This is a genomic window from Nocardia sienata NBRC 100364 (assembly GCF_001613205.1).
In the GTDB taxonomy this organism is placed as follows: Bacteria; Actinomycetota; Actinomycetes; order Mycobacteriales; family Mycobacteriaceae; genus Nocardia; species Nocardia sienata.
The window spans coordinates 57,672-155,312 of the sequence record NZ_BDBX01000002.1 but is presented as its reverse complement, the minus strand read 5'-3'; the positions used below and the strand labels follow the sequence as shown (position 1 = coordinate 155,312).

Annotated in this window: 81 protein-coding genes and 3 pseudogenes (1 of these 84 cut by a window edge); 41 read left to right on the top strand and 43 right to left on the bottom strand. The window is 67.6% G+C overall.

Annotated features, from left to right (window positions below):
- Positions 1 to 211: 211 nt before the first annotated feature.
- On the bottom strand, positions 212 to 1,165 hold the full coding sequence (locus tag NS4_RS01165; RefSeq protein WP_063057572.1) for a DNA polymerase domain-containing protein: 954 nt from the start codon (positions 1,163 to 1,165) through the stop codon (positions 212 to 214).
- Positions 1,166 to 1,326: 161 nt separating this feature from the next.
- On the opposite strand from NS4_RS01165, the gene NS4_RS01160 reads away from it, so the two are divergent.
- The 8 genes from NS4_RS01160 to NS4_RS01125 all read left to right on the top strand — a co-directional run bounded on the left by NS4_RS01160 (position 1,327) and on the right by NS4_RS01125 (position 8,173).
- On the top strand, positions 1,327 to 1,515 hold the full coding sequence (locus NS4_RS01160) for a hypothetical protein (protein WP_063057597.1): 189 nt from the start codon (positions 1,327 to 1,329) through the stop codon (positions 1,513 to 1,515).
- A gap of 92 nt (positions 1,516 to 1,607) precedes the next feature.
- Positions 1,608 to 1,793, top strand: coding sequence for a hypothetical protein (locus NS4_RS01155; RefSeq protein WP_063057571.1), 186 nt, complete (start codon positions 1,608 to 1,610; stop codon positions 1,791 to 1,793).
- A 48-nt stretch (positions 1,794 to 1,841) separates the two neighbouring features.
- Positions 1,842 to 3,485 carry an alkaline phosphatase D family protein gene (locus tag NS4_RS01150; RefSeq protein WP_245664941.1) on the top strand — a complete coding sequence of 548 codons (1,644 nt, stop codon included), beginning with the start codon at positions 1,842 to 1,844 and terminating at the stop codon, positions 3,483 to 3,485.
- Positions 3,486 to 3,654: 169 nt separating this feature from the next.
- Positions 3,655 to 4,740 carry an ABC transporter substrate-binding protein gene (locus tag NS4_RS01145; RefSeq protein ID WP_174552051.1) on the top strand — a complete coding sequence of 362 codons (1,086 nt, stop codon included), beginning with the start codon at positions 3,655 to 3,657 and terminating at the stop codon, positions 4,738 to 4,740.
- Positions 4,740 to 5,600 carry an ABC transporter permease gene (locus NS4_RS01140; RefSeq protein ID WP_084486494.1) on the top strand — a complete coding sequence of 287 codons (861 nt, stop codon included), beginning with the start codon at positions 4,740 to 4,742 and terminating at the stop codon, positions 5,598 to 5,600. Before NS4_RS01145 ends, NS4_RS01140 begins: the two co-directional genes overlap by 1 nt.
- The gene (locus tag NS4_RS01135) at positions 5,576 to 6,322 is read left to right on the top strand and encodes an ABC transporter ATP-binding protein (protein ID WP_063057570.1); all 747 of its coding nucleotides are present in this window, start codon (positions 5,576 to 5,578) and stop codon (positions 6,320 to 6,322) included. The genes NS4_RS01140 and NS4_RS01135 overlap by 25 nt, the downstream gene beginning before the upstream one ends.
- Positions 6,319 to 7,665 carry an LLM class flavin-dependent oxidoreductase gene (locus NS4_RS01130; protein ID WP_063057569.1) on the top strand — a complete coding sequence of 449 codons (1,347 nt, stop codon included), beginning with the start codon at positions 6,319 to 6,321 and terminating at the stop codon, positions 7,663 to 7,665. Before NS4_RS01135 ends, NS4_RS01130 begins: the two co-directional genes overlap by 4 nt.
- A gap of 85 nt (positions 7,666 to 7,750) precedes the next feature.
- Positions 7,751 to 8,173: a transcriptional regulator gene (locus NS4_RS01125; RefSeq protein ID WP_157105825.1), complete on the top strand. Its 423-nt coding sequence runs from the start codon at positions 7,751 to 7,753 to the stop codon at positions 8,171 to 8,173.
- 87 nt (positions 8,174 to 8,260) lie between these two features.
- Here the strand turns inward: NS4_RS01125 and NS4_RS01120 are convergent, their stop codons facing one another.
- The 3 genes from NS4_RS01120 to NS4_RS01110 form a co-directional block, all read right to left on the bottom strand.
- Positions 8,261 to 9,121, bottom strand: coding sequence for an SDR family NAD(P)-dependent oxidoreductase (locus NS4_RS01120; RefSeq protein WP_063057567.1), 861 nt, complete (start codon positions 9,119 to 9,121; stop codon positions 8,261 to 8,263).
- Between the two features lie 196 nt (positions 9,122 to 9,317).
- On the bottom strand, positions 9,318 to 9,791 hold the full coding sequence (locus NS4_RS01115) for a GNAT family N-acetyltransferase (RefSeq protein WP_245664940.1): 474 nt from the start codon (positions 9,789 to 9,791) through the stop codon (positions 9,318 to 9,320).
- A gap of 159 nt (positions 9,792 to 9,950) precedes the next feature.
- Positions 9,951 to 10,385 carry a MarR family winged helix-turn-helix transcriptional regulator gene (locus tag NS4_RS01110; protein ID WP_084486492.1) on the bottom strand — a complete coding sequence of 145 codons (435 nt, stop codon included), beginning with the start codon at positions 10,383 to 10,385 and terminating at the stop codon, positions 9,951 to 9,953.
- A gap of 124 nt (positions 10,386 to 10,509) precedes the next feature.
- Here NS4_RS01110 and NS4_RS33100 point away from each other — a divergent pair, with 124 nt between their 5' ends.
- Positions 10,510 to 10,806, top strand: coding sequence for a hypothetical protein (locus tag NS4_RS33100; RefSeq protein ID WP_245664939.1), 297 nt, complete (start codon positions 10,510 to 10,512; stop codon positions 10,804 to 10,806).
- On the opposite strand, the gene NS4_RS01100 is transcribed toward NS4_RS33100, so the two are convergent.
- From NS4_RS01100 to NS4_RS01055, 9 genes are all read right to left on the bottom strand, one after another.
- Positions 10,748 to 11,881: an LLM class flavin-dependent oxidoreductase gene (locus NS4_RS01100; RefSeq protein ID WP_063057565.1), complete on the bottom strand. Its 1,134-nt coding sequence runs from the start codon at positions 11,879 to 11,881 to the stop codon at positions 10,748 to 10,750. The two genes, NS4_RS33100 and NS4_RS01100, sit on opposite strands and share 59 nt — an antisense overlap.
- On the bottom strand, positions 11,878 to 13,242 hold the full coding sequence (locus NS4_RS01095) for an NtaA/DmoA family FMN-dependent monooxygenase (RefSeq protein ID WP_063057564.1): 1,365 nt from the start codon (positions 13,240 to 13,242) through the stop codon (positions 11,878 to 11,880). The genes NS4_RS01100 and NS4_RS01095 overlap by 4 nt, the downstream gene beginning before the upstream one ends.
- A complete protein-coding gene (locus NS4_RS01090; RefSeq protein ID WP_063057563.1) occupies positions 13,220 to 14,332 on the bottom strand; it encodes an LLM class flavin-dependent oxidoreductase in 1,113 nt (370 codons plus the stop codon). The genes NS4_RS01095 and NS4_RS01090 overlap by 23 nt, the downstream gene beginning before the upstream one ends.
- Entirely contained in the window at positions 14,332 to 15,960 is a 1,629-nt protein-coding gene (locus tag NS4_RS01085) for a dipeptide ABC transporter ATP-binding protein (RefSeq protein ID WP_063057592.1), read from the bottom strand. Before NS4_RS01085 ends, NS4_RS01090 begins: the two co-directional genes overlap by 1 nt.
- Positions 15,957 to 16,169 carry a hypothetical protein gene (locus tag NS4_RS01080; protein ID WP_063057562.1) on the bottom strand — a complete coding sequence of 71 codons (213 nt, stop codon included), beginning with the start codon at positions 16,167 to 16,169 and terminating at the stop codon, positions 15,957 to 15,959. Before NS4_RS01080 ends, NS4_RS01085 begins: the two co-directional genes overlap by 4 nt.
- Complete coding sequence (locus NS4_RS01075; RefSeq protein ID WP_063057590.1) at positions 16,166 to 16,981, bottom strand: ABC transporter permease; 816 nt, start codon at positions 16,979 to 16,981, stop codon at positions 16,166 to 16,168. Before NS4_RS01075 ends, NS4_RS01080 begins: the two co-directional genes overlap by 4 nt.
- Positions 16,982 to 17,015: 34 nt before the next feature.
- Positions 17,016 to 17,975 (bottom strand): ABC transporter permease, encoded by a 960-nt coding sequence (locus NS4_RS01070; protein ID WP_063057591.1) that lies wholly within the window; start codon positions 17,973 to 17,975, stop codon positions 17,016 to 17,018.
- A gap of 5 nt (positions 17,976 to 17,980) precedes the next feature.
- On the bottom strand, positions 17,981 to 19,588 hold the full coding sequence (locus NS4_RS01065) for an ABC transporter substrate-binding protein (protein ID WP_063057561.1): 1,608 nt from the start codon (positions 19,586 to 19,588) through the stop codon (positions 17,981 to 17,983).
- A gap of 394 nt (positions 19,589 to 19,982) precedes the next feature.
- On the bottom strand, positions 19,983 to 20,876 hold the full coding sequence (locus tag NS4_RS01055) for a TetR-type transcription factor C-terminal domain-containing protein (RefSeq protein ID WP_063057559.1): 894 nt from the start codon (positions 20,874 to 20,876) through the stop codon (positions 19,983 to 19,985).
- A 154-nt stretch (positions 20,877 to 21,030) separates the two neighbouring features.
- Between NS4_RS01055 and NS4_RS01050 the strand changes: the two genes are divergently transcribed.
- The gene (locus NS4_RS01050; RefSeq protein ID WP_063057558.1) at positions 21,031 to 22,233 is read left to right on the top strand and encodes an acyl-CoA dehydrogenase family protein; all 1,203 of its coding nucleotides are present in this window, start codon (positions 21,031 to 21,033) and stop codon (positions 22,231 to 22,233) included.
- Between the two features lie 76 nt (positions 22,234 to 22,309).
- Here the strand turns inward: NS4_RS01050 and NS4_RS01045 are convergent, their stop codons facing one another.
- Positions 22,310 to 23,347 carry a cupin domain-containing protein gene (locus tag NS4_RS01045; RefSeq protein WP_063057557.1) on the bottom strand — a complete coding sequence of 346 codons (1,038 nt, stop codon included), beginning with the start codon at positions 23,345 to 23,347 and terminating at the stop codon, positions 22,310 to 22,312.
- Positions 23,348 to 24,000: 653 nt separating this feature from the next.
- Between NS4_RS01045 and NS4_RS32560 the strand changes: the two genes are divergently transcribed.
- The 5 genes from NS4_RS32560 (at position 24,001) to NS4_RS01020 (ending at position 29,493) form a co-directional block, all read left to right on the top strand.
- Entirely contained in the window at positions 24,001 to 24,156 is a 156-nt protein-coding gene (locus tag NS4_RS32560; protein WP_169811711.1) for a DUF6131 family protein, read from the top strand.
- Between the two features lie 98 nt (positions 24,157 to 24,254).
- On the top strand, positions 24,255 to 24,623 hold the full coding sequence (locus NS4_RS01035) for a hypothetical protein (RefSeq protein ID WP_063057555.1): 369 nt from the start codon (positions 24,255 to 24,257) through the stop codon (positions 24,621 to 24,623).
- A 123-nt stretch (positions 24,624 to 24,746) separates the two neighbouring features.
- Entirely contained in the window at positions 24,747 to 27,203 is a 2,457-nt protein-coding gene (locus NS4_RS01030) for a molybdopterin oxidoreductase family protein (protein WP_063057589.1), read from the top strand.
- Positions 27,200 to 27,679, top strand: coding sequence for a hypothetical protein (locus NS4_RS01025; protein ID WP_063057554.1), 480 nt, complete (start codon positions 27,200 to 27,202; stop codon positions 27,677 to 27,679). The genes NS4_RS01030 and NS4_RS01025 overlap by 4 nt, the downstream gene beginning before the upstream one ends.
- Positions 27,680 to 28,074: 395 nt before the next feature.
- Positions 28,075 to 29,493: a lipase family protein gene (locus tag NS4_RS01020; RefSeq protein WP_063057553.1), complete on the top strand. Its 1,419-nt coding sequence runs from the start codon at positions 28,075 to 28,077 to the stop codon at positions 29,491 to 29,493.
- A gap of 47 nt (positions 29,494 to 29,540) precedes the next feature.
- Here NS4_RS01020 and NS4_RS01015 read toward each other — a convergent pair whose 3' ends face one another.
- The gene (locus NS4_RS01015; RefSeq protein WP_063057552.1) at positions 29,541 to 30,893 is read right to left on the bottom strand and encodes a lipase family protein; all 1,353 of its coding nucleotides are present in this window, start codon (positions 30,891 to 30,893) and stop codon (positions 29,541 to 29,543) included.
- A gap of 761 nt (positions 30,894 to 31,654) precedes the next feature.
- On the opposite strand from NS4_RS01015, the gene NS4_RS01010 reads away from it, so the two are divergent.
- Together NS4_RS01010 and NS4_RS01005 are read left to right on the top strand one after the other, a co-directional pair.
- The gene (locus NS4_RS01010) at positions 31,655 to 32,176 is read left to right on the top strand and encodes a DUF1360 domain-containing protein (RefSeq protein ID WP_084486484.1); all 522 of its coding nucleotides are present in this window, start codon (positions 31,655 to 31,657) and stop codon (positions 32,174 to 32,176) included.
- Between the two features lie 56 nt (positions 32,177 to 32,232).
- Positions 32,233 to 33,768, top strand: coding sequence for an ATP-dependent DNA ligase (locus tag NS4_RS01005; RefSeq protein WP_063057588.1), 1,536 nt, complete (start codon positions 32,233 to 32,235; stop codon positions 33,766 to 33,768).
- Between the two features lie 151 nt (positions 33,769 to 33,919).
- Here NS4_RS01005 and NS4_RS01000 read toward each other — a convergent pair whose 3' ends face one another.
- Positions 33,920 to 35,059: an acyl-CoA dehydrogenase family protein gene (locus NS4_RS01000; protein WP_063057551.1), complete on the bottom strand. Its 1,140-nt coding sequence runs from the start codon at positions 35,057 to 35,059 to the stop codon at positions 33,920 to 33,922.
- A 100-nt stretch (positions 35,060 to 35,159) separates the two neighbouring features.
- Between NS4_RS01000 and NS4_RS00995 the strand changes: the two genes are divergently transcribed.
- Both NS4_RS00995 and NS4_RS32555 read left to right on the top strand, forming a co-directional pair.
- A complete protein-coding gene (locus NS4_RS00995) occupies positions 35,160 to 35,741 on the top strand; it encodes a TetR/AcrR family transcriptional regulator (protein ID WP_063057550.1) in 582 nt (193 codons plus the stop codon).
- Between the two features lie 344 nt (positions 35,742 to 36,085).
- Positions 36,086 to 36,937: a TetR-type transcription factor C-terminal domain-containing protein gene (locus NS4_RS32555; protein WP_063057549.1), complete on the top strand. Its 852-nt coding sequence runs from the start codon at positions 36,086 to 36,088 to the stop codon at positions 36,935 to 36,937.
- A 92-nt stretch (positions 36,938 to 37,029) separates the two neighbouring features.
- Here the strand turns inward: NS4_RS32555 and NS4_RS00985 are convergent, their stop codons facing one another.
- The gene (locus NS4_RS00985) at positions 37,030 to 37,974 is read right to left on the bottom strand and encodes a phosphotransferase family protein (protein WP_245664937.1); all 945 of its coding nucleotides are present in this window, start codon (positions 37,972 to 37,974) and stop codon (positions 37,030 to 37,032) included.
- 427 nt (positions 37,975 to 38,401) lie between these two features.
- Here NS4_RS00985 and NS4_RS00980 point away from each other — a divergent pair, with 427 nt between their 5' ends.
- Genes NS4_RS00980 through NS4_RS00970 form a run of 3 tightly spaced genes read left to right on the top strand, consistent with a single transcriptional unit; the run spans position 38,402 to position 40,174 of the window.
- Positions 38,402 to 38,959 carry a winged helix-turn-helix domain-containing protein gene (locus NS4_RS00980; protein ID WP_063057548.1) on the top strand — a complete coding sequence of 186 codons (558 nt, stop codon included), beginning with the start codon at positions 38,402 to 38,404 and terminating at the stop codon, positions 38,957 to 38,959.
- Positions 38,956 to 39,792: an SRPBCC family protein gene (locus NS4_RS00975; RefSeq protein WP_063057547.1), complete on the top strand. Its 837-nt coding sequence runs from the start codon at positions 38,956 to 38,958 to the stop codon at positions 39,790 to 39,792. Before NS4_RS00980 ends, NS4_RS00975 begins: the two co-directional genes overlap by 4 nt.
- A 46-nt stretch (positions 39,793 to 39,838) precedes the next feature.
- Entirely contained in the window at positions 39,839 to 40,174 is a 336-nt protein-coding gene (locus tag NS4_RS00970) for a DUF1801 domain-containing protein (protein WP_063057546.1), read from the top strand.
- Positions 40,175 to 40,821: 647 nt separating this feature from the next.
- Here the strand turns inward: NS4_RS00970 and NS4_RS00965 are convergent.
- Positions 40,822 to 41,235, bottom strand: coding sequence for an ATP-binding protein (locus NS4_RS00965; protein WP_501193439.1), 414 nt, complete (start codon positions 41,233 to 41,235; stop codon positions 40,822 to 40,824).
- Positions 41,236 to 42,106: 871 nt separating this feature from the next.
- Here NS4_RS00965 and NS4_RS00960 point away from each other — a divergent pair.
- Positions 42,107 to 43,321: a cytochrome P450 family protein gene (locus tag NS4_RS00960; protein ID WP_063057545.1), complete on the top strand. Its 1,215-nt coding sequence runs from the start codon at positions 42,107 to 42,109 to the stop codon at positions 43,319 to 43,321.
- 76 nt (positions 43,322 to 43,397) lie between these two features.
- Positions 43,398 to 43,913: a hypothetical protein gene (locus tag NS4_RS00955; protein ID WP_063057544.1), complete on the top strand. Its 516-nt coding sequence runs from the start codon at positions 43,398 to 43,400 to the stop codon at positions 43,911 to 43,913.
- Between the two features lie 96 nt (positions 43,914 to 44,009).
- Here the strand turns inward: NS4_RS00955 and NS4_RS00950 are convergent, their stop codons facing one another.
- A complete protein-coding gene (locus tag NS4_RS00950; protein ID WP_063057543.1) occupies positions 44,010 to 45,977 on the bottom strand; it encodes a neutral/alkaline ceramidase in 1,968 nt (655 codons plus the stop codon).
- 556 nt (positions 45,978 to 46,533) lie between these two features.
- Here NS4_RS00950 and NS4_RS00945 point away from each other — a divergent pair.
- The 3 genes from NS4_RS00945 to NS4_RS00930 all read left to right on the top strand — a co-directional run bounded on the left by NS4_RS00945 (position 46,534) and on the right by NS4_RS00930 (position 50,207).
- Complete coding sequence (locus tag NS4_RS00945; protein ID WP_063057542.1) at positions 46,534 to 47,694, top strand: lipase family protein; 1,161 nt, start codon at positions 46,534 to 46,536, stop codon at positions 47,692 to 47,694.
- A 398-nt stretch (positions 47,695 to 48,092) separates the two neighbouring features.
- Entirely contained in the window at positions 48,093 to 48,422 is a 330-nt protein-coding gene (locus tag NS4_RS00935; protein WP_063057540.1) for an ArsR/SmtB family transcription factor, read from the top strand.
- A gap of 150 nt (positions 48,423 to 48,572) precedes the next feature.
- The gene (locus NS4_RS00930) at positions 48,573 to 50,207 is read left to right on the top strand and encodes a SulP family inorganic anion transporter (protein ID WP_084486478.1); all 1,635 of its coding nucleotides are present in this window, start codon (positions 48,573 to 48,575) and stop codon (positions 50,205 to 50,207) included.
- A 137-nt stretch (positions 50,208 to 50,344) separates the two neighbouring features.
- On the opposite strand, the gene NS4_RS00925 is transcribed toward NS4_RS00930, so the two are convergent.
- A complete protein-coding gene (locus NS4_RS00925) occupies positions 50,345 to 51,715 on the bottom strand; it encodes a cytochrome P450 (RefSeq protein WP_084486467.1) in 1,371 nt (456 codons plus the stop codon).
- A 338-nt stretch (positions 51,716 to 52,053) separates the two neighbouring features.
- On the opposite strand from NS4_RS00925, the gene NS4_RS34020 reads away from it, so the two are divergent.
- Together NS4_RS34020 and NS4_RS33785 are read left to right on the top strand one after the other, a co-directional pair.
- Entirely contained in the window at positions 52,054 to 52,686 is a 633-nt protein-coding gene (locus NS4_RS34020; protein ID WP_369690192.1) for a helix-turn-helix domain-containing protein, read from the top strand.
- Positions 52,604 to 52,801, top strand: a pseudogene (locus NS4_RS33785) (IclR family transcriptional regulator domain-containing protein); the annotation flags it as partial. The gene NS4_RS34020 and the pseudogene NS4_RS33785, both read left to right, overlap by 83 nt.
- A gap of 197 nt (positions 52,802 to 52,998) precedes the next feature.
- Here NS4_RS33785 and NS4_RS33780 read toward each other — a convergent pair.
- A pseudogene (locus tag NS4_RS33780) lies at positions 52,999 to 53,352 on the bottom strand (SDR family oxidoreductase); the annotation flags it as partial.
- Positions 53,353 to 54,490: 1,138 nt separating this feature from the next.
- On the opposite strand from NS4_RS33780, the gene NS4_RS00905 reads away from it, so the two are divergent.
- On the top strand, positions 54,491 to 54,670 hold the full coding sequence (locus tag NS4_RS00905) for a hypothetical protein (protein WP_157105823.1): 180 nt from the start codon (positions 54,491 to 54,493) through the stop codon (positions 54,668 to 54,670).
- Between the two features lie 284 nt (positions 54,671 to 54,954).
- Here the strand turns inward: NS4_RS00905 and NS4_RS00900 are convergent, their stop codons facing one another.
- From NS4_RS00900 to NS4_RS00885, 3 genes are all read right to left on the bottom strand, one after another.
- Positions 54,955 to 60,882: a DUF6531 domain-containing protein gene (locus tag NS4_RS00900; protein WP_084486461.1), complete on the bottom strand. Its 5,928-nt coding sequence runs from the start codon at positions 60,880 to 60,882 to the stop codon at positions 54,955 to 54,957.
- A gap of 111 nt (positions 60,883 to 60,993) precedes the next feature.
- The gene (locus tag NS4_RS00890) at positions 60,994 to 62,796 is read right to left on the bottom strand and encodes a hypothetical protein (protein WP_157105822.1); all 1,803 of its coding nucleotides are present in this window, start codon (positions 62,794 to 62,796) and stop codon (positions 60,994 to 60,996) included.
- A 747-nt stretch (positions 62,797 to 63,543) separates the two neighbouring features.
- Positions 63,544 to 64,488, bottom strand: coding sequence for an MBL fold metallo-hydrolase (locus NS4_RS00885; protein WP_063057533.1), 945 nt, complete (start codon positions 64,486 to 64,488; stop codon positions 63,544 to 63,546).
- A gap of 498 nt (positions 64,489 to 64,986) precedes the next feature.
- On the opposite strand from NS4_RS00885, the gene NS4_RS00875 reads away from it, so the two are divergent.
- The 5 genes from NS4_RS00875 to NS4_RS00855 all read left to right on the top strand — a co-directional run bounded on the left by NS4_RS00875 (position 64,987) and on the right by NS4_RS00855 (position 69,741).
- A complete protein-coding gene (locus NS4_RS00875; protein WP_063057531.1) occupies positions 64,987 to 66,294 on the top strand; it encodes a glycosyltransferase in 1,308 nt (435 codons plus the stop codon).
- A 171-nt stretch (positions 66,295 to 66,465) separates the two neighbouring features.
- Positions 66,466 to 66,816 (top strand): lycopene cyclase domain-containing protein, encoded by a 351-nt coding sequence (locus NS4_RS00870; protein ID WP_063057530.1) that lies wholly within the window; start codon positions 66,466 to 66,468, stop codon positions 66,814 to 66,816.
- Positions 66,813 to 67,145: a lycopene cyclase domain-containing protein gene (locus NS4_RS00865; protein ID WP_063057529.1), complete on the top strand. Its 333-nt coding sequence runs from the start codon at positions 66,813 to 66,815 to the stop codon at positions 67,143 to 67,145. The genes NS4_RS00870 and NS4_RS00865 overlap by 4 nt, the downstream gene beginning before the upstream one ends.
- Positions 67,142 to 68,731, top strand: a complete 1,590-nt coding sequence (locus NS4_RS00860) for an FAD-dependent oxidoreductase (protein ID WP_063057528.1) — start codon at positions 67,142 to 67,144, stop codon at positions 68,729 to 68,731. Before NS4_RS00865 ends, NS4_RS00860 begins: the two co-directional genes overlap by 4 nt.
- Positions 68,728 to 69,741: a Rieske (2Fe-2S) protein gene (locus tag NS4_RS00855; protein ID WP_063057527.1), complete on the top strand. Its 1,014-nt coding sequence runs from the start codon at positions 68,728 to 68,730 to the stop codon at positions 69,739 to 69,741. The genes NS4_RS00860 and NS4_RS00855 overlap by 4 nt, the downstream gene beginning before the upstream one ends.
- A 53-nt stretch (positions 69,742 to 69,794) precedes the next feature.
- On the opposite strand, the gene NS4_RS00850 is transcribed toward NS4_RS00855, so the two are convergent.
- The 4 genes and pseudogenes from NS4_RS00850 to NS4_RS00835 all read right to left on the bottom strand — a co-directional run bounded on the left by NS4_RS00850 (position 69,795) and on the right by NS4_RS00835 (position 72,821).
- Entirely contained in the window at positions 69,795 to 70,076 is a 282-nt protein-coding gene (locus NS4_RS00850) for a hotdog family protein (RefSeq protein WP_084486458.1), read from the bottom strand.
- Positions 70,077 to 70,234: 158 nt separating this feature from the next.
- Positions 70,235 to 70,648, bottom strand: a complete 414-nt coding sequence (locus tag NS4_RS00845; RefSeq protein WP_063057525.1) for an Imm10 family immunity protein — start codon at positions 70,646 to 70,648, stop codon at positions 70,235 to 70,237.
- A gap of 38 nt (positions 70,649 to 70,686) precedes the next feature.
- Positions 70,687 to 71,575 (bottom strand): annotated as a pseudogene (locus tag NS4_RS33930) (IS982 family transposase).
- Between the two features lie 151 nt (positions 71,576 to 71,726).
- Positions 71,727 to 72,821 (bottom strand): DUF7373 family lipoprotein, encoded by a 1,095-nt coding sequence (locus NS4_RS00835; protein ID WP_157105821.1) that lies wholly within the window; start codon positions 72,819 to 72,821, stop codon positions 71,727 to 71,729.
- Between the two features lie 496 nt (positions 72,822 to 73,317).
- On the opposite strand from NS4_RS00835, the gene NS4_RS00830 reads away from it, so the two are divergent.
- Positions 73,318 to 73,923: a TetR/AcrR family transcriptional regulator gene (locus tag NS4_RS00830; protein WP_063057523.1), complete on the top strand. Its 606-nt coding sequence runs from the start codon at positions 73,318 to 73,320 to the stop codon at positions 73,921 to 73,923.
- A 170-nt stretch (positions 73,924 to 74,093) separates the two neighbouring features.
- Here NS4_RS00830 and NS4_RS00825 read toward each other — a convergent pair whose 3' ends face one another.
- The 3 genes from NS4_RS00825 to NS4_RS00815 are packed head-to-tail and all read right to left on the bottom strand — an operon-like array spanning position 74,094 to position 76,301.
- The gene (locus tag NS4_RS00825; RefSeq protein WP_063057522.1) at positions 74,094 to 74,606 is read right to left on the bottom strand and encodes a carboxymuconolactone decarboxylase family protein; all 513 of its coding nucleotides are present in this window, start codon (positions 74,604 to 74,606) and stop codon (positions 74,094 to 74,096) included.
- A gap of 37 nt (positions 74,607 to 74,643) precedes the next feature.
- Complete coding sequence (locus NS4_RS00820; protein ID WP_063057521.1) at positions 74,644 to 75,087, bottom strand: DoxX family protein; 444 nt, start codon at positions 75,085 to 75,087, stop codon at positions 74,644 to 74,646.
- Positions 75,088 to 75,128: 41 nt separating this feature from the next.
- Entirely contained in the window at positions 75,129 to 76,301 is a 1,173-nt protein-coding gene (locus NS4_RS00815) for a serine hydrolase domain-containing protein (protein WP_063057520.1), read from the bottom strand.
- Between the two features lie 307 nt (positions 76,302 to 76,608).
- On the opposite strand from NS4_RS00815, the gene NS4_RS00810 reads away from it, so the two are divergent.
- On the top strand, positions 76,609 to 77,496 hold the full coding sequence (locus tag NS4_RS00810) for a sigma-70 family RNA polymerase sigma factor (RefSeq protein WP_063057519.1): 888 nt from the start codon (positions 76,609 to 76,611) through the stop codon (positions 77,494 to 77,496).
- 151 nt (positions 77,497 to 77,647) lie between these two features.
- A complete protein-coding gene (locus NS4_RS00805) occupies positions 77,648 to 78,253 on the top strand; it encodes an ABC transporter ATP-binding protein (protein ID WP_063057518.1) in 606 nt (201 codons plus the stop codon).
- Positions 78,254 to 79,155: 902 nt separating this feature from the next.
- Here the strand turns inward: NS4_RS00805 and NS4_RS00800 are convergent.
- The 8 genes from NS4_RS00800 to NS4_RS00765 all read right to left on the bottom strand — a co-directional run bounded on the left by NS4_RS00800 (position 79,156) and on the right by NS4_RS00765 (position 90,082).
- Positions 79,156 to 81,174: a polyprenyl synthetase family protein gene (locus tag NS4_RS00800; protein ID WP_218020275.1), complete on the bottom strand. Its 2,019-nt coding sequence runs from the start codon at positions 81,172 to 81,174 to the stop codon at positions 79,156 to 79,158.
- Between the two features lie 135 nt (positions 81,175 to 81,309).
- Positions 81,310 to 82,299: a LacI family DNA-binding transcriptional regulator gene (locus NS4_RS00795; RefSeq protein WP_063057583.1), complete on the bottom strand. Its 990-nt coding sequence runs from the start codon at positions 82,297 to 82,299 to the stop codon at positions 81,310 to 81,312.
- Positions 82,300 to 82,354: 55 nt separating this feature from the next.
- The gene (locus NS4_RS00790) at positions 82,355 to 83,602 is read right to left on the bottom strand and encodes an alpha-hydroxy acid oxidase (protein ID WP_174552050.1); all 1,248 of its coding nucleotides are present in this window, start codon (positions 83,600 to 83,602) and stop codon (positions 82,355 to 82,357) included.
- Positions 83,602 to 85,053 (bottom strand): rhamnulokinase, encoded by a 1,452-nt coding sequence (locus NS4_RS00785; RefSeq protein WP_063057517.1) that lies wholly within the window; start codon positions 85,051 to 85,053, stop codon positions 83,602 to 83,604. The genes NS4_RS00790 and NS4_RS00785 overlap by 1 nt, the downstream gene beginning before the upstream one ends.
- Positions 85,050 to 87,086 carry a bifunctional rhamnulose-1-phosphate aldolase/short-chain dehydrogenase gene (locus NS4_RS00780; protein ID WP_063057516.1) on the bottom strand — a complete coding sequence of 679 codons (2,037 nt, stop codon included), beginning with the start codon at positions 87,084 to 87,086 and terminating at the stop codon, positions 85,050 to 85,052. Before NS4_RS00780 ends, NS4_RS00785 begins: the two co-directional genes overlap by 4 nt.
- Positions 87,087 to 87,120: 34 nt before the next feature.
- On the bottom strand, positions 87,121 to 88,308 hold the full coding sequence (rhaI, locus tag NS4_RS00775) for an L-rhamnose isomerase (RefSeq protein WP_063057515.1): 1,188 nt from the start codon (positions 88,306 to 88,308) through the stop codon (positions 87,121 to 87,123).
- Position 88,309: 1 nt separating this feature from the next.
- Complete coding sequence (locus NS4_RS00770) at positions 88,310 to 89,674, bottom strand: MFS transporter (RefSeq protein WP_063057514.1); 1,365 nt, start codon at positions 89,672 to 89,674, stop codon at positions 88,310 to 88,312.
- Between the two features lie 54 nt (positions 89,675 to 89,728).
- A complete protein-coding gene (locus NS4_RS00765) occupies positions 89,729 to 90,082 on the bottom strand; it encodes an L-rhamnose mutarotase (protein ID WP_174552049.1) in 354 nt (117 codons plus the stop codon).
- Between the two features lie 559 nt (positions 90,083 to 90,641).
- Between NS4_RS00765 and NS4_RS00760 the strand changes: the two genes are divergently transcribed.
- The gene (locus NS4_RS00760) at positions 90,642 to 91,253 is read left to right on the top strand and encodes a DUF8020 domain-containing protein (RefSeq protein ID WP_063057513.1); all 612 of its coding nucleotides are present in this window, start codon (positions 90,642 to 90,644) and stop codon (positions 91,251 to 91,253) included.
- 59 nt (positions 91,254 to 91,312) lie between these two features.
- Here NS4_RS00760 and NS4_RS00755 read toward each other — a convergent pair whose 3' ends face one another.
- Positions 91,313 to 91,723 (bottom strand): DUF5997 family protein, encoded by a 411-nt coding sequence (locus tag NS4_RS00755; protein WP_063057512.1) that lies wholly within the window; start codon positions 91,721 to 91,723, stop codon positions 91,313 to 91,315.
- Between the two features lie 61 nt (positions 91,724 to 91,784).
- Between NS4_RS00755 and NS4_RS00750 the strand changes: the two genes are divergently transcribed.
- Complete coding sequence (locus tag NS4_RS00750) at positions 91,785 to 92,720, top strand: LysR family transcriptional regulator (RefSeq protein ID WP_063057511.1); 936 nt, start codon at positions 91,785 to 91,787, stop codon at positions 92,718 to 92,720.
- A 33-nt stretch (positions 92,721 to 92,753) separates the two neighbouring features.
- Here NS4_RS00750 and NS4_RS00745 read toward each other — a convergent pair whose 3' ends face one another.
- The gene (locus tag NS4_RS00745; RefSeq protein ID WP_063057510.1) at positions 92,754 to 93,152 is read right to left on the bottom strand and encodes a PPOX class F420-dependent oxidoreductase; all 399 of its coding nucleotides are present in this window, start codon (positions 93,150 to 93,152) and stop codon (positions 92,754 to 92,756) included.
- A 317-nt stretch (positions 93,153 to 93,469) separates the two neighbouring features.
- On the opposite strand from NS4_RS00745, the gene NS4_RS00740 reads away from it, so the two are divergent.
- Positions 93,470 to 94,423: an NAD(P)-dependent alcohol dehydrogenase gene (locus tag NS4_RS00740; RefSeq protein WP_063057509.1), complete on the top strand. Its 954-nt coding sequence runs from the start codon at positions 93,470 to 93,472 to the stop codon at positions 94,421 to 94,423.
- 288 nt (positions 94,424 to 94,711) lie between these two features.
- Here NS4_RS00740 and NS4_RS00735 read toward each other — a convergent pair whose 3' ends face one another.
- Together NS4_RS00735 and NS4_RS00730 are read right to left on the bottom strand one after the other, a co-directional pair.
- Positions 94,712 to 95,971 (bottom strand): cytochrome P450 family protein, encoded by a 1,260-nt coding sequence (locus NS4_RS00735; RefSeq protein ID WP_063057508.1) that lies wholly within the window; start codon positions 95,969 to 95,971, stop codon positions 94,712 to 94,714.
- A gap of 431 nt (positions 95,972 to 96,402) precedes the next feature.
- Positions 96,403 to 97,641: the 3' portion of an FAD-binding oxidoreductase gene (locus tag NS4_RS00730; protein ID WP_218020274.1), read on the bottom strand. 153 nt of this gene lie beyond the right edge of the window; only the last 1,239 of its 1,392 coding nucleotides appear in the window; the start codon falls outside the window, past its right edge — the gene reads right to left on this strand; the stop codon is at positions 96,403 to 96,405.

The following is a 97,641-nucleotide window of genomic DNA, read 5'->3' as shown; positions in this document are numbered from 1 at the left end:
ATCCGTACCGGTCGGCACAACCGGCCAGCAGGACCGCGAAAACACCCGCCACCCAGTACATTGCGCCGTCCTACCCGCTGCCGGCGGCGGGCCGGGATGCCGCTACGCCCGTGTCGATCCTCGCACGGATTCCCGCCCGCCCGCGAGGTATCCGGTACGCCGCGGCGGCTCGCTTCCGCGGTCGCCGGTCCCTGTCCGCGAGGGGGCGCTGTCAGGTGGCCCGGCGGGCACGGGCGCGCCGTTTGCCCTCGTGCATCGCCTGGACCCGGGGGATCGGGATGGTATGGCCTTCCGCGACCAGATCGGCCGGAAGCGCCTGCGGGTCGGGCATGGCGGCCGACCAGGGGTCATCATCGGCCAACAGGTCCGGTACCGTCCGCATCGTGAAGTCCGCCGGCGTCACCTCGTCCAGCTCGGACCAGGCGAGCGGGAACGATACGGGAACACGGGGACGGATCCGCGGACTGTAGGCCGCGACGACGGTCGCGCCGCCGGTACGTGTCGGGTCGAGGAAGACCTTGCCCCCGCGGTCTTCCTTGATGAACGCGGTGGTGGCGAAACCGGGATCGAGGCGCTCGGCCCTGGCGGCGATCGCCCGCGTCGCCGCGGCGGCGTCCTCGTGGCGGGTACCCGATGCGACCGGCACGAACACATGGGCGCCCTTGGCGCCGCTGGTCTTCACCGCACCGGCCAATCCGGCATCCGTCAATGCCGCCCGGATCAGCCGCGCCGCCGCGGCCGCGTGCCGGAAGGTCTGCCCGGGTGACGGATCGAGGTCGAGAACGAGATGCGTCGGCCCCGGACCGGGATCGGCGGTGACCAGCGTCGGGTGGTATTCGACAGCGCGCTGGTTACCGAACCAGAGCAGGGTCGGCATATCGTCGCACAGCGCATAGGAGATCTCGCGCCGCGAACTCTCCGCCCAGACCGTTGTCCGCCGGACCCACTCGGGGGTGTACTTCGGCAGGTTCTTCTGCATGAACGGCTCCTGCCCCGGCCGGACGCGGACCACCGACAGCGGGCGGTCCCGCAGTACCCGCACGAGGCGTTCCCCGACCGCCTCCAAATAGTCCAGCAGGTCTCGCTTGGTCGCCTCGGCGCCGTCGAACAGCGGCTGGTCCGGATTCGTCACCGGAACCCCGCGGCGAACCTCGTCACTGGTCATGGCCTCACCATGCCCGCCGGCCGCACCGGGGTCAACCACGCGCCGCCACCGTGGCGGCACCCGGACACACCGCGGCGGCGATCCCGGCACCGGGCGGCCACAGCGGCGCACCGGACCATATTTCGGTTGCGCATGGTGCGCACGATCCGGATCGTTGCCGTGTGCCACCACGAACCCCGATACCGACTCCGCCCGACTCCCGACCACCCGAGGAACGCCCGGACCTGACCGGCTGGCGGCGCCGGCACGCCCGGCGCTCGTCGAACGCCGCCCGGCCGATCCCGTCGGGTAAGCAGTACCGCCGTAAGCAGAAACACCCGAAACACCAGGAATTCGACACCCGCCGGTAGTGGCGTGCGGGCCGGTCCGCGAAACATCCGGTGCCGCAATGACGATGTCCGGACGACGCGCTTTCACCAATTCCCGGCACATCGGAGCAGCCATGAGCGACACCACCCAGCGCGACACCCTGTGGATGCGTGAGGACCTGCGACACGCCTGCCGACTCCTCGGCCTCGACGACCGGCACGGCGCCTGGATCGCCCGCGAATTCGCCCCCTGGGCGGCCGGCTATCTCGCGCGCCGGGTGATCTTCGAACTCCGCCGGCGGGATGCGGACGCCGCCTGAGGTTTCCCGACTTGCCGATTTCCGCTCGATCGGCTGTGATCGGAAAGCGTGAGCGGAAACGGCAGCGTTTCGAATATCGGGGTCCCGGCTGTACTGGACCGCCGGACCGTACTGCGCGCGGGGTCGGTGACCGCCGCGGCGGCCGCGTTACCGGCACCGGCCGCGTCTGCGGAGAGTCCGGTGTTCGGGCACGGCGTCGCCTCCGGTGATCCGCTGCCCGACGGCGTCGTGCTCTGGACCCGGGTGACCGTCGGGCCGCGGGCCCTGCCGGGGTCGGGAATCGGCGCCCCGGCCACGGTCCGCTGGGAAGTCGCCGAGGACGCCGGATTCACCACGGTGGTCGCCGGCTCGCTCACCGCGGACGCGGACGCCGATCACACGGCGAAGGTGGACGTACGCGGTCTGGCCCCGGCGCGCGACTACCACTACCGGTTCCATGCCCTCGGTGCGACGTCGCCGACCGGCCGGACCCGCACCGCCCCGGCCGACGCGGACTCCCCCGACCGCCTGCGGTTCGGTGTGGTCTCGTGCGCCAACTGGGAAGCGGGCTATTTCGCCGCCTACCGCCACCTCGCCGCCCGTGACGATCTCGACGCCGTCGTCCATCTGGGCGACTACCTCTACGAATACCGCTCCGGATCTTTCGAGGGCCGCGCCGGGGCGGTCCGGCAGCACCAGCCGGTGCACGAGATCGTCTCGCTCGCCGATTACCGGATCCGGCACGGACAGTACAAAACCGACCCCGATCTCATGGCCCTGCACGCGCGGGTGCCGTTCATCTGCACCTGGGACGACCACGAATCCGCGAACAACGCCTGGTCCGGCGGCGCGGAGAACCACGACCCCGCGTCCGAGGGCAGCTGGTCGGATCGGCGCGCCGCCTCGATCCGCGCGTACGCGGAATGGATGCCGGTCCGGCTGGAGACCACGGCCGGGGAGACCCGGATCTACCGCCGGCTGCGGTTCGGCACCCTCGCCGAACTGTCCATGCTGGATCTACGCAGCTACCGGGACAGGCAACCCGAACTCGGCACCCGGGAGGGTGACGACCCGGCGCGCACGATGACCGGGGCGCGCCAGATGGAATGGCTCACCGCGGGATTGGTTTCCGGCGCCGCTCGCTGGCAGGTGGTCGGCAATTCGGTCATGATCGCGCCGCTGGCGTTCCCACCGCTGGACCCCGAGACCACCGCGGCGGTCACCGAAGTGTTCGGTATCCCCCGCGAGGGTCTGGTGCTCAACACCGACCAGTGGGACGGATACCCCGCCGACCGCCGCCGCCTCCTCCAGGCCCTCACCGACCGCGGCGTCGGCGACGTCGTCTTCCTCACCGGCGATATCCACAGCTCCTGGGCCTCCGATGTCCCGCTCGACGCCGCGCACTACCCGGCCGGCCCCACCGCCGGAGCCGAATTCGTGGTCCCGTCGGTGACCTCCACCGGGATCGGGGATATGCTGCCGACCCCGCCGCGCACCGGTTCGGTCGCGCTGGAGGATTCGGTGCGGGCGCTCAACCGGCACATCCACTACACCGAGCTCGATTCCCACGGCTACGGCGTGGTCGAACTCGTACCCGACCGGGTACGGATGGAGTGGTACTACGTCGGCGATGTCACCGACGCACACACCGGCGTCCGAGCAGCGGCCGCCTGGGAGCTACCGCATGGCGGCCGCCTCCGGCCGGGCCGGTGATCCGTCGACAGGAACCAGGGATCGCTTCGACCGTCCACTCGGACGGTCGGCCTCCGTGGTCGGAGCCCGATCCGATTCCGCGGCTCCGGAGGCGGCACAGATGGACACAGTTCGGATCACCGTCTTATTAATCATTCCCTCATGACCGTGGCGTTGTTTCAATGCCGCTATGCACCAGACTCGTTCTCTCGCCGCACGTTTGCGACTCCGGTCGGTCGCGATGCTTCTCGTCGCCGCCGCTGCCGGGATGGTGACCGGGTGCAACAGCAGTGACGGGCCCGGTGGCGCCGCGCTCGATACGCCGCTGCCCACCGAGGTTCCGCCGGGCACCACCCTGGTGGTCGCCGACCAGCAGGAACGTTTCCAGACGGCGCTGCGCGCCTCCGGTGAACTGGAGAAACTGCCGTTCACGGTGGAGTTCGCGAATTTCATCGGCGGCCCGGAGATCCTGGAGGCGTTCCGGGCGGGGGCGGCCGATGTGGCGCCGGTGGGTGATGTGCCGCCGATCCATGCCCTCGCCGCCGGCCAGGATGTGCCGATCATCGCGGCCTATCAGACCGATCCGGCGGGGATAAAACTCGCTGTCGCGCCGGGTGTCACGGCGACCCGGCTGACCGATCTGAAGGGTAAGAAGATCGCCTATGCCGAAGGGACGGCTCAACAGGCGGCGGTGTTGCGGGCACTGGACAAGGCCGGTCTGACCACATCCGATGTCGAGCTGGTGCGGCTACAGCTGGCCGATTTCAATGATGCGGTCCGCACCGGGCAGGTCGATATCGCGCCGCTGAACGAGCCGCGGCTCACCCGGTTCCTGCGGACTCCGGGCGCGACCGTGATCGCCGATTCGGAAACCACCGGTATCTATTACGGCCTGGGCTATCTGTACTCCCGGCGGGAAGCGACCCAGGATCCGGCGAAGTCCGCCGCGCTGCGCGCCCTGGTCGGGGCCTTTGTGCGGGCGTTCCACTGGACCAATACGCACCAGGACGAGTGGGCCCGGATCTACTACATCGAGAATCAGAAGCTCAGCGCCGACGATGCCGGCCGGATCGTCGATTCACTCGGGGAGTTCACCTTCCCCCATCTGGATCAGAAGCTGATCGACGCGCAGCAGGCGACCATCGATGTCATCGACGCGGCCGGTCAGCTGCCGCGCAAGGTCGAGGCCGCGGACGGTTTCGACACCCGGTTCGACCAGGTGATCAGCGAAACCGTGCCCGCCGTCGGCGCACGATTCGAACGGGAGGCACAGTAGTGGCCACCTTGGATATCCCTGCGGGCGCACGGGCGGATTCCGCCCCGCTCGCACCACCGGCCCGGTCCGCTCGGACCGGGCGCCACGTCCGTCTCGGGCCCGGGCGGCCGATCCCGTTCGGTTTCGCGCTGGGCCCCGTACTGCTGCTGGCCGCCTGGGTGATCGGTTCGCTGTCCGGCGCGCTCGATGCCGAAACGCTGCCGGCGCCGTGGGATGTGGCCCGGACCGCGGGTGATCTGATCGCCGCGGGCACCCTGCAGTCCAATCTGCTCACCTCGTTGCAGCGCGCCGCGATCGGTCTCGTACTCGGAGTGTCGATCGGTGTGGTGCTCGCGTTGGTCTCCGGGCTGAGCCGGATCGGCGAAGCGCTGGTCGACGGCCCGGTACAGATCAAACGCTCCATTCCGACCCTCGCGCTGATCCCGCTGTTCATCGTGTGGTTCGGGATCGGCGAGGAGATGAAGCTGATCGTCATCACCGCCAGTGTGCTGGTGCCGGTGTACATCAACACGCACGCCTCCCTGCGCGGAGTCGACGCACGGTATGTGGAGCTGGCGCAGACGGTCGGCCTGTCCCGGTGGGGTTTTATCCGCCGGGTCGCGCTGCCCGGTTCACTGCCGGGATTCTTCACCGGACTGCGGCTGGCGGTCACCATCTCCTGGCTTGCCCTGGTGGTGGTCGAACAGGTGAACGCCACCAGCGGTATCGGCTATCTCATGACCCAGGCCCGCACCTACGGGCAGATCGACGTGATCGTGGTGGGACTGGTGATCTACGGGCTGCTGGGTCTTTTCGGTGACCTGGCCGTCCGCGCGCTGGAACGGAGGGCGCTGGCATGGCGACAGACACTGTCGGACTGACCGTACGGGCCCGCGCGCTGCGGCGCGGGTTCGGCGACCGGATCGTGCTGCGCGGGGTGGATCTCGATATCGCGCGGGGCGAGTTCGTGGCGCTGCTGGGCCGCAGCGGTTCCGGTAAGAGCACCCTGCTGCGGGCACTCGGCCAACTGGACCACGATGTCGCCGGCGACGGTGAACTGACCGTTCCCCGGGAGCGGTCGGTGGTGTTCCAGGATTCCCGGCTGCTGCCGTGGATCAAAGTGCTCGACAACGTCACGCTCGGTCTGAGCGGTCCCGGCGCCGCGCAGCGTGGCCGGGACGCGTTGGCCGAGGTCGGCCTGGCCGGCCGGGAGAAGGCCTGGCCCCGGGAACTGTCCGGCGGCGAACAGCAGCGGGTGGCGCTGGCCCGTTCCCTGGTCCGCGAACCGGCGCTGCTGCTCGCCGACGAACCGTTCGGCGCGCTGGACGCGCTCACCCGGATCCGGATGCACAGGCTGCTACAGGATCTCTGCGCCCGGCACCGCCCGGCGGTGCTACTGGTCACGCACGATGTGGACGAGGCGGTGCTGCTCGCCGACCGAGTGCTCGTCCTCGATGAGGGCCACATCGCCGTCGACCTGTCCATCGAGCGGGCCCGCCCGCGCCGCCACGGCGATCCCGCCGTCGCCCACTACCGCGAACAACTCCTGACCGCGCTCGGTGTCTCCACCGAACCCACTCAGTACGAGGACGATGCACGATGACCGAACCACGCCGGCTGAGTCTCAACGCGTTCATCTACCCCGCCGGGCACCACGAGGCGGCCTGGCGCCACCCGGCCAGCCGCCCCGACCGGATCTACGATGTCCGCTACTACCAGGAGATCGCCCGGACCGCCGAGGCCGCCACCTTCGACGCGGTGTTCTTCGCCGACGGACCGGCGCTGCGCACCAATGTGGCCTACAACGCCGCTCCCGGCCTCGAACCCATCACGTTGCTCACCGCGATCGCCGCGGCGACCACGCATCTGGGTCTGATCGCCACGGCTTCCACCACCTACTACGAGCCCTACAATCTGGCCCGGCTGTTCTCTTCGCTGGACCATATCTCCGGCGGCCGGGCGGGCTGGAACATCGTCACCACCGGCACCGATCTGGCCGCCGCCAATTTCGGGCTGGACCGCCATCCCGATCACACCGAACGCTATGCGCGGGCCCGCGAATTCGTCGACGCGGTCACCGCGCTGTGGGACAGCTGGGAGGACGACGCCATCCTGCTGGACCGCGCCGCCGGCCGGTACGCGGACCCGGACAAGATCCATCCCATCGATTTCGCGGGCGAACACCTGCGCGTGCGCGGACCGTTCAATTCGGCCCGCACACCGCAAGGGTATCCGGTCCTGGTGCAGGCGGGCGCGTCCAACGACGGCCGCGCCTTCGCCGGGCGGTACGCCGAGGCGATCTTCACCGCGCATCAGCGGCTCAGCGACGCCCAGACCTTCTACCGCGATATCAAACAGCGGGCGGCGGATTTCGGCCGCGCACCCGATCAGGTGAAAATCCTGCCCGGGATCAGTCCGTTCATCGCGGGTACCGAGTCGGCGGCGAAACAGCTGGAACGGGAGTTCAACGAGCTCACCGTGCCCGAGTACGGCCTCGAGCAGCTGGAATCGCTGGCCCACGAATCACTGCGGCATCTGGAACTGGACGAACCGGTGCCGGTCGAATTGTTCGCCGACGCCGGTGAAGTCACCGACAATGCGGCGAGCCGGCGGCAGGTGGTGGCCGGGATCGTTCAGCGGGAACGACCAACCCTGCGCGGTCTGCTGCACCGGCTGGCGGGGGCGCGCGGGCACCGGGTCTTCGCGGGCACCCCCGAGCAGGTGGCCGACACCATCGAGGAGTGGTTCCGCTCCGGTGCCGCGGACGGTTTCAACGTGATGCCGCCCTACTACCCCGGCGGCCTGGAGATCTTCGCCGAAACAGTGGTCCCGATCCTGCGGCAGCGCGGGCTGTTCCGGACCGAGTACACCGGCACCACCCTGCGCGACCATTTCGGGCTCCCCAAACCGGCAAGCCGTTACGCGCCGCAACCGGTGGCCGGGTAGCGGCGCCGGCTGTGGTTCCCCCGTGCGGTTGTGAACGTGTGAGGCCACGGAACAGTTGTGCTACGCCCTGTAGTAGAAATGGGGGGTGGCGAGTCGTTCCTCTGCACGATCGGTGCTGTCCTGGGCATTACTGACCGTGGCGGCGGCCGGGTGCGTTGCGGTGGGCGCGTGGCAGTGGACCCGGCTCGGCAATGCGAGCGGCGTCGACCACAATATCGGCTATGCGCTGCTGTGGCCCATATTCGGCCTGTTTCTGCTGGTCGCGGGTCTGGCTCTCCGACGCCTGGAACGATCCGTCACTGGTGACGCCGACTCGGCGGCGGCACACCTGAAAGCTTCCGCGGCACGGGAGCTACCCCCTGGGTTGCTGCCCGGCCACGTCGGAATCATCGTCGAAACCGATCCGGCGACCACGGCCTACAACACCTATCTCGCCGCCTTGAACGACCACGAACTGCAACAGCAGCTGCGCGTTGCCGGGCTCGACCGTCCCCGCGAAGGCCCGTGAAGGCCCCCCTCCCGACGCGCGGGGCTGTTGCCGGCCGATCAGCGTTGCCCGCTCCGAGGTGATGAACGAATTGTGGTGGTGGCGCGTTCAGTCGATGACCGCATCGGAGAACACCGGAGGGTCACCGAGGAACGGGCGGTGCGACGGCGGGCGCTGTCCCCGCGTGTCCTCGACGCCCAGTTCCTGCGCGATCTCCGCACCGATGAGCACCCGACCGGTACGGTTCATCAATTCCGGATCGCGCGCGAGGGCGTCGATGACGCGGCCGGTGAACTCCGGCGACTCGGCGGTCGCGGCGAGCCCGTCGTATGCGCCCGGATTCGCGGCGAATCCGGCGAGCGTGCGTTCGGTCGTGAGCAGACCCATCCAGATCGAGACCACCGCTACATTCCACGGACGGAAATCGACGGCCATATCGTGCGCCATCTTGTCCACCGCCGCCTTGCCCGCACCGTAGGCGGGCCCGTGCATGTAGCAGGTGCCGCCGAACGACGAAGTGTTCACGATCAACCCGCCACCATTGGCCACCAGCAACGGTGCGGCGTAGTAGCTCGTGACGTAGCTCGAGCGCATACCGACGTCCAACAGGTCGAGCAGCGTCAGCGGCTTCTCCCAGAACGGCCCCTTGTCGGTCAGGCCTTCGGGCACCGCGAAGGCGTTGTTGACCAGGATGTCGAGGCGGCCGTGTTCGTCACGAAGGCCTTCGAAAAAGGCCTCGACCTGCGCATCGTCCCGATGGTCGAGCACGACCGGCACGCCTCGGCCGCCGCGGCGGGTGATCTCCTCGGCGGTCGCGAACACCGTGCCCGGCAGCGGTGCGTCCCCTTCATTCCGCGTCCGCCCGGTGACGTAGACCGTTGCCCCGGTTTCACCCAGGGCCAACGCGATTCCTTTGCCCGCGCCGCGACTGGCACCGGTAACCACCACGATTCGTTCCGGACCCACCATCGACTCCCTCCACTGCCCGACCAATCACACAGCGCATCGTGTGACATATTCCGCTACTGAACCGGACCGGCCGGGAGTCCCGCAGAGTCCTTCCCGGTGGCCGGGAAGGTGGCGGCCCGCACCGGCGCCGCTCCGGGCGCACGCCGAGAGTCGCTGTCCAGGATTTCGCCAGGCCTGTCGAGAGGGGTGAGCGAGGTCAGGCGGTGAGTTCGAGGGTGATGGCGGTAAAGCCCGTATCCGCTTCGGGGTGACGGCCTATTTCCCGGAAACCCAGGCGGGCGTAGAAGGCGCGCGCGGCGGTGTTGAGTTCGAAAACGTCGAGGGTCACTGTGCCGTGCAGACGGAGAGCGTGCGCGACCAGTTGCCGTCCGATGCCCGATTTCTGCGCCGCCGGGTCGACGAACAGGCCGCCGATCTCGGCACCCAGCAGTCCCAACAACCCAACCACGTCGCCGCTGGGGGTCTCGGCGACCCAGTTGTCGGCCTGGACGAGGTAGATCTCCCGAAGCTTGCGCTCGCGCGTCCCGGTACCTTCGTTCGGAATGAAGGGATGGGCGATACGGGCGGCGCGGCTCCAGAGCCCGACAACAGCTTCCTCGTCCTCGGGGCGGTAGGGGCGGATGCTCGGAGCGGCGGGTTCGGACAGATGGGGAGCGGCAGGAGTAGTCACAGCGAACAACCTTGGCTGCAGAAAGCGTTCTATACAAATGCTTTTGCCGGGCCGGTAACGGCGGAGGTCACTCAGGTTCTACAGATTCCCGGGCCGGCCGCCGACGCGGCTGGAGTTTTCGGAACCGCTCACGTCCCCCGGCCACAACGTCCCGGGCAACTATATCTGGCGCGCTCCGCCGCGGTCGGACAGTGCGGCGACCAGATCGGCTGCGGCGGTGGCGAGTTCGATCCGCGCGACATGCGGCAGGGTGGCGGCGAGTTTCCCGGCGATGGCCGCCTGGATATCCGCGCCGATCGCCACCCCCGCGGAAGTCGGCGCAACGCGGCTGATCCGGCGGTCGGCGGGATCGGGTTGCCGCGCAACGTAACCGCGGCGTTCCAGCCGGTCCACCATGCCGGTGATATTGGTCTTGTCGCATCCGAGCGCCGCCGCGAGCTCGCCGAATGTCGGATGTTGGGCCTGGACCAGGCAGAGCAGCGCGATCTGCTGGGCGGTGAGGCCGAATTCGCGGGCTATCGCCCCATAGAACGCGTTCACCTCACGGTAGAGCCCGCCGAGGGCGGCAACCAGGTCGTGATCGTTCACTGCCACGACGAGCAGTTTAGATGATCGACGGTCGACGAGGCGCGATAGTTGGTCGAGTATATGGACTATCCACCGACACCGGCCCGGCTCAGGGCTCTACGCGGCCGGCAAGGCCGCATCCGAACAGCTGGTGCGGGTACTCGCCCGCGAACTCGCCTCACGCGCGATCACGGTCGACAGTGTGCTACCCGGCGCCGTACGCACCGACGCGCCGGCCGCCGCGGAGGTCGGGCAGGTAGACAGATCGCCGCGACGATCCCGATGGGCCGAATCGGCGAACCCGCCGATATCGCGCGCCTTCTCGTATTCGAGGAGGACCGGTGGATCACCGGGCATCCCTCGGGGCCTGCTGGGCCCGACCGGCGCAGCTATGCGGTGCGAGCGCTGCTCAGACCCCACTCCTCGGCCAGGAGACGGTGCGAGGTGAGGCGGTCCTCGTGCCGGTGGGTGACACTGGTGATGACGAGTTCGTCGGCGCCGGTGAGATCGCGCAGGGCGGTCAGGCGTGCGGCGACCGAGGCGGGGGTTCCGACGAATTGGGTCTTCACCCGGTCGTCGACCAGCCGCAGTTGCTCGTCGGTCAGCGGTGGCGCGGTTTCGGGGTCGAGGTATTCCGCGGCCCCCGCGCCACTGCGGATACTGGCCACCCAATGGCCGTAGGTGGAGGCCAGATGGCGAGCGGTTGCCTCCTGCGTGGCGACCACGACATCGGCCGAAACCACCAGGTACGGTTCCGGGTAGCGCGGTGAGGGACGGAACGCCGTCCGGTAGGCCTCAACGGTTTCCAGAACCGTCCCCGGGGAGACGTGGTAATTCGCCACGAACGGCAGGCCGAGTGAACCGGCCAGCCGGGCGCTTTCGCCGCCGCTGCTGCCGAACAACCACAGTTCGACCCCGGCGCCCTCACCGGGCACGGCGTGCAGGTCGACGCCGTCGGCGGTCGAATAGGTACCGGCGAGCAGCGCGCGGATCTCCTCGACCTGCCGGGTGTAGTCGAGCGGTTCGGCGCCCGGTAGCCGCAGCGCTTCCAGCGAGGCCACCAGCCGGGTGGTATCGCGAATCCGGTCGGGCGCGAAAGGCGGTGGGACCACCACTCCGTCGCGTACCTCGGTCGGACGTCGCGGGGCGGGCGTGGCCGGGGCGGTTGCGGACCGGAGCGCTCCGATCCGATGTGCCGAACGACCCAGCCCCAGATCGAGCCGCCCGGGGTACAGGGCGTCGATGGTGCCGAACGATTCGACGACCGAGGCCGACGTGCGGTACCCGGCCTGGACCGCGGCCGAACCGACGCGGATGGTCTCGGTGGCCCCGGCGATGAGGGCGATCAGTTCGGTCGGCGCCGAGGAGGCGACGGCGACGAAATGGTGTTCGGCCACCCAGAACCGCCGGTAACCCCACGCCTCGGCGTGCCGGGCGAGGTCGATGGTGTTCCGGATCGCCTGCCGGGCGGTGGATCCGGTGCTGATCGGCGACAGGTCCAGAACGGACAGGGGTACCGTCATGATGCGCGTGCTTTCTCGTCGGCTCGATGGGGATGGCGCAGGCCCAGATGCTCACGCAGGGTCGTACCGGTGTACTCGGTGCGATAGGTGCCGCGGTCCTGTAGTTCCGGGATCACCGTGTCGACGAATTCGTCCAGCCCGGCCGGAGTGAGGTGGGGTACCAGGATGAACCCGTCGGCGGCGTCCTCTTGGACGTAGCGGTCGATTTCGGCGGCGACCTCCGCCGGTGCCCCGACGAACTGCTGGCGTGCGGTGACCTCGATGATCAGCTCGCGGATCGTCAGGTTCTCCGCTTCGGCCCGGGCCCGCCACTGCGCGGCCACCGCCCTCGGGTCCCTGGCGTGGCGCACCCGGCCCCGGGTGATGGTCACATCGTCGAGCGGTTCGATATCGGGCAGTGGGCCGTCGGGGTCGTAGGCGGACAGGTCGCGGCCCCACACCTGTTCCAGGAAGGCGATGGCGGTCTGCGGGCCGACCTGCTGCCGCCGGATGTGCTGGGCGCGTTCCTCGGCGTCGGCGCGGTTGTCGCCGAGAACGAAGGTGGCCGCGGGCAGGATCAGCAGGTCGTCGCGGTGGCGGCCGTATTTGGCGAGCCGGGCCTTCATATCGGCGTAGAACTGCTGTCCCGCTTCGAGTTCGCCGTGCCGGCTGAAGATCGCGTCCGCGGTGGCGGCGCCGAATTCCCGGCCCTCCTCGGAATCCCCGGCCTGCAACTGCACCGGATGGCCCTGCGGGCTGCGCGGGAGTACGAAGGTGCCTTCGATATCGAACTGACTGCTGCGATAACGGAATTCGGGGACAGCGGTGGTGAACACGCCCTGTTCCCGGTCGACGACGAGCGCGTCGGCGGGCCAGCTGTCCCACAGCGTGCGGGTCGCCGCGACCACCTCCGCGGCCCGCGTGTACCGCTGGGCGTGCTCGAGGTACCCGCCGCGGCGGAAGTTCTCGCCGGTGAACGCGTCGGAGGAGGTGACCGCGTTCCAGGCGGCCCGCCCACCGGACAGGTGGTCGAGGGTCGCGAACTGCTTGGCCAGCTCGAACGGCTCGTTGAAGGTCGTATTGATGGTGCCCGCCAGGCCCAGCCGGTCGGTGACCCCGGCGAGGGCGTTGAGCACCGTGAACGTATCGGGGCGGCCGACCACGTCCAGGTCGTGGATCCGGCCGCGGTGCTCGCGCAGCCGCAGACCTTCGGCGAGGAAGAAGAAATCGAACAGTCCGCGTTCGGCCGTCCGGGCCAGGTGGACGAAGGATTCGAAGTCGATCTGGCTACCGGATTCCGGATCGGTCCAGACGGTGGTGTTGTTGACGCCCGGAAAATGGGCGGCGAGATGGATCTGCTTACCCGACTGCGTCTTCGGCATATCGGCCCCGTTCGGTCGCGTAGCGGTTGTGCGGACGCGGCAGGCCGAGCCTGCCGCGGAGGGTGGTGAGCGGGGCCGGGAGCCGGTCCAGGAACGGGGCGAGGGCCAACGGTCGCAGCACGATCCCGTCCGCGGCGCATTCCCGCTGCACCTGCTCGGCCAGCTCCCGCAAGGTGTCGATGGTCCCCACATGGCGAAGACCGTGCGGACCGGCGGTGGCCATCCACTCCTCCAGTTCGGCCACCTCCCGCGCGGCCAGCGCCACCGTCGACGCGAGATGGACCTCGAGATCGAGCAGCACCCGCACCTGCCCGGGATCGCGACCGGCCGCCGCCACCGCGGAACGCAGGACCGACCGGGTCTGGGCGGCGGTGGCCGGGTCCGGGGCGGTGATCCGGATGAGATCGGCGTACCGCACCGCTGTCCGGGTCGCGTGCGGACCCGAGGCGCGCACCGCGATCAGCGGCTGCCCCTGCGGTGGGCGCGGCGTGATCGACGGGCCCTTCACCGAGAAGTTGTCTCCGGCGAAATCGATGTAGTGCAGTTTGTCGCGGTCGATGAACCGGCCCGTGGCACCGTCGCGGAGCTCCGCGTCGTCCTCCCAGCTGTCCCACAACCGGGTGACCACCTCGATCGCCTCGCCGGCTTCGTGCCACAGCGAATCCTCGGACTGCTCGGCTTTGCGGCCGAACAAGCGGGCCTGCTCGGCGCCCGGCGAAACCGTCACCTCCCAGCCCGCGCGGCCGGAGGTCGCGAAGTCGAGGCTCGCGAGCGCTTTCGACAGATGGAACGGTTCGGTATGGGTGACCGGGGCCTGCGGGATCACGCCGAGCCGGGTGGTGGACGTCGCCACCCGGGCGGCGATACCGACCGCCTCGAGCCGTCCCCGGGCGCCGCCCGATTGCAGGGCGAACGAATCCGGTAGGAAGACCAGATCCAGGCCGGCCCGGTCCACGGCGGCCGCCGCGTCGATCCAGTACCCGGCGGTGAAGAGGTCCTCGGCCCGCGAGTCCGCCCGCCGCCAGGACGCGGTATGCGCACCGGTACCGGCCAATTCGACGGCGAACAGCAGGGGCGATACCTGCGTCATCAGGCGGTCCTTTCTCTCGGCCGGTGCGGGCGCGCGCCCCCCGGCACCGCCAGCAGCAGTTCCCGGGTGAACTCGTGCCGCGGCGCTTCGAAGATCTCCGCGGTCCGGCCCGTCTCCACGATGCGGCCCTGCCGCATGACCGCCACCCGATCGCTCATCCCGCGAACCACCGCGAGATCGTGGGAGACGAACAGATAGCTCAGCGACAGTTCGGTCTGCAGCGCGTCGAGCAGGCTCAGGATCTGTTCCTGCACCGAGACATCCAGCGCGGACACCGGTTCGTCGAGGATCACCAGATCCGGGCGCAGGGCCAGGGCGCGGGCGATGGCCACCCGCTGGCGCTGCCCGCCCGACAATTCGGCGGGGCGGCGGTGCGCGGCGGAGACCGGCAGCGCGACCTGGTCGAGCAGTTCGGCGACCCGGTCGCCGCGGGTCGATCGGTCGTCGATCCCGAAGGCCCGCAATGGTTCGGCGACGATGGCGCCGACGCTCAGTTTCGGGTTCAGCGAGGCGTACGGGTTCTGATACACGATCTGGACGCGCCGCCGCCACTCCCGCAGCCGGGCCCCGCGCAGCCCGCCGATATCGGTGCCGTCGAATTCCACGGTGCCGCGGTCGGGCCGCTCCAGCCGGGCGATCATCCGCGCGGTCGTGGACTTGCCGGAACCGGATTCGCCGACGATCGCCAGGGTTTCGCCGCGATCGACGGTCAGCGAGACATCGGTGACGGCCGCGAGCGTGGTACCGCGCCCCACCCGGAAGGATTTGTGCAGACCGTGGGCCGACAACAGCGGTGCGGCGGCGGGGGCACGTTCGAGTCGGCGCGGCCGGCCCGTTCCCGAGGCGGCGGCCAGCAGTCGGCGGGTGTACTCGTGGCGCGGCTCGGTGAACACTTCGGCAGCGGTACCGGATTCCACGATCCGGCCGTGCCGCATCACCACGATCCGGTCGGCGCGGTCGGCGGCGACACCCAGATCGTGGGTGATCAGCAGGACCGCGGTACCCGATTCGGCGGTGCGACCGGCCAGATGGTCGAGGATTCGTCGCTGTACGGTGACGTCGAGCGCGCTGGTCGGTTCGTCGGCGATGACCAGGCTCGGGCCGCAGGCCAGGGCGATCCCGATCAGGACCCGCTGGCGCTGGCCACCCGACAGATCCTGCGGGAACTGCCGGGCCCGCAGGGCCGGGCGATCGATTCCGGCCTCGGTGAGGATCCGGATCACCTCTCCGCGGGCGGTGCGCCGGTCCGCGCGGCCGTGGATCCGCAGCGTTTCGGCGACCTGGTCACCGATGCGCAGCACCGGGTTCAGCGAAACCGCGGGATCCTGCGGCACCAAACCGATCCGGGCGCCGCGGATCCGCCGCCAGCCGCGGGCCGGTAGCCGGTCGAGCCGCTCTCCGGCGAAGGTCACGCTGCCCGCGGTGATCGCTCCGGCACCGCTCAACAGCCCGATCACCGCGTGGGCCAGGCTGGATTTGCCCGACCCGGACTCCCCGACCACGGCGACCGTCTCCCCGGTGCCGATCGTGAGGGATATTCCGTCGACCGCGGTGGTCGACGCCGCGGCGGTGCGGTACTCGACCACCAGATCCTCGACCTGTAGCAGCGGGTCCCCGGTCGCGTTCACAGCGACCACCCGGTCAGGAAGAGTCGCGGCTGCTGTTCGGCCAGCCCGCGCTGGAAGCGCCAGCCGGCGCGTAGGAATCCGCGGATCCGCCGCGCCGCGGCCACCAGCGGATCGCCGGGTTCCGGTCCGGCGGGCGCCGCTTCGCGGCCGGTCCACGCACGGGCGGGGTGGTGACCGGTCCGTGCACGGGCGACTTCGTAACGTGTCACCGCAGTCCCTCCTGAGCGAAGCCCCGGCCCAGGCGCTGGGTGGCGAGCACCACCGCGACGATGACCAGGCCGGGTAACGTGGTCAGCCACCAGGCGGTGGCGAGATAGTTGCGTCCCTCCGAGATCAGCGATCCCCATTCCGGCGTCGGTGGCGCGGCACCGTAGCCGAGAAAACTCAGCGACGACACGGCCAGCACCGCGAGACCGAACTCGACAGCGGCCAGCGCGGCGACCGGCGCGTAGGAATTGCGCAGGACGTGCCGGAAGAGCACCCCGTACCAGCGCACCCCGCAGGCGCGGGCGGCCTCCACGTACGGCGCCTGCCGCACCCGTAGCACCTCGGCGCGCATCACCCGGGCGAACCGTGCGATGAGCGCGACACCGACGGCGAGCGCGACATTGCCGGTGCCGAAACCGAGCACCGTCACCAGGGCAAGCGAGACCAGCAGTTCCGGAATCGACAGCAGCACATCGACACCGCGCATGACGATGCTGTCCAGGGTTCCGCCCACCACACCCGATACCACCCCGAGCAGCGACCCGGCCACCAGCCCGATCGCCACGGCGAGCACGGTCGCGGTCAGCGACAGCGCGGCCGCGTGCACGACCCGGGTGTAGAGGTCGCGACCCAGATTGTCGGTACCGAACCAGTGCTGCGGGCTCGGGCCCCGGAACTTCTCGCTCGGTACACCGGTCAGCGGGTCGCCCCGGGTGAACAGGGCGGGCACCGTCGCCCAGCCGAGGACCAGGACCAGCACCGCCCCGGAGAACACCACACCGGCCGCGGTCCGCCCGCGGCGCGGTGTCCGGATCTTCTCGCGCGGCGGTGCGACGAGTTCGCGAACCTCAGACACGGACCGTCTCCTTCCCACGGAACCCGTCCACCACCCGCGCGTCCACCAGCGGATACACCAGATCCACCAGGAGGTTCACCAGCACATACACCGCCGCGCCGAACACCACGATGCCCTGCACGACCGGGATGTCCTGGTTCAGTACCGCGGTCTGGGTCAGCCGGCCGACACCGGCGCGCGCGAACACCGTTTCCACGATCACCGACCCGGCGAGCACCGTGCCCACCCAGATTCCCGCGATGGTGAGTGCCGGTCCGACCGCCGCGCGCAGCACATGCCGCCGCTGCACCCAGGCGCGGGACGCGCCCTTCGCGAAGGCGACCGCCACGAACGGCTGGTTCCAGGTGGCGATCAGGTTGCTGTAGAGCACCTGCGCGATCACCGCGCCCACCGGTACGGCCAGGGTGGTCGCCGGCAGGATCGTGCCGCTGAACCCGGTACCCCCGAACGCGGGCACCAGCCGCAGCTGGAACGAGAACAGATGCAGCAGGATCAGTCCGACCCAGAAGGTGGGCATGGCCGCCCCGACCGGCGGCAGCGCGGTCAGCAGATCCCGCAACCACGTGCGTTCGGTATAGGCGGCGGCCAGCGCGAGGGCGGCGCCGAACACCACGGCGAGCACCAGCGTCGTACCGGCCAGCGCCAGTGTGGAGGGCAGTGCTTCCCCGATGGCCTCGACGACGGTCTGCCCGGTACTCAGCGAATGCCCCAGATCACCGCGCACCGCGTGGACCACCGCGGTGGCGTACTGCTCCCACACCGGTTTGTCCAGCCCGTACCGGGCCTGCAGTTCGGCGACCGCGGCGGCGTCGACCGGGGTACCGGGGTTGGCGTCCACGGCGAGCTGCACCGGATCGGCGGGGAGCAGGTACAGCACCGCGAAGGAGAGGGTGAACGCCGCCCACAGTACGCCGGCCGCCTGGAGTACACGCAGCAGCACATACCGGGTCAGCGTGGTCATCGGCCGCTCAGCCAGGTGTCGTAGAACTGCAGCCGCGCCGACGCCTCGAAGGTCAAGCCCTGCACCGTGTTCGCGACCCCGATGGCCTGGGAGAGTTCGATGGTCGGGATCCACAATCCCTCGTCGAGCAGCAGCCGCTGCGCCTGTTCGATCAGCCGGCCCCGCTGCGCGCCGTCGACGGTGGCCAGCTGGCCGGACAGCGCGGCGTCGAGCGGCGGGATCGCGCCGCGGTCGTTGAGGTTGCGGGCATCGAGGCCGAAATTGGTGCGCAGGATATCGCCGTCGGCGCGGGTCACGTTGTAGTAGATCGTGTCGAAATCCTTGGTGTTCTGCCGCACGGTGTAGTCGGCGTTGGCGGCCGGTTCCAGCCGCAACTCCACGCCCGCCCCCCGCAGTTGCTGCTGGAGGAGTTCCAGAATCGCCTGGTTACCGGCGAATGCCGCGCTGAACAGCACCCCGAACGACAACCGTTCACCGTTCTTGGCGCGGATACCGTCGCCACCCGGGACCCAGCCCGCCGCGTCCAGCGCCCGCTTCGCCGCGTCGATATCGAAGCCGAGCTCCCCGCTCAGATCGATGTAGCCGGGCGTCGTGTGGGCCAGTGGGCTGGTCGCGGGCCGGAACTGCGGGCCCAGCACCGTATCGACGAGTTCCTGACGGTCGACCGCGGACAGCAGCGCGGTGCGTACCGCGCGGTCGCGCAGCGGGCCCCGCGTCACATTCGGTTGCAGACCGAAGGTGATCCCGGGGTTGGAGGCGGTGGCCACCTGTCCGCCCGCGGCCTCGATCTGCGGCGCGTCCTGGGGCAGAGCGTCGCTGGTCGCGTCCAGCTGACCGGACGCCAGGCTGCCCGTGCGCACCCCGGATTCCGGGACGACCGTGAATTCGATCCGGTCCAGATACGCCTCACCCTGATGCGCGAAAACCGCCGAACCCCAGCGGTATCCGGCGCGTTTGGCGAGCGTCACCGAATCGCCCTGACGGTATTCGGCGTAGGTGAACGGCCCGCTGCCGATGGTATCGCCAAGGCAGCGCTGTTCGGCTTCCTTCGCGGTGGTGGCAGCGGCGAGAATCCCCAGTTGCGGGGTCGACGTCGCTTGCAGGAACTGCACATTCGGGGTGCCGAAACGCACCCGCGCGGTCCGCGGATCCACTACGTCGGTGCCGGTATAGCCGGCGAGATAGGTGGACGCCAGTGGCGCTTTGGCGCCGCCCAGTACGTGCACGATCGAATCGAGCGTGGCACGGACGGATTCCGCGGTCAGCGGGGTGCCGTCGCTGAAGGTCACGCCGTCGCGCAGATGGAAGGTGAAGTTTCGCGCGTCCGGGCTCACCTCCCAGCGCTCGGCCAGCCAGGGCCGGAGCACACCGGTTTCCGGGTCCTGATCGGTCAGCGAGTCGGCGATCTGGCGGGTGACGTAGATCGTCTGGTTGGTGCCGCTCTGCGCCGGATCGGAGCAGGTCGGCGCCTGGGAGAGTCCGTACCGCAGGGTTCCGCCGGGCTGCGGCGGACCGCTGACACCGGTCTGGGTCACCCCGCCTCCGCACGCCGCGAGGGCGAAGGTTGCGGCGAATACCCCGAACAGGGCAACGGATCGTTTCATCGAGTTCTCCGGATCGCACCGCGCCGGGGGCCGGCCGCGGCATCGTCGGGCCGGTGCCGCCCCACGGCGGTCTCCCGGATGCTGGAAAAGACGTTAAGGAGCGACCGGCGTAGCGTCGCCGGTCTCGATCACTCTGAATCCAAACCTTCCGGCTCGGCCGCCTCAGAAAATGGCCGGCCAGTCGCCGGCGCGGTCGAACGCGATGTCGAATGGCAGTTCACCGGGGACGAGGCCAAGGGCATCGATCCCAATCCGATGCTGCCGATATCCGGCGCCGCCATTACCGCCGAGGCGCAGATCAGGTGGCCCGTTCAGGCGCGGGGGTCCGGAGAAATCTTCTCCGAGGCCGGGGTCGACCTCGCCCGGCCGGAGCCGGAAGCACAGCGCACGGTCACTATGCCGGCGACCGCGGCGCCGGCCCACCGGGCCGCGCCGCGACGCCGAGCATATCGAGGACCAATTCCCCGTACTCGGCGGCGATCTCCTCCGCGGTGGCGCCGCCGCCCTCCCGATACCACTGGGCGATTCCCGTGCACATGGTGGCGATCGCCCGCCCCGCCGCCCGCGGATGCGGGGTGGTGAGGCCGCCCGCGGCGGCGGCCGCGGCGATCTCGTCGTCGAGGATCTGCTGGAGTTCCCGGCGCGAGCGGGCGATCCGGGCACGGTCGGCGGGCCGCAGGCTCCGCATCTCGCTGGCGCCGATGAAACCCAGGTCCCGGCGGTGGGTGTGGAACAGCGCGAGCGCCTCCACGATCAGCCGCACCCGTTCGACGCCGTCGCGGCCCTCGGCACGCGCGCCGCGGACCCGCCGGTGCAAATCGTCCATGGTGAGGTCGAGGATGCGCACCAGCACTTCCTGTTTGTCGCGGTAGTGGTGGTAGAGGCCGGGCACGCTGGTCCCCGCGCGCCGCGCCAGCGCCCGCACCGTGGTGCCGTGGTAGCCGATCTCCACGAACAAGGCGATCGCGGCGGTGAGTACCGGATCGAATCCGGGCGGACCGAACTGCCGCCACTCCCCCGGCACGGCCGCGTCGCGTGAAACCGGCACCGCCGGGCGCGCCGCACCGGAGCCGCCGAGCAGATCCCGCGCGGGGACGCCGAGGGCGTCGGCCAGATCGGTGAGACGGTCGACGGAGAGACCGGTGTGCCCGTTCTCCAGCGCGCTCAATGTCGCCGGGCTCACGCCGATCCGCCGCGCGACCTCGCGTAGCGACAGTCCGCCCCGGCGGCGCGCCGCCCGGATCGCCTCGTGCGGCGGTAACGGGGCGTCGGCGATCGGGTCCGGCATGATGTTCAGGATAACCGAACACCTCCCGAACGCCGCGGTGCGTCGTACATGCAGCTGAACGCATTTTTTGACATCCGACCGCGCCGATGAGAGTGTTCATTCGGAGCGATCGCTCGGTTGTTCAGCGATCCGCCGGAACGCCAGGAGGATTGCGATGCCGATCGATCTCACCTATTCCGCCGACGTAGAAGCCTTGGTGGAGCGCACCCGTGTCTTCGTCCGGGAGTCGGTCCTGCCGGTGGAAGACGACAACGGTGGCGATATCACCGCGGCCGGCGGCGACGAGCTGCGGGTCGCCCTGCAGGAGCAGGCGCGGGCGGCCGGGGTATTCGCTCCGCATGCCCCGGTGGAATACGGCGGGCACGGGCTGTCCATGTCCGATCGTGCGCCGGTCTTCGAGGAAGCCGGGTATTCGCTGTTCGGCCCGACGGCGCTGAATATCGCCGCGCCCGACGAGGGCAATGTGCACATGCTCGCGCATATCGCCGACCCCGAGCAGAAAGCCCGCTACCTGGAACCGCTGGCTCGCGGTGACCTGCGTTCCGCCTTCGCGATGACCGAACCCGCCCCCGGCGCCGGCTCGGATCCCGCCGCTCTGGCCACCCGGGCGGCGAAGGTGGACGGCGGCTGGCGGATCAACGGCCACAAACACTTCATCACCGGCGCCGACGGTGCCGGTTTCTTCATCATCATGGCCCGCACCTCCGGTGAACCGGGTCAGCGCGGCGGCGCCACCATGTTTCTCGCGCCCGCCGACACCCCCGGCCTGCGTGTCGGCCGCCATATCGGCACCCTGGACCGTGCCATGATCGGCGGGCACTGCGAGGTCTTCTTCGAGGACCTGTTCGTGCCCGACGACGCGGTCCTCGGTGCCGTCGACCGCGGTTTCGAATACGCACAGGTCCGGCTGGGACCGGCCCGGATGACCCATGTGATGCGCTGGCTCGGCGCCTGCCGCCGGGCCCACGATGTCGCCGTCGCATACGTCGCCGAACGCGAGGGCTTCGGTTCGGTCGTCGGTAATCTCGGTCTCGCACAGAAGATGGTGGCCGACAACGAGATCGATATCGCGGCCACCCGGGCTCTGCTGGTGCGGGCGTGCTGGGAACTGGACAACGGCCGGCAGGCCGGTAACGCGACCTCCATCGCCAAAACCTTCGCCGCCGAGGCCATCTTCCGGGTCGTCGACCGCAGCATCCAGCTCTGCGGCGGGCTGGGTGTCTCCGATGACCTGCCCCTCGCCCGGCTCTCACGTGAGGTCCGGCCGTTCCGGATCTACGACGGGCCCTCCGAGGTGCACCGTTGGGCCATCGCGAAACGCGCGGTCGGCGCCGCCCGCCGCGCCGCCGCGCGCTGAACCGGGAGCGGCCGGCGTACACCTGTGGCGGGTCACGCGCCCGGTCCCCGGCGGAACCGCCCGGTGACGGGCCGGTTCAGGGGTCGAGCGGATTGTTCCGTGTCACGATCAGGGGGTCGGTCGGGGTGAACGGTAGTTCCGGCAGTTCGTCCGTAGCGATGCCGAAGGTCCCCGCCAAGACCTTGCGGGAATAGGCGCTCATGGACGCGCGGTACCCGATATCGGCCGGGGTCGGCTGATCGAAGAAGATCAGCAGGTGCACCCGAGGGGCGTCGACCACCTCGATATGGTGCGGGTAGGCGCGCGGGACGAAGTACACCTCGCCCTCGTTCACCGTGTAGGTGTCCAGGTGCCCGTCGGGGTCCATGATGGTCATCCGCGCCGAACCCTGGTGGACATAGCCCATTTCGGCGGTAACCGGATGCCAGTGCGGTTCGCGCATACCGTCCTCGCGCACCCGCAGCGAGTACATCGAGATATCGTGCAGGGCGGGCCAGAACTGCCGGCGGGCGGTGCGCGCGGAGCCGACCGGGGAGTCGACCGGAGCCGGCATCGCCTCGACGGCGAAATGGTGCGGGTCGCCGAAGTGGGCGCCGGCGGGAATGTCCGGCTCGCCGTCGCGGCGCGCCACCAGGCGTGCGGTCGTGGTGCGGCGGATATCGGCGAAGGCCGCCGCGGGCAGATCGTAGGTATTGCCCAGCACGGCATCGGTCATCGCACCGACGGCGGCGCTGAGGCCGAAGTCCTCGGGCCGTTCGTGCCGGAAGGCCAGGATGAACTCGGCGTCGGTGTCGCCGATGTTCTCGACATGGTGCAGGGCACCGGAGTCGATATGGAACATCTCGCCCGCGGCGACGAGGAACGAGGAGAAACGGCTGCCGTCGTCGAGGACCGAGACCAGCGCCCGGCCGGCCGTGCAGTAGGTGAGCTCGGTGGCATTGGCATGCCAGTGCGGTTCCCGGAACGCTCCGGGAGCCAGCGCGAGCCGTTTGATCGAGAGCCCCGCCAGGATCGGGAAGTTGTCGGCGGTGAGCCGGGTCAGCGTGCCGAGTTCGCTGCGATAGATCTCCTCACCCTGCCACAGCGAGGCGACGTGGACCGATGGACTGCGCATAGATCCTCCTCGAGCGCCGATGGCCCCCTATCGATCATGCGCTCTCGACGGACCGCCGGCCGCCATCGGAGGCCGGCACCGCGCGCAGCCCGGCGAGTCGCCGGGTGGCGGCGGCCATCGATGCGCTCGAACCCCCGCTCGGCAGAGCTGGCGGTGCCAGGAGGAAATAGCGTTCGTCGTGCGGCGAGCCTGCGACCTCGATGCCGCGTCGGGGCCGAGCCCGCCGACGGCGGCGCCCTACGACGTTGACTTTGCCGAGGGCCAGGCGTCTACTGAAGATCTGGAACGTCGAGCTCGTTGCAGCTGGTGGTGGGTGTGGTGAGCGATATGAACAGCGCGGAAGCCGTGACCGGCAAAGCCATGGCGCTCGCGTATGTCGCCGACTTCACCGCATCGGCCTGCCGCGAAATCGACCGCTTCCTTCTCTCATCGGGCCGGCCGACAGCCCGTTGGCTCCAGCCCTCGGCAGCACGCTCCCGCACAGCCGCGTCCCCGGCGCGCGCGAGCACGCAGCGGATACCCGTCGCGGCTCCTGGCCTCTCGAGGCCGCAGCGCCGTGCGGATATGCGCACGCCGGCGCATTCGATACCGACGGCCGGGCTACCCAGCGGCCTCTGGTCCCATAATTCCCGACACCGAATTCAGGTCCTGTCGTGATCATTCTCGGACTCATCCTGTTGATCATCGGATTCCTGTTCAATATCCAGATCCTGTGGATCATCGGAATCATCGTTCTCATCATCGGGCTGGTGCTCCTGGCACTGGGGTCGATGGGGCGCGCGGTCGGCGGGCGACGCCACTACTACTGACGCCGTCGAAGAGGTGCCGGGCGAGCCCGCCCGTCGTCGGCCGATGTCCACTGTCCATCGATGCCATTGACGAATCACACGCGAGGTGAGGAACAGAAATGGCAACCAGCACAATTGTCGCGATCGTTGTGATCGCGGTGGTCGTAATCCTGATCGTCGCCGCACTGATCTGGGCGGCCACGAACAAACGCCGAGAACACCGCCGCATCGAGGCGGAGAGAATGCGCGACGCGGCGTCCGAACGCGCACACCGGGTCGGACAGCGCGAAGCGCTCGCCGACGAGACCGCGGCCAAAGCCCGGGCGGCCGCGGCCGAAGCCGATGCCCAGAAAGCCCGGGCGACCGGCCTCCAGCAACAGGCAGCCGCACACCGGGGTGAGGCCGCCGCCTCTCGCGATGAGCTGGACCAGCAGTTCCAGCGCGCCGACGAGATCGATCCCGACCAGAAGAAGCGGAAGACCACCTAGCAACGCGCGGTGCCGGACTCCGTCGGCGCGGCGCGCGGACCGGCAGCTCAGCGCGTTACCCGGGCGCCCTTCCGGTACCCGGCCGGTTTGTCCGACGACGATGCCGGGTAAGCGGCGGGCATGGTGGCCAGGGATCGAATTGCCGACCCATGGGGTAGCCGTACCCCCTACGGCGCGGGCCGGCAGTGGCCGGCGCGGGTGGATACACACTTGGGTGAGGGCCTCGCCGCCGAGGACGTCGACCACTGGGTGCAGACGGCATCCATCCTGCATTCCAACGGCGACGCACTCGATATCGCGGTCAAGGACGGCCGCATGGTCGGGGTGCGCGGCCGGGCCGTGGACCGGGTCAACCGTGGTCGTCTGGGGCCCAAGGACCTGTTCGGCTGGCAGGCCAATTCCTCCCCGGAACGTCTCACCCGTCCCCTGGTTCGGGAGAACGGCGAACTGATCGCCACCGACTGGGACACAGCCATGACACGCGTCGTCGAACACAGCAAATACCTGCTGTCCGATCAGGGGCCGAGCGCCATCGGTTTCTACACCAGCGGCCAACTGTTCCTCGAGGAGTACTACACCCTGGGAGTCATCGCACACGGCGCCATCGGCACCAACCACGTCGACGGCAACACCCGGCTGTGCACGGCGACAGCGGCCCAGGCGCTGAAGGAATCATTCGCCTGCGATGGACAGCCCGGGTCCTACGCCGACATAGACCACGCCGATGTGATCGCACTGTTCGGTCACAACATGGCAGAAACCCAGCCCATGCTGTGGGCCCGGGTACTGGATCGCCTCGCCGGCGACAATCCCCCGGCGCTCGTCTGCGTCGATCCCCGCTCGACCGCGGTCGCAGAGCATGCCACCGTGCATCTGGCGCCGTTACCGGGCACCAACGTCGCTTTGATGAACGGGATTCTGCACGAGATCATCGGCAACGACTGGATCGATCACGACTACATCGACCGGCACACCGTGGGCTTCGACGAATTGCGTGACCGTGTCACCGGATACCCGCCCGAAAAAGTTGCCGGGATCTGCGGAGTACCCGCCGACGATATCCGCCGGGCCGCCCGGCTGCTGGGAACTTCCGAAGCATTGCTGTCGACGGTGTTGCAGGGCTTCTACCAGTCACATCAGGCCACCGCGGCGGCCGTGCAGGTCAACAACCTGCATCTGATCCGCGGGATGCTGGGCGAGCCCGGGCGGGGGGTGCTGCAGATGAACGGCCAGCCGACCGCGCAGAACACTCGCGAATGCGGTGCCGACGGCGACCTCGCCGGATTCCGGAACTGGAACAACGACGCCCATATCGCCGAGCTGGCCCGGCTGTGGAATATCGATATCGATCAGATCCCGCACTATGCCCCACCCACCCATGCCATGCAGATGCTGCGGTATGCCGAACAGGGATCGGTGCGGATGTTGTGGATCAGCGCCACCAACCCGGCGGTATCCATGCCCGAGCTCGGCCGGATCCGCTCGATCCTGGCCCAGCAACGCCTGTTCGTCGTCGTCCAGGACATATTCCACACCGAGACCACAGCGCTCGCCGACGTCGTACTGCCGGCGGCGACCTGGGGTGAGAAGACCGGAACCTTCACCAACGCCGACCGCACCGTGCACCTGTCCGACAAGGCGATCGAGCCGCCGGGCGAAGCGAAAGCCGACCTCGACATATTCCTCGACTACGCACGCCGCATGGACTTTCGCGACCGCGACGGCGAGCCCCTGCCTTCATGGCACGATCCGGAATCCGCGTTCGAGGCCTGGAAGAAGTGCAGCGCCGGACGCCCCTGCGACTACACCGGTATCAGCTACGACAAGCTCCGCGGCGGCAGCGGAATCCAATGGCCGTGCAATACCGAACACCCCGACGGGACCGAACGCCTGTACGCCGGAGGCGAATTCTGGGCCGCACCGGACTATTGCGAAGCCTACGGAAAAGATCTGGTCACCGGGGCGCCGGTCGAACCCACCGAATACCGGGCGATGAACCCCTCCGGTAAAGCGATCATCAAAGCGGCCGGGTACCTCACCCCGCACGAGCCCCCGAGCCCCGACTATCCGTTCGTCCTCACCACCGGCCGCACCCTCTACCACTTCCACACCCGCACCAAAACCGCCCGGGCACCCCAGCTCCAGACGGCCGCGCCGCAGGTGTGGGTGGAGATCTCACCCGACGACGCCCACGCCGCGGGTGTCACCGAGGGAGGCCTGCTCGAGATCGGTACCCCGCGTGGAGTCCTGCGCGCCAAGGCCCGCATCTGCGGAATCCGGCCCGGGGTGCTGTTCGTGCCCTTCCACTACGGCTACTGGGATGCCACCACCGCAGCGAGTACCGAGCACGACCGTGCCGCCAACGAACTCACCGTCACCGACTGGGACCCGGCCTCCAAACAACCGATCTTCAAAACCGCGGCCGCCCGGATCACTGTGCTCGCCGCCGATACCCGCGGCCCTGCGCCGGCCCCCACCACCACGGCGTCACGCCCCGTCGGCACCTCCCTGCCGGAAACCGTCGGTGGCCGGACGGCTTTCGCCACCGAAACCCCCGAGCCAGTGGGAGAACAGCCGTGAAACTCGACCTCGCGATCCGGGAGCTGTACCGATCCGAACGCAAACTCGCACGCGACCTCACCTCTCTGGCCGCCCGCCATAAAACCGACCACGAGGTGTACTACGTCGCACGCGATATCGCCGGTTGGTCCACAGAGCACGTCCATCGACTCGCCCGGGCCGGCCACCGCTACGGACTCGATCTCGACAGCGACCCCCGCACCGAACCCCGCACCGCTCCCGTCCAAGAACGCCTGAGCACCCTGCTGGGACGCCGAAGCGAACCAGCGCTGCTCCTGCTCATCGACCTGCGTCACCTGCACCGGGTCGCCGCCGGTGTCTCACTCGACTGGGAACTACTCGCACAAGGAGCACAAACGACCAGAGACACCGACCTCCTCGAACTCGCCGAACGCTGCCACCCCGAGACCCTGCGCCAGATGCGCTGGGCCAACTGCATGCTGAAGATTCTCGCTCCCCAGATCCTTGCCTCCTGACCCCGCACCCGCGTCCGAACCGACGACGCTGTAAATCGGAGAATTTCGACTCGGTGGGTGATTCGGCTCCACCTACGGGCGGCGATAGCGATCGGGGCCGGCCGGGTGCTCTTCCGGTGGCCGCCCGGCGGCGAGACGACCGAGACGGCGTCCGGACCGCGCGAGACAGACCGGATGCGAGGGTCGGCGTGCTCGACATGACGAGGAGTGGGCGCGGCACCTTTGTCTCGAATCAGCAGCAGGTCATCTCAATATTGTGACGTATCACAGCAATCGACATCCCGTCACGTAACCTGGGCCCCTGGCCCCGGTACGACAGGGGACATTTCGGAGCATGAAAGCCCGCATCTTCCCGGGTGCCAGATGTATCGACATCGCACCCAGGGGCGTGTGCCATGAGACGTTTACGTGCCGTCACTCTCGCGCTGCTCGTCATCGTGCCGTTGCTCACCGGGCAGGCCGCCGCCCAGCCGCCCGCACTGCCCGCTCCCCCCTTCGCCGGACTCCCGGTCCCGCCACCGCCCGCGGAGGTCGGCGGCGCGATCCTGCCCGCTATCCAGCAGTGGATCGACCAGGTGATTCCGCCGCCGCCGATCGCGCCGGCCCCCCGACCGGCGCCGCCGCCGGAGCAGACGAACGACCTGGCGCCGGGACTCGCGGCGCTGCATCAGGCGGTGCTGCCCGCGCCGGTCGGCGATCCGATATTCGATCTGTGGCCGCCGGACCTCGTCGGCTTCGCCCCGGGTGCGGTGATCGAGGTCCGCGATATCACCGCCTCGGCCGCGCCACTGGTCATTGTGCCGATCCGGCAGGCGGTGCTGTTCAAGTACCGGACCACCGACGCGCAGGGTCGGCCTTCCTTCGCCACAGCCACGCTGGTGATCCCGGCGACCGGCTCACCGGTGCCCGGTGCGCGGCCGGTACTGGTCAACAACCTTCCGATCGACGCGCTCGGCCGTCGATGCACGCCGAGTTATACTCTGGCGCACGGCCTCTCGTTCGAAAGCGCGCTCACCGACTTCGTGCCGCCCACCACCCAGCTGGCCGCACTGCGCGGTTATGCCGTACTCATTCCGGATCACGAGGGCCCGCTGATGGCCTACGCCGAGCCCTACGTCGCGGGCCACGCGGTACTGGATGCGGTGCGCGCGGTGCGCGGCTGGCGGGCGGACGAGTTCGGCGCGAGCAGGTTCGCGATGACCGGCTACTCCGGCGGCGCGATCGCCACACACGGCGCGGCGAAACTGATCGAGAGTTACGCGCCCGATCTCGCACCGGCACTGGTCGGCGCGGCGCTCGGCGGGGTGCCCGCCGACTTCGAGATCCTGGCCCGCAGTATGAACGGCAATCTCGCCTCCGGTGTCTTCATGGCGGCTGTCTTCGGTATCGCCCGCGAGCGGCCCGAGCTCCTGGCCCGGATGAACCACCTCGCCCAGTGGGTGACGACCTCACCGGTAAAAGACCAGTGCATAAGCGTTTTCGCGCTGTTCGGCGCGTTGCTGCTGCCGATCGATATCGCCGCGAATATCGCCGACCCACTACGGTCGACCCTGGCACGCGACATCTACGAGGTGACCCGGATGGCCGGGCTCGCCTCGGCGACACCGCTCTACATCTACAACGGCGAACAGGAGTTCTGGATCCCGGCCGAGGGCGCGCGCAACCTCTACCAGGAGCAGTGCTCACTCGGTGTCACCGCTGTCTACCGCAGTGTGCTCGGCGAGCACATCATCGCCGCGGGCCTCGGCTACCCGGACGCCATGATCTGGCTGGACGAGCGGCTACGCGGTATCCCGGCGCACAGTGAATGCTGACCGCGCGCCGGCGCATTCCGGACAACCCGGCCGGATCTCGGCGAACCTCAGCATTCGCTCGGGGCGGGTTCACCACGCAGGCGCGCGTCGATCCAGCCGCTGAGTTCGGGATAGCCGCTGACGTAACCGAGCAGATGCTCGCCGCCCACGACACGGAAGACAGCGGATACGCCGCGGCCGCACTGTTGCCGATACATGTTCTCGGCGTCGTCGAGCGGAATCCACGGGTCGTGCAAGCCGTGGTAGATGAACAGCGGCACGGCGGAGGTGCGTCCCCTCAGGTCCAACCGGTCGAACATCTTCGCCGCGAACGGACTGTCGAGCGCATTCGCGGTATTCGCCGCGACGTCGATCGGAATGCCGACCACGCCGAGGGGGCCGGAGGCGTCGCCGCAGATATCACGCAGTGGCGAGGTGGCCACCCACTGCCCGAGATTGTTCATATGCTGCAGGATTTCCGGGTGTTCGCGCGCGACGGCCAGCGCGACCGTCAGCAGGATCCCGGAGGAGATGTTGCCGTTGAACTGGTGGGCCACGCTCGAATTGTCGGTGACCAGGCCGCCCGCCGCCGCGCCGATCAGGACGTCGCGCAGCTCCGGCGCGTACTCGTCGAGCAGCATGGCCGTCGCGTAGGAGGCGATCGCGCCACCGGAATAACCGATGGCCACGTATCGGCTGCCGGCGAATTCGTCCGGCGCATAGGTGCGAACCGCGCGGATGGCGTCGAGCATCACATGCCCGGCGGTATTGGGTTCGGCGTACGCCATCAGCGGGCCCTCGTGGTCCGGCATGAGGACCGCGTGTCCCTTGCTCAGCGCCAGCCAGACCGACGGCAGGAATACCGGAAGATCGGTGTTCGGGCGATCCAGCAGGTCGTGTGAGAACTGGAATCCGGGGGTGCAGTGCGAGCCGAGGGAATTGATCGGCATCGCGTTCACCTCCACCGGCCGGGGGCCGGGTCCGGTCCACGCGGCCGCCGGGACGATCAATGTCGCGGTGCCGAACGAGGGACCGCCCGATGCGGAGGTGGACCGGAATTTCAGCAGAGTCGCCCGCGAAATGGGCGTCGCCATCCGCGCGGCGGTCGTCGCGGTGACGTCCCGTTGCTCGATGATCTGGCCGGGCGAGAAATTCGGGAGGTCGGCGGGCCAGGTATCGAAAATGGGATCGCCGGTCGCCGACGGCAACACCCCGCGCCACAGTGATAATCCGGCCTCGTCACCCGCGAATTGCGCCGGCGCCGGGACCGTGCCGTCGATCCACTGCTGCAGCGGTGACGGATCGTTGACCTCCGGCTGCGCGGGGCCGGTCGGTGGATCCGCGTACGCACGGGTCGGGGGTACACCCAACCACGCACAACCGACGAGCACAGTTCCCAGGATTGCCAGAAGCGGCTTCACTACCCTCACCCTCGAGTCGAACAAATTTCCATCAGTATCGACAGTCGCTGCCGAATTCGCCATCGGTGGAGGGGATTGAGGGCCGTTCACAGCGGATCGCCGGTCCCGCTGTGTTTTCCACCACGCAGATGAGATCGTCCGGCCCGGCCGTGGCTCCCGCCGACCGGCTCGCACGACGCTGTGGGTCCGTCCCGCCCGGGTCGGTACCGATCTCCGGGTCGGCGGCGGCTTCCGCGGTGGTGCGGGCAGTGGGGTGGGCGGAGGAACCGGGCGACCGAGGTGCAGTTTGCAGGTGTAGACCGGCCGAGCTGCACGGCCGCGACACGAACCGCAGGCCATCGGTATCCCTCCGCTACCGGCCGGATCGATCGCTTTCCTCCCCTGTCACGTCCCGCATACCGCGGCAGGCACGACGCGAGTACCCCGCGACGATCGGTTGGTCGGTGTTTGCCCTTCCACGGCCGGGGTAGGCGCGGACGTAGGACGATGTGAGAGGAGATGCCGACGATGCGATCGATCGCCGGTCGAAGAAAGGCCGAACTGAGCGGGCAATATTGTGTGCTGGCGCGGCGGCGTCGCGGACATCGGCATCTCGAAGCACTGCGGCAGCGCACCGTGGCCGGTGCGGACCGAGACCGCCGAGATGCGCCGACGGAGCCCTTGGCCGGCGGCCGCCGGCGCACCGGTCTTCTGTCGGTCGGCGCCGCAGTAACCGTCGAACACCTGCCTCCGCTCCGCCGCGGCGAGAACATTTCCGCGTCATGAGTAACGATCCACGCCCCCTCAGCGGCTATACGGCCACGATCCTGGCCTATGCCGGGACACTCGGCGCCGTGACGCTGCTGGGCGGTCTCACCGGCCGCCGGCTCCCCGACTCCATGAGCACTCGCGACCTCGTGGTCACAGCGTTGGCCGCCCACAAACTGTCGCGGCTGATGACGAAGGGCACCGTCACCGCTCCCGTACGCGCCCCCTTCACCCAGCCCACCGGCGACGGCGGCCCCGGGGAAGTCATGGAGCGGCCGCGCGCCGAGGACGGCGTCGGCCACAGCATCGGAGAACTGCTCAGCTGTCCCTTCTGCTTCGACGTCTGGCTCATCACCGCCATAACCATCGGGCACGTCTTCGCCCCACGAGCGACCCGAACGGTGACCGAGGCCACGGCGGCGCTGGCCGGCGCCGACTTCCTGCACCTCGCCTATGCGACCGCCCAGCAGATCGCAGAAGGAGAACATCCGGTGGTCGACCCGAGCGGCGCGCCCGGTGGACCCGAGCGGGCATAGTTGCCGCGCCGGTCCGCTGATTGCCCGAGGCCGGTCGGCATGCCAGGCTGTTCGACGTGCTGCTAGCCGAGGTCGCCGCCGCGTCCGCCGATATCGCGTCGGCATCGGCCCGGCGGGCCAAGACCGACCGGCTCGCCGCGCTGCTGAGTCGTGCCGCGGCAGACGGCGGCGCACACCTGGTCGCGGTGACCGCGTCCTGGCTTTCCGGGGATCTGCCGCAACGCCAGATCGGCGTGGGCCGGTCCGCGCTGCGGTCGCTGCCGCCGCCCGCGTCGACGCCGACTCTCACGGTCGCCGATGTCGACGCGCGATTCACCCGGATCGGTGCGGTCGCTGGGAAGGGCGCGCGGACCGCACGCGCCGAACTGGTGCGCGATCTGTTCGAGACGGCCTCCGGCACCGAGCAGACATTCCTGCGCCGGCTGCTCAGCGGCGAATTGCGGCAGGGCGCGCTGGCCGGAGTGATGGCCGACGCGATCGCCGGAGCTGCCGGGGTACCCGCCGCCGATGTCCGACGCGCGGCGATGCTGGCCGGCGCGCTGCCCTCCGTCGCGGCCGCGGCTCTCACCGGCGGCCGGCCGGCGCTGGCGGAGTTCCGGCTACGCGCGGGGCAACCGGTCGGGCCGATGCTCGCCCAGACCGCGACCGGGGTCGCCGACGCACTCCGACGACTCGGCGGCACAGCCGTTCTCGAAGCCAAGCTGGACGGCGCGCGGGTGCAGATCCATCGGGCCGGATCGGCGGTCTCGATCTATACCCGCAGCCTCGACGAGGTCACCGGCCGGCTCCCCGAGGTCGTCGCGGCCACACTCGCGCTGCCCGCCACCGATCTGATCGCCGATGCCGAGGCCATAGCGTTGCGACCCGATGGACGGCCGCATCGATTCCAGGTCACTGCCGCCCGGTTCGGCCGCAGGCAGGCGGGCGATCTAGAACCGCTGTCGGTGTTCTTCTTCGACCTGCTGCATCTCGACGGCAGAGATCTCCTCGATCTACCGACCCGCGACAGGCTCGCCGCCCTCGACACGCTCGTTCCCGGCGCCCAGCGGGTCGATCGCCTGGTGACCGCCGACCCGGATGCGGCACAACAGTTCCTGGACCGCACGCTGGCCGCCGGACACGAGGGTGTGATGGCGAAGTCACCGTCGGCGCCGTACGAGGCCGGCCGTCGCGGCGCCGGCTGGCTCAAGGTCAAACCCGTGCACACCTTGGACCTGGTGGTCCTCGCCGTCGAATGGGGATCCGGCCGACGCACCGGGACGTTGTCCAATATCCACCTGGGCGCTCGTGATCCGGCCACCGGCGGGTACGTAATGCTGGGTAAGACGTTCAAAGGGATGACCGACGCCATGCTGGAGTGGCAGACCCGGCGCTTCATCGAACTCGCCGACGGTTCGACCGAAGGGTACGTCGTGCGACTGCGGCCCGAACAGGTCGTCGAGATCGCTTTCGACGGAGTGCAGGGGTCGACACGCTATCCCGGCGGGCTGGCGCTGCGGTTCGCACGCGTGGTGCGCTACCGCGACGACAAATCCCCGGCGGAGGCCGATACGGTCGATACCGTCCGCGCGCTCTACGAACAGGGCGGTTGAATCGGCCCGGCCGGACCGTGGCCGCCGGAACGACGCGCGGCATCACGTGGACCCCGGATGTCCGGGCGCCGGCCTGCGTGTTCCGCGGCGCCCCGGTGGCACTACCCCGTCATGAACTCCTCGGCCGCCGGGATCGGCAGCCGCGGGCCGGTCAGCCGGCGAGGTGGCGGCTGATCACCAGGCGCTGGATCTGGTTGGTGCCCTCGAAGATCTGCGTGATCTTGGCTTCCCGCATATAGCGTTCGACACGGAAATCCCGGGTGTATCCGTAACCACCGAACACCTGCACCGCATCGGTGGTGACCTTCATCGCCGCATCGGTGGCGACCAATTTGGCCACCGATGCCTGACGCGAATACGACAGCCCGGCGTCGCGACGGCGGGCGGCGTCCAGATAGGTCGCACGCGCCGAATCCACCGCGGCAGCCATATCGGCCAGCAGGAAACCCAGCCCCTGATGATCGATGATCCTGCGGCCGAATGCTGTTCGCTGCTGCGCGTAGGCCACCGCCTCGTCCAGCGCGGCCTGGGCGAGCCCGACCGCGACCGCGGCGATGCCCAGCCGGCCGGAATCCAACGCGCTGAACGCGATCTGCAAGCCCTGCCCCTCCGCGCCGATCCGGCGTTCGGCGGGCACGAAGGCATCGTCGTAGTGCGCGGAGGTGGTCGGCACCGCGTGCAGACCCATCTTCTCCTCCGGCCTACCGAAACTCAGCCCCTCGGTGTCCTTGGGCACCAGGAAACACGAGATACCCTTCGATCCCTCGCCGGTCCGCGCGAACAGGTTGTAGAAATCGGCGATACCGCCGTGGGTGATCCACGCCTTGGCACCGTCGACCCGGTATCCGCCCTCGACGGCGGTGGCCTTACAGGTCAGCGCGGCGGCATCCGAACCCGCCTGCGGCTCGGACAGACTGTAGGCGCCGATCGTGCCGCCGCCCAGCATATCGGGCAGCCAACGCTGCTTCTGCTCCGCGCTACCGAACTCCATCAGCGGGTAACAGGCCAGACTGTGCACGCTCACCGCCACCGCGACCGCGGCCCAGCGCGCGGCGATCTCCTCCAGCACCTGCAGGTACACCTCGTACGGCTGTCCACCCCCGCCCCACTCCTGCGGATACGGCAGGCTCAGCAGCCCTGCCTCCCCCAGCGTGGCGAACACGCCCTCGGGATAGGTCGCGGCCTTCTCGTGCTCGTCGACGATCGGGGCCAGCACCTTATCGGCCACATCGCGGGTCAGCCGGATGAGATCCCGCGCCTCGCCGGTGGGCAGGAGTCGATCGACAGCCACAGGAAGGTCCTCCGGTGATACGTGGGACAGTACTTTGCTCCCCGTCACAGTACTGTTCCGGACCCAGTACTGCAAGGAGCTCCGCAGTACTATTTCCGGCATGGAACAGCGCTCGACCTTCGCGACCCCCCGCCGCACCGAACTGTTCGACGAGCTGGTCGGGCTGTTCCTCGCCGAAGGGTTCGCCCACCTGACGCTCGACGCCATCGCGGCGCGCCTGCGCTGCTCCAAATCCACGCTCTACACCCTCGCCGGCAGCAAGGAACAGCTGGTCACCGCCGCCACCGTGCATTTCTTCAAACGCGCCACCGCAACCGTCGAAGCCGGAGTATCCGCGACCGACGGGTCCCTGGAGCGCATCGCCGCCTACCTCACCGCGGTCGGCGCAGCCCTCTCCGCCGCGTCGGCCCGGTTCATGACCGACCTCGACGCCTTCGCGCCTGCCCGCGAGGTCTACGAACGCAACACCCGCATCGCCGCCCGCCGCGTCCAGGAACTCATCGACGACGGCGTCGCCACCGGCGAATTCCGCGGCGTCCACGCCGCGTTCGCCGCCGACCTGGCCGCCACCATGATGGTGCGTATCCAGCAGGGCGGTGTCCGCACCCGCACCGGACTCGACGACGCCGCCGCCTATCGCGAACTCGCCGCCATCCTCACCCACGGCATCAGCGCCCGGTAGCTTCGTCGCCGTATCCTCGCTTCCGCCGGACGGACCGAGCCGGCCGGATACGAGCCGAATGGCCGTCCACCACCGATCGCGCCCCGCACCCGCAGCCCGTGCCGATTCCGATCCCGGAATCGCCGCGGCGGCTACGGCACCTTCCGGCGACACACAACTCAGGCGTCGGCCCACGTCGAGCCGGAGGAACACCGACGCCGGAGCACCGTCGCCGAAGCCGGTGCCCGTACCGCCACCGCCTCCGAACCGAGCGGACGAGCGGTAGGTTGAACGGCGCGGGTCGCGACCGCGGACCGACCGGCACGAACACGACGAGACCTCGTCCGCCACGAAGGAGCACGGGCTTGACAGACCGGGCACAGGACGAGCGCGGCCTCGGCGAAGACCGCGAAGCGCTGGGCCGCCGCCTGCGCGAAGCCAGGAAACGCAAGCGACTCACCATCCGGGAGGTCGCGGCGGCCGTCGGTGTCAGCGTGGGCACCTGGAGCGCGACCGAGAACGGACTGACCAGGATTACCGAGGACCGGCTCACCGCGGCCGCCCGGCTGTTCGGCGCCGACCGCGACGAGTTGCTCCGGTCCGCCGCACCCGAGAGCGACGATGCTGCCTCGTGGCGCGATTTTCCTTCCCTGCAACTGCCCGCGCCACTACACGGCGCGCTGGAGGCATTCGTGGAAGTCGGATACCACGGGGCCACCATCCGCGATATAGGAGCGCGCGCCGATCTCTCTGTCGCCGGTATCTACCACCACTGGCCGACCAAGCAGGATCTGCTCGTCGCGCTGCTGGATCTGACCATGGCCGACCTGCAGCAACGCTGCCGCGCCGCGCGCGCCGAAGGCGACGGACCCGTGCAACGACTGGCCTTTCTCGTCGAATGCCTCGCGCTGTTCCACACCTACCGCCGCGAACTCGGCTTCCTCGGGGCCAGCGAGATGCGCAGCCTGCAAGAGCCGCACCGGTCGCGAATCGTGCGAGCCCGGCGGAACGTCCAGGACATGGTGGACGACGAAGTCGTCGAGGGATGCCGGCGCGGCCTGATGGACACCCCGGTCCCACGCGAGGCCGCACGCGCGATCGTCACCCTCTGCACAGCGCTGCCGCAGTGGTGGTCACCTTCGGGCGGGATGTCGCCGGAAACGACCGCCCGGCAGTACACCGAGTTCGCGGCGGACCTCGTACGAGTCCGGCGTTGAGGCGGCGCGCGGGCTGAATCCCTAGCGCGACCGATCTATCGATCGGATTCGTTCAGCAGGCGTTCATGGTTGCGGTGCGCCCGTCCGCGTGGTCACCGCGGGCCCGGCGCGCTCAGGGCCGCGTGACCGCGTTCGACCAGGTCGGGGACCATGCCGCCGAGGCGGTCGAATCCCTCCCCTACGGTCAGTCCCTGCTGGGCGCGGTAGTGGATTCCTTCGAAGATCACCGCGACCTTGTAATAGGCGAAGCCCAGGTACCAGGCGAATTCGTCCAGGTCCCATCCGGTCTCGCGCGCGTACCGGTCGATCAGGACCTCGCCCGCAGGGAAACCGGGAACATCTCCGGGTACCGCGGCGACCGGACTATCCAGGCCGCTGATCCCGTCCCACCAGATCGCCATCGAGGCGAGATCGGTCAACGGGTCACCGAGTGTGGCCATCTCCCAGTCCAGGACACCGGTCACGCTCGCGCTGTCCGGATCGATCACCACATTGTCGAGGCGATAGTCACCGTGTACGATGCTCGCGCGTTGCTTCCCGGGTAGCGCCCGGCCCAGCCGGTCGCCGAGCGTCATGAGGTCGGGCAGGTCTCTGCTGTGCGAGGCCGCCAATTGCTCACCCCACCGACGAACCTGCCGTTCCAGGTAGCCCACGGGACGTCCCAGCTCACCCAGACCCACGGTCTCCGGATCGAGCCGATGCAGCCGGACCAGCACCTCGACCAGGCTCCGGGCCGCCGCCGGGGCCCGGTCGGCGAACGCCTCCAGCCGCTCGCGATCCCGGAGGATTTCCCCGTCCGCGAAGTCCATGATGTAGAAGGGTGCGTCCAACACGCCGGGTCCGGCGGCGACCCGCGGGCGCGGAACCGGCACTTCCGTCGGATACAGCGCGCTGAGCAGCCGGTATTCCCGGCCCATGTCATGTGCGGTGGCCAGCACATGCCCCAGTGGCGGCCGGCGCAGCACCCAGCGCTCATGGCCGTCGGTGAGCAGATAGGTCAGGTTCGACCGCCCACCCGACAAAAGATCGACACGCAACGGGCCATTCACCATCCCCGGGCACTCCGCCCGGAGAAACGTCTCGAGCGCAGCAGTCACCACGCCCGGTGGTGTCACCGTATCCGGCATCAGCGAACCTCCGAACCAACCGATCGAACGGTCGATCTGAACATAGACATCAGTAGCCTCGTCGAATGCATGCGCGGATGTCAAGCGCTGTAGTCCTCGGATTGGGCGAATACCGGCTACTGAACGCGCGGCACCCTCCCGGGTCGTCCGGTCGGACGAAGATCATCCCGAGATGAAATCCGGCATGTTACCGATCGGTTGATCGGCACGTTTCAGATATCCGTCAACCCGAACGGACGCTTCCCACCCATACCCGCATCCCGCGCCGTCCCTCCGGTGGGCCGGCGTTGCGGGCAGCGCTTCACAAATCCAGGTTTGTATGTAAAAATCTTTTTTTGTGAGGGAAGTTGTCTATCTCGACTCGGTCGCGCAAGCGGAGGTACTGCTCAAGCCGCAACGGATCGAGATCGTGCGCGCCCTGGCCGAGCCCGCGACGTGTGCCGATGTGGCCCGGCTCCTCGAGCAATCCCCGCAGCGGGTCAACTACCACGTCAAACGACTGGTTGAGCACGGACTGGTCCGCCAGATCGCCGAGCGCACGGTGCGCAATCTGCGTGAAGGCGTGTACCAGGCGGCCGGCCGGTCCTACTGGCTCTCGCCCCGGCTCGTCGGGCATATCGGCACGCGCCGGTCGAGTGACGCGATGAGCCTGGGACATCTTCTCGACCTGACCGAGGAAGTACAGCGAGATGTGGCGGAGATCGACCTGGCCCATCCGGATCTGCCGTCGCTGGGGATTTCCGGGCAGATCGCACTACGCCCGGACCAACGCGCCGAATTCCTCACCGATCTACAGACCGCCCTGCAGACCCTGTTCACCAAATACGGCGGCAGCGACGGCGAGTCCTTCAAACTCGCCGTCGCCTGCTACCCCTTCGAGAAGGATCGATCATGACCGAACCGCTCATCATCAGCGTCCGGACCGACGCCTCCCCCGCCGCCGCGTTCGAGGCACTCACCGACCCGCAGGCAGTGACGACATGGTTCGCCGAGAAGGCCGATATCGACCTGCCGCGGCGATACGACTTCTGGGGGCCTTCCATTCCGGAAGGCGATGCGCCCCATCAGAAGGTCATCGACAGCACCGATACATCCATCCATTTGTCCTGGCTGCTCGACGGCGAATGGACCACCACCGAGCTGTCGGTCGGTGTCGAGAACGACGAAACACGGATCACCGTCACACAGAGTCATTTCGACTTCGACGACATCATCACCGGCGCGAGTATTCGTGGTGTTCTCCAATCGTTCTGGGCGTTGTCGCTGGCCAATCTGGTCGACTACCTCGACGGTCGTCCGCTCACCGCCCGCGGTGACTTCACCGGAGCCGAACTGAGCGCGACCGTCGAGATCGATGCCGCGCCGGCGGCGGTCTACGACTCGCTGATCTCCTCGGAGGAGGTGTCGCAGTGGTTCGGCTACCCGGTGGAGATCGAACCGCAGGTCGACGGCCGATTCGCCATGGGCGGTCTCGATGCCGACCCACAGCCGGCGCATATCGTCGAGCTGGTACCCGGGGAACGCGTCGGTATCGATTGGGGCCCGGGCGGTATCAGCACCTGGGAGCTCGCCGGTTCCGACGGCAGAACCCGCCTCACCCTGGTGTCGAGCGGCTTCGACCAGAACAATCCGCCCTATCCGGCCTGGCTCGGCATGCTCAGCGGCCTGGCCGAACTGCGCCGCTTCCACGAGATCGACGACTGGGCACCGATCACCGCGGCATCCTGATCCCCGAACCCCCTCCAACACAACACCACCGGCAAAGGACATCATCATGGACGACAAAGTCACCCAGTACATCACCAAAACGCAGCCCTGGCAGGCAACATTGTGCGAGAAGCTGCGCCGGCTCGTCTTCGACACCTTGCCCGGCGTCGAAGAACGTCTGCAGTACGGCAAACCGCACTACCTCCTCGACGGCAACCACGTCGCCGTGATCGCCGTCGCCAAGGACAAGGTGTCGTTCATGGTCTTCAATGCCGCCGACATTCCCGAGGAGAAGGGCTTCCTGCGCTCGCTGGGCAACGGTGAACGCAAAGCCGCGACCTTCACCGAAGGCCAAGAAGTCGACTACCGCCGACTGGCCGACCTACTGACCGCGACAACCTGAGTGTTCGTCTCGGGTGCGGCGGGTTCGGCGTTGCGGGCATTGCGACCGTATTTCGGTCGCTCGCCCCACGCGGGTGCCGAACCACCGCATGGCCGCGGCGCCGGACAGGCAAGACGGCCGGTCGACCCACCCGGGTGTTTGCCGGCCCGCCTCAACCGGTGTCATCGCCCGCGGCGGTCCGAACGCAGGACCAGACGATGCCGCGTCCTCGCTCGGCCCGTCGGCTCGGGGCACGCCGAGGGGTTCGCACGGACGCGCCGAGCGTATGACCGGAAGACGGGTTGACCTCAACGTATGTTGTGGGCGCATCGAATGACTGACGCGGGCGCGGGCCTGCGGCTCCATGCGAGTCGGTGAGAGTGGGATCGCGTCTGCGACGGTCTCGCAGGAGTCGACTCTCTTCGAGACGACATCCATCTACCCCGTGGCCTTAGCCCGAGATCCGACCGGCTGTTCGGGAGGCGGCCGCAGAGCCGGGATTGCGGCGCCTTCGGCGGGTCGAGTGGCAGCTGTCCGACTCTGTCCAAGACGAAACATGCTGCCGGAACTGTGAAATCGACGATCGTTGCGAAGGCCTTGTTCGGGCTGGTGTGCTGGATGGCGACAGCGGTTGACGCGCCGACCGGCCGGCCACGACCGGTCGATGATCAGCGCATGGTGGCGCGTCGGCCGAGTTCGGCCCATACCGTCTTCCCGCCGTCCTCGAAGTCCATCCCCCACCGAGCCGCCAGCTGCGCCACCAGCCGCAGCCCGCGCCCACCCACCTGATCGGGTGTGCGAATCCGGGCCGGCACCAGCGAACCGTCACGCACCTCGACACCGAACCAGTCGCGGCCGTGCACCCACAACCGGCAGGTACGAGGCGAACGCGCGTGCCGCACAGCGTTACTGACCAACTCGTCGCTCACCTGCACCGCATCGCAGACCTCGATACCGCTACCACCGGCGAGCAGACGGCGTATCTCGCTGCGCACCCGTGCCATCGTCACCGTCTTCAGATCCAGCTCGACCACCGGACCGCCCCCACCGTGAGCACCCAGCACCGGGCCCAGCGTCACCATCGCCACTCCGGCTCCTTCTCCCGACCTCACGAGTACCCTTCTGGTTCCCGTTTCGACTCGACCCGGCGTACCCGGCATCCACCGACGCAAACGGCCCCGGCCACGCCGCCCTGCTGCTCGCCGTCCACCCCCTGAGCCGCGCACCCGATCGCCTCGAAGCCCACGGCGGCCACTCGCCCACTCCGCCACGACCCTTTACGGAGTCCCACGGCCATACCGGGTCCGACCAGGCCGCGGGCAGAGCCACCGCGCACCGGCGCGGCCGCGGCACCGCAACGTGATCCGGCTGCACTCGCAGATCAGGGCGGCGATCCGATTCGCCCTTGCCATGCCCGCTCAGGGGGCCGCGCGGTCACTCGCGCCGCCGGCAAAGCTGCGGGGCAGCTGGTACTTCCCGGTATCCACGTCGACAGTCGTTCGGCCCGAAGTCCCCGCCGAGACGAACCCGGCCCCGATGCCCGGCCGGCGTGGGCGCCGGCATCATCTGTACCGCGAGCCGGCGATACACGGAGTTGGCAGGGCACCGACGGATGCTGCCGCCGACGGACCCGAACACGCTGAATCGATTCCGCCATAACCGGTTTCACCGGTCGGCAAGAATTTTGTGTGCAACCTCCCGGAGACCGGTACCGTGCACAACGCAGATACCTACGGACTTCTTTGCTGATGGTTCGGCGCGGACATCGCCGAACGATATGTAGGAATCGGCGAACGTGTTCGTGCAACAGCGTCGCTCGCCGAGCGGGGACCGCGTTCCTGTCCGCAGGGAGGGTCGCCCTCGGCGAGTAACCGTTCCCTTGATCGGAGTCTCGCCCTTGACCGTGCAGTACACCTCGGTGCCACAGAAACAGCGCTCGCCCGCAGGTGCCCGATGATCCACGGCGAACCCACCGGAGGGGTGGAGCCGCGCGTCAGTATCTATTCGGAGGAATTCGCGCACGATCCGCATCGTGCCTATGCCGCCATGCGGGATCGCTACGGCGCGCTGGTCCCTATCGAACTCGCGCCGGGTGTACCGGCCACCCTGGTGATCGGGTACGCTGCCGCTCTTCGAATTCTCAATGATCCCGAACGGTTTCCCGCGGACCCACGACACTGGCAGAAGAGCATCCCGGTCGATTCACCGATACGGCCCATGATGAAGTGGAACCCGACCGTCCTGCACAACAGTGGCGAACTGCATCAACGCTATCGGCAGGCTCATGTGTACGCCCTCGACGGAATAGATCTGCACCGGTTGCACCAGGACGTGGAACGGATCGCCGGCCCGCTCATCAACTCGTTCTGTGAGTCGGGTAGTGCCGATCTCGTCTCCCAGTATGCGTTCCCGTTGGTCTTCCAGGTGCTCAACCGTATGGTCGGATGCACACCGGAGTTGGGGCAGCGGGTGGCGGCGGGGGTGGCAGAGCTTTTCGAAGGTGTCGATGCGCAATGGGAGTTGAAACGCCCCGCCGAGGCGCTGCTGGAGATCATTCTCGCGAAACGATCCGATCCAGGCGACGATGTCGCCTCGAGGCTGGTTCACCATCCGTCGGCACTCGACGACGAGGAAGCGCTGTACAACCTGAGCACGATCTACGCCGCCGGAGTGGAACCGCTGCGAAATCTCATCGTCAACGCCCTGCTGCTGATGATGACCGATGAACGTTTCGGCGAGAGCATGCTCGGCGGCAGCCTGGCCACCCGTGACGCGCTGGACGAGGTGCTGTTCAACGATCCGCCGCTGGCGAACTTCTGTCCCACTTATCCGCGTCAGCCGATCCTCATCGAGGATACGTGGCTGCCGGCCGATCAGCCGGTACTGATCAGTCTGGCCGCGTGCAACAACGATCCCGCTGTCCGTGGGGACGATTTCGCGGGCAATCGGTCCCATCTGGCCTGGAGTATCGGACCGCATGCCTGCCCGGCCCGGTCGCCCGCGTACATGGTGGTCGAGACCGCGATCGACCTGCTGCTCGACGCGCTCCCGGAGATGGAGCTGGCAGTAGCGGTCGAGGAGCTGGCCTGGCGTCCTGGACCGTTCCACCGGGCCCTGGCGGTACTACCGGTCGTCTTTCCGCCCTCGCCGCCGCTGAACTCGGTGTAGCGGTCCGGGACTGTCACGACCGCACCGCCGAATCGACCATGAAATAGACTCACACCGATTCGGAAATGGAGATTCGATGCCCTCGACAGGTGAGCCGACGACGGTCCGGGACACGCTGGAATACCAGCAGATCCAGAAGGACGAGAGCTTTCACGCATGGATACAGATGCAACAGGAAGCCATGGAGAACGAATTCGTCGACGTCGACGTCCCCGAACTCCACGGTCACCTCTGGACCCGCGAAGGTTTGATAACCGTGGAACACGAGATGCTCCGGCGTTATTCGAACTTCGACGAGATGGTGTCGGAGAAGAACATCGAAGTCGGCGTGCGATTCGTCTACTTCGTCGGCGAGACCTTTCGACGCGCGTTGGAGGGAATCTGGGCACTTCTGCCCCCGAATCCACCCGACCGGCCGGATCCCGTGTGTGTCATCGACTCACCGATGTGGACGGCTTTTCACGACCCTACGCATATGAGCAAGATCGCTTTCGATCGACGTAGCGGGAAAGAGATCTCCTGGATCTTCGACCGCACGGTGAAACGACATCAGAAATGGGTGGCGGCCGGTCGGCCGGCCCGCGGTAGCTAGCGACGCCCCCCCGGAGGCGGCGAGGAGCCGCCGCAACCACCTGCCCGACGGCCGGTGCACTGCGCACTTTCCTCGCCGGATCCTACCCACGCCGATTCAGTCCTCGCTCTCGATCAGGAACTCGGGAGAGGTGCCGCTGATCGGGACGCGGTCGCCGCTGAGCTGCACCGCGTCGCCGAAGTAGCGGATCCGGTAGCTGCCCGGTGTCGCATCGGCGGGGCTGTGCCAGGCGATGGTGACGCGCGAGCTCGACGCGGGGCCGGGCGACCAGCTGAAGGTGGTCGACCAGTCGCCGTCGCCGGCGATCGTTCGCCACCGATCCTCGTCGCGCCGCTGCACCATCAGATAAGTGCTGCCGCGATGTAGCTTGTGATTGGGGTGCGCACCGGCGAATTCGACTTCCACCCGCTCGCCGGCGCGATACGCAGGCGCCGGCTCGGTGAGCACGTCGCCGAAGTTGTGCCCTACCGGCGGAAAGTCCGGGGGCGGTGTGGTTTCCGCGGGGCGCTGCAGCTCCGTCAGATCGGGCGCCCCGGGACCCGACGGTACCGCGGCCTCGTCGCGCATCGCGGTGGCGAGCTGCGCTGCGATCTGCTGGAGGGCCGGCAGCTCCCATCGACCGAACAAAGTACTCGCGCCCTCGTAGTGCTGTGCGGCGTACTCCTCAGGAGTCGTGACGTAATGGATATAGGCGTTGCTGTATCCGGCGACCAGGACATTGGCCGGCTCGACGCCGAGAACAGCCGCTACCGTGCGCCGCAACCGCAGACCGGCGGCGATGGTCACCTCGCCCGGAATACCGATCAGATACAACTCGGCGATTCGGATGAGCGATACCGGAACGATCTCTTGCACGTACGGCCCGAACCGATCGAGGAGTCCGCCCGGTGCGACGAGCGCCTTGGGCGCCTGCGCATCCCGCAGTGCCGGCGCGAAGCGGTACACGCACCGCGACAGCAGATCCCAGCCCGGATTGCGACCTTCGTGGAATGTCTTCCAGTGGGTGGGGCCGTCGTACCCCGCGCCGGCGAAGGCGGCCGCACCCCCGACGGGTCTGCCGGTGCGGTGCTCGCGCCCGTCTCCGGTGAACTCGGCGGACACGGTCACCGCGGACAGGTCGACATGTACGAAGCGGTAATCGATGGTGCCGGCCATTCGCGGCACGTAGCCCGCGGCGAGTTTCGCAGCGGCCTCGTATTGGCGCAGGCCCACGGTCCGGGTGTTCTCGAACTCGTCATCGGTGGGGCCGTGACCGGGCCTACCGTCCAGGTTCGGGGACATATCACCGGCGTTGGTCTGCGCGAAAGCGGCGACGAAGTCCGGATCCGGGTCCGCCAGATAGTCCACGCCCTCGACCACACGCTCCCAGTGGTAGGCCGCATACCCCTTGTTGTCACCACTGATCAGCGTGTTCCTGCTGGTCATGGACGTGCCATGCGTGGCGAACCAGTTGATGGCGCCTACCGGTTCGCCCTCGCGATCGATACGAAGCAGCGTCGTCTGCGGATCGATGGCATCCGGGAAGAAAGCCTTGTCCTCCTCCGGGTTCCGGTCGAATGCCGCTCGCGAGCGATTGACACTGGCATCGCGCAGCTCGCCGTGGACCAGGCGCAGGGTGGCCGGTGCGAGATCCTCGTGTGCCCGCTCGACCGCCTCGACGATGCCGTCGACGATCGCCGCGAAGGTTTTGGGGCGAAATCCGGTCGAGCTGTTGTACAAACGGTGGTGTGAATAGCCGCCGGGACCGCAGTGGGTGTGGGTTGCGGTGAGCATCACATTGGACTCGGTGTAGGTGTCGCCGAAGCGCTGGGCCAGGCGGCGCAGCACCTCCTGGGTGATGCTGGAGAAGATCAGCGGCAGCTCGCTCACGATCAGCAGCACCCGCCGATCGACGATCGGGTCCGCGAAGACGAAGGCGCGGGCGCGCAATCGGAGGTGTATTCCGGTGGCCTTCTGATCGGCCCTGCCGTAGCCGAGCATGCCGACCTCGACCGGTTCTCCGGTGATGTCGGCAAGACCTCGCCCGACCAGATGGCGGTCGGGCGAATAGTTGGTTTCCGGCATCGACCTCTTCTTCCGTCCTGTGGGAACCGCCCGCGGCAGCGGTCCGGATTCATACTCCGACAAACTAGCAAGGACGAAGTCGGGATTGCCCTGCGCGGCCCAGGGTTTCGCCGATCGGACACGGAGACGGAGGTCTGCGGGAAGTCGGCACGGCGGAGCGGGGCGAGTGTGAAGAAATGATTCCCGCCTCGGCGCCCGGGGCGGGGTGCGTTCACCCGGGCACTTCGGGCCGATCATCCCCCGACGAGCGGCCGGCGCACGAGTGAAGCAGGGGCGCAGCACGCCCGGCAGCCCGGCCGCGGCGCCGAGGGACCGACGTCCGAACCCTGCTGTACAAGCGCACAGCACCGGCGCTTCCCGCACTCGGTAACTTCTCTTCTTCGCACGTGAACGCGCCTTTCTTCAATACGGCTCCACCTCGGCACGGCGTGATAGCTTGCTCACCGAAGCGATCCCTTCCGGCTGCGAATCGGCACTTGCGGCGAACTACTCCCCCTTCCTGGAGGTTGAGGTCGTGACTCGTCCATTTCTTCGCTTTCTGGGTGCACTCGGCGGTATGGCATGCACCCTGCTGGTGGCGACACCGGCAACCGCGGAACCGATCTATCCCCGCCCCGACCCGGACCTGTTCTACGCCGCCCCTGCCGATCTGGCGGCGCATCGGCCGGGTGATGTGCTCGACGTGCGGGTCCTGCCACCGGTGGCCGTCTTCCCCGGCGCCACGGTCCGGCTGGTCAAATTCCGTTCCACCGATTCGCGGGGCGCGCCGATCGCGGCGACCACCACGATCGCCACCCCCGCGGGCCATCGACCCGGCGCACCGCTGCTGTCGTATCAACATTTCATCAATTCGCTCGGCACCGACTGCGCGGTATCGCACCGGCTCTACGGCGCCGACCTGAACCTGTCGGTGATCATGCCGGCGCTGGGCGCGATGCTGCAGCGGGGGTGGAGTGTGGCACTGCCGGATCATCTCGGACCGCATTTCGCACTCGGAGCCGGACGCCTGGGCGGCCAGATCACCTTGGACGGCGTCCGGGCGGTGCAGCGGCTGCCCGAACTCGCCGTTGCGGACAGCCCGGCGGTGCTGGCCGGCTACTCCGGTGGCGGCCTCGCGACGGCGTGGGCGGCCGCATTGCAGCCGTCCTACGCACCTGAGTTGCGACTCGCGGGCGCGGCCATCGGCGGAGCCCCGATGAACCTGGTTTCGATGGCCAACGGGCTGGGCTTCGAGCCCCATCCCGCCTTCGGACTGGCGATGGCGGCGGCCATCGGCCTCGAGCGCGAATACCCGGACCGGGTGAAGGTCAGTTCGAATCTGAATCAGCGTGGTCTCGCCTTGCGGGACGCGATGGCCAACAGTTGCACCAACGACATCCTCGCCATCGGCGCCGGTGGCAGCGCGCACGAGTTCGCCACGGAGCGCACTGTCTTCAACCAGCCCGATGCCTGGGCCGTGGTGGAGGAGAACAGCGTGGAACTCTACGGCCGCGTTCCGGAGATCCCCATTTTCGAGTGGCATTCGCCGACCGACCCGCTGGTTCCGGTCGACGCCATCGACAGCACCAACCGCCGGTGGTGTGCGGCGGGGGTGCGATTGCAGACGCTGCTGGTTCCCTCCTTCGAACATCTGTCCGCGGCGGCGGCCGGGGCACCCGCAATGCTGGCGTGGCTCGAGGGCCGGGTTCGCGGCGAGCCCGCGCCCGTCTCCTGCTGAGCGGACTTCCGCGCACGGTCCCGAGTTGCCCACGGTCGGTATACGAACCGCTGTGGGCAACTCGGGTTCCCGCGCGGATACGCTCGGCCACCTGACCGATCCGCCGGAACCCGACCGCGCCCGGCTCGCCCATCGGTCAGTGCGCTTCGGCCAGGTGACCACAGAGTCGGCCGTGGCCCGGCTTCGGAGGTCGGCGGATCGAGGTGCCGGCCGGGCCTTCCGCATCATCTCGCGTCCGGCGGCGGCCACGATCTACCGGCCGCCGAACGAACCGCTGCCGAAATCGATGTGACCGCTGAACGCCTCGCACCGCACGGGAACCGCCGATGCTCCTGTTTGCTAATGTAGGCAACCAGCCGGTCACCGAGGATGGGCACCTCAATCGAAAGGCAGGGCGGATGCCGGGATCGAGCAGGCCCCTGTATCAGATGAAGGCGGAGTTCTTCAAAACCTTGGGGCACCCGGTGCGGATCCGGGTGCTGGAGTTGCTCAGTCAGCGTGAGCACGCGGTATCGGAGATGTTGGACGATATCGATATAGAGGCGGCGAATCTGTCCCAGCAGCTGGCCGTCCTACGGAGGGCCGGTTTGATCACCGGTCGCCGCGAGGGATTGTCGGTGACCTACGAGCTGACCTCACCTCAGGTGGCGCAGTTGCTGACCACTGCGCGGGCCATCTTGACCGGGGTCGTGGCCGGGCAGGCGGAGGTTCTGGACCAGCCCGTCTGACAGGCGGGTAAGCCTTTCCGCGTACGCGAGGGAATGCCGCCCGGCCACTACTTGCATGATTTACTACATAGTTATTCAGTTGAGGGAGATGTTCGTGGAGATCGATCGATCACTGCCCGCCCGTTCCGCCGGCACCACGGCCGACGCATCATGACCGTGCGCGCCCTGCTGCCCACCTGGGCGGACTGGAAACCGGCGCTGCGCTCTCCCGGCTCCGATCTGCTCGCCGGTGTCCTCGTCGCCCTGGTGGCCCTGCCGCTCGCGCTCGGTTTCGGAATCAGCTCCGGTCTCGGCGCCGCCGCCGGTCTGGCCACCGCGATCGTCGCCGGTACCGCGGCCGCGGTCTTCGGTGGCTCCCGTTTCCAGGTTTCCGGGCCCACCGGCGCGATGACCGTGGTGCTGCTGCCGATCGTGTCCGAACACGGCGGACCCGGCGTCCTCGCCGTGGGATTGATGGCCGGCGCCATCCTGATCGTTCTCGCGGTGGCCGGTGTCGGGCGCGCCGTGCGCTATATGCCGGCCCCGGTCATCGAAGGTTTCACCGCGGGTATCGCCGTGGTGATCGCGCTGCAGCAGTTCCCCTCTGCCCTCGGGATCGGCGATGCCGAGGGTGAGAAGATGTGGCAGCTGGCCGCCGACGCCGTCGGCCACTACCTCGACCGTCCCGACCCCGCCCCCGTGGTCACCGCCCTGCTGGTCGCCGCCGCCGTCCTGATCGGTGGCCGGTACCTGCCCAAACTGCCGTTCGCGCTCGTCGCGGTCGCGGTCGCCACCGCCGTCGCCGAACTCGCCGGGCTCGACCTCGCCCGCATCGGGGCCTTGCCTGCCGGGCTCCCCGCCCCCTCCCTCGGGTTCCTGGACCCCGGCCGGCTCGGAGCATTGGTCGCTCCCGCACTGGCGGTGGCGGCGCTGGCCGCGCTGGAATCACTGTTGTCGGCCACCGCCGCGGACGCGATGTCGGTGGGTACCCGCCACAACCCCGACCGCGAACTCTTCGGCCAGGGCCTGGCCAATATCGCCGCACCACTGTTCGGTGGTGTTCCCGCCACCGGCGCGATCGCGCGCACCGCCGTCAACGTCCGCTCCGGCGCCCGCACCCGGCTGGCCGCCCTCACCCACGCGGTCGTGCTGGCCGCCCTGCTCTACCTCGCCGCGCCCGTGGTCGCCGATATTCCACTGGCCGCCCTGGCCGGCGTATTGCTCGCCACGACGGTGCGGATGGTCGAAACGGCGTCCTTGACCGCGATCGCCCGCGCTTCCCGCGGGGACGCCGCGATCATGGTGATCACCTTCGCCGCCACCGTCGTCTTCGACCTCGTCACCGCCGTCGCCGTAGGCGTCGGCATCGCAGTCCTGCTCGCCCTGCGTGCGGTCGCGCGGGAAGCGCACCTGCAAGAACTACCGCTCGACGACACCGACCACCTCGCCGAAGAACACGAGCTGCTGCGTGACCACATCGTCGCCTACCGCATCAACGGCCCCCTGTTCTTCGCGGCCGCCCACCGCTTCCTCCTCGAACTCGCCGATGTCACCGACGTCCACGTCGTCATCCTGCGCATGTCCCACATCACCGCACTCGATACCACGGGCGCACTCGTACTAGAGGACGCCATCACGAAACTTCACCACCGCAACATCACCGTGCTGTTCGCCGGTCTGCGCGAGGACCACCACCGACGCCTCACCGCACTCGACGCCCTCCCCGCCGCCGACCACCTCTTCGCCCATACCGACGACGCCATCGCCTACGCCCGCGACCACCTACCGGCCCCGGCGCGAACCTGAGAGAACCGGCCGGGACAACGGCGGGAAACAGGTTTCCACCGGCAGGTGCTCTCCGGCGGCGGACCTGGCACGCCCTCTGTCCGAGGACGTGACCCGAGCCGAGCTCTCCCGGCCGGGTCCGCGGCGGACCATCCCGATCAGGTGACGATCGAACGGGGCCGTCCGGCGGGCACGTGCGGGTGCACGATCATCGGCAACCGATCGGGCTGGACTGTGGCCGCGGCGGTTTCGCGCACCGCCACTGCGGCCGCCGGCTCCAGCCGGACTCGTGCGACCACCGTCGCCAGGATGGTCGTCGCCTCCAGCCACGCGAAGGGCTCGCCGATACAGTTGCGATTGCCGATGCCGAAAGGTTGGAACGCCCCGCTGCGGGTCACCGCCTTGCGGTACTCCGGGGTCCACCGATCCGGGTCGAAGGTCGCCGGGTCCGCGAAATACTTCGGGTCGTTGTGCAATGCGTAGTTGGAGTAGATGATCGTTGCTCCCGCCGGGATGGCAACGCCGCCGAGTTCGATTCCGGCCGTTGTCTCGCGCATGCCGAGCCAGGGCGGGCAGTAGCGGCGCAGCGTCTCGGTGACGACCTTTTCGGCGAAGACGAGGTCGCGGATATTGTCCGCGCACACCGGCCCGCCGCCGAGCACCTCGGCCGCTTCACGCTCCAACCGGTCGCGGATATCCCGGCGCTGCCCGAGCTCGTGAAACGCGAAAGCCAAAGTACTCGAGACGGTCTCATATCCTGCGGCGAACATCGTCATGACTTCGTCCCGGATTTCCTGGTCGCTGAGCCCGGTGCCGTCGTCGAAACGGGCCGCGAGGAGCATCGAGACGAGATCGTGGTGATCGCGCTCCCGGGCCCGGTACTCCGCGATGATGCGATCGACGACGGTGAGCAACCGCCGCACTGCGGCGTCGAAGGCACGGTTGCGCAGCGGCAGCCGCGCCAGCCAGGGCATCATCGTCCGTTTCGGCACTTCGGCGACGATGATCGGAAAGGCCCGCAGCGACTCGCTCACCAGATCTTCGGCAATATCGCTGGAGAACAGCGCCCGCGCCACGATCCGCATGGCCAGCCCACCCAGCTCCCGGTCCAATTCGATCCGCTGGCCCGCGTGCCATGCGTCGATCATGCTCGCCGTACTGTCGGCCATGATGTCGACGTATTCCGCGACTCGTTCGCGATGGAAACCCGGTGCCATCAACCGGCGATGACGCATATGTTTCGGTTCGGACGAGACGACGATTCCATCGCCGAGCACCACTCGCATGGCATCGAAGAATGCGCCCTTCTCCACGCTTCGGGAGATCTTCCCACGCAATAGTGAATCGAGCAGCTCAGGGGTCGTCACCACATAGGCCTCGTCCCGACCCAGCCGGATGCGGACAATCGGTTCGGGCAGCGCGTGCAACTCGGCCAGGAATTCCAACGGCCGCCGCTGCAACTGCATACCGTGACCGATGAGTGGCCACGCTCGTCTCGGCGACTTTCCGGGTACAACGGCAGCAGTCATCACGACTCCTCGATCAGTCGATACAGTATTTTCACGGGCAAAATTATTGCGGCACAACCAAGATAATCCTCGGCGATGAAACCGGAACGGGACGGCGCCGGATGACCGCCGAGCACGAATTCCCGGCACCGATCGAATCGGTGGATATCATTTCGAAAGCTTTCCCCAAACGGATATAAAGTACTTTGCGTCGGGCATTTCTACCGGCGCCCCATCGAACAGGCATGCCCTTCTCCGGCGACACCGTGTCGATGAATACTTTCCGAAGTATCCGACAACTCTCGATATTCAAGCCGGCAGAGCATGCTTCGGGCAATTAGGGGAAACCCTATACGGAGATGCGAGGCCCACATCCGGCGGCGAAGACGGCGTTGGTGAACACTGTTCGCGCGGGCCGGGCCGGCGTCTTCCGAGGCGAGTACGCACCGGCAGGTGGCACGCGAGTCTCGACAGCGCGGCGCGGGGCTGGCCAGAATATCCGCATGAGTCCCGTTCACCGGGCCGAGGGCGAGATATCCGCGATCGGCCGCACCACCGAGATCCTGAAGACGTTCCGGGACAGCCCCGGCGTCCTCAGTGCAGCGGCACTGGTACGCCGGACGGGGCTGGCGAAGACGACGGTGCACCGGATGCCCGACGACCTCGTACGCGTGGGCCTGCTCGGACTCGATGGCAAGGACTACCGGCTCGGCCTGTTGCTGTTCGAGATCGGTGAGTCGGTTCCCCGTCAGCGGAACCTGGCGAGGCGGCCCGGTGGCACCTGTCGACTCTGCGGGAAGCGACGAGACACAACGTCGGGCTCTGTGTGCTCGACGGGTTCGATCTCGTGTACCTCGGCGTGTTCCGCGACGACGACGGCCCGCGGCTCCCGCAACAGATCGGCGGCTGGTGGCCCGCGCATGCGAGTTGCTCGGGGAAGGCGATCCTGGCCTACTCCGACGGGGCGGCGACGCCGCGGCCCGAGACGCTAAGTTCTGCACCGACAACACCATCACCGATTCCGGTGAGCTGGATCGCGAACTCGAGCAGGTCCGCCGGCGTGGTGTGGCCTTCGACCACCAGGAAGCGATCCGGGGCATCGTCGGCGTCGCCGCACCGATCTTCGGGCCCGGTGGCGGCGTACTCGGCGCGGTTTCGTCCTCAGGGGTGGCCGGCCCCGGATCGACCTCACCCGTATCGACGCCGCGGTCCGTACCACCGCGGTGTCGATCTCCCGAGACCTGGCCCGCGCCCAGTCCGTCGTCCGCCCGGTGCTGCAGCGCCACTGACGGTGCGCGGCCCGTTCAGCCCCGCTCGGCGAAAGCCATCCGGTTGGCCGGGATCGTCATGAACGGCACGTGACGTCGAGCGGGAGCTCGACCGGCCGGACCACTGCGCCCGCCCTCGGATCGAAGGTCGGCTCGGCGCGCCGGCTCCCCTCGGGCTGCCGCGCCGATACCCCCGCTCCCTCGGTCATGGCCGTGGCCGCGTTGCCGATATCGATCTGAGTGCAGCAGATGTGGTAGTCGCGTCCGTCCCGCGCGATCGACTTCGTCGGACCCGTCACCCCGTGTTCGGTGGCCGTGTGGGCGGCGCTGGCCGACCGCGGCGTATGCGCCGACAGCGAGCCCGTTGTCGATGATCCGCCCACCCCTGGGTGCGAGCTCGGCGGACATCACGGGTCCGCGCCTACAGCGGCGCGATTTTGGGCACATCTGTTCTGTTCGGATATGGCTTGCGGAGTTCGGGGTTAGGTCGCGGGGGTTGTTGCGGAGTTCGGACATAGGTTGCGGGTTCTGAGGACGTGGGCCGGTTCCGGCGGGCAGACCGCCTGCTCGTGCCGAGCTCGATTCCGGTGCGCGGGGCCGCACCTACGCCGCCATCGGGCGGTGAGGTCGAGATCAACTACCGCGGAGCGCAAGCCGCGGTCGCACGCTCCGGACTATTTCGCCCGGCACGCCGATGGGGTGGTGCTCTGGTGCTGGATTGCCGTCCGCTCGATCGGATCGAACCGACTGATGCCGAGATGTTCTCGGCGACACGAGCGGCGTGCGCGCTACTCGGCTGGCGGTATGAGGTGGCTGGTGTCTCGGATCCGGTCCTCATGGCGAAAGTGCGCCGGCTGTCGGGTTACCGGCATCCGCGCAACAACCTGCCCGAGGTCACCGGTGCGGTGCTGGACGCGTTCGCTGCACCGGCGGGGTTGATGTCGGTGGCCGAATCGGTGGGCGATCCGATCGCGGTGTTGCCGACGGTGTTCACCTGCTGTGGTGTCATCGCCTGCGCGTGGATTTGTCGGTGCCGCTGTCACCGGACACCGAGGTCTCCGCGGCCGATTCGCCGATTGTGGTGGGCTGATGGGGTTGGCGCGTCCGGTGCTGCGGGTGGGGCGATCATGTTGTGTTCGATGGTGACGAGCATCCGGTTGTGGATTTGGCTGGGACGTCGGTGCGGTTGCGGTCGGACTCCGGTGTTGTCCGGTTGGTGTTGGCGTCGTATCCGTTAGCGGCGGTGGACTTTGCGGTGTTGGGTGCTGCGGCATTGCCGCCGGTGGAGCCACACGGCCTTCTCGAGGCGTTGCCCACGGACGCGGTCGCGGCGGTGCAGCGCTGCACGTCATTGAGGTCGAAACCGGGCTGCCGCCGGATCCGCCTCCGGGTATGTGTCCGAGGAAAGGCTACGACCCGGCGGCGACGACGCTGTCACAGCGGCAGCGGCGCGAGGCCGCCGGATCCGCATCGACAACCGCATCTACGACAGCGCCGAGTTGGCCCGCTACCGGCGGCGGTGACGGCGTTGTCGCGGCGAGAACGCGTCGCGGTCGAGGAGGCTCGTCGCGACGACTATCACGGTCAACTGCCATTGGTAAACACCCCGACCATCGGGCAAGTGCTGCGCACCGGGCGGCTGCTGGCGCAGCTCAACCGCGGCCAGGTCTCCGCTCGCCGGGGCGTGATCCTGTCGGGAGGCCGATGAGATCGCCGTGCGCGTGCCACAGCAAACTCCTGCCACGAATATCGCCCACCGCGCAAGGCATACCCTACTCATTCACCCGTTGAACGAACCGAGCTCACAGGTTTCCTGGTTGGCGCTGGGTGAGCACATCGCCGACATGACAGCCGGTGGATGACGTTCGGGGCAAGCTGCCGTGGAAAAATAATGGATTTCTCGCCGTCCCCTCCAGCCGACAGGCGACAATCAATCTGCAGGTTCACCGTACCGGTTGCGCGGGGCAGTGCGGTGGCTCGTTTTACCACCTCTCATTTCGGCGGGTGAGGCGAGGCGAAATGCGGGCTCTCCGGGACGAACGAGATGGACAGACGTTCCGATCCGGGGTAAAGGATGTCCATCCAGTTGAGCCCGAAAACCACTGGCAGGCTAGCGATCCCGGCGTTCAAGCTGGTGTCGACCAGAACCGGGAAAGAAGCCCTCCACCATGCATGCATCGAGCTTCGCCCCGGCCACTGATTGGGTAGGTGCGACACGCGGGTAACGATCGACCGATACGCGAGGGATTCGATATCGAAGATCGGTTGACTGAATTCCTGCAGTCGCATGTCGCCGAGGTCCGTAAAGTGCTGGCCCACGAACGCTTTCCACGCTGTGAATGGCCCCCACACGGTGACTGGCCGGAACCCCCGAGCCGCGTCATCTTGGAACTCGAAGATAACCCGTTCGTCCATCGGCGGCATGCTCCAGGGTCCCTTGCCGGTCCGGACACCGATCTGGACGGCACTTCCCGTGGAATGTGGAGTCGCCCATACCCTACCTTCGGTTCTTCCCCAGATCTGTTGTGACGCCACGATTTTCCCAACCGACCCTTGCATCGAGTACAGCCGGCTTGGCGGTGCGGCGAGGGTCGAGAGGTGGAGACGACTCAGTGAGCTGCGAAGGCCGATCATCGACAGCCCGACGCCGATCGCAGCCCAGCCGTAGTTACCCTCCTGCGCCGCGATGTACGACTGGACCCCGCCTTCGATTGCGGTCGCGGCGCCGACTGCTGCCTGGGCGGCCCTGACTCCTCGCCCAAGCCGGGTGCTCTCGACTACGACTTCTGTACCGGCCCGGGCGGTTCGCGCCACCTTGAGCGTGGCGCCGGCCCCGCCGGGTACGCCGGGGAGGATCAGCGCCGCTGTGTCCGCCGCAACACCGAGGACGTCCAGGCCGAACGACCACCAGTTGCCTGCTCGCGAGTTGTGAATCGCGGACCCGATGCCGAGACTGAGCGAGAACCCGTCCCACGCGGACTCGATCCACTGCCCCGTATTGTCGACGTAGTTCACCGGGTCGTGCCGCGCGTAGCTCCACAGGTCCGGCGCATCGGCAAGGTCTTGGGGATCGGGTTGGAGAAACCGACCCGTCGCGGGGTCGTACCCTCGGCCACCAGCGATGTAGAGGTCGGCCTCCGGAATGGCAGTCATCCCAGCGAACTTCACCGAGCCGAAGAGTGGAGGCATCATTGCAGGCGCGGCGCCAGCAGGGTTCCATGCAGATGCGAGGCCGAAGTCCTCGAAGCGGAACCGCCCAACGGGCGAACCCGCAGGATCCGTGAGTAGGAGGGTCGAGCCGCGATCGTCTGTAAGCCGTGCCATCGCGCCAGCCGAGCCCACCACGAGCGCCGCCTCGCCCGGCATCGCGCACGGAGTCTCTTGTTCTAGGTCGCCGCCGGGCAGGACGCGTTCGATCAACGCGTCGCCGAGGTACCGCTGGATTACCCTTCCGACCGCTGTCGTCACGGTCATGAGACGGCCGAGCCCGTCCCAGCCGAGCGACGCGACCACCGTGCCTGTCGCGGCATCACGCACCTCGCGGAGACGTCCGAGCGCGTCGTGGGCGTACAGGAGTCGGCCGTCGTCGCTGCGGCGAAGGTCGTCGTCGTGCGCGACCGCGACCGGCGGACCGCCCGACGGATTGATCGACGCCAGCCGATGGTCGCGGTGGAGCACGTAGTCGACAGTCGTTGTTCCGCCCGCGAGCTCGCGTGTCCATGACACGCGGCTGTCGGCGCCGGTGACTGCGTAGGAGTCGACCACGTCCGCGTCGGTGGGGGCCAGTGCCGTCAGGTAGGCGTCGACCGCGGCTTCGTCGTATGGATCGGGAAGCGCACCGAGCGCCAGGCCATCGTGAACGCGGATCAACCGGCCGGCCTCGTACTCCCAGACGCGATCGCGCCACGGATCCCCGTCAACGGCACACACCCGTCTGCGACCGGCGGCATCACGAACGTATCGCAGTGCCGCCAGCACGTCGCCGGCGGCATCGCGGTGGACGAGCTCGACCAGGCGGCGCGCCTCGTCATACCGCGCTTCCAGACGGTTACCGGTAACGAGTCGTCGCTCGATGAGCATCCCTTCGCCGTCGTACCGCCACTCGGCAAGTCTGGTGCCTGGCGCCCATCCAGACGATGCCGTGGCGACACCAGGCCGCTCGAGCTCGATCCGTTCAAGCCGATCGAGCTCATCGAAGAACAGGCGGTCCTGACGCGCGTCGCTGTACGTCAGGAGCTCCGACCGCGCGGCATCGTCGTACTGCCGCGCCAACGTCGCGCCGGACGTCGTCTCCTCGATCAACCGACCTGCCGCGTCGTAGCGTCGACGGATCGAGATGCCGCCCTGGACGACCTCGACGCACCGGCCGAGCGCGTCACGGGTAATCGTTATAGGCGCGACGGGAAGGGCGGGCGGAGCTTCGATCACCGTCACACTGACCAGCGCTCCGTCGGCGCGGGTCCCATACTCGATCCGCGATCCGCCAGGTGTGGTTCGCTCCACCATGACACCGTCCGAGCCATACGCGTAGCGCTCGGTGTATCCGTCGGGATTTGTCTGCTTCACGAGTGCGTCGAAGGCGTCATAGTCGTACCGCCACGTCGCGCCTGTCGGATCGGTCAACCCTACGCAACGACCTGCGCCGTCGCGATCAAGCCGGTGCACCTCCGGCGCGCCGGTCGCGGTCCGCCGTGTTTCGATGAGTTCCCCAAAAGCGTTGTACCGAAGGTCCAACGTACCGCGGTGTGAGGCGATCTGCATGAGCTGGCCACCGAGATCGTACGCATACGACGTCTTTCGGCCGTCAGGAGCCGTTTCCTGTGTCACACGGCCGAGCGGATCATACGTCCAGCGCGCGGTACGGACCTTGGGCTCGGCCGCTGTCACCTCATGGACTGTGTGCTCAACCAGTCGATCGGCCCGGTCATAGACGAAGGTGTGTCGATTTCCCACCGGGTCCACCATCTCGGTCAGGCGCGCGAGTGCGTCGTACCGGTATGACGTCGTCGCGCCACTCGCGTCCACCACCTTGGTGCGCAGACCATCGGCGTCGTACCACGTCGTTGTTGGGCCGCTGCCGTCGTCGACGCTGACGGCGCGTCCGCGTTCGTCGTAGGTCCTCTGGACGGCCGCAAGAACGCCTACGCCTCCGAGGCCATCAGGCCCTTCGACGACGGTCGATACGAGGAGGTCGTCGTCGCCATATGTGCTTGTTATGGTCGCTCGGCCTGCGGTGTCGGCCGGCTCCTCCTGGCGGCGCAGTCTGTCCCAGGAGTCGAGCGTCCAGTCCACGCGGGCTCCGCCTGGCAGAACCGTCGTGCGTGTTGCCCCGTTGAGGTCGCGAAGGAAGGTAACTGTCCGCGTCGCGGCTCCTGCTGTACGCCGCTGCTCCACAAGCACGCCCTGCTCGTCGAAGGTCATCGTCTCTGTGCGACCGATCGGATCGATGATCGCCACCACGTGGTCTTCTGCGTCGAAAGCGAACCGCCGCTCGCGTGGCGCATCGGAGTTCATTCCATCGATCTGTCGCACGAGCCGCCCGATCACGTCGTACTCGTACACCGTGAGAATTTCGTCGACACCCGTCGGCAGGCCGAGGGCCTCCCCTCTCGGGCGGCGCACCGCCGCGAGCCGGCCGTCGGGGTGATAGGTAAGGCGAAGCTCTGGCGGTGTGCCGCCGACGGGCGGCTGCAACGCGTTGATCAGCCGGTTTCTGGCGTCGAAGGTAAAAGTGGTGGTGTTGCCCTCGCTGTCGGTGACGGCGCGGACGTTGCCGTGGTTGTCATATGCGAACCGCTCCGCCGCCGCGACGCCCCCGGGATCGTGTACCCGCTCGACGAGATAGCCCTCGTCGTTGCCCGTGGCGCCGTACCGGTTCTCAGTGAGTCTGCCCTCTGGGCTGATCTCGCGAACCAGACGTCCACGCGCGTCGTGCTCGTATTCCGTGACGGCCTGCTGCGTGGTCCCGTCGGGCAGGGTGACGTCGGGATGTTCCACTCGAACGAGCGCCGGTACCCCTCCAGCGGCGACTTCGTCGCCATAGACGTAACGCGTGACGGCTCCGCTCTCATCTTCGAACACACGCAGACGCTGGTACACGGGCTCGTAACGCATGCGGTGTGTCCGCCGGTCCATCGCCGGTCGTGAGGGCGGCGCCTCGAGCCGACACTCGAGCAAATTGGCCCACGCTGCCGGGTCGTCGTTCGTGTCGTCGTAGACCTCATGGAGGGTAAGGCCATTCGGCCGCCGGTACAGCACGCGATTGCCGCGCTGGTCGTATCGGAACACCTCGACCACGAGACGCCACGAGCCATCGATGACAAGCCGGTACCGCTCCTCGAGGAGGTTGCCCTGGAAGTTGAAGGTCAGAACCTTGTAGGTCCCATCGATGATGACCTCGACCTGCATCGCGGACACGTTGATGGCGTCCGGGAGCCGCGGCGTGGTCAGTACGACAGTCGCGCGGTATGTCGCGCGATGTCGGTCCCATTCTTGCTCGACGACCCGGGCGAAGTCCGCGAATGACGGGTCCTTGCCGTATTCGTTCTCGACAACAGCGCACCCATCCGTGGCCTGAACCCGGATGATGTTGTGCCGAAGCCGCGGATGCGACTCTGCGTCGTCGTAGGAATACACCACCTGGGCGCCATCGGGCGCCTCCGGAGTGGGCGGCTGAACGACTACAACGAGGTGCTCCCGCGACTCGTCGTGGTGATAACGGACGGTCCGACCGGTCTGGTCGGACACCGCTTCGAGCAGGCCGCACGCGCCGTATTCGAACATGAAACCGCGACCGAAATCGTCCTCGACCGCAGCGACCTTGCCGTCCGCGTTGTACATGACACGTTCATTGTTCCCGAATCTGTCCGTCACCTCCACGAGCGGAAACCGATCCGGCCAAGGCCACCCGGCCAGCTGCTCGAAGACGTAGCTCGTGCCGTCAGCGGTGCGAACCTCCCACCGCTCGGGGTGGCCGATGTCCGCCTCGGAATGGACGAGGCGGTCCGTGTTGCCCAGCGGCGGCCTCCACCCGAGTTCGGCGTCCGGCTCCCAGGCGTCCTCGTTGAGAAGACCTGTCCAAATGGCCACCCAACCGCCGTCGAGCCGCCGAAGGTGCGCGTTGTAGTTGTGGTCCCAGTTGAAGCCCCACGGCCCCGCGTACGGGACACCGCTGCGGTAGCGGCGGAGAAACCGCATCGGGCGGCGCGCGCCGGGGATGGTGAAGTCCGCTTCGTCGATGAGGAAGTCACCCGATGCTACGTCGACCGGCTCCGCTAATGTCATAGGTGTCTGCGTCTGGTTACGACCGAAATGGTAGTGCGGGAGGCCAGGGGTGGGCTCGTTGCGACGTACCCGTTCAGCGTCGTCGCCTGGCACGCCGCTTGCATCTACCTCCTCCGCGATGGCGGAGTCGGACAGCGGGTCGTGGGGATCGGTAGCCCGTTCCTCGACTGGACGGCCATCTGGTATGCCGGGGCTTGGAGCCGGACTCTGGCCTTCGATGTCGGGTGAAGGCGGCTGAGCGGCAACAGCCTCGGGCGTCGTCTCGGTCGGCGGGTTCAATGACGGCGGCTCGCCTGACGTGTCATCACCGGGCGTGGCCGGCGGTGGCTCCTCCGCCAGAGAAGACGCATCCCGCGTCTGATCGAGGACGGTCTCTGGCGTTGGACGACCATCGCACGCGGCCTTGATGGACCCCCAGAGTGCTCCACGATCGCGGGCCACGTAGCCACGTCGCTGCGATGACTGTGCCGCGGCGCGGACGAACCGGTAGGCCTCGCAGGCGTCCCAGATCTCGATCGTGTTTCTGTTTTCGTTCGGGTCGAACGATCGCGTCTGTTCATGGCCCTCCGCATCCGTCCACGTGACCGTGTGCGGACGATGGAACGCGAATCGATAACCGAGCGCGGGTCGGCTCATGCCGAGCGTGCGGACCCGGTAGTTTCCGCAATTGTGCTATAGGACACCTCATAGATCATTGCCACCGTTGCCTCCGTAGATCGGCGTTCTCGGCTGGTTGGACCGGTACTGTCATTTGCCGTTGTCCTGCGTTTCGTCACCTGAGGAACCCGCGGTGTGGTGCCCGCACATCTGATTCAGCTCGCTGAGCATGCGGGCTTTCAGTTCGAGGATCGCCGACTCCTCCACGTCCATTCTTGCGGAGAGTTCGGCCGCCGATAGGCGGAGAAATCTGGCAGGGTCGATGGAACCCAGGCGGCTGTGGATCAAACCGCGCGCCACGTAATCGAGCAGCCCGGACTTCTCGATCGGGACCTCGAGCGCGCCCGTCAGCCTCCGCGCGATCATCACACGCGCGATGCGCCCGAAGTAAAGATCGCTCCTGTCGTAGGTGACTTCTCCCCGGTCGTAACGTCTGGAGCTGCCCACGCTCTTGATCATGTGATCCCGAACGGCGGACGCCAACGTACGGCTCTCCCTCAGTAGCGTCGGCGACGCCAACTCGTTTCGGATCGTGACCTTCGGAACCGCGCCGACGTACGCAATCCAATCACCAGGGGGCCTCGCCGGCTGAATATCTCCGAGCCCAAAAGTCGGACAGCAGCAGAGATCGCGGGCGCTAATGTACATCTGCTCGGTAATCTCCACGCGCTCGGTTTTCTTGAGGTGGACGCGCACATCGGCGTCGAGGTAGCCGTCGAAACGCCAGAGCTTGCCGCCGCTGAACTTCGCCACGTCGCCAGATGACCACTCGACCTCTGCCGAGACCAGCACGGAGGCCGACGTTATCGTCACGACAGGACCATCGACGAGCCCTCTCTCTCGGATAATGTTGACACTTACCCCAGGGTGTTCATCATCGCCCTGCTCCGTATCCACTTCCCAACCCACTGGGACGTTGTAGGTCTCGGTATGCGACGCTCTGCCGGTTTTCCTTCTTATTAGCCCTTGATCAGTGAGTTTGCCACCACGGGTGCCCTGAGCGTCAGCGAGAAGTCGGAACTCGACGGCGTCGACGCGAGACGCGAGCACCTCGCGTTCGTCTCTCATCAGATGCGCGAGTTCCAGCAGGACCGATGCGCAGAAGTCCGTCATCTCGCGAGGTCGGGAGACCACCAGAAAAACCTCTTGTATGCCCTCCAGCGCGCGGGGCCCGTTGATGAAGGTCGCGGGCCCCTGTCTTATGTGGGGCCGCGGCTCCATGAGAAAGAGCGCACGGTTGGTGCCGACGTGGAACGCTTGGAACAGGTTGTACATCTGCGCGAGCTGGGTCGTGTGTGATTCCCGCTCCCGCCGCTCCGTGCTCTCATCGGTTGTGCGGAGGTTCGTTGTCTGTAGGCTGGACCTGTCCACGGCGCCTTGTTGGCCGGTTTCGCCGACTTCCAGTCCGCTGACGCTGAAGTTCCAGCCGGTGTCAAGGTTGTAGTTCTCGGTCGTGTCCGTTTGTTGTGCGCTCTTTCCAACGGTCAAGTGGGTCGTGGAGCCGGACAGTCTCTCGCCTGTGTCGGTCACTGCCTCGTACAGCTCACGTTTCTTGGGTTCGAAGTCAACGAAGTACGGGAAGTGCTGGACCAGGAAATTCTCCCGGTCGGCCGGGGTGGGAGCAACCGTTACCTGGAGGAGTGCCCCGTAGCACGGAAAGGATTCCTCGACGTCGTCGATCAGGACGGGAGGAAGATAAGATCCCAGCTGCTTGCTGTCGATCTCGGGCGCGAAGGGTGCGACCGACACGACGACCTTCAGGTACGAAATGGATCGGTCCTCGAACGGTTGGTAATCGTCGGCCGGGTCGTAGCGAAAGACGGCAATCGAAGGCCTCCAGCGCGGAGGCCGTTTCGCGTCGCAGTCGACTGCATCGAGCATGCCGGTCGACACACAAATCCGCTTCCACGGTATGTCGGTTGGCAAGTTGAGCCGGAATGAACTCATCACTATCCCTTTCAGAACCGTCGCATACCTTGGAAAACCTGTACGAGTGGAAGCGACGAGAGAAGTTGACGCGGAGTCTGGGATGAAAGCTTAAATTCGACCGATTTACCGCGTAGCGTACAAAACTGCCAAGCCACTCGCTCATTCGATCGAAAATCTCGGACGGAGTCCCAGTCAGGCATGCTATGTGGACCAGTGACGGCAGCACACGCTCATGGAGCTTCCAAATACCCACATCCCTTCCGGATTTGGCGCTATGCGACGAGATCCACTGAAGAGAGCTGGTCACACAGGAGGTGACCAGCCGGTATGGATTCAAATCGTCGTCGCAATGCTTGCGACTTCAGACTGGATGGTCCGATTTAATGGTCCTCCCATCCTCATGCCTTGTCACTAGCCGTTCGCTTTCCTGAACGTGTTGGGGAATCAGCAATCAAACCCGCATACCGGAGATTGCGAGGACCCCACCCGGTCCTGGTGGAGCTGGCGGCCGGTCGCTCCACCACCTCGTCGGCCCCCGAATCCGCAATGTAGATCCGAACGCCGCGCCAGCTTGAACGGTCCGGTCAACCTTGCGGATCGCAGCTCAGCCGGGCGTCCATCCGCAGGGTTCGCGCGGAGCGGACAACGTCAGATGCGGGTACTGCGCCGGCCGGCGGGCACGATTCAGAGCAGAAGGACGCCGAACACGACTCATCCGCTGTACGCGATCACGTGCAGCGGATGAGTCGTTGTCGGTAGGACGAGCAGAGCAGGTGCCGAGGGCCGGCCGGCCTCGCCGAGCGAGACGACCACCGGGGCCTCCATCGGGAAGTGGGCCGGCATCAGCAGCAAGCCCTCCCGAGCGCAGCGTTCGAGAAGGGTATCGCAGGTACGGCGCGCCGCGAGCGGGTCGGCGTCTCCCTCTTGGACGAGAAGGGCGCAGCAGAACTGGATCGGGTGGTGGACGACGTCCCCGGAGATGACGGCGCTGCGGTCGGGGGAACAGAACTCGACGATCTGATGACCGGCGGTGTGGCCCGGACCCGACCGGAGAACGACCCTCGTGTCGCCCTCCTCGGCGAGGATATGGTCGTCGTCGGCCGTGATCCACGTGGCCTGCTCCAGGATGGGCCGGATGCTGTCGTGATATGTCCGCACGAGATCCGACACGACGGAATTCGGCGCCGGGCTTGCCACCAGTGCCTGCAATCCGGCCAGTTCGACAGCGCCGTACACATAGGTGGCCCGTTCGAACGTCGGCACCCACGCCTCGTCGACGAGGCGGGTGTTCCAACCACAGTGGTCCGGATGCAGATGGGTGCTCACCACCAGGTCCACGTCGGCGGGCGAGTGCCCGGTGGCGGCGAACCGCTCTTCCCAGTCGGCGTCGAACATATGGTGCGGGAGCAGATTCGGCCGCTCCTTGTGGTTGCCGTTACCGGTGTCGACCACGAGCATCGTCTCCCCGATATCGATCACGTAGGTATGGATCGCGAGGATCAGATCCCCCGATTCGGGGTCCACGAACTGCGGCGGCAAGGCGGCCGCGGCGCGCTCGTCGACAGCCGGGAACAGGCCCGTGACCGAGAACGGCCAGCGTGCCAATTCGGTGAGCTGCCGGACGCGCGCCACCCCTATATCGACGGTGAAGGTCACCGCACCACTCTCCTCTCGGTCACGGATCGGTCCCGTGGATCCTCCTGTGCGGATCCGTGGCACCGCGACCGCGGCGTCCCCGATCATCAGTCCCGTCTTGCCGGGGTCACCCGACCGGCCCCCGACCGCGTCCGCCGAAACCGATCACAACGGCCTCGCGGCGCGGCTGTCCGGCTATCGCCTCCGACCTCGCCGGCCGTATCCGTGTTACCTGCCCGCAGAAGCCGGCGTCGGTATCGCCCCCGGCGATACCGACCCTGAATTCCCGGTACGCCGCGGCCCGGCGCGTCGTATCGGTCATATAATCGAGTTCTGAAATAATCCCGACCGGATAGGTCGGCGGAGTTCGCCACACGCCCATGCGCTGTGTGAGTTGTCGAGCGTGTCCATCAAGTCACCCGGTCGCGGGTGACGGTCGTGCGCAGCGGTGTGGCCGATCGGCGTGACTGATACCCGTGTCGTATTGGCATGGCGGGTGACCAGCGAAGGACTTCCGGCATGGCTCGTTATCTCCTGGCGGCAACTCCGATACCCGGGCATGTCGGGCCAATGCTCACCCTGGCGGTGGAGCTGCGGCGGCGGGGCCATCAGGTTCGGTTTCTGACCGGTACGTCGTTCCGGGAGACAGTCGCGGAACGGGGCATTCCATGTGCGGACCTCGCGATCGCCGCGGCGGTGACACCGGCCGGGCACCGACGCGTTCGGCCGCCGGGTCTGCTCGGCCGCCTGCGGACCGGGCGCTCGGAATTGCGCTCGGGCTTCCTCGACCCGATGGTTGCACAGTTCCGTGCCGTGACCGCCGAACTGGATCGCACCGATGTCGACGCCTTGTTCGTCGACGTGATGTTCACCGGGGCCATTCCGCTGTTGTCGGCGGGCACGGCCCGACCCCCGGTGCTGGCCTGCGGTGTCGTTCCGCTGATGCTGTCCAGCGCGGACGCTCCGCCGTTCGGTATGGGATGGCAGCCGCGGCCGGGCCGTGACTACACGGCTATGCACTGGTTCGTTCAGCACGTGTTGTTCGGAGGCGATCAGCGACGACTCGATGCGATCCTGAGTGAGCTCGCGCTCGGGCCGGCGCCGAGATTCTTGCTCGATTGGCCTGTGCTGGCAGACCGGCTGCTCCAGTTCACAGTGCCCGGTTTCGAGTATCCGCGCGGTGATCTGCCACAGTCGGTGGTGTTCACGGGGCCGATCCCGGCCGACCATTGCGGAGAAGCTTCACATGCCGGTCGGTGCAGTGAGTTGTCCGACGCACAAACCGTCGTCCATGTGACCCAGGGGACTTGGGACAATGATGATCTCGGGACTTTGATCGGGCCCACACTGAGAGCCTTGGGTGGACGCGCGGATACCGTGGTCGTGGCGTGCACCGGTGGCTCGCGGGCTCGGCTCGGCTCGATTCCCGCCAATGCGTATGTCACCGATTTCGTGCCCTACTCCCAGTTGCTCCCGCGCATCGACGTGATGATCACCAATGGCGGGTACGGCGGTGTGCAACAGGCTCTTCGCTGGGGGGTTCCCCTGATCGTCGCGGGTGACGGCGCGGACAAGCCGGAGGTCGCGGCGCGCGTGGCATATACGGGAGCGGGAATCGATCTGGGCACTGCGCGGCCTCGGCCCGCGGCGGTGGCGGACGCGGTCGACCGGGTACTGAATTTCGGCGAATATCGCGCAGCCGCGACACGGTTGGCGCGAGAGATCGCGGAGTCGTCGCCGTTCGACATCATCTCCGATGTCCTGGCCGAACTCGGCGCCGATGGGCCTCGGACAGATATCCGTTCTTCGAGCACTGGAGACTCCTGATGAGCACCCCGCCTTCCGCTCCCTCCGCCCGGCGCGAACCCGCGACGGCGGTTCGCCACGGGCGTGGCGAGCTGCCGGACGAGTGGGCCCGCCACACCTCGGGTCGCGGGAAACCTACCGTCGCCACTGTCCGGTATCGACGAACCGCGTGAGCACGGCTGAGGAGGCCGCATGGACCACTGGCAGTATCTGCTCGCTCTGCTGTTCTGTCTCGTCTCGACGGCGCCGCTGGAATTCTTCGGCGCCGGGGTCTATCGGCGGCCGCGATTGCTGATGGGTGCGCTGTGGCCGGCCGTGGCGTTCTTCGTGCTCTGGGACCTGACGGCGATCGCCGCGGGTGTGTGGAGCTTCAACGACCGATACACCCTAGGAGTCCTCCTGCCCGGTGCGATGCCGTTGGAGGAGTTGCTGTTCTTCGTCGTCGTGCCGGTATGCGGCCTGCTGACCTACGTCGCGATCGAGACGCTGCTCGGAATGCGGCATTCTCGCCTCGACGATGCCGAGAATGCCGCGCACCGATGAACCTCACCGGAGTCGGATACACGCTCCCCGCGGTTGCCGCGGTGGTCGTGGTGTACCTGGCCGAGCGGACGCTGTTGCATACCGGACTCTTCCGTCGACCGGCCTACTGGACCGCGATGCTGATCGTTTTGAGTTTCCAGATCCTGGTGGACGGCTGGCTCACCAGGCTCGATGCGCCGATCGTGGTGTACAACCCGGCCCACATCCTCGGACTCCGTTTTCCCTGGGATATACCCGTGGAGGATTTCCTCTTCGGATACGCGCTGGTGACCGCGGTACTCCTGGGCTGGGAGCACACACGGCAGCGACAGACAGGCGCCCGGCGATGAACGCGGCGGGCTCCGGAAATGGGCGAGACCGGCGGCGCGTGCGCTATCCGGCGGCACCGGGCCATCGCGACCTGAGCCGTCACGGGTCGCCTCCCCGGGTGGTCGTGGTCGGCGCGGGGATCGCGGGTCTGGCGGCCGCGACGGGCCTGGCCGAACGCGGCTGCCACGTCGAGGTCGTCGAACGGGAGCGGTATCTGGGCGGGCGGGTGGGCGGATGGAGCGAACGACTCGCCGACGGCACCGCCGTGGGCATGAACCGGGGCTTCCACGCATTCTTCGCCCAGTACTACAACCTGCGGAAGTTGCTGATGCGCAGTGACCCCCGGTTGAGCCGGCTCCGCCGGCTGGACGACTATCCGCTGATCGATGCCTACGGCCGCCGCGATACCTTCCGTGGGTTGCCGCGCACCCCGCCCTGGAACGCGCTGGCCTTCGCGCTGCGCAGCCCCACCTTCCGGCTACGCGACCTGGTCCGGATGGACGCGCGTGCCGCGGCGCCACTTGCCGCAGTGTCGGTGCCAGAGATCTATGCCCGGCTCGATCACCTCGATGCGGAAACGTTTCTGCGCAGCGTCAACTTTCCCGAAGCCGCCAGGCATCTGGCGTTCGAGGTATTCTCGCGTAGCTTCTTCATCGAGCCGGGGCGCATGTCTGCTGCCGAGCTGGCGACGATGTTCCACATCTACTTCCTCGGATCCAGCGAAGGTCTCGTCTTCGACGTCGCGCGGGACAACTTCGACATCGGCCTGTGGACGCCACTCGCGGAGTATCTCGCCGGGCCGCGCACGCCGGCACGGCCCGGCACGGTCGTCTTCCATCTGGGTGTATCCATCGACCGCGTCGACACCGAAGGCCACCGATTCCGGCTGGCCGACAGCACCGGAACGACCTCGACAGCCGATGCGGTGGTGCTCGCCACCGATATCACCGGCCTACGCCGCATCGTCGCGGCGTCACCGACGCTCGGTGACGCCCGGTGGCGCGCACGGGTGGCCGCATTGGCGGTCGCACCGGCATTCGCCGTCCACCGGCTCTGGCTGGACCGCCCGGTGCGCGCCGAACGCGCATGTTTCCTCGGCACCGGCGGTTTGGCTCCACTCGACAACATCAGCGTATTGGATCGCTATGAACACCAGGCTGCGAACTGGGCGAGCGAGGTCGGCGGCAGCGTCGTCGAACTACACGCCTACGCCGTGGCCGATACGACACCGCCGCCTACGGCGGGGGCACAGCTGCGCAAAAGACTGCTGGCACGGCTGCACTCGATGTATCCGGAGACCGCGGCGGCGAATATCGTCGGCGAGACCATGCTGCTGCGCCAGGACTGCCCGCGCTTCGCGCCGGGAGACTTCGCCGCACGCCCTGGTATCGCCACCCCGCATCCACGGCTGGTGCTCGCGGGTGACGGCATCCGCGTCGATCTGCCGGTGGCCTTGATGGAACGCGCCGCGACCACCGGCTGGATCGCGGCCAATACTCTGCTGCGCCAATGGAATGCGGCCGGACACACCCTGCACACGGTCCCCGCCCGAGGTCGTTCGGCGTTCCTGCGCACCGTCGCGACTCACGAAAGGCTACTCCGATGAGCACTCGCACCGCACTGATCAGATGGCCGAAGAACTCTCCTCTACAACGATTTTCTCCGGAGAAATGGTCGCGGCAGCAACCCACTCATCAGAGCGCGGACCCCGGCTTGATCGAGGCCGCACTGCACTGGTCACAACGGCGCCCCTCGGGTAACTGGTACACCATCGCCGCGAGCACAGCGATCCGCCGCGGTCATCCCTACGGCGTCAGGGTCGGCGGCCGGGAGATCGTCGCCTGGCGCGACGACGCAGGCACCCTGCACGCGGGCCCGGGCGCCTGCCCTCATCTCGGTGCACCCCTGGCCGCCGCGCACGTCGAGAACGACGCGCTGATCTGCCGCTGGCACGGGCTGCGGGTCGGCGCCGCCGGCAACGGCTCACGATGGTGTCCCTACCCGAGTTTCGACGACGGTGTGCTGGCCTGGGTACGGCTGGACTCGCTGGGGGCGGAGCCGGCCACCGACGCGCCGATCATCGGCCCGCGCCCCGCCGACCCCGCGGTGCATGCGGTGACTCGGCTGGTCGGGGTGTGCGAACCGCGCGATATCATCGCCAATCGGCTCGACCCGTGGCACGGCTCCTGGTTCCACCCCTATTCGTTCGCCCGTCTGGAGGTGGCGCGGACACCCCCGCGCGAAGGAATCACCGAGCAGAATCACAGGTATCTGGTCGACGTGACCTTCCGGGTGACCCGGCGGCTCGGCGTGCCGGTGCGGGCCGAGTTCAGTTGCCCGGACCCACGTACCATCACGATGCGTATCGTCGATGGTGAAGGGGCGGGCAGCGTAGTGGAAACCCATGCCACCCCGATCGGTCCCGATTCGGCCGGCCGGGCGCGCACAGCGGTGGTGGAGGCGACCATCGCCAGTTCGGAGCGGCCGGGGTTCCGGCATGTGCACCGAGTATTGCCGCTGGTACGCCCGGTACTGGACCGCGCGGCGAGACGACTGTGGCGCGACGATATGGCCTACGCCGAACGCCGGTACTTCTTGCGTACACACCGGACATGAGGGTTCGGCGACCTGCTCGACGCCGGAGCACCGGAAGTCCGGCGATCCGGAACCTATGAGTCGTGGGGATTCGGCGCGCTCATCCGATCCCGCCTGCGGGCATAGATGATCTGTTCGACACGAGCCACCGCGGTACCGTCGTCCGCGATGATCTCGGCAATATGATGCGATTGCGACTTGGCGCCGGAATCCGTGGTGCGCCGAATCACCTCGACCTCCTCCGGCGTCACCTGCATCGTGGTCCGGATGACGCCGCGACCCGGTCGCATGAAATCGGTGGTCGATTGCGTGTTCCATACTCGATAACCCGGACCTAATTGCCGCAGTGCGAGCAGTCCGAAGAATGTGTAATCCGCAGCGGCGTCGAAGGTGCCCGTCCTAGATTAGTAAGTCCGAAATCCGGTCAGTGTTTGTAGGAGATGAGTGACCGGGTGAGCGTTTGGCCGGTGGTGCGATTGTGGCAGATTGAGGCGCTATCTCCGCTGCTGAATTGCTACGACGTGATCAGTCGCGGCCGGGCATCCGGGCGTCCGTAGACCAGGATGCGCGGCAGCACTTCCCGCAAGCGTGCCACGTCCGCTGCCGGCGCACACAGCAACGCCTCGACAACGGGATCGGCCAGGCCGAGATCGTCCAGCGACTCGGGATCCAAGGTCACCCGAAGCACATCATCGGTCAGCTCCACGTCGCGTACACAGCCGTAGGCAGTGCCCTGATCAGGCGTAGCAAGGCAATGCGTGTCCATGCCCAGCGACACGTCCTGTTCGTCGGGCTCGTCGAAGTCACACATGAACAACAAGGAGAATCCCTCTTCGTCATTCGACTCCGCCACGCCCGCCATCATGCAATCGTCTACATCTGGATCATCGAGCCCGCACACAACCAGCGCCGTGAACCTGTACACCATGCACGTGTTCTAGCATGCTCACCTGATCCGAGTGTCGGTCAGTGGTCGTAGGCGATCAGTGACCGAGTGACGAGTGCGCCGGTGGTGTGGTTGTGCCAGATCGCGGCGCCATCGCCAACACGCGCTGGGCGACGCGGATCGCGACACCCTGAACGAGCGTCCGCCGTGGTCTCCAGGTCGAGTTGGACTTTGAGGGTGTCGTTGACCGACTCGATCAGCTGACGCACCTTCTTCAACAGCAGTTCACCGTAGCGGGCCTTCTCGTCCTTGCGCGAGGGCTGCAGCATGGTGATCCCGTACTCACCCATCAGGGTCTCGAACTCCCGGCCCGCGAAACCCTTGTCACAGATCAGCAGAATGCCCTCATGCTCACCCGCCACCGCGGCGTCGACATCCAGAATCGCCGAAAGTACTTGGCGCTCAGAGCCTTTAGGGTCGGCCAGAGCCCACAGGATCGGCATCCCGGTCGGGGTGCACACCAGATACAGTTTCAGCCCCCAGTAGAACCGCGAGTGCGAGGCGCAGTAGCCGTATCCGGCCCACCCGGCCACCTCCGAACGCTTCACCGTGGGCCGGGACGCCCCGCGCGGCACCGGGTGGAGTCCACGATCCAGCAGTCATCGAGCCAGAAATCACTCGACCGCGCCAGCACCCGGATCACCCGCTTGACCAGACCCAGCGCGTTCCGGAGCCGCTTGTTGTAGCCGGACTGCTGCGGCAAATACCGGAATATCCCGGTCAAATGTTTGCGGGCGTACCGCAGCCAGTGTGCTTCGGAGGTGAATCCGAGCAGCGATTGGGCCACCGCCAGGCACACCAGTTCCGAATCGATCAGTACCGGTGGCCGCCCCGTCCAGCGTGGACCTGCCAATTCGTCGTCGATTTTCACGTACAGTGCGGAAGGAGAGCGTCGAGGTCGTTCGTCACACAATGATCTTCGGCGCTCTCCTCCCATGTCCAGGCAACGCCGGGGCTTCGGACTTACTCGCCTAGGTGCGCGCGACACCGCGTCGGCGCGGTCAGCGGTCGAGAGAGGCTCGAGGCCACCAGTTCTCGAGAGAGCAGGCGACAGAATCGGTTATTCGGCCGCAGCGAGGACCGCGCGCTGTTCCCGCACGAGCTGATGGGTTTCATCCTGGCTGCGCCCCCATGCCTCGGCCACATAGGGACCAGCCGAAACAACGCAGGTCCAGGCATTCGGATGATCTCTACCGTCTGAAAGGCAGGAGGTCTCGGGCTGCTCGGCAGGCGCCGGCGCCACGGTCTTGCCGTGTGCGGCGGCGATCGTCTCCGCCAAGAACCCGCGGAGCCGCGCAGCACCCGCGGAATCGGCGGCGCGATACACGGTTGTTCCCTTGTTCGCCATCGCCGACACACCCAACTCAGGGTAGAGCCGGGCAGCCGCCACCTGGTCCTCGGCGAACAGCACAGCCCCACGCTGCCCATACGCGCCCGGCCCGGTGGCGTTCGCCCCTACCGACAACGCGAATACTCCATCGGGATCGTAGGGAAGCCGTGCCAGCTCCGGTACCGGAGTCGCAGCGAACGAGTCCAGCAACGGACGCTGCAGTTCCAGCGCCCGGGTGATCACCCGCTCTATCGCTGCGCGGTCGCGGTCTCGAACCTCGGTGTAGACGACATAATCGCGATAGGAGGTGATCGCCAGGCCGTCGAGCCGCCCGCTCTGGTCGCGCAGGCCGAAGTGAGTGTCTGCCTCGCCCGGGAGGGGTGCGGGTTCGCGGTCCGCGGTGTCCCACATTCCCCGTGACCGCTCGGCGGCCGCGGCCAGATCGGTCGCCGCGGCACACGCACTCGCACTGTCGCGGAACCGCATGATCGCGTGGGTGAGCCAGCGACTGTCCTGTGACCGGGCATCCCCGGCAAACCGTGTGCTGACGAACCCGGCGAGCAGACCATGGTCCTCGGCCGCGTCGGCGACCTCGTTGTTGTGCCCGGCGGTAACCATCAGCCGCGAACCGGTCAGCACACCGGAGCTGCTGTGATGGACGTAGTCCGGGTCGATCGCGGTGGGCAACGCCATGGCCTCGGCCATGCGCGCCCCTTCGGCGAGTGCACCATCACCGAATTCGTCCTCGCCGGTCTCCGCCGGCGCCGCTGCGCACGGTACGACCTCCACCGCTGCCGTATCGGTAGCGCTCTGGCATCCGCTCACCAGAAGCGCCGCGGCGGTGGCCGCAGCGGCCGCGGCCCGCGTCCGGCTATAACCCTCGGATGTGCGAAATATGGTGCAGCGGCCTGCGGTAAGCCGCAGAAAAGGGCGATCGGCGCGCATGTTGTCCCCCTGATGATGCTCCACACCGGCACGGCCGGTCAGGCTCGGCAAGAATATCCCGACCGGACCCGCGGTGAACAATCGGTTACGGGAAACGTAGCCGTACCCGCCATTGACCTGCATACTCGCGCTCGCCGCACAGGCTGCGCCACAAACATTCACAGATTCGCCGAGAGCGTCATCTCGATGATCCCTGCGGCGCGGCAACGGTCGGTCTCGTCGGATGACGGATATGGGGAGCCTGCGCGAGAGGAGTCTCCGGGTGGAGGGCCGTCCTGAGCGAAGTCGGTTCCACCGCGCCGACACGGCGGTACATCTCGCAATGCCCACCGTCAAGACGATTCGTATCGTCTCGTAGAGCTGCTACGATTCGAGCATGGCCAAGCAACCCGATCCCGCACGCCGCAGTGAGCGCTCCCGGCAAGCCATCCTCACCGCAGCCCGCGAGCTGGTCTCCGAGCTGGGGTACGCGAAGCTGTCCGTCGAGGCCATCGCGGCCAGGGCCGGCGTGGGCAAACAAACCATCTACCGCTGGTGGCCCTCCAAAGGCGCGGTGGTGCTGGACGCCTTCCTGGCGCTCAGCGAAGAGGGGCCGGACCAGAGCACGGCGCTACCCGATACCGGCGACCTGAAAGCCGACCTCGAGACCGTGATGCGCGCGACGGTGGCCGAATTCGCCGACCCCGCGTTCGAGAGCCCGATCCGCGCGCTCAACACCGAGATCATCAACGACCCCGCTCTGGCCGCCCAGTACCACGCCAAGCTGGCCGGGCCGTTGGACGAGGCCAAGAAGGACCGGCTACGCAGCGCACAGCGAGCCGGGCAGCTCGACGCCCACGCCGATCTCGACCTGGCGCTCGAACTGCTCTACGCGCCCCTCTACCAACGCTGGCTGCTCCGGTCCGGCCCGCTCACCCCCGAATACGCCGACGCCCTCGTCGAGGTCTTCCTCAAAGCCATGCGGCCCGACGCTGCCGGGTGAATTCGGCCGGGGTGAATGAGCGTCGGCGCACCCCTTATGACTGTCGAGCCCTCGGCTCCTGCGGACGGTTCGCGCAATCGGGAAGAGAAGTTCACCCGAGTGCCCGGCGGCCGGCAAGCCGCGGGACCGGAGCGCAATCGCCGCGGCCCCACCGCCGGCGGTGCCGAATGTCAGGCCGGGACCGGGGTCCACTGTTCGGCCGGTGGGCGACCGGGCAGCGGTTGCCCGATCAGGGCGAGCGGAACGAAGAAGTTCACCTGGCCGATGGCCATGGCGAGAGTGGCCAGGGCCTTGTCGTCGTAGTGTTCGGCCGCGTGGGCGTAGAGCTCCTCGGGTACCCGCTCACCGTGGGGTGCCGGCTGCAGGACGGCTTCGACCAGGGCCAGCGCGGCGCGTTCGGGCTCGGTGAAGTAGGGCGCGTCGCGCCAGGTCGCGACCGCGGCGATGCGGTCTTCGGATTCACCGGCAGTGCGCAGGTTGCCCGTGTGCAGGATTGTCAGGTAGGTGCTGCCGACGATCTGGCCGGCGCGAAGCTGCACGAGACCTATCGTGGTCCGCGGGATCGCCCCGTTGCCGGTGGCCTTGAACAGTGCCGCGCCGATCTCGCCGAGTTCGGGGACGAGCTGCTGGGGGTTGGGCAGCCGGGAGCCGCTGCGCTGCTGGGTGGTGGTGTTCGTGTTCATCGTTGTTCCTTCTCTGTTGTGGTGAATCCGTGGTGGGTCAGGCGGGCTGGGGGCGGCGTCCGGCGGTGCCGAGTGCGCGCAGGGTGGCAGTGGTGGAGGTGCCCTGGGGCAGCCAGGCGCGGGCGGCGAAGGTGGCGGCGGCGAAGAACAACGGCATCGCCCATTTGTCGGGGCCGTCCCCGGCAGCCACATGCGAGGTGGCGGCACCGCCGTAAACGAAAACCAGTCCGGCGTAGGCCCATTCCTTGGTTTGCGGGTGGCCGGGGGTCAGTATCGCGGCGAGCGCGGCGGTTTTGGCCACGCCCAGAATGGTGGCGAAGTACATGGGGTAGCCGAGGTGGTCGAAAGAGTCGCGGACATAGGAGATCCGGGCCAGATCCCAATACGCGCCCACCGCGGTTTCGGCCACGACGGCGGTCACGGGTACCCAGCGTGCGAGTTTCAGGCCCCGGGAGATCATCGAAGTGGTGCGAGTGGACATGGTCGTGTTGCTCCTATCAGTGAGAGGGTGGTCGCCGAAGGTCAGGCGGCGGTCGCGAGACCGGTGGTGGTCGCGGCGCGGTGTAGCGCGGCGGCGAGCCGGGCGTTTTCAGGTGCGTTGAAAGCGAAGGCGGCGCGGCGGCGGGTGTAGCCGTAGGCCAGACCGCTGTGCGGGTCGGCGAAGCCGTCCGAGCCCGCGGAGCCGGTGTGCCCGAAGGCGTGAGCGCCCAGGAACGGATACAGCAGGCTCTTGGCTTCGAAACCCAGCGTGTACGGCGCCTGCGCGCCGCGGACAAGGTCCGCACCGCAGGAGTGGATGGCCGAGACGGTGGCGATTGTGTCCAGCGACAACAGCGGTTCCCGGCCGTCGATACCGGTGGTGGCCGCCGCGTACATCGCTGCCACACCGTTCGCGCTGCCGACGCCGCCGGCCGAGCCCTGGCCGCGGCGGCGCAGCATGGTGTCGTTGGGCAGCGCCATGACGTCGGGGGCGGTGAAACCGCGGGCGTTGAGGTTGTAGGAGATACCCGCAACGCTGTGCGGGGCGGGTGAGTTCGCGGCGAAGGCCGCCTCCATCTCCGCGCTCGCTCGCCACGGCAGGATGGGCAGGTACCTGTGATCGAGTTCTTCGGGCAGACCCAGGTACACGTCGAGGCCGTAGGGTGCGCGGATCCGCTGCTCGAAAAGCTCCTGGATGGTGCTGCCGGTGATCGCTCGTACCACTTCGCCGATGATGGCGTAGGTGACGAACCCGCCGTATCCGTGGACCGAACCCGGTTTGAAGAAGGGCCGCTGTCCGACCAGGCGTTCGGCGATGACCTGTTCGTCGGCGAGTTCGGCAACGGTGAATCCGCCGTCGACCCCGACTATCCCGGACCGGTGGACGAGCACGTCCCGCACGGTGATGCGCTCCTTGCCCGCCGCGGCGAACCGTGGCCAGTAATGGGCGACCGGCCGATCGACATCGAGGGCACCGTCTTGGATCAGCAGCGCCACCACCAGGCCGGCGGCGCCCTTGCTGGTGGAATGCAGACCCGTCAGCGAGGTGCCGGAAACCTCCGCGCCGGCCCACAGATCCACCACCTTCCGACCCCGGACGAATGCGGCCAGCTGCGCATTCGATTCGCCGTCCTCCGCGGTGACGACGGCGGCGAACTCGGCACGCACCTGCTCGTATCCGGCGGCGACGGTGCCGTGTACTTCGATCCCGTTCACAGTGTTGTTCCTCTCGAAAGCAGCCGAGACGGCTCAGCGGCGGCAGCATTCGGTTCCGAACAGCCGCCGCGATCGGTGGTCTGGTGTACTGACGGACGGCGGCGCGAAAACGTGACCTCGACACGGAAAGGAGCAGGTAGAGCTCATGGAAAGCCAGGACCGGCACCACCGGGTCGGGTTCCGGCGATCGGAGTCGGGCAACGCGCATGACGAGCCGGCGACGAGAAGAAGCCGGCGAGAACTCATAGGGGTCACGTTTCCTGCCGCCCGTTCGTCATCGGTACGGGACGAGATCGAGGAGGAACCCGTGCACGACGAGCAGTTACTGGCCGAGGAATTCGAAGGACACCGCACCCACCTACGAGCGGTCGCCTACCGGATGCTCGGCTCGCTCACCGAAGCCGACGACGCAGTACAAGAAGCGTGGCTGCGACTGGCCCGCACCGACGCCACCGACGTCGGCAACCTCGGCGGCTGGCTGACCACCGTCGTCGGACGGGTCTGCCTCGATATGCTCCGTACCCGCAAAACCCGCAGCGAAGAACCACTCGAAGCCGAGCACCTGCCCGACCCGGTGATCACCAGTGAGTCCACCTTCGACCCGGAACACGAAGCACTGCTCGCCGACTCGGTAGGCCTGGCATTACTGGTCGTACTGGAGTCACTGAGCCCGGCCGAACGACTCGCCTTCGTCCTGCACGACATGTTCGCCCTGCCGTATGAGCAGATCGCGCCCATCGTGGACCGCACTCCACAGACCGCCAAGAAACTTGCCAGCCAGGCCCGGCGCCGAGTCCAGGGAAGCATCCCGGAGCCGAATCCGGACCTGCTCCGGCAACGCCGCGTCGTCGACGCCTTCCTCACCGCCGCCCGCGGCGGCGACTTCGACGAACTCCTGCGCATCCTCGACCCCGGCGTGGTGCTGCGCGCCGACTCCGGCGCGGCGATGCGCGTAATCCGCGGCGCGGCCGCCGTCGCCGGACAAACCGAAACATTCCAGCGCATGGTCACCCTCTGCACCATCCACCCCGCCCTCGTCAACGGCCACGCAGGACTGGTCAACACCCTCGACGACGCGCCCTTCTCCATCATCGGCTTCACCGTCGCCGGCGACCGCATCACCGCGATCGACATCCTCGCCGACCGTGACCGCCTCGACCGGCTCGACCTGACCGCCGTACTCGGACGGGCATGAAGGCGCTTGGCGGACAGAGCGAACCGGCTCTCTCGCAATTGCTTTCGGCCGACTGAACCTTGAACAACGAGTTCGGCTTCCTGCTGCCGGTTCGTTGGTAGCATGCGTGCGGCGAACCGACCACCATGTCGGCGGAAGACAAGGGGCGCGAATGGAAGTGGAGGACGTCCACCATTCGTACGGCAGGCGGTCGGTGCTGCGCGGCATCGATATCGTGTTGCCTGCGGGGGCGCTGGTGGGAATCGTCGGCGAGAACGGGGTGGGCAAGTCGACATTGTTGAAAGTGCTTTCCGGAGAGCTGCGACCGGACCGCGGGGTGGTCCGGCATCGCGGGCGGTTCGGTTACTGCCCCCAGCGGGTGGTTCTCAACGATGCGTTCACAGTTCGCCAGCACCTGGACTTCTTCGCCGCGGCCTACGCTGTCGCGGACCTGCGGCGGGCCGAGGAGACCATGGAAATCCTGCGCTTCTCCGAATATGCCGGTGAGCGGGTCGCCACGCTGAGCGGCGGTACGCGCCAGAAACTCAACCTCACGCTCGCGGTGATGCACGATCCGCAGGTGCTGTTACTCGACGAGCCGTATCAGGGTTTCGACTGGGAGACGTATCTACGTTTCTGGGATCTGGTCGCGGAGTTCCGAGACACCGGCCGGTCGGTGCTGATCGTCTCGCATCTGGCACACGACACCGACAGGCTGGATCAGGTGTGGCGGTTGCACGAGGGCGTGCTCAGGAGCAGACAGGAGACAGCCGGATGAGCGACGGCCTGCGACTGTTCCTGATCGCCACGCGTTTGGGCCTCGTCGAGCACGCGCGTAACCGGTTCGCCATGGTGTTGGTGGCCGTCTTCGTCCCCGTTCTGATCACTCTGGTGCGCGTGGCGGTCACCGATATCGAGGTACCGTTCCGGCTCCGCGACACCGGTCTCGTGCTGCGCGCCGACGGCAATGAGCTGGCCCAGATCAGCGGCGCCCTCACCGCGGTCTCGCTGATCATCGGGTTCATGATGTTCGCGGCGACTTTCGGCAGCGGAGCCTTCGACCGGCGTCTGTCGATGGCCGGATTCCCCCGGGTGGCATTGGCTCTGGCGAAAATCGCCTGTCTGGTGGTGGCCTCGCTGGGAGTCTGTGTCTATGCCACCGCTGTCATCTGCTGCTACTGGTCGCCGCAACGGCCGATCCAGCTCGCCGCGGCGCTGTTCTGCGCGGCGATGACCTACGGCGCGCTGGGTGTCGCCCTCGGCGCGCTGCTGCGCCGCGAAGTCGAGGGCATGTTCGCCATAGCGATGATCAGCTGTTTCGACATGGCTGTGCAGAACCCCATCGCCAGCAGCGGCGCGGACAGCGAATTCGTACGCTGGCTGCCTTCCTACGGTGCGATGCAGGCCTCGACCGCAGCCGTTTCTCCGACACCACCCTCTTCGCGGGGTTCGCCGTGCAACTGGTCTGGTTCACCGCGAGCGCCCTCGCCGGACTGGTCGCCTTCCATCTGCGCACCCGCTCGTCCCTCGGACCCACGCGGTGGAGTCGGATCTCCGCGTTCCGCATCCTCGGGCCGGCGAAGTCCGGACAGCCGGCGAAACACTGAGCGCGTGTCCCGGGCCGTCCGCACTGGTGGACAGTCCGGGACAGACACACCCTTGCTTTGCCGGCTGCGAGAGCTACAGCACGGCAGGAGCCGGTTCGGTGGCCCGGTAGTAGACCTCGCGGCGCAAGCGTTCCAGGTCCGGCGCCGCAGAAGTCGCGGAACTCGACGTCGGCGTGTACCTATCGCTCTCACGCCCCCACAGCCCCATTCGCGCCATACTTCCGTACATCTGCGCGTAGTCCTTCCCCTTGCCCGACAGGCCGGGAAGCACGCGGAAGAGGGTGGGGACGTAGCGGATCGCTGCCTCGAACTGGACGCGATGCTCGGCGACCTGGCGCCGCACCTGCTCGACGGCTTCGCCGCGGGTGCAGCCCGTCTCGTGACGGACCGCCCTGACCAGGTTGTAGGGGACTCGGTCGGCCTCGTCCTGGGCCAGCCCCACCAGATCGTTCTCCACAAAAGTCACCCAGAAGCCGAGTTCCTCGAGACGGCGGATGACGGGGTGATTGCGCACTTTCGCGGGCAGTTCCCGGTCGTGGTACATCTCCATCACGGCGATGGCGGTTTCCAGTCCACTGGTCGACATCCGCAATGGCAGGTAGTCGGCGGTGGCGGGGATATAGCCGTCGATGCGATGGTGCGCTTCGCGTTCGGCGGCTTCGAACCATTCCTCGATGCCGTCGAGAAACCGCTCCTGCCAGCGAGCGGTGCGACCCTCACGCAGCCGCGGCCACAAGCTCGCCCACGCCGTCGGAATCGCGCCCGACCGCCACGGTGCCTCGGGATCCTGGCGCAGTGTCGCCACCATGCCACGCCGCAGCGCGGTCACATCTTCCGGATCGGTCAGCTGGGGATCCTCGAAGAGGTCGTCCCACATGAGGGCCAGCACGGCCATGCCGTAGGCGGTCTGTTCGCGAGCCGCGTCCGCCGCCGGGGCCAGAATTCGTGCCCGGCTCCGGATCGCTCCTGTCCACCGGTGGTAGTCGGCCTCGGCCGCAGAGGTAGCGAGGCCGGTATCGACCAACCAGCTCGTCAGCCATTCCGCGACCCGCGGCGGAAGGTCGTCGACCGGAGCCTCGGAGGGCCGTGTCAGGGGTTGGGCGACCGCGAGGTGAGCGGGGCGCCGGTCGAGGATCGACTGGATGTAGGCGGTCAACACTTCGCGGGCGTCCGAGGCGACGGGCAGGTCGGCGAGCCGACCGGCGGCCTTGTCGATGAATTCGTCGGCCACCGCCCGGGCTTGGTCGACAGCGCCGGAGGCGATGACCAGTTCCCGGGCCCGTGCGGCTTGCTCCCCCGTCATTCTGCCGCGCAGCAGGCGGGCCAGGTCCGTGTCGTGGGCCGCCGCGCGGATCACCGGAAGTGTGTAGATACCCTCGGGCAGATCCGCATTGACGGGTTTACCCATTTCCTCGGCGGTCGAGGTCAGATCGAGGATGTCGTCGTACAGCTGGTAGGCCAGTCCGAAGTAACGGCCGAACAACGCCAACGCCTCTTCTTCGTCCTCGGAGCGACCGGCTTGCATCGCCCCTACCCGGCACGCCAGCGACAGCACCGCCGCCGTCTTCCCGTCGATCGTGTCCAGATAGGACTGCTCGCTGCGGGAGGGAACGTAGAGGTCGGCGGCCTCGATCACCATGCCCGCGCACATCTGCTCGCCCGCGATCGTCGCCGCGAGAACCTCGCGCGGGCCGAGTTCGGCCAGCATGCGCAGGCCCGAGAACGTCACCGCGTCCCCACCCAGAACGGCCATATGCGATCCCCACACCGCGTTGGCACTGGGACGGCCTCGGCGCTGGTCCGCGTGGTCGACGACGTCGTCGTGGTAGAGCGACCCCAGATGCATCGTCTCCACGGCCGCCGCGGCGCGCACCGCCCGGTCGACGGCCGGCGTATCGGGATCGGCGAGCAGGTAGTACGACAGTAGGGTCAGAGTCGGGCGGACCAGACGTCGGGAGGTGCCCGGCCCTTCTTCTGTGAGCGCGGTCAGTTCCGGTCTGTTCTCCAGTCGAACAGGTCCGAGAATGTCGCGGACGCGGTCCAGGTCCGCCTCCAGATGCGGGAAGACAGCCGAATCGATTTCACGTGGCACGAGCGCGCTCCTGACTTGGTGGATCGGTCCTCTACAAACACCGCCGGTCAGTCTGTCACCACCCGCGCGCAAAGATGTTGGTATCGAACGACTTCGACGTACACCGCACCTGGCCGGCGACCGTGTCGAGCCGGCTCAGCGGGCGGTGGAGGCGCGCTCGACGAGATAGGGGCGGAAACAGACGTGCTCCGGCTGCGCTCCCCCATCCTCCGCGGCGGCGACCAGCAGGTCGACGGCGACGGAGCCGATATCGGCCCGAGGTTGACGAATGGAGGTGAGCGGGACGACCGCGGACTGGGCGAAGTCGATATCGTCGTAGCCGACCAGCGCCACGTCGCCGGGTACCTCGACGCCGTGCAGCGTGAGGGCCTGCAGCACACCGATCGCGAGTAGGTCGTTGACGCAGAACACAGCATCTGGCCGGTCATCGGCGGGCCGGGCGGCGATGCGCTCGCCGACGGCGCGACCGGCGAGCACGGTCATGGCCGGGGTATCGAGGACAGTGAGCGTGACACCGGGGTGTTCGGCCACGGCGCGTTGCGCGCCGGCCCGGCGATCCGCCACCTGCGTCAGCGAGGCCGGGCCTCCGATCACGGCGATGCGCCGGCGGCCGCCGGCACAGAGGTGTCGAACGGCGAGCTCGCCGCCGGCGATATCGTCCACGGCGACCGAGGAGAACGGCGTGCCGTGCCCGTCGCGGTCTACCAGAACCACCGGCACGCCGCGGTTGTGCAAGGCGACGAGCCGGTGCTGATCCTCTCCGGACGGTGAGATGAGGAGCCCGAAAACCCGCTGTTCGTCGAAGGTTTCCAGGTAGCGGCGTTCGCGGTGCGGATCGTCGTCGCTCGAGCCCAGCAACACGACGAGATCGTGTTCGGCGGCGCGCTGCTGCGCGGCGCGGGCCACGTCGGAGAAGAAGGGATTGCCGATATCGAGCACCACCAGGCCGACGCAGCGAGAGCGGCCCGCCTTGAGCTGACGCGCCGCATCGTTGCGGACAAAACCCAGGCGATCGATGGCGGCGAGAACCCGCTCGACGGTGGCGGGTGCGACCTTGTCGGGCGCGTTGAGCACATTGGAGACGGTGCCGACCGATACCGACGCCGCGGCGGCGACCTCCCGCATGCTCACCACCGGCGCCGGCACCTCCTCTGTCCGCGCAGGCATCGCCGTGGCCTGCTCACCCTCGATCTTGGCCGGGGATCGGGCGCGGAGCAAGCCTGGTCAGCTGGGTCACATGCTGCGGTGTCAGTTCCTCCAGGCAGGTGACGCCGAGCAACCGCATGGTGCGCTCGACCTGTCCGGTGAGAATTTCCACCGCTCGGTTCACCCCGGCTTCGCCGCCGGCCATCAGGCCGTAGAGGTAGGCGCGGCCGATGAGGGTGAAGCGGGCGCCGAGCGCTATCGCGGCCACGATATCGGCGCCGGACATGATGCCGGTGTCGAGGAGAATCTCGGTGTCACGCCCGAGTTCCCGGGCGACCTCGGGCAGCAGATGGAACGGTACGGGTGCCCGGTCCAGTTGGCGGCCGCCGTGGTTGGAGAGCACGAGGCCGTCGACGCCGGTGTCCACCACCGCCCGGGCGTCGGCGAGGGTCTGGATGCCCTTGACGACCACCTTGCCGGGCCACTGGTCGCGGATCCACGCCAGGTCCTCGAAGTTCACCGTCGGGTCGAACATGGAGTCGAGCAGCTCCGCCACGGTGCCCGACCAGCGGTCCAGCGAGGCGAAGGCCAGCGGTTCGGTGGTGAGGAAGTCGATCCACCAGCGCGGCCGGGGCAATGCGTCGAGCACGGTGGCCGGGGTGAGCGCGGGTGGGATCGACATGCCGTTGCGGGTGTCGCGCAGGCGGGCGCCGGCCACGGGGACGTCCACCGTCACCAGCAGGGTATCGAAGCCCGCGGCGGCGGCGCGCTCGACCAGCGCCATGGAGCGGTCGCGGTCCTTCCACATGTAGAGCTGGAACCAGTTGCGGCCGTGCGGATTCGCCGCGGCCACATCCTCGATGGAGGCGGTACCCATGGTGGAGAGGGAGAACGGGATTCCGGCGCGGCCCGCCACCCGGGCGCCCGCGTACTCGCCCTCGGTCTGCATCATCCGGGTGAAACCGGTCGGGGCGATACCGAACGGCAGCGATACCGGTCCACCGAGGACTTCCCGGCCGGTGGTGACCTTGGAAACGTCGCGCAGGATCGCCGGGTGGAATTCGATATCGAGGAACGCCTGCCGCGCGCGGTCCAGGGAGATCTCACCTTCCGCGGCACCGTCGGTGTAGTCGAAGGCGGCGCGCGGGGTGCGCCTCTTGGCGATACGGCGGAGGTCCTCGATGGTGAGGGCGGCGTCGAGCCGCCGCTGCACGCCTATGCGCGGCTTCTTGAACTGCATCAGCGGCGCGAGATCACGGGGTTTGGGTAGCTGTCGTTTCATCAGCCTGCTTTCCTGACGGGTTCGATGCGCGGCTCGTAGCGCTGCGGCGGGAACGCGGCGGTCACCTCGGCGCGCAGCGCGTCCACATCGCCGCGCAGCAGGCCGTGTGTGCGGGCCTGCACCAGAATATTTCCGAGCGAGGTCGCCTCGACGGGGCCGGCCAATACCGGGACCCCGGCGTGCTCGGCCAGCAACCGGCACAGCAGCCGGTTGCGGGCGCCGCCGCCCACGAGGTGGATCGTGCGCACCGGGATGCCGGTCAGCTCCTCGGCGGTCCGCACTCCGGCGGCAAAGGCGGCGGCGAGGCTCTCCACAATGGCACGCGCCGTCGGGACGGGGCCGTCCGGCGCCGGCAGCGCCCGGGTCGTGTACCAGTCAGCGATCCGGCCGGGCATATCACCGGGGGTGAGGAACACCGGGTCGTCCACGTCGAATACGGCCGCCGGAGGGGGGGCGTCGGCGGCCGCGGCGAGCAGTCGGGCGAGGTCCATGGTGTTGTCGGTGCGCTGCCAGTGCCGCACCGACTCACTGAGCAGCCATAAGCCCATGACGTTGCGCAGATAGCGGGTGCGCCCGTCGAGTCCGGCCTCGTTGGTGAAGTTGGCGTCCCGTCCGGCCGCCGAGACCAGCGGCGCGGGCAGTTCCACTCCGACCAGCCCCCAGGTGCCGCAGGAGATATACGCGGCGGTGTCCGGCGCCATCGGTACCGCGGCCACGGCGGACGCCGTGTCGTGCGAGGCGACGGTGCTCAGTGTCACCGCCCGGTCCAACCCGAAAGCCGCTGCGACCGAGGGTAATACCGGGCCCAGGGTCGCGCCGGGTTCGACCACGTCCGGAAAAAGATCCGGCAGACCCAGCCGGGTCCGTACCTCGTCGTCCCAGCGGCCGTCCAACCCGAGCAGTCCGGTGGTGGAGGCGTTGGTGCGTTCGGTGACCCGGACACCGGTCAGCCAGTAGCCCAGCAGGTCCGGGATGAGCAGTGCCTCGTCCGCGGATTCGAGTGCGCCCCGGAGTCGATCGGTGGCGAGCTGGTAGATCGTGGTGAAGGGCAGGAACTGCAGTCCGTTCCGGCGGTATAACTCGCCCGGGTCCACGACCGCATGTACCGCCTCCACACCGGCGACCGAACGGGTGTCGCGGTAGTGGTAGGGCAGTCCGAGCGGGGCGCCGTGCCGGAGCAGACCGTAATCGATTGCCCACGAGTCGATCCCGGCGCCCAACAAGCCCGGTTCCAGCCGGGCGGCCTCGGCCAGGCCGCGTCCGATATGCCGGTACAGACCGGGAAGATCCCAGTGCAGCGCCTCTCGATCGCCGTGCCACAGCGGCAGTGGGTCGTTGGCGAATCGGGCGACCTGCCGCATGGCGATACGGCCGGGACCGACCCGCGCCAGCATGACCCGGCCGCTGGTGGCACCGAGATCGACGGCGGCGACCGCGCCGGTGGCGCTCATCGCAGGAACGCCGCGGCGACCCCGGCGTCGACCGGTACGTGCAGCCCGGTGGTGTGCGAGAAATCCCGACTGCACAGCGCGAACGCGGCATTGGCGATGTGTTCGGGCAGCACCTCCCGCTTGAGCAGGGTGCGCTGGGCGTAGAAGGCACCCAGTTCGGACTCTTCCACGCCGTACACGGCGGCACGCTGCGCACCCCAGCCGCCGGCGAAAATCCCGGAGCCGCGCACCACGCCGTCGGGGTTGATGCCATTCACCTTGACGCCGTGCTCACCGAGTTCGGCGGCCAGCAGCCGCACCTGATGCGCCTGATCGGCCTTGGCGGCGGAGTAGGCGATATTGTTCGGTCCGGCGAAGACCGAGTTCTTCGACGAGATGTAGAGGATGTCGCCGCCCATGCGCTGATCGATCAGCGCCCGCGCCGCCGCCTTGGACACCAGGAACGAGCCCTTGGCCATGACGTCGTGCTGCAGGTCCCAGTCCGCCTCGGTGGTCTCCAGCAGTGATTTCGACAGCGAGAGACCGGCATTGTTGACCACCAGGTCCAGACCGCCGAACGCGAGTACCGCCGCGTCCACCGCGGCACGGACCTGTCCCTCATCGGTGACATCGGCGCCGATACCGACCGCCACGTCGGCCGAACCGATCTCGGCCGCGACCTCGACGGCCTTCGCCCCGTCGCGGTCCGCGACCACCACGCACGCGCCCTCGGCGGCCAGCCGGTGCGCGATGGCCTTACCGATACCGGACGCCGCTCCGGTGACCAGCGCGATCCGGGTGGCGAGCGGCTTGGGCGCCGGTCGCCGCGCCAGCTTGGCTTCCTCCAGTGCCCAGTACTCGATGCGGAATTTCTCCGACTCGTCGATCGGCCGGTATCGGGACACCGACTCGGCGCCGCGCATGACATTGATCGCGTTCAGGTAGAACTCACCGGCGACCCGCGCGGTCTGCTTGTCCGCGCCGTAGCTGAACATGCCGATGCCCGGGACGAGCACGATCGCCGGGTCGGCACCGCGCATGGCAGGCGAATCCCGGTCGGCGTGCCGCTCGTAGTAGGCGCGATACTCCGCACGGTAGGTCTCGTGCAGCTCGGCGAGCCGCTGTTTGCACTGCTCGATCGAGGCGTCGGCGGGTAGGTCCAGCACCAGCGGCGCCACCTTGGTACGCAGGAAGTGATCCGGACAGCTGGTGCCCAGAGCGGCCAATCGCGGATGTTCGGCGCGGGAGAGGAATTCGAGCACCGGCGCGGTATCGGTGAAATGCCCGACCTGGCGGCGGTCGGTGGAGGCGAGCCCGCGCAGAAACGGCGCCAACGCCGCCGCCTTCGCCCGGCGCTGGGGCTCCGGCAGCGCCTCGTATCCGGGCAGCACCGGCCCGAACGGCTCCGCCTTCCCGTTCGCCGCCAGGAATCGCTCGATGGTGTCGATGATCTCCCGCGAGTGCGCCTCGGCCTCGTCGGAGGTATCGCCCCACGCGGTGATGCCGTGCCCACCGAGGATTGTGCCGACGGCCTGCGGGTTGCGCCGGCGGATCTCGGCGATATCGAGGCCGAGCTGGAAACCGGGGCGCCGCCACGGCACCCACACCACCCGGTCGCCGAAGATCTTCTCGGTCAGCTCCGGGCCGTCGACGGCGGTGGCCAGCGCGATCCCGGAGTCGGGGTGCAGATGGTCCACATGCGCCGCCTCCACCAGGCCGTGCATGGCGGTGTCGATGGAGGGGGCGGCGCCGCCGCGGCCGTGCAGGGTGTAGTCGAACGCGGCGACCATCTCGTCCTCACGGTCCACTCCCGGGTAGACGCCGGTCAGGGCGCGCAGGCGGTCCAGTCGCAGCACCGCCAGGCCGGCCTCGGTGAGTGTGCCGAGATCGCCGCCGGAACCCTTGACCCACATCAGCTCGACGGGCTCACCGGTCACCGGGTCGGTGTCGGTGCCCTTGGCGGAGGTGTTACCGCCCGCGTAGTTGGTGTTCTTCGGGTCGGCGCCGAGCCGGTTGGACCGGGCGATGAGTTCCGCGACCGTGGGGTGGGTCATGACAGATGCTTCCTCTTTCTGGTGGTCGGTGTGGTCAGGCGCCCCAGGAGGCGGCGGCCCCGGTGCGTTCGGCGGCGAGCCGCTGCTGCTGCCCGGAGCGGGCGTAGGCGGCCATCGGGTCCTGCGGCAGACCGCGCTCCGCGCGCCGCGCCGCCAGTCGCGGCCGGACATCGGTGTAGAAGGCGTCCATGAACACGGCGTTGGCGCCGAGCACATCGCCCGACTCCTGCGCGGCGGCGAGTGCGCCGAGATCGACCAGCGCGGCCCGCGCGGTCATCTCCTCGACATTGAGCACCGAGCGGAGCTGACCCGGGATCTTGTCCTCGATGTTGTGGCACTGGTCGAGCATCAGCGCCACCCCGTTCTCCGGTGCCAGCCCGCCGCCGCGCAGCACCTCGAACAGGATGCGGAACAGCTGGAACGGGTCCGCGGCGCCGACGATGAGGTCGTCGTCGGCGTAGAAACGGGAATTGAAGTCGAACGACCCCAGTTTCCGCAGCCGCAGCAGCTGCGCCACGATGAACTCGATATTGGTGCCCGGCGCGTGGTGGCCGGTGTCCAGACAGACCACCGCCCGCTCCCCCAACGCGCTGACCTGGGCGTAGGCGGTACCCCAATCCGGCACATCGGTCATGTACATGGCCGGTTCGAAGAATTTGTACTCGAGCACGAGGCGCTGGTTTTCACCCACGTGCTGGTAGATGGTCGCCAGCGATTCGGCGAGCCGGTCCTGACGCCCCCGGATATCGCCCTGCCCCGGATAGTTGGTGCCGTCGGCCAGCCAGATCTTCAGATCCCGGGAGCCGGTTTCCGCCATGATCTCGAGACAGGCCAGGTGATGGTCGATCGCCTTCCGCCGGATCCGTTTGTCGGTGTGGGTCAGGCTGCCGAACTTGTAGTCGTCGTCCTGGAAGGTGTTGGAGTTGATCGTGCCCAGCCGAACGCCGAGTTCTCCGGCGTACCGGCCGAGCGCGGCATAGTCGTCCACGGTGTCCCACGGGATGTGCAACGCCACGGTCGGCGCGAGACCGGTGAGCCGGTGCACGGTGGCCGCGTCGGCGATCTTCTCCTGAACCGTACGGGCCGTGCCGGGGGTGCCGAACACCTTGAACCGGGTACCGGAATTGCCGAAGGCCCAGGACGGCAGTTCGATCGCGAGGGATTCCAGGACGGTCTCGATGGACACGGGCGATATTCCTTTCGCAGCGGACGGCTTCGGCATATCAGCGCCCGCCCACCGGAGCGCCCTCGAGACCGCGCCCTGCCCCGACTTCCGGGAGACTTCCCGCTCCGGCGGATTCGGCAATCGGGGCGCCGTATCGCTCGACCTCGATTTCGCGCAGAGTCTTTCCCTGGGTCTTCGGGGCAAAGAGCGCGCCGATCGCCAGCGCCGTGGTGAGCAGGCCGATCAGCAGCAGACCGACGACGGTGAGCCCCGTGGCGGCCAGCATGGTCGGGAAGAAGTAACTGAGCAGACCGGTTGCCGAGCGCACGACGAAGAACATGAAACCCTGCGCGCTGGCCCGATAGGGAGTGGCGAAGAGTTCGCTGGTCCACAGGCTGTAGAAAGCCTGCGCGCCGATACCGCTGGAGACGCCCCACAGCACTGCGAAGATCAGCAGCGTCGGCATTCCGGCATCGGTGAAGAACACCAGTACGCACCAGGCCAGCACACCGAGCGCCGCGCCGACCACATACAGCAGCCGCTGGGAGATCCGGTCGGCGTAGGCCATGAAACCGAAGTAGGTCGCCGCCACGGTGCAGCCCCACACCAGCACCTGCAGCAGGTTCTGCGCCACCGCGCTGTGCACGCCCGCACTGTCGTAGACCCGCGGCATGAAGATGCCCGCCTGGCCGGCGACGGTGTTCCAGAAGCCGTAGATACCGATCAGCACCAGCAGCGCGGTGATGTTGATCCGCCGGGAGAACAACCCGCGCATGCCCTGGCCGCCGGTGGTGACCTCCGTAACCGACCCGGAACCGGACCCGGTCTCGTCCTTCCAGATCTGCGACTCGGCCAGGCCCTGCCGGATCCACCAGACCACCGCCGCGACCACGAAGAGATGCAGGAAGATCAGCCGGGAGCCGAGCAGTTCCAGCGGCGCCAACGCGGCAGCCAGGGCGAACCCGATCAGCGGACCGACCGACCAGGCCAGCTGCGCGGTGCCGACATGGCGGGCACGGCCGTTCGTAGGCGCCTGCTCGGCGATATAGGTCCAGGACGCGGGGACGCCCGCACCGACCGCGATGCCGGTGATCACGAAGGCTGCCAGCAGCATCGCGAAGTTCATGGCGAAGGTCGCGAGCAGCACGCCCGCCATGTATACGAGCAGGTCGTAGGTATAGATCGCCTTGCGGCCGAAGCGGTCGCACAGCGGACCGCTGATGCCGGCGCCTATCGCCGCGCCGAACGCGTTCGCGCTGAGCGCGGCCAGCAGGCCGACGGCGAAGTTGCTGATGCCGAACGCGTCCTGCCAGAAGGTCAGGCTGGTGGCGATGGCGATGATGGAGCCCGCCTCGATGTAGTTGGACATCGCGACGGATATCGTCGCTTTCCACCCTGTGGTGGTTCGTGCGCCTACCTTCATGGTCTTCCTCGGGTCTAGCAGGGTTCTCGGAGCGTAGTCGGGTGAGTCGTGAGCTCAGTCGAGGTGGAAGTACTCGGTGAGGCGGTGCATCGTCTCGTCCGGTCGCGCGCCCTGCCGCTCCCGGACGGTCACGGGAGCCTGGAAGTACTGGGCCATCGTCGCCTGCCAGCGCGCGTTGACCTCGGTGGCCGCCATCGCGGCCTGCGCCTGCGCGAAGTCCGGCGTCTCCAGGTAACCGACCACCAGTCCGTCTTCCGGACGGAGGAACAGCGAATAGTTCGTCCAGCCCGCCGTACGCAGCGCGTCCAGCATGTCCGGCCACACCGCCGCATGGGCGGCGAGGTAGTCGTCGATCCGCTCCGGGCGCAGGGCCAGCAGGAAACAGACTCGTTCGATGGTGTCGGGCATCCGGGTTCCGCCTCGTCGTTGAAACGTTTCAATATGTGAGTGGGGCCACTGTACGTCCGGGAAGCCATCGGGTCAACACCGCTATCAGGACCCGAGAAGCGACCGGATGCCGTCTGGACTCTGGCCATCGACGAACGTCGCCGGCGAAAGTTCTGTCGTCGCCGGTTCGAGCGCATGGCCGGGGACACCCGACGTCGTCACTGATGTGCTCATACCACCGCATCAACGAGTCCGCGGCCGAGAACACGTGGCTGCCGGCCGCCGAGGCTGCCGAATGGTCCGCTTGCCGGCGACCGGCCGGGACCGTCCGCGATATCGCCGACCGGGACCGTCGAGTGCTCGCCGGTGGCGCCCCGATCGTCGAAACCTTTCGGCCACCGGCGAAATGCCCTGGCGTGATGGCCTCTACCGCACGGAGTACTGCTGTCCAGCCGGTTACAGGGAAAACAGAAATGCAGTGACTCCGAATTATGTGTGGCGTACACACATTGAATTCGACACCGCCTAAGGTCTGACTCGGTCCGCCCATCAGGGGCAGCTGAGTGGAGGGGTTCGAAGAATGAAGTCCGAGAAAATGACCGCTGCCGCTTTCACGGCCATCTCGGCCGTGGGTATCACTGCGGCGACCGCCCATGCAGAGCCGGCCGTGACGGAGCAGCCGACCACAGTCACTGCGGGGCATACGATTTCGGGTGTAGACCACGGAATCAACTACCGGATCACCGTTTCACCGGCCGACAGGGCCATTGTCACCACCGTCGAGAACGGCAGGTTCGAAATCGCGCACAACGGTGCGGTGATGCTCGAAACCGGCGACGGAGCGGCGGCGACCGAAGTGCCGCAATGGCATGCCGTAGAAGGGCGTTCGATCGCATTCGCGCAGCACATCGGTGCCGACGGCCACACCCTGACGCTGATGCCCGCCGAGACGGCCAACGCACACCCGAAGGACATCAGCTCCTACAGCCGGCTCGCGGAGCAGATAGACAAGAACCTGCCCGGTGTCGTCGGCGGCGCCATCGTGGGCGGCATTCTCGGGGCATGCCTGTTCCTGATCTGGGGGATCAGTATCCCTGTGGGTGTGCTGATCGGTGGAACCGTCGGTGGATACATCCAGGGCGGCCCGGAGTTCCTCGACGCCGTACAGGCGTTCGCCACCGGCCGGCCGTGATCACGGGCAGCCACCGCACTCGAGGAACAATGCCCCGATCCGCTTGACTCGGAACAGAGCTAGTAGCCCTTCGCCGCCCGGTTGGTCGCTGCGCGGCGTTCGGCCTTCTTGGTCTGGGCCCGTTCGTCCTCGGCGCGCACGGCGGCATAGCTCTCGCGTTCGCGGACCAGCCACTCCGGGGGATCCGCGAGGAAAGCGGCTATCTCGTCGGCGGTGAGCGCGTCGGACACTCCGGCTCGGGTCAGGCCACTGTTGGAGACACCGAGCTTACGGGCCACTATGTCGCGCGGGAACGGTCCGGTGCGGCGCAGCTCGCTGAGCCACTGCGGCGGGTTCGTCCGGAGCTCGTCCAGCTCGGCTCGGGAAATCGGACCGTTGCGGAACTCTTCGGGAGCCGCCGGAAGATAGATGCCGAGCTTGTTTGCCGCGGTCAGCGGCTTCATCATCTGCGGTTTCTTGTCCAGGCTCACCGGAACAGCGTATCGGGCCGCCGAGCCGGTCCGGACTCCGCGGTGCCATACGCTTGCCGGTATGAGCCGGTTCCCCTCGATTGATGTGCAGCGCCTGCGCTGGTTCGCCGCAGTCGCGGAGGAGCTGCACTTCGCACGCGCCGCGAAGGCGTTGCACATCTCCCGCCAGAAGCTCAGCCACGCGGTCATCGACCTGGAGACCGAGCTCGGCACAAAACTGTTCGTGCCGGGAGCACAGCCGACCCGGTTGACCGACGCGGGGCAGGAGTTGCTGCGAGAAGCGCGCGACATCATCGCTCGTGCCGAGAACGATACAGGCACCACAGCGGTAGCTGCCCCCGCCTCGCTTCGGGTCGGGTTCGTGCCCGGCGTCACCGTCACCAAATGGGAGCGGATCTGGGGCCGCCGGTTCCCGGATACCCCGCTCGAGCTGGTCGCTGTGGCCCAGGCCGACCAGGAGCCGGCGCTGCGCGAGGGCCGGGTCGACATGTGCTTCGTCCGCTTGCCGATCGACCGCAGTGATATGAACGCGATACCGCTCTACCGTGAGTTGCCCGTCGTCGTGGTGCCCAAGGACCATGAGATCGCGCTGTTCGACGAGGTCGGCATGGCCGATCTCGCGGACGAGCGGCTGCAGGACACAGCCGATATCGACGCCGTCGCAGCCGCCATCGAACTCGTCGCCGCCGGAGTGGGTGTAGCAATCGTGCCTCATTCGATCGCTCGCCTGCACCACCGGCGCGATCTGGTCTACCGCACAGTGACCGACACCGACGACACCGAGATCGCCCTCGCCTGGCCGTCGGCCCGGACCACCGACCTGGTCGAGGAATTCATCGGCATCGTGCGTGGCCGCTCGGAAAACAGCTCCCGATCCTCCGCCGGAAAGCGCACCGAACCGGAACCGCGGAAGCGGCGCTCGCCGGGGAAGCGACCGCAGCCCACGAGGAAGCCGATCCCTTCCAAGAAAAAGCCGGCGCGGGGGCGCAAACGCTAGCGCGTAGGCCATGGGATCGTCCACGACACCCGGCTACTCGGCGCCGCGACTGGTGAAGTCGAAGGATCCGCCATCGATGCCCCAGGAGATGACCCGTTCGGGGTGGATTCGGATGACCGCGCGTTCCTGCGGCGGGAACGGCGGCTCCTCGTCATCGAGCGCCTCGGCGGTGCCGCGGACCTCGATGCCGCGAATCACGTACGGCTCCACTGAAACTTGTTCGTCGATGACGAACGATACCCGGCTGCCCGCCTCGACATTGCGGTACTTCCGGCTGTTACGCATCTGCATGCCCCCGATGTCGATCGTGCCGTCTGCGTTCACCCGATAGCCGGTCGGGTTGTTCTGCACCACGCCGTCGGGCGACACCGTGGCCAGCCGGCCGATCCCGGCCTCCGCGAGGAACTGCTGCTCATTGATGGTGAAGGTCATATCGGTTACTCCTCGGCGAATTCGATATCAGGTGCGCCCCGGCGATCAGCCGGAGATCGTTCGTTGCGGGGTTCCAAGCCTCGCCATTCCTAGCGTCGCTAGGAATAAGAGCAACGGTATCACCCTTCCGCTGCCATGTCTAGCGTTGCTAGATTCCGAGATGGCCACTGCGGGAGCGTGCTCGAATCAGCAGGTTGTGCGGCCGCTGTCACCCGGCAAGCCGGGCACCGAACGTCGGCGGAGGTGCTCACGGACGACCCCGGACGCTATGTTGAGTGAAAGCCGGATGGTCGGATAGCGCTGGACAGGAAAACGATATGAAGGCCGTCGCCTACCACCGCTACGGCGGACCCGAAACGCTGTCGGCCGAAGAGATCGCGATACCGGACCTCTCGGATGATCAAGTGCTCGTACGGGTCCACGCCGTATCGCTCAATCTCTCCGACTGGGAGTGCCTGCAGGGCACACCGTTGTACGCACGAATCGGCGGGCTGCGCAAACCCGCACGTCGAGTGCTCGGCTCCGATATCGCAGGAGTCGTCGAGTCCGTCGGAACCGGCGTGACCCGGTTCCGGCCCGGCGATTCGGTGTACGGCGATAATCTCGGGCTCAAGGGCGGTTTCGCGGAGTATGCCGTGGCGCCGGAGTCCGTCTTGGCCCACAAGCCCGACTCGCTGTCATTCGCCGAAGCCTCGACACTGCCACAGGCGGGGGCGATCGCGCTGCAGGGCATCGCCGGTGCCGGTCCCGGCGATGCGGTGCTGATCAACGGTGCGGGTGGCGGTTCGGGGTCTTTCGCGATCCAACTCGCCAAACGGCTGGGCGCGCACGTGACCGGGGTGGACAATGGCGAAAAGCTCGAGTTCATGCGGTCGCTCGGTGCAGACGAGGTGATCGATTACCGCGAGCGGGATTTCACCCGGGCCGGCACCTACGACCTGGTGCTCGACCTCGTCGCGCAACGCTCTGTGTTCGCATACCACCGGGCGATCGCCCGAGGTGGCCGGTACCGCTGTGTCGGCGGGACCACCAGGACCCTGCTGAGGCTGGTGACGGCCGGAACGGTTGTGGGTGGGCTCACGGGCCGGAGATTGGGAGTACTGGCGGTGAAGCCGGGGCCGGCGCATTTCACCCCGCTCGCCGATCTGTGTACGGCCGGGGAAACCCGTATCCATATCGACCGCCGCTTCGCGCTCGACGACGTACCCGAAGCGCTCGCGTATATCGGAGCCGGGCATGCACTCGGCAAGGTCGTGATCGAAGTGTCGTGAGTGCTTGTGGCAGCGAGCACCGCGCCGGGCGAGAACGCACGCCGACCGCAGGAGGAGCGCGATGCCGCCGATCCGGGGACCACGGTCGGCGTGGTCCCCGGATCGGTCTCCGACCGATGATCGGCCGGCGAACCGTTGCCCAGAGCGGGCGGGCGTAAGCGATCGTTGTCCGAAGCGACGAGAGCAGTACGGAGGTCGGGCATTCGATCACGGTTTCTTCCACCGTCTTGCAGCCACCGGCGACACTGTTGCCTGCGGTGGTCGAGAGTGAGGGCGACTGATTTCGGGCTAGATTGTCAGCGGCGCGGATGCGGGAAACTCCACCGGCAGTGCGGTCAGCGCACGTTGGAAAGGTCCGGGGCGCCAGGCGAGCTCCCCGGCCGGTATGGCGAGGCGCAGTTCGGGCAGTGCGTCGAGCAGCTGGTCGATGGCCTCCTGCGCCACCAGGTAGGCCACCTCTTTCGCCGGGCACATATGCGCTCCGATACTCCATGCGAGGTGGGCACGGTTGTCGGTGTACGCCCCGGTATCGATGGCCGGATCGTTGTTGCACGCGGCGAGGCTGATCATCACCGGCTGATGGGCGGGTAGCCAGACGCCGTCGATCAGCACCGGCTGACGGGGGAAGGAGATCGCGTAGTTCGCCACCGGCGGGTCGGTGAACAGCACCTCGTCCACGGCGTCGCGGGTCGACAGGCTCCCGCCCAGTACACCACCCGCGAAGCGCTCGTCGGTGAGTATCAGCCGGAGCGAATTGATGATCAAGTTCTGCAGCGGTTCGATCCCTGCTCCGTAGAAGCTGTATACGTTGTGCAGCATCTCCTCGTCGTCCAGATTCGCCGGGTCCTGCACCATCCGGGTGACGATGTCCTGACCGGGCTCGGTCTTTTTGAGGCGCACCAGATCGGCCATGGCCTGTTCCAGCATGGCATTGCCTTCGCCGGCGGCAGCTGTCGATCCCTCGATCATCGTGGCCATTCCCGCCGCCGCGCGTCGACTGATCTCGGCCGGACAGCCCAGTATGTCGTTGATGAGCGCGAAGGTCAGCGGGAACGCGTATTGCTCGATGAGTTCCGCCGAACCGGCGGTGCAGAACGCGTTGATGAGCGGTACGGCGATCCTCTCCACTCGGCTGTGCAGCGAGTACAGATCGACCCCGTTCACCCCGGCGACGGTTGCCTGCCGGTAACGGGCGTGCACGGAGCCCGAGTTCCGGACAGCTGATGGGCGCCACTCCAGCAGAGGGAGGACTGGGCAATCGCGCGGGATATCTTTCTGCCAGATACGGGAATCCGCCGGGAAATGCTCAGGATCGTTGAGGATGCGCACAGCGGTGTGATAGCCGACGACGAGCGTCGCCGGGACGCCGGGCGCCAACTCGACCGGCACCAACGCGCCATATCGGCGGCGCATTTCGCGATATGCGCGGTGCGGTGCCTGGGCGATCTCCGCGGCGTAGAACGGAACCCGGGGTTCATCGGTGCTCTGCGGTGATCCGTGGACCAGCGGAAGTGCGGTGGACTGGGCGTCGGACGGCGGCGAAATCAACTGTGTTACTCCAAATGTGCAGGCGGATGTGGCGCCCTGAGGCAGCTCTGCCGACACCGCCGGAACGCCCGAGGCGAGACTACTCGAGGAAGACGCCTGATCCGAACCAACCGGCCGGATTGGTCACTTTGTTTTCGATCTGCAATGCATGGTTCCGTGTTCGCCCGCAACTACTTCCGCAGGCTTGCCGTGCGTATTCCAGCGACTCGCCCCACGACTCGACGGACACGCTCGCGGCGGGGTAGCAACACGATTGCCGGCCTGTGGTGGTTCGCCGCGGCGAGGCGAAAGCGGTACTCAGTAGATCCAGGCGCACGGTGCTCACGGATCTTCCGGCAGAACCGGTGTCGGCCGGGTTTCGCGCTTCACTGCTTCTGACGTAGCGGCGGATAGCCTCTGTGAGCTGTCCCGCCGCTCGGGCGAACGGTCGATCACTGTGTCGCGGGCGGGATGCTCTGCTCGTACCGGAAGACGTTATGGGGGTCGTAGTCCGCCTTGATCCTCCGCAACCGCTCGAAGCGCTGACTCCCCCAGTAGGCGGTCTCCCACTCCTGCGTTCCGACGTTCGGCACGTTGACGTAGGCGCCGTCCACATAGGGCCGCAGTGCCTGGCTGAACTCGGCGATCCAGGCCTGGGCCTGCGAGGTCAGCGGATCGCCGACGCCCGGCTGTGGTGAACGAATCCCCCAGGCCGCGCCGATCTCGCCGTAGAAGAGCGCGTCGCGATGCGCGAACGCCGTGCCACCGCGGGGCTCCTGCCGGATCGCCCCACCGAAGGCATCGACGAAGTAGTTGCTCTGCTCTGTGGGCGCGTCTCGCATGAAGTCGCCGATGATGTCGATGGCCTTCTTCGGGAACCGCTCTTCGACGAACTGGGAGAAGAACTTGCAGTTCGCGGGCTCTTGCGCGAGCGGGAGCTGGGCTCCCGCAAAGATATCGCCCCAGTTACCGACCTGCACCGTGACATCGGGCGCGCCGACCGACAGGATCGGAGCCAGCATCTCTTTGGCCTGTGCCGCCGCCCCCTCCGCAAGCCACGCGGACAGCAGGATCTGGGACTTGTGGATCTCGAGCTCGGATCCCAGACGGATGTCGGCGGACGGCACCGTACGCTGCCATGCGTCGAAGACCCCGTACAGGTCACCCAATCCATCCCATGTCGCCTGCACATTGGCGAGATGCGCGAGCGGATACACCTGGTAGGTGAGTTGTGTGACGATCCCGAAGTTGCCGTTTCCCGCACCGCGCAGCGCCCAGAGCAGGTCCGAGTGGTGCTCCGAGTCCACGTTGATCACCTCGGCGCAGTCGTGACCCGACGCGACGACGACTTCGGCCGCCATCAGGCTGTCGCAGGCCATGCCGAGCCAACGGTTGAGGGGTCCGAGGCCACCTCCGAGCGTCGCACCGCACACGCCTACGCTGCCCTCGCTTCCGGTTGTGACCGCAAAGTTCCGCTCCGCGAGCGTCGTCACTGTTTCCAGCTGGTTCAGCCCGGCCCCGACCGTCACGATACGAGCGCCGGGGTCGATCCGGACCGACTTCAAACGGCTGACATCGATCACGATGCCGTTGTCGACATTCGACCAGCCCTCGAGGGCGTGGCGGCCGCTGCGCACCCGCAGCGCGACATTGTGCTGCCGCGCCCACGTGAGGGCGTTCACCACGTCCTG

Excerpts from the sequence above, each read along its gene's own strand:
- NS4_RS01165 (WP_063057572.1), bottom strand. The coding sequence starts at position 1,165 with ATGACCAGTGACGAGGTTCGCCGCGGGGTTCCGGTGACGAATCCGGAC.
- NS4_RS01155 (WP_063057571.1), top strand. The coding sequence starts at position 1,608 with ATGAGCGACACCACCCAGCGCGACACCCTGTGGATGCGTGAGGACCTG.
- NS4_RS01145 (WP_174552051.1), top strand. The coding sequence starts at position 3,655 with ATGCACCAGACTCGTTCTCTCGCCGCACGTTTGCGACTCCGGTCGGTC.
- NS4_RS01135 (WP_063057570.1), top strand. The coding sequence starts at position 5,576 with ATGGCGACAGACACTGTCGGACTGACCGTACGGGCCCGCGCGCTGCGG.
- NS4_RS01130 (WP_063057569.1), top strand. The coding sequence starts at position 6,319 with ATGACCGAACCACGCCGGCTGAGTCTCAACGCGTTCATCTACCCCGCC.
- NS4_RS01120 (WP_063057567.1), bottom strand. The coding sequence starts at position 9,121 with ATGGTGGGTCCGGAACGAATCGTGGTGGTTACCGGTGCCAGTCGCGGC.
- NS4_RS01100 (WP_063057565.1), bottom strand. The coding sequence starts at position 11,881 with ATGACGGTACCCCTGTCCGTTCTGGACCTGTCGCCGATCAGCACCGGA.
- NS4_RS01095 (WP_063057564.1), bottom strand. The coding sequence starts at position 13,242 with ATGCCGAAGACGCAGTCGGGTAAGCAGATCCATCTCGCCGCCCATTTT.
- NS4_RS01090 (WP_063057563.1), bottom strand. The coding sequence starts at position 14,332 with ATGACGCAGGTATCGCCCCTGCTGTTCGCCGTCGAATTGGCCGGTACC.
- NS4_RS01065 (WP_063057561.1), bottom strand. The coding sequence starts at position 19,588 with ATGAAACGATCCGTTGCCCTGTTCGGGGTATTCGCCGCAACCTTCGCC.
- NS4_RS01055 (WP_063057559.1), bottom strand. The coding sequence starts at position 20,876 with ATGCCGGACCCGATCGCCGACGCCCCGTTACCGCCGCACGAGGCGATC.
- NS4_RS01050 (WP_063057558.1), top strand. The coding sequence starts at position 21,031 with ATGCCGATCGATCTCACCTATTCCGCCGACGTAGAAGCCTTGGTGGAG.
- NS4_RS01045 (WP_063057557.1), bottom strand. The coding sequence starts at position 23,347 with ATGCGCAGTCCATCGGTCCACGTCGCCTCGCTGTGGCAGGGTGAGGAG.
- NS4_RS01035 (WP_063057555.1), top strand. The coding sequence starts at position 24,255 with ATGGCAACCAGCACAATTGTCGCGATCGTTGTGATCGCGGTGGTCGTA.
- NS4_RS01020 (WP_063057553.1), top strand. The coding sequence starts at position 28,075 with ATGAGACGTTTACGTGCCGTCACTCTCGCGCTGCTCGTCATCGTGCCG.
- NS4_RS01010 (WP_084486484.1), top strand. The coding sequence starts at position 31,655 with ATGAGTAACGATCCACGCCCCCTCAGCGGCTATACGGCCACGATCCTG.
- NS4_RS00995 (WP_063057550.1), top strand. The coding sequence starts at position 35,160 with ATGGAACAGCGCTCGACCTTCGCGACCCCCCGCCGCACCGAACTGTTC.
- NS4_RS00975 (WP_063057547.1), top strand. The coding sequence starts at position 38,956 with ATGACCGAACCGCTCATCATCAGCGTCCGGACCGACGCCTCCCCCGCC.
- NS4_RS00970 (WP_063057546.1), top strand. The coding sequence starts at position 39,839 with ATGGACGACAAAGTCACCCAGTACATCACCAAAACGCAGCCCTGGCAG.
- NS4_RS00965 (WP_501193439.1), bottom strand. The coding sequence starts at position 41,235 with ATGGTGACGCTGGGCCCGGTGCTGGGTGCTCACGGTGGGGGCGGTCCG.
- NS4_RS00960 (WP_063057545.1), top strand. The coding sequence starts at position 42,107 with ATGATCCACGGCGAACCCACCGGAGGGGTGGAGCCGCGCGTCAGTATC.
- NS4_RS00955 (WP_063057544.1), top strand. The coding sequence starts at position 43,398 with ATGCCCTCGACAGGTGAGCCGACGACGGTCCGGGACACGCTGGAATAC.
- NS4_RS00950 (WP_063057543.1), bottom strand. The coding sequence starts at position 45,977 with ATGCCGGAAACCAACTATTCGCCCGACCGCCATCTGGTCGGGCGAGGT.
- NS4_RS00945 (WP_063057542.1), top strand. The coding sequence starts at position 46,534 with ATGGCATGCACCCTGCTGGTGGCGACACCGGCAACCGCGGAACCGATC.
- NS4_RS00935 (WP_063057540.1), top strand. The coding sequence starts at position 48,093 with ATGCCGGGATCGAGCAGGCCCCTGTATCAGATGAAGGCGGAGTTCTTC.
- NS4_RS00930 (WP_084486478.1), top strand. The coding sequence starts at position 48,573 with ATGACCGTGCGCGCCCTGCTGCCCACCTGGGCGGACTGGAAACCGGCG.
- NS4_RS00925 (WP_084486467.1), bottom strand. The coding sequence starts at position 51,715 with ATGACTGCTGCCGTTGTACCCGGAAAGTCGCCGAGACGAGCGTGGCCA.
- NS4_RS34020 (WP_369690192.1), top strand. The coding sequence starts at position 52,054 with ATGCGAGGCCCACATCCGGCGGCGAAGACGGCGTTGGTGAACACTGTT.
- NS4_RS00900 (WP_084486461.1), bottom strand. The coding sequence starts at position 60,882 with ATGAGCCGACCCGCGCTCGGTTATCGATTCGCGTTCCATCGTCCGCAC.
- NS4_RS00875 (WP_063057531.1), top strand. The coding sequence starts at position 64,987 with ATGGCTCGTTATCTCCTGGCGGCAACTCCGATACCCGGGCATGTCGGG.
- NS4_RS00870 (WP_063057530.1), top strand. The coding sequence starts at position 66,466 with ATGGACCACTGGCAGTATCTGCTCGCTCTGCTGTTCTGTCTCGTCTCG.
- NS4_RS00865 (WP_063057529.1), top strand. The coding sequence starts at position 66,813 with ATGAACCTCACCGGAGTCGGATACACGCTCCCCGCGGTTGCCGCGGTG.
- NS4_RS00860 (WP_063057528.1), top strand. The coding sequence starts at position 67,142 with ATGAACGCGGCGGGCTCCGGAAATGGGCGAGACCGGCGGCGCGTGCGC.
- NS4_RS00855 (WP_063057527.1), top strand. The coding sequence starts at position 68,728 with ATGAGCACTCGCACCGCACTGATCAGATGGCCGAAGAACTCTCCTCTA.
- NS4_RS00845 (WP_063057525.1), bottom strand. The coding sequence starts at position 70,648 with ATGGTGTACAGGTTCACGGCGCTGGTTGTGTGCGGGCTCGATGATCCA.
- NS4_RS00830 (WP_063057523.1), top strand. The coding sequence starts at position 73,318 with ATGGCCAAGCAACCCGATCCCGCACGCCGCAGTGAGCGCTCCCGGCAA.
- NS4_RS00825 (WP_063057522.1), bottom strand. The coding sequence starts at position 74,606 with ATGAACACGAACACCACCACCCAGCAGCGCAGCGGCTCCCGGCTGCCC.
- NS4_RS00820 (WP_063057521.1), bottom strand. The coding sequence starts at position 75,087 with ATGTCCACTCGCACCACTTCGATGATCTCCCGGGGCCTGAAACTCGCA.
- NS4_RS00805 (WP_063057518.1), top strand. The coding sequence starts at position 77,648 with ATGGAAGTGGAGGACGTCCACCATTCGTACGGCAGGCGGTCGGTGCTG.
- NS4_RS00795 (WP_063057583.1), bottom strand. The coding sequence starts at position 82,299 with ATGCGGGAGGTCGCCGCCGCGGCGTCGGTATCGGTCGGCACCGTCTCC.
- NS4_RS00790 (WP_174552050.1), bottom strand. The coding sequence starts at position 83,602 with ATGAAACGACAGCTACCCAAACCCCGTGATCTCGCGCCGCTGATGCAG.
- NS4_RS00785 (WP_063057517.1), bottom strand. The coding sequence starts at position 85,053 with ATGAGCGCCACCGGCGCGGTCGCCGCCGTCGATCTCGGTGCCACCAGC.
- NS4_RS00780 (WP_063057516.1), bottom strand. The coding sequence starts at position 87,086 with ATGACCCACCCCACGGTCGCGGAACTCATCGCCCGGTCCAACCGGCTC.
- rhaI (WP_063057515.1), bottom strand. The coding sequence starts at position 88,308 with ATGCCGAAGCCGTCCGCTGCGAAAGGAATATCGCCCGTGTCCATCGAG.
- NS4_RS00770 (WP_063057514.1), bottom strand. The coding sequence starts at position 89,674 with ATGAAGGTAGGCGCACGAACCACCACAGGGTGGAAAGCGACGATATCC.
- NS4_RS00765 (WP_174552049.1), bottom strand. The coding sequence starts at position 90,082 with ATGCCCGACACCATCGAACGAGTCTGTTTCCTGCTGGCCCTGCGCCCG.
- NS4_RS00760 (WP_063057513.1), top strand. The coding sequence starts at position 90,642 with ATGAAGTCCGAGAAAATGACCGCTGCCGCTTTCACGGCCATCTCGGCC.
- NS4_RS00750 (WP_063057511.1), top strand. The coding sequence starts at position 91,785 with ATGAGCCGGTTCCCCTCGATTGATGTGCAGCGCCTGCGCTGGTTCGCC.
- NS4_RS00745 (WP_063057510.1), bottom strand. The coding sequence starts at position 93,152 with ATGACCTTCACCATCAATGAGCAGCAGTTCCTCGCGGAGGCCGGGATC.
- NS4_RS00740 (WP_063057509.1), top strand. The coding sequence starts at position 93,470 with ATGAAGGCCGTCGCCTACCACCGCTACGGCGGACCCGAAACGCTGTCG.